Genomic DNA, 115,343 nt, shown 5'->3' on the forward strand with positions numbered 1-115,343 from the left:
TGGTCACCATCCAGATAAGGCGTATAACCCTGCTGTAAACCCGCAAAGCCTTCATCACACAGTGTACTAATGGTTGAGTGCGCTGTACTGCAGTCATCGATATAGCCTGGGCGGTAGAAGAAGCGATAGCGACCTTCTGTTTTGGCATAGTTCGCATGCCCGTAAACCTCAAGACTATCACTTAAGTCATAACCAGAATTGATGAAAAAGCGCGTAGCAGACGCCTCTGAACGCCCCCATGTCTGAGCGAAGGGCGCATCATCAAAGGGGCTGTCTTGCCCTACCCCTTGTACGCCACCATCGATTAGCGCCTGTGCATCAGGTCGCTGTAAGCCACGCGATAGCGCTTCATTGTCGGTCACTTCTATACTGGCATTGATAAAGCCACTTTTACCGAGAGCAACACCCCCGTTAGCCGATACCTTAACCGATTGCTCGCCCTCGTAATATTCGCCATACTTGAGCTCGACAGAGCCCCCCTCGGCACTATCTTTCAACTGAAAGTTCATCACACCGGCGATCGCATCAGCACCATACTGGGCCGATGCACCATCACGTAACACCTCGACATTTTTCAGCGCGACTGTTGGAATCATGCCGATATCAGGCGCATGAGCTCCGTTACCTGCCGCAGAGGCAAAAAACTGTACGAGCGCTGAGCGATGGCGACGCTTACCGTTAACCAGCACTAAGGTTTGGTCCGGTGCCTGGCCACGCAATGAGGTCGGGCGAATAAAGGCACTACCATCGCCGGTTGCCGGTATTGCTGTAAAGGAAGGTACCAAAGCCTTTAGGTCATCAATAATATCTGCCGTATTTCCCGCCGAAGAGAGCTCTTCAGCAGAGAACACATCAATGGGCACCGCTGAATCCATCGCAGTCCTCGGTTTTTTGCTGCGACTACCTAGTACAACCACTTCCTCTACCATATGCTCTTCTGCAGAAAAAACAGGCTGACTCAGCGACGATACAACAGTAGCAACCGCTAGAAAAAGCGGGCTTTTACTCAACACTCTCATTTCACAATCTCCAGATTGTTATTTTATTTATTCTTACCGACATCCATTCGATTTTGTATAAGAGCTAGAAATCAACACAAAAGATAACTAAATACGTCTTCACAAACTCACAAGCAAGCTTAAGTTTCGGGCAGGGATACTATCGACTAGCACTGTAGAATGAAAGAATTTTCAGATGATAAACGCATGAATCAATCAATAAAAAAATAAAAGCACTGAATTAACGCAAATAGCTAAAAAACACTCGCCACCGAAATCATTCGACGAGAACACCACACCACCTTTTCAACGATACGTCACCGCATGGAGAGTGTTATGAACAGCGAGCCTAACTTTTTGTTGCGGATAAATTAGCAGGCTTTAGCATTTAAAAAACGTTGAAGAAAAAACCTTAAGATAGAGAGAAGTGAAGTTACAGATCTTGTTATCGCCTTAAAATAAAAGAGTAGACAACCTGTGCTGTATCTCCCCCTGTTACTGCACAGGAGCCGCTAGCTTGGCAAGGCGAACCACAAAACGAAACCACCACGGTTTATTCGCCAGTGTGTTCTTTTTCATCAGCTCAGACTGAGAAAAATCATCGATGAACATCTGTTCAACAGAAGCGATAAATGGCTCATCAGCTACAGCCGCAGTAATTTCAAAGTTAAGCCGAAATGAGCGATTATCGAGATTTGCCGTACCTACCGTCGCTATAGAACTATCGATTAGGGTCACCTTTTCATGTAAAAAGCCATGGGTATAGCGATAAAACTGCACCCCCGTCTCGCTGGATTGATCGATATAGGCAAAGGCAGCTAGGTAGACCAACAAGTGATCTGGCTTATTAGGGATCAACACCCGCACATCCACCCCCCGCAACCCCGCAAGCTGCAGCGCCGTCACAATCGACTCATCGGGGACAAAGTAAGGGCTGGCAATCCAGATGCGTTCCTGTGCCGAGTTGATCGCATGCACGAACAATAAATTGGCCGTCTCTAACGAGTCTGCAGGGCCGCTGGGAATCACTAACACCCGAGCATCATCGCCTCGCGCCCCCGCAGCCGGCTGCCAGTTCAAGGCCGGTATCGATCCCGTTGCCCAGTGCCAATCCTCAACGAAGGACAGCTGCACCGCCAGCGCGGCCGGCCCATCAATACGCATATGAGTATCACGCCAATGACCAAAGCGGCGACTCTTACCTAAGTACTCATCACCAACATTGTGACCACCCAACCAGGCACTGTCACCGTCGACGATAACCGTCTTGCGATGGTTGCGAAAGTTAATCTGGAAGCGGTTCCCCTTGCCCTTGCGCGTATTGAATGCAGCAACTTCGACGCCTGCCTCACGCAACTCTAGCAAATAAGCTTCCGGCAAAGCATGACAACCAATCTCATCGTAAATAAAGTAAATCGGCACCCCCTCAGCCACCTTCTCCATCAACGTGGTTTTGACACGGCGACCGAGACCATCATCCCTGATAATAAAGAACTGAAAGAGGACATAGTTTTTGGCACGACGAACCCCGGACAAAATGTCATCAAAACAGGCCTCGCCATCCATCAACAACTCAACATCATTGCCACTCAAAACCGGTAAGCGAGCAAGGGCAGCTGCCGCTCTAACGCTATCCATAGATTCGCCTTCTGGCAAACGGAAGGGGGCGATAGAAAGCCCAGCCTCTGCGACAAGGGGCCTTAAACGCCCGCTGGCACTGCGTCGAGCGGTAACATAACCGTTGAATTTATTCCGGCCTAACACCCAGTATGCGGGCACAGCTAAATAGGGGAACGTGAGAAGACAGACAAGCCAGGCTATCGTACCCTGCGATGTCCGTGTACTCATCACCGCGTGCACAGAGGAAATAATTCCCATGATGTGGAAGGCTAGAAGCACAGCCCCTATTAACGTTTGAATATCGATAGTGTTAACCCTGTATGAATATCATCACTAAGAATATCGTCAGCAAAGCATCCCTATCCTTAAGTTTAGTCTGTTCGCGTAAACTCTATTATGTTAATTAATCGATTAAATTCAACCACATCTTGTTTCGACGCGGTTATCTTATAGCCTGATAACCGAGCAACAGCCTTCATCGCACGGGGGTGTGCCTGCGCATAGCGCAGCAGTACGGGCTCAGCCTGCTCTTTGCTCAACACCCTGGCCTCGGCACGATAACTCCGCTGCTTAGAGGTTATAAACACCTCATTATTGGCAACAATGTTTTGATACCACTGCGACTTTACCCCAAAGCCTGACGCTGAATAAATAATACCCGCCGATTGATCACTGCCAATGACCTCGATTACTGCTTGTCGCAGAGCTCCTGACTTACGCCCCCAGTGTTGTAATAAGATGAAACGTTTACCCAACAAAAAACCAAGTTTAAACCGATAAAGATAGATCGGCGCTCGGAACAACATCAACTTAAAGCCCCTAGGAGGTGCCGCCTTTGCAATTTTCTCCAGCAAAATAAAAACTCCCTTGATTACATGCTAGCCCAGTATTCTAACGAAACCTATAACAAACACCTTTGCTAAGTGGCCACGCACTTTATTAAACGATGCTCATCTACAACCGCCATTGACATGCATCATCTGTGACGGTGTCGCTAGTAAGTATTTTACCTCTCAATTACATTCACTAAGCTATATCAACAAGTTAAAAAACGAGGTTAGAAACAATCGAATGGAAAAGCGGCTATTTTTCCTGCTTAACATGTCCCAACATAGACTCTACAAACACGTCGATCAACGCAGTGAAAAAGACTTAGGAGTAACGATAAAACAGCTGGCTGCACTGTATTTGCTCGCCAAAAATGAAGGCTGTCAACTCAAGGCGATGTGCGACGGGCTTGGCCTGAATAACTCTGCCGTCACCGGACTCACACAACGGCTGGAGAAAAATGCCCTGATCCGTAGGGAAGCTTGCAGTATCGACAGACGCGCCTCACAGCTGTATTTAACCGAGAAAGGGCAATCTAAAATCGAGGCTGCCGCCCCTCTGCTGCAGGAGATGAATGAAGCTATCCAAGGCGAGTTTAGTGACGAGGAAATCACCATCGTCACACGCTTCCTCAACCACCTAATGGAGCGGTTTTAACCGCTCTCTCGCTAGATGCTAGGTGCTAGGGCTAGGGCTAGGGCTAGGGCTAAACGCTATAGGCTCTATGCACCGAGAACAGCCTATAAAATCTTACGAAGCAATAAGTCTGCTTTCAGACGTCGAATCCGCTTGATGACCTTGCGCACCGGAGCCGGGTAGTTGCGCAGGGTCTCTACCTCTCGATAATGGCCCAAACGCTGAGCGTGCTGGAGAATATGCTCCTGTTCCTCTTTAAAGGACTCTCGCCATACGCCAGACTCGTCGTGCAATAACAGTCCGTTCTCGACATCTAGGCCCCAGGCGCGAGGGTTGAGGTTGCTCCCCGTCAGCAGATGCAGCGAATCATCGGCGCTCACCCCTTTCAAATGGTAGCTATTGCCGCCCTCTTTCCACAGGTGAATATTGAGTAAGCCCTTATCAATCGCCCACTGTTGACGCTTGGCAAACTTCCGTAGCGTTTGCTCGTACATATAAGGCAACGCGCCAATAGTAGAGAATTCCTTTTCGGGCGGGATATAGAAATCATTGGCCGTCTTATCACCCACCACGATATCAATACGCCTACCATCACGTAGGTGTTTGGAGAGGGCACGCGCAAGGATATAAGGCGGGTTGAAATACGGCGTACAGATAAACAGTGATTCTCTAGACTCCCTGACCATATCGACAATAACGCGGTTGAGTTCATTGTGCTTACGACCCAGACCGAGTAGCGGCGTCACCCTATTACCCGTGGTAACGCCATCAAACTGATAGCTTGCCTTAGCCAGGCCGTGCTTAAACAAACGAATCGACGCTTTATCCGGTATTGTCTCCGATGCCTCGTCATCACACAGTGAGCAGACCGCCGGCGAATCAATCAAGCAGCGCCGTATCATCTCCCTCATCGTACTGGCTAACTCAGCAGAGTGAATCACATGATAACGATCGATCCGGTATTTATCCTTCTGATGTAGATAGATATCATTAATGCTGGCACCACTGTAAATCACCCTATCATCAATGATAAAGCCCTTGAGGTGCAAAACCCCCATGACCTCACGTGACTTAACCGGTACACCTAGAATTTCAATAGGATGCTCAGCCTGCTGCATCAGCTGGCGATAGAGCTGATTATTGCCGCCCTCGCCTCGCTGCCCGATCAGGCCACGCCGTGCTCGGTGATAGTCGACAAAAACTTTGATATCGATCGAAGGCTTGCGCTCCTTAGCCGCCAACAGCGCCGCCAAAACCTCCCGGCCCGCCTCATCATCTTCAAGATAAAGTGCCGTAATATAGATAGAATCTGCCGCCGCGGCAATGCGCGTCAATAGCTCTTCCTTCAAGGCCTTCGCCGTCATTAACCAGCGCAGCGCATCGGGCTGTAGCTTTATACCACCAAGCTCATCCAGCAAGGCTATCTCCTTTAAAAATACCCGCCATAAAATCGTATGCCATAGAAAACTGGCCCATTCTATGCCTCACCCGTTAATACTGCAACTTAGCACAGGCTACGGTAGCACCTGTAATAATTAGAGCTCATCAGACGACACGATACAGTCCTGTAGCAAAACACAGTGTAATAGCCTTAGCAGTAGGCAGGTTCTTCAAAAGCCTTCTGCTTTGAACACTGTAATGGAAATTTAATGACTGCCCCCCTCACACCTATCAACACGGTGATAGACTTAATAACGTAAGCTCTTGTCATAACAACGAGAGCATGATTGTAAGCTAGAGGCTTTGCAATAACGATACACTCAGCAGCAGGAGAAGATGATGTTAGAGATGATCGATATCGGCATAGATAGGGCCGTCGCCTTTCAAATGAGCGGTAAGATTACTGAAGAGGATATGCAGCGGGTATTGGCCGAGGCGCGAGGAAAGATCTCGCAACATGGAAGTATCGTTATGCTTGAGCAGATCGACTCCTTTTCCGGTATCGAGCTATCCGCCCTCGTCGAAGAGTTTAAGTACCTGATCCATGTTGGCCTTAAAGACATCACCAAAGTGGCTGTACTGACCGATAAGCGCTGGGTCGAGAAGGTGGTCAGCATCGAAGATAAAATTTTCAGAGGCATCGATATCAAAAGCTTTGCTATCGAAGACAAGGCCCAAGCGATAGCGTTTTTGAATGACAACTAGGCTTCCCTAACAGTTGTTCGGCAGGGCCCTCGACGCAACGCATGCTTCCCGGGCCTGACGACGTGTTGTGCCGTTAATCACTCATTGCCTCAACGGGAAAAATACGCCAATGGTGTGCAACCGGTTTGCTGGCGAAAAAAACTGATAAAAGCACTATCACTTGAGAAACCCAGCCTGTCAGCAACCTCGTTGACACGCACCTCATTTGACAACAGCTCTATCGCCCCCAACAACCGCCACTGTTGGCGCCAGCTTTGATACGACATACCCGTTTCTTTGTTAAATATACGCGTAATAGTCTTCGCACTTGCCCCAACTCGCTCACTGAGATCGTTGAGCGTTGGCGCCATAAAGTCTGGTGCATTGATCGTTTCAAGCCAGCTCTGCAGCCGATAATCATGCGGTAACGGCAAGTTAAGATGACTATCCTTGGCGCTGGCAAACTCCTCAATAAACAAATTCAGCGCATTCATCTGCTGTTCGGCCGTCATATCAAAGGGCCAGAAGGCCATCCGCTCGATCAATTCACGCAGCAGGGGATTGACATCGACAATCATCAACTCCCTCGGCAAACGTGACTGCAAAGAGCGATCAAAATACAGCGAACGATAATCAGTGACATTAGACATCTGCGCACGATGATCAACACCACCGGGAATCCAGGCAGCTCGCATCGGCGGTAAGACACACTTTTGCCCGTCGATAGTAATCGTCGTGCAGCCCTTAACAGAAAGGGCCAGCTGGTCCTTGATGTGCGAGTGCACCCCCGAATCGTGCTTAGCAGTCTTAACAGCGATGCCAACTACCGGTATTTCATACTGATTTGAGTCAAAACCACAATCCGACTGAATGACCGCCATCAACTGCTCCTCGAACAAAAACTAAAGGTTGTCCCCAAAGCGATACTTTAGGTCCTGATCTTAATATTAGGACAAACGGCATTCACTATACACTACTCATCATTGAAAAGTTGGTCGTAAAGGCCAGTCAGTTAAGAGGTTGATCAGATGAATCACAAAACAGAGAAAATATCCCTAAGCTTTTCGGTAGCATTATTAATGTTTCCGCAAGTTATCGAAACCATGTACAGCCCAGCACTGACGTCGATCAAAGCACAATTTGGTGTCAGCACCTCAACCGCCGCCCAAGCACTGTCTGTGTTCTTCATTGCCTTTGCTTTTGGTGTGATCTTTTGGGGGCGCATGTGTGATGTTATCGGTCGCCGTCAATCAATGCTTGGCGGCCTGGCTGTCCTAACCATAGGTTCATGCAGCGCGTTAATCGCCTCCAATTTCAACATACTGCTATGCTCATTTGCAGTGTGCGCCTTTGGAGCCGCGGTCGGCTCGATCTGCACACAAACAATGATTCGTGACAGCTACCAAGGTAAAGACCTAGCACACGTCTTCACCATTGCCGCCACTTCTATCGGTATCAGCCCTGTTGTCGGCCTGTTGCTCGGTAGCTGGCTAACGGCGCAAGGGGGGTATCTATGGGTGTTTGCTACCATGGTCGCGTTCATTTTGGTGCTCAGCATTTGGTGCTTTGCCCGCTTGCCGGAGACAAAACCAGCACACACGCAGAAGGACAGCCTAATCAGCATTGCGATTAAAATGAGTCGTGACAGCACAATTTGGTACACCGTCGCCATGATCTCGTTTTTTAACGTGGCATTGTTTTCCTACTACAGTATTGCGCCCTTTATGTTTGAGGATATGGGTCTAGGCGTTGATTACTTCGGCAACACCGGCTTCATCATCGCACTTGGCTCTATTGCTGGCTCATTCATCAACAGCCGCCTGCTAAAAATGGAGATGTCAGACACCAACATTGTACGCATCGCTTCGCTATTGTTATTGATCAGTGCCGTTAGCGTCTATTGCTTGCAGTCAACTCAGTGGTTCTTTGTGCCCATGGCACTAGTTTCGCTCGCGTTTGGCCTTGCTATCCCTCACATCATGGGTAACGCACTGGTCAACTATCGTGACCACTTAGGCAGTGCCGGTGCACTTTTAGGCTCATTCTATTATCTATTAATAGGAGCCGGCCTCGAGTTCGCCAACCATATCGGCGACCTGGGTGAAGTGCTCATCGCCTGCAGCGTGCTCGCCGTGTCGTTGATGCTGTTAAGTGCCGCGAAAGGCGCACTGACAACGAAGACACAGTTAGAAGGCATGGAGTACTAGGCCCGACGCACTAAAGAATGGCATACCACACTACCGCCGTTAACACCGCCCACCTTCTATACGGGCGACTGTTAATGGCGTATTTTATTCTGATCAATCAACACAGGCGCTCAAAACACCACCTCATCAAAGTGAGGGTTACTCTGGCAAGCCTGCATCCGCTCGATAGTATCCAATACCACTAAACACTCAGCAGCATCCACTGCAAGACGTAAACATTCCCGCTTATCGTCATCATATTCAACAGTCACGGCCGTACCGACCCACTCTACCTTCGACTTTAAGACAATCTTGACCTCGTAGCGATACAGGCAGGCAATCTCAATATAGTCATGCAGGTCACAGCTGATCATAAATTTCGACTCCCCTGACAATACAATGGCGCGCTGACGAATAAGTAGAAAATTAATTCGCCTTTAGATTAGCCTATTTTGCCCTCAAAGCAGTCATCATCACATAGCCCTAGCAAGAATGCTGTGCGAGAATCTAATTGACGCGATCGCATAAGGCGCCCCTCAGCGAGACAGTTTTATCCTCACTGTCATCCCGCGACCCGCCCAACACGTTTGCCACAACCATACAATGATTCACTCTCCACTCCCCCTGGAGGTATTCTCAACACGAAAAACGTTACTTCAGACTACTCAAGATTCACTAACGCATCGCCGCCATCCTTCGCGAATCAGCGATGCCTGACCGAGAGCTAGACTATGAACAACGATACCATCGCTCAAACCGTCAACAACTGGGGCCGCTGGGGTACAGAAGACCAACTCGGCTGCCTCAACCTCATTAATCAAGCCGCCGTACAACGCGGCCTCGCCGCGGCTAAACATGGCGAAACATTATCCCTAGCACTCCCCCTCGATGCTGACGGCCCACAAATAGGCCTCACCCCCGGGCGCACCAACCCGAAGCTTACCGTGACCGTCAGTCATCAGTTGTTTACACCGACACAGGGGCTCGCCTTTAACGACGACCGTGTTGACATGAGCTTACAAGCGGCTACCCACTGGGACGCTCTTGCCCACTGCGAATACAATGGCCGCTGCTACAACAATCACGACGCCCAACAAGCCCCCACTGAAGGCTGTACTATTGGCAACATCGGTGCCATACAAAGCCGTGGCGTACTGCTGGATGTCGCCGCCGCGATGGGGGTGGAGCGCCTGCCCGACAGCCACGGCATCACCAACGAAGACCTCGATCGAGCACTAGAGCGCAGTGATGTAATACTCCAGCCCGGCGATATCCTGCTTATTCGTACCGGTCAAATGCAATATTTTCTCAACGGCCAACGCGAACACTACAGTGTGCCTTGCCCCGGCCTGACGCCAGAAAACGCCCTCTGGTTCCACCGTCACAATGTCGCCGCCGTAGCGACCGACAACTACGCCTTCGACGTCGTCCCTTACACTGACGGTGAGTCACCCGCCCTGCATCGCCTCTGTCTCGTCGAGATGGGCTTAATGCAAGGGCAAAACTGGAACCTAGAAACACTCAGCAAACGCTGCAAAAAGCTGCAACAATACAGTTTCCTTCTCACCGCCTCCCCAGAGCCCTTTACCGGCGCCTACGGCGCTCCTGTCGTACCGGTGGTAACGCTTTAAAAAACCAAGTTGGCACAGCCTTATTGCTATGGGGCTGTGTCGGTACTCCCGCTTACTGTCACGATGAAGGGGATATCACCCTCTGTTGCGCTAGCGTTCAACGTATAATTAATGAGCGGCATTTATCACCCCAGTGCCACTAACCTCCAACTCAAAAACTCTTATCTTTATCGTTAGGCGTCATGGCTAACCTTAACATCTTGAACCAAAAAACCCATGAAAAATAATAGCACCAAACCTAACCGACTTAAAAAACACTAAAACAAAAAAAACAAAACAAAACAAAACAACAGAAAGACAGAACAAAAGGGGAAAACCCACCACTAAAAGCCTACAAACAAAGCGACACCCCCATTTTAATAATCACAAAAAAACATTACAAAAACAATCTACAACACACATTTATGCCGCTTTATTCTTGTGCAAACAAAAACAACAACTACATTTACAACTCGACAAACCAGCGAACAAAAAAAAAGGGAATGAAATGAAAAAAAACATACTGATAGGTTTAACTCTTCTAGCCGCACATCAAGCAAGCCACGCCACACTAATTGGCTCTGAACTTAGCGTGCAAACGCTATATCAACCAACATCCACAAGCCCAGTAGAGACGATAGGCTTTCTGACAACAGCCACTGTTGTAGAGCCTGGCGTTGAGTTTTCAAGCTTAGCCTCCACTGAAGTAATAAACCCACCCTTTGGTTTACAAGTGATTGATGTTTCAATAAATACAGGGGCTGACTACATAGACATTGACTTTGACAACGCCAACCGATTTACCGCATTTGGTGCCGCATTTAAAAACGGCTACATGTTTACGTTTGATAGTGATGAAAGCATCAATATAACAGGCGCTACAATCGACAGCAGCGTTACTACTTTAGGCATCATTAATAACGACCTCGCTTTTCTTGATAACCAACTATTTGTCAATGTTGAAGGATTAATATTTAACACCTCGACATTTGCAAGAATAAATTTGACCTCTGAATTAGAGGCAAGTACGGTTCCATTACCGGGTGCAGCCTGGTTACTTGGCACCGGACTGATCACTTTAATGGGGCTTAAAAAATATAGACCCGCGATCATTCCCCACTAACTTCATCATAGCCACGCTGAAAAAACTAGACGACACCGCCAAGAACAGCAAGCGGTGTCGGAACTCCGCCTCATAGCGTGAACAGATAATCTGCATAGCCAACTGCTCTTGCCTGCTGCTTCAATAACCGCAAACATGAAAAGATCGATAAAAATTACCAATACAGCCACCTAAAACCCTCTTCATCAGCAACCATCCCCAATTAAGCAACCAGAAAATCAAACATAAAATACTTAAAAACTTTATACGGCTAAATCCCCTGTATTAATTTAATCTTTTACCCCAAGTTCATTCCTTTGCCTGCCTGTAAATTGAAGTCGAGAAAATCTTCTCATCGAATGTTTTTTTGACCTGAAATTAAATAAGGAAGTTTAAGTAATGAGTACTTACATGCAAGCCTATGGCATTAATAGCGCCTTTATCGAGCGTTCTCAGCTAAGTCGTAAAAAGTGGGCACTAAATGACAACAACGAATACCTGGTGCTTAATGGCGAATGGGAAAATAGCAGCATTACTGCACTAGCAGAAAACTACTTTGTCGTTACTGGGATAAATGATACCCCTGTATCATCAGAAGATGTGCACAGCCTACTACAAGCAGCAGCACAGTCGACAATAGAAAATCAATACGGCCAGGAATATAGCCAAAACGTAAGCTATTTCGCCTCAAATAGATCTGCCGGCTATGAGTACCCTATATTATCTCAGCAGCAGGTTGCTGAAATACGTGATGACGACCTATTCGACTATGCGGCATTATTGCGTTACGCATTCGCCTCTAAATACGTTTATACCCTTGAAGAGGGGGCCGATCCGTTTCCGTATTTTGATAATCCACAATTTAGGCAGCTTATGCTGTTTAGTGGCAACCATGATCTTGAGGTTATCGACACCTTCCTTGGCGATAGTGGCGTTCTATGTACCGCCATTAAAGTGCCAGCAGTACCCGAACAAGGCTTAGAGGAAGAAGTCATTATTGCCTACAAAGGGACAAGTAATGGCGGTGATATCGTTCAAGACGCAGAGCTTGCTATCGCCAACTTCTATGAATCCGACGTTGATTGGCAAGCTGACGCCTATGCCTTCTTCCAACGCATAGTAAGCAACTACCCCGTCAATAATCAGTCCGTTGCTGACGGTTATCACAATGAAGTATCAGGAACATCGTACAAGGTAACCTTAACCGGACATTCATTAGGCGCCTATACAGCAGCAGACGTCTCTGCTCGCTCCGGTGTATTAGCGCGTGTATTTTCATGCCCTGCGACACGTATCATTGAGCGTTACTCGCGCGTATTTGCCAATCAACTAAGGCTAAACTCTGTTGTAAGCTTTTACCGGGATGGCGACCCGGTTGCCGAGCTTAGTGGTCGCCATGATGAAAACATGGTTTGCTTCCCAGGTACCGGCAGCGTAAACGTTTTCAACAATCACTTCTTGGTACCTTTTATTGATGACATTATAGCGCGCGCTTACTTGTCTCCAAGTGACAGCACGGCACAACCTCGCTACGTCTATGTAACACCCGATGCGACCCCTGGCTCAGGCTTAAAAGGGCGTATCAATCGCTGGGGTTAATGCCACAAGAAGTGCGTGATTGCGAGTAATAAAGTAGCCTAATACGCTTAGGTTTACTCCTTCAAATAAAGGCACTTCATTCAGCTAAGGTGACTAAGTCGACACATTAACTTCTCCCCTTGTGTCACCGTGATAGCCGAAGTGATACAAGGGGAAGGTGTATGAGACCTACACGGCACTAGGCATAGCGCCCAGCAACATAACCCCCCATACTATTGCTTGAAATTAGTAAACAATCACTTTCATTTCTCTAACATCTGACCACGAAGTCACCCGCTCACCCATCCACTTGACCGGTATACGACGTTTAATCGTTTGAACACCCGTCGGTAAGCTTTTAGCATAGCTGTGCCATTTAGAGCCTGAGTTTTTGCGTGCCAACCTGATCTGAAAGGTCCAATAAGCACTAACCCCTTGAGAAAAACGATCATCGTATTTCTTAAGCGTCTCCTGCAAGACTTCAGCAAAACCATTTTCCGCCTTCGCACCCGGGTGTTGACGCGAATAGAAAACCCCGTCAGACACTTTAGATTCCTGCTGGATTTGGTTGCTGTATAGGTAATTAGCCATATTAGGGCTGTTTTGCAAAGCATTGTGAAACGATGGGTTCGCAACAACTGAGTTCGCAGCGAATAATGAAACAACAAACAAAGAGGAAACTGACAACTTACGCAGCATTTTTTTCATTTTTATTATCCCTATACAAATGAAATCAATCAACAATTAATTAAACAGCGACAATCCCGAAAACCTTCCTAGTTAACGAAATCACCTGCACATAGTAATAGCAAACAAATACAAACATCAATATTTTTATTTTATAAGCTAGCGAACTTCCAATGTCATCTTTTCGTGCGATAACCAGCGGGAAACTTTACATCAGTCACAACCAGACTGGGTATATTGCAGGAAGGGGGTTGGCTAGCCAAAAACGAATAGAGTGATGCCGAACTGCGACAGTATTTTATATAACAAAAATACTGTCGTATTAGTTAACGGCAGAGTATTTACAACCGCTAAAAAATGACGCTTAGAAGAACATCCTATAGCCGAGGCTTGTATTAATCACATCGTGATCATAGTCTCCCATGTCACTACTGGCTTCGTATGAAAACTTACTACTCTCGAGGTAAACTTCTGAGCTACCTGTAACATTCAAGGCTACACCGGCACCGAAGTAAGGAGCAAATCCTGAGTCCTTGTCGCTATTACCTGAAGAATAGACCTCATCGTTATAGGTGACCTGCCAGCCAGTAGTCAGTTCACTCATAAAATAAGCGGCGCCCAACTTTCCGTAAACTTTGAGCGAGTCAGTGATTGGATAGCTAGCAACTGCCGCCAAACCAAGAGCGCTGGCTTCAGCTTTTGCCTTATAATGAAAATCACCTTCGCTGCGCTTATCTTCCGCATTGCCGAAGTCGTAGTAACTTGCCTCTAGAGCAAAGTAGTCGTTGAACTGGTAACCACCAGTCAAGTTGAAACCAACAGCCTTATCACTATAGTCATAGTGACCAATTGTACTACTATAGTCCGTACTGAAGTCCTGGTCAGCGTAGCTGATAGCAGCACTGGCATAAAACTTTGGCGCATCAGCAAGAGCTGCGGCGCTAGCGAAGAACGCCGATGAGATGACGAGCGTGCCTAATAGTTTGTGCATAAACTTTTATCCTGGATTCACTAAATGAGTCTTTCATAATCGCCGCTATAATGACGTAATAGGGCTAGATTAATATCCGTACAAAGCAGCAAAGAACTGCGCGATAAAACCTAGACAGCTAGGTAGTTGCACCAACATTACGCTCAAAAAAACATCAACATAACGTATAATTAACAAAGAAACATTGAACTTATTAGTCAAGCCAAGGGACCACCTACTGGATTAAATAAGCTTATTTACAGGCCTAACTTCCCAAAACTGATCATACAGCAACGGTAAAAGTCGGCACATCCTATCCTGTGCCGACCTCTTTGAAGGATGCTTAGAAGAACATCCGATAGCCAAGGCTTGTATTAATCACATCGTGATCATAGTCTCCCATGTCACTACTGGCTTCGTATGAAAACTTACTACTCTCGAGGTAAACTTCTGAGCTACCTGTAACATTCAAGGCTACACCGGCACCGAAGTAAGGAGCAAATCCTGAATCCTTGTCGCTGTTCTTGAAGCTAAACTCATCCTCTACATGGATCTGAGTGGTTTCACTCACATCGCTGGTAAAATAAGCAGCCCCCAACTTACCGTACACCCTAAAGCTATCATTGACCGGGTAGCTAGCAACTGCTGCAAGACCCAGCGCAGAAGCCTTCGCTTCCCCCTTATAAGTCAGGTAAGGGCCAGGGTTATGTTCTGCCTCAGCCTTTCCGAAATCGTAGTAACTTGCCTCAAGAGAAAAATAGTCATTGAACTGATAACCCGCCGTTAGGTTAAAACCAACAGCCTTATCGCTGTAATCATAGTTATTAATATTTTCAAAATTGTAGTCCTGATCAGCGTAGCTGATGGCAGCACTGGCGTAGAAACTCGGTTCTTTGGCGAAGGCGGTCGCGCTGACTAACAATGAGGTAGGAATGACGAGCGCGGCGAATAACTTATTCATAAAATTTTCCTAGATCAAAAAAAGTGTGTACGTTGTTACCGCGGCGATAATGACGCTATAGAATTTAATTAATATCCATAGATAGCGAAAAGTCGCTATGCGTTAAAACTTACAAAATTAGGGAGTTATGCTGCTATATCGCTTGAAATAGCATCAACATAACTTGTTAGTAATAAAAAAAGTTGAACTTAATAAGGGCTTATTACGACTGCTATGATCCATTTTTTATTATAATTCACTCACCAAAAATAAACAGTTACGCCACCAGCCTAGCTAGATTTAGCAGTTCCGTTACAAAACGGTCGAAATCAGCTATAAAGGGCTCTGTATTTAGCACACTGCCACCTTTTCTGTTGATTGCTATATTGGGCCGATCCTGATCCCAAGAACTCACAGCTATACCCCAGCAAGACAGCGACAAGCTAGAAATTTCGCTACTGGGCACCAGGCCATCTTTGGTTTGACCAGCGAGCTCATGAGCTAGCGTTGCCGCCATCAAAAACAGCGGCATGCTAGCCTCAGCATAAGGCGATAGAACCTACTCACCCCATGCAGAACAGCGAGATGAATGGCCACATAGCCTATACATCGTCTAAGCTGACGCCCAATGCCTTAGCAACACCTGCACCATAGGCCGGGTCAGCCTGGAGACAATGTGAGATATGGCGCTTTTGTATAGGCAACGAAGCACCACCAACGGATCTTGCCGTATTTTCAAACAGCAACTGTTGCTGCTCCGCACTCATCAACCTAAATAGATCTCCAGGCTGAGAGAAGTAGTCTTCATCCTCACGATGGTCCCAATGTGCCGCTGCGCCAGACAATGACAACGGTGGCTCAGAAAAGTCAGGCTGCTCCTGCCACTCTTCTTTGGTATTAGGCTCATAACCGATCGTGCCACCAAAATTACCATCGACACGCATAGCGCCATCACGATGATAGCTGTGTACAGGGCAACGTGGTGCATTAACAGGTATATGCTGATGATTGACGCCGAGACGATAGCGCTGAGCATCACCATATGAAAATAGGCGCCCCTGCAACATTTTGTCAGGAGAGAAGCCTATCCCAGGAACAATGTTTGCCGGCGTAAACGCTGCCTGCTCAACCTCAGCAAAATAGTTCTCTGGATTACGGTTCATCTCCAACACACCTACCTCAATGAGAGGGTAATCACCGTGTGGCCAAACCTTGGTCAGATCGAATGGGTTGTAGGGCGACTTCTCCGCCTGCTCTTCCGTCATCACCTGGATACTCAAGGTCCAAGAGGGGAAGTCACCCTGCTCTATCGCATTGTAGAGGTCCGCCTGATGACTCTCGCGATCACCGGCGATAATATCGGCAGCCTCTTGGTCTGTGAGATTCTTAATCCCCTGGTTGCAGTTAAAATGAAACTTCACCCAGACTCGCTCGTTATCCGCGTTAATCATGCTGTAGGTATGGCTACCAAAACCATCCATATGACGATAGCTCGCGGGGATACCACGATCACTCATCACAATAGTGATCTGATGCAACGCTTCAGGTAACGAGGTCCAGAAGTCCCAGTTGTTCTCTGCACTGCGCATATTTGTACGCGGATCACGCTTAACAGCATGATTCAGATCAGGGAACTTTAACGGGTCACGCAGGAAAAAGACGGGCGTATTATTACCCACCATATCCCAGTTACCTTCCTCGGTATAAAACTTAATCGCAAAACCACGAATATCACGTTCGGCATCGGCAGCACCACGCTCACCCGCAACAGTAGAGAAACGCGTAAAAAATTCGGTCTTCTTGCCAACTTCAGAGAATATCTTTGCTCGACTATATTGGCTTATATCGTGGGTAACGGTAAAAGTTCCATAGCCACCAGAGCCTTTTGCATGCATACGTCTCTCTGGAATAACCTCCCGATCAAAGTGCGCAAGCTTCTCTAAAAACCAGGTATCCTGCAATAGCTGAGGACCACGAGGGCCTGCCGTCATCACATTCTGATTATGGCTAACAGGGCAACCTGCGCCTGTCGTTAATTTCTTTTTCATCATCGCATCCTATAATTTGGGTTCTGGTAGCCCAGCAGTAGTCAGAGAATCACACCATAAGCCGCTACTACTCACTAAAGCATAGGCCAGCAAACAAAAAGAGCGCCGCCAACTTCTTTAGCATTGTCGACCAACCGAAGAGATACGCACTGGAACTAGCATTAGCACGAGCAACATCATCATTGCCAAGGTGGTAAAGGGTCTAAAACGTTTCTATTCTGTTACCACCTGGCATTAGCAGTGGTCGAAGGCTACATTTAACCCCGCCACATTATTCCAACAACCAAACAATATCTTTGATCTTTCTCATGATTATCGGATGCGATATTAATAGGAAAAACCTATTACACTCATAGCGAAAAACAATATTACCGGTTTAAATATTACTGCTAAAATTAACACGCATTGGGATCCGGGAATTTTATGCTAGCAAAAAACCATGACTAACAGCATTATAAAATTTATCTATTAAACCGTTGACCCAATTACTACACCCCTGACAGAAAAGAAACAACCACCACTTTAGCTTTCCAATATTTCAGCAATGATCTGCAGCTCTATCAAAAATCGCCTATTCACCGGAGCCGCATCCGCCGCAGAGCCAGCATATAATCTCGACACAGAAAAACAAGAATGTCGTCAATCCCGCCCTATCACCAGAACACAACTTCCAAACCTGTCATTAATACGCTAGTGTCGCCTCTTATAAAAACAATTTAGCACCTCAGTTATTATCGCCCTGCCTCTATGCCAGCAGACCTGCCTATCAAGAGCAATCATAAACTCAAGTGCATAATGGCAACCTAAGACCTCACTGAGCTGCTAGCAATACTTCGTGGATACTAACAATATGTTAACAATTATGGCATCGGACATATTTGGCATTACAGACGAGCTAATCGATCTTGGTGAGCGTATAAACAAGGACACATTAATCATTGATCCTTATAATGGGGAAAAGAATCTATTTAGCAATGAAAATGCAGCATACGAGCACTTCATGAGGGTTTGCGGTATTGACGCTTACTCCCGTCATGTTACGCGGCAAATAACAAAAATAAACACGCCATCCCAGCTAATTGGCTTTAGTGTTGGCGCATCTGCAATATGGAAAACTTCACCCAATCTTTGCAGGCGTCATTTTACGAACACACATTTGTTTTACGGGTCTCAAATACGCCACGAATCAAACATTGAACCAAAAATTCCGATTAATTTAATACTACCTAAACATGAGGAAAATTTTTCCATAAATAGTCTCAGCAGATCTTTAGAAAAAACCAACAACACCACACTACAACACAGTAAAGGCTTACATGGGTTTATGAATAAACTGTCTTGTAACTTCAATCAACAGGAATATGACCGGTATATAGCTTACCTTCGCGAAAGCGCCAGCCAAGCCACGATAAAACATTGACAATTAAGAGCAACACTTAGAGCCTCATAACGTATCACTCGACGACTTACCACAACCTCAATAACCTCTAATTAATAGTAGAAAGCAATATGATCTATCAAGCGAGCTGCCACTGTAAAGCCGTTGAGTTTCAAATCGAAGCACCGAATGAGATAGAAGCCGACCAGTGCAACTGCTCTATCTGCAAAAAGTCAGGCTTCTTGCACCTTATTATTCCACTGAGCAAGTTTAAGCTTATTAAAGGGCAAGAGTCTTTAAGCACATATTCTTTTAATACCGGCATTGCCAAACACACCTTTTGTAAAGTCTGCGGCATTAAGCCGTTTTATACGCCAAGATCAAATCCCGACGGCATCGACATAAACCTTAACTGCTTAGACACACAACCATACAACATAAACATTAAGCCATTCAACGGCATGGAGTGGGAACAGCACGCACACAAACTCGCTCACAAAAGCAAAGAGTTATAAAATGCTATGACCATCAAGCTCATCATCATGGACAGCTAACGCCATATTAAGCCAGCTTGATACTGACTACGGCCGCATAGCACTTGTTTAATAGCCCCCAGCCGCATACAGCGACCCACATGAGAGAAATACTGGCCTTAACAGCAAAGAGCTCGATAAAGTTTGATACGCTAAGGCTCCATTACAACTTTCAGCTGCTATTCTATGCGCCACAAACAATAGCTAGACCGCTGAAAGATTAAGATAAATCATCCTGATTAGTAAAACTTAAACCTAGGTGTTATATGGATACTGCAACAATGCTTTGGGGGCTTTTATTCAGCTCAATCGGCCTTGGCTACTTCATCTACGGCAAGAAGCAATCCCATACTGTAGCGCGCTATACAGGCATCACTTTGATGATCTACCCTTACTTTATTTTCAATACAATAGCGCTAGTGACTGTAGGCACATTACTACTACTCGTACCAAGATACCTCAAGCTGTAAATCAACAAGCAGAATCGCCCTTAATACTACCCCCTACTGTATTTACTTCGCCGTCACTTAATCAAGAGTCATAACAAGTTTACAGCCAACTAAGCCACCACCTGTCCCCAACCATCTTAAAGCAGCGATAACCTACAACCCGATCAACCACAAAGAGACCTAACAATAAAACCCGGTGGACACCTGAAGGGAAAAACGCCTATAAATACTTGCCTAGCAACCGTTGCCCATAACTTTCAGACATAAAAAAGCCCAGTAAAGTTAATACTTTACTGGGCTTTCATGTTTGGTGCCCGAGAACGGACTTGAACCGTTACGACCGTGAAGTCGGGAGATTTTAAGTCTCCTGTGTCTACCAATTCCACCACTCGGGCGTTCTACAGAGCAAGCGCACTTGCTGAGAACGGCGAGTAATATAACGAAACCTCTTCCATGATGCAACCATCAATAAGGCTTTTTCTATCACGAACTTATCTGGCACAGTTTTTTTACTATAACAGGTGGTTTTTGGTTATTTAAACAGCGAATCAGATGTTTTCTGCACGCCTGACTTGTCATCACCTTTTGAATATAGCCAAGCTATCAGTGTAAAAAATATCGTCAACGTCACCTCCCTCGCCCCCCATAAGAAAGTCGACACAAACAAGCGATCAACTCCGAGGTGCAATTCACAGCTTAGAGGGAAATGCTGTGATATTTACGTCACAATTGAGAGCTTTTTAGAGTAATAACGTCACCTTCAATTCCAAAATTATTGATTTTCTCGATAATCTGCTATGTCGAAGAATTTTTCAGCTTCACACCGGGCGAGAAAGATATCGACTCCCCCCCCTCTACCATCGAACTAGGAGGCTAGTTGGCACGCACCATGCTTATACCTATCTGTTAGCATGGCAACACCCTTGATGTCGTATTAACCCAACCAAACTTAAAGTCGACCGATGCGGGATGCAATTTAAGTTTGATAATAAAATAGCATAGTGGCCGAACGTCATAGTATGCGAGGGATAATAATGAAAAAAACAAGCTTAATAATTAGCGCAATAGCGCTGGCGGCTAGCTCTACAGCCAGCGCTGGCAATTTCGACTTTAATAAATTTGCAGGCGGCTACCACAACAGCCTGAGCTTCTCTGCCAACGGGGCCAATGTAGGCCTTACCGCCACCGCCCTTGGCGGCTCTAAGGTGTCTTGGACCAACGAAGGTCTTGGCCGTGGCAGCAATGGCTTAAACTACAAGATGTCAGGTGGTGAAGCGTTATCATTTAGCTTCACTAAGGCCGTTGATATCGGCACAATCGATGTCATAGGAATCAGTAGCGCCAGCATTAATTGGACCGCCGCCAACGGCGACACGGGTATTTTCTCTAATGCCACCGATGACGCTGCTGTTAACCTATTCAACATCACCAACATGACCATCACCGCCGAAGGCAACTTCATCACCATAAAAGGTATGGACGACGTATTCGTTTCACAGGTTAATGAAGTACCTCTACCTGCTGCCGCCTGGCTGTTTGGCTCTGCACTCCTTGGCCTTAGCGGCCTTGCTCGCCGAAGACGCGCCTAACACTCTCTCGCTTTAACCACCTGCAAGCACCGTTTTATACCGTCGCTGGGCTCGTAGGTGGTTTTTAGCAACTTTTTATCCGCCAATTAGCATGGGTAAAATACTCTGCAGGCACTAAGCTTATAACAACAGACCTTTCACCGTTTGTCGTGGAGCTTAAACGTGCAGAAAACACAATTTATTCACCTCCCCTCCCTCGAGAAGCTTTCACTCGCGATGAGCGCCGAACGCTTTGATCGCTTTAAGCAGGTCGCCCTCTCTAGCCTCAATGATCTCGCCGATGAGCTCAACCAAGCACTCGCCAACCAAGACATTGAACAACTGCATCGCTCCGCCCACTCTATTAAATCATCAGCACATTATATGGGCGGACTTTCCATTTCAGAACAGGCTCGCTTGCTCGAGCAACAATTTAAAAACCAAGACATGGTAGACGCAGAACAGGCTGTAGCCACCCTGCAAGCGGATTTAAAAGACTTTATGATAGAGCTGGAGCACTACTCACCAGAACACTCCCCAGATAAAGCAAGCTGATAGCGCAGGAACAGCGTTCAACCAGTAAAAAGCAAAAACCCAGCCATTGGCTGGGTTTTTAGAGATTTGGAGCGGGAAACGAGACTCGAACTCGCGACCCCAACCTTGGCAAGGTTGTGCTCTACCAACTGAGCTATTCCCGCTAAATTTTCTCTTGTGAAAACTCCATCACCTATCGCAAACACCGCGATTGATATTGGAGCGGGAAACGAGACTCGAACTCGCGACCCCAACCTTGGCAAGGTTGTGCTCTACCAACTGAGCTATTCCCGCACAAAAGATTACACTGTATCTGCAAGCCTAATGACTTCAGATATCACCCTCCATCAAATAGATGGAGGCTCGAAGCGGAATCGAACCGCTGTTGACGGATTTGCAATCCGCTGCATCACCACTCTGCCATCGAGCCTTTGACACTGCTTTGGTAAGCGAGATCAAGGAGGTGCTGTAGTTAACGTCTACCGACGATTATTACAGCCCCGAGGGCCTGCAATGAATTTGGAGCGGGAAACGAGACTCGAACTCGCGACCCCAACCTTGGCAAGGTTGTGCTCTACCAACTGAGCTATTCCCGCTAAAAGACAGCCAATCTTCACTATTTTTTCGTCTAGCGACGACTCCATTAATTAGCGTACTAAGTAATGGAGGCTCGAAGCGGAATCGAACCGCTGTTGACGGATTTGCAATCCGCTGCATCACCACTCTGCCATCGAGCCTTTGTTTTGGAGCGGGAAACGAGACTCGAACTCGCGACCCCAACCTTGGCAAGGTTGTGCTCTACCAACTGAGCTATTCCCGCACAAACAAATGACGTTCCCTTGAACGCGGGATGTATTCTAGTGATTGCGGCCTTAGAGTCAAGCATCACGATGACATTTATAAGAAATAAATAGGAATAAACGCTATATATAGAGCGCTGAACAGTGCTTTGATCCAGTACATCTTTTTACTCATTGCTTGCGCAAGCTAGGCCAGGCCGCCAACAAATACTGCCACATCGACCACAGCGTTAGACCAGCCGCAAGATAGAGTGCTGCGTAACCAATGCCCAGCAAGAAGTCACTACCCGACTCTCCGAAGGCCAGCAAGAAAGTGATTGAGAACATTTGCATGGCTGTCTTCACCTTGCCGATGTAGCTCACCGCAACGCTGGCGCGCTCACCGAGCTCTGCCATCCACTCACGCAGCGCTGAAATAACGATCTCGCGAGCGATAATGACAATCGCCGGTAGCGTGAACCACAGCGACGCCTGCACCTCCGTCAAAATGACCAACGCGATCGCCACCATCAACTTATCCGCCACAGGGTCTAAGAAGGCCCCCAGAGGCGTCGATTGATTCAGCTTACGTGCGAGATAACCGTCCAACCAGTCTGTCGCCGCCGCCGCCATGAAAATTGCCGCCGCCGTAATATCAGCGTAGTGCCATGGCAGGTAGTAAATCACAACAATCACGGGAATCAGTATGATACGGAAGAAGGTAAGCAAATTAGGTATATTCATTAACAAGCCAATTGGGTGAATTGTTGTGACGAGGAGTGCATTCTAATCATTATGCAGTGCCGCATAAATATCTGTAGCAATTTTTTCATTAATACCTGTTACCCGCATCAATTCCTCAATACTCGACGCGCTGATTTTCTGTAGTCCACCAAAGTGTCGCAGCAACTCACGTCGACGCTTAGGCCCTACCCCGGGAATGCCCTCTAAGGTCGATGTCTTACGGGTTTTATCACGACGCTGACGGTGCCCTGTAATCGCAAAGCGATGCGACTCATCACGAATATGCTGAATCAACAATAGGCCGGGGTGGTCTGCGTCTAACAACAACTGACGCTGCTCGCGCCCGATGAACAATTGCTCCATGCCCGGTTTTCTCGTGACACCTTTCGCCACACCGATAAGCAACACCCCCTCTATCCCGATCTCATCAATGACCTGCTGTGCCTTGCTTAGCTGTCCTTTACCGCCATCAATAAGCAAGATATCGGGCTGCACACCCTCGCCTTTTTGTAAGCGCTTAAAGCGCCGTGTCAGCGCCTGCTCCATCGCAGCATAGTCATCCCCTCCCGTAATCCCCTTGATATTAAACAAACGGTAGTCGGATTTTTTCGGCCCGCAAGTATCAAAGACAACACAAGAGGCCACAGTACTCTCTCCCGAGGAGTGACTAATATCAAAGCACTCTAGGCGCTCCGGTAACTCATCGAGCCCCAGCGCCTGCTGCAGCGCCTCAAAACGTTGATAGCTATTCTGTCGATCTGCGATACGACTACCGACATTCGTCGTTGCCGTATTCACCGCCAAGGTCAACCAACGTGAACGGCTTGCCCGTACCCGACTACTTATCGCCACTTTACGTGTCGACTGCTGGCTTAGCGCCGACTCAATGATCGCATGATCTTCCGGCAGCACATTGACTAGGACCTCTTTCGGGATATCACGGGCGGCACTCGCCAGGTAGAATTGCGGCAAAAAGGCTGACAACACCTCTGCCGCGCTCGGCGCCAACCTGATCTTAGGAAAATAGCTTTTACTGCCCAGTATCCTACCGCCACGCACATAGATCACCTGCACACAGGCCACCACCCCCTTCACCACGCAGGCGCATATATCAAGATCACCGCTTTCACCGTCGACGTATTGACGCTCTTGGATTGTTCGCAAAGCACCAATACGATCTCTTAGTTCTGCCGCCTTCTCGAAGTTTAGCGCCATCGACGCCGCCTCCATTTGATCGGCCAACGCTCCCATCAACTGATCACTTTTCCCCTCTAAGAACATAATCGCCTGCTCGACGCTACGGCGATAGTCCTCCGTAGCGATCAAATCGACACAGGGGCCAGAGCAACGTTTTATCTGGTACTGCAGGCAAGCCCTTGAGCGGTTCTTAAAAACACTATCCTGACAGGGACGCAATAAAAAAGTGCGCTGAAGAAATTGCAGGCTTTCACGCACAGCACCAGCATTAGGATAGGGACCAAAGAAGCGCCCCCCTCCCTGCTTCTTACCCCGATAATAGGAGATTCTCGGTGTTTCGTGATCGCTTAATAAGATATAGGGATAGCTTTTGCCGTCACGCAACAGAATGTTATAGGGTGGCAAGTGTGCCTTAATCAAACTCTGTTCGAGTAATAGCGCTTCTGTTTCACTACTGGTTACCGTCACCTCTATACGGTGGATACGTGCAACCAACGCCATCGTCTTGGTGGTTAGTCCGGTGGCCCTAAAATAACTACTAACACGGCGCTTCAGGTTCTTCGCTTTACCGACATAAAGCACCTCAGATTTCTCCGAGTACATCTGATACACGCCCGGCTTCTGCGTTAGGTCTTTTAGGTAATCGCGATAGTCGAAGCGAAAGGTCAGCTTACCTTGCTTTGCCAAGCCTTCAGCCAACATATCATCATTATCACCGACCTTCTGCTTCTTCGAAACACTGGCCGAAACTGATGGCGCAGCATTGTCATCAGCGGAGGATTTATCAACGGGTTTTACCACTATGCTATACCAAAAGCTAATCGCCGGAAGAGTTGCGCACTATGACGCAACATGATGGCTGGCTATTATAGCACTACGCTCAGCCTTCCTGAACGCCAACCTCTAACATACCGTGTCGGATAGCTAACAAGGTCAGCTCAACATCGCTGCTAATGCCGAGCTTTTCAAAAAGTCGATAACGATAGCTATTCACCGTTTTCGGGCTCAGATGAAGGCTCTCCGAGATATCTGAGACCTTGTGGCAATTAACGATCATCATGCAAATCTGTAACTCTCGTTCAGACAAGAGCTCAAACGGACTATCAGCACTTTTATCGTCGAATGACTTCAACGCAAGCTGTTGCGCCACGGCAGGGCTCAAATAACGCTGACCGGCCTTAACCACCCTGATGGCCTGTACAATATCTTCAATATCCGCCCCTTTGGTCACAAAGCCCGAGGCTCCGGCTTTCAAAAGTCGAGAGGGAAATGGATCGTCCTCACAGGCGCTAACAGCGATGACTCGCGTATCAGGGTTAGCCCTCACCAGTTTACGCGTAGCCTCTAGACCACCAATACCAGGCATACGAACATCCATCAACACAACATCGACCGCCTGTTCACGACACTGCCGCAAAGCAGCCTCACCACTGTTGGCTTCCCCTACAACAGAAATACCTTCCACATCTTGCAACATACGAATAATGCCATTACGAACAAGGTCGTGGTCATCGGCGACTATGACTTTTATCAACTTAAAACCCCTAACTAGACGGCTAGTCTCTTGTATTCTTGTTATCAACTCAGCCCGCCATCATTGGCGGTATATCGGTAGAGTGTTATTCACCTTACCACCCATTTTGAAATCAGGATAGCCTCAAATTGCACAATACTACGCAGGGAAAGCGATTAATAATCCCGTCATAATTCTCCCCCACCAAACAACGCTCTCTTAACCTGCCGGGCAACATATTTATTAGTAAGAACAATAGCCTATTCTAGAGCCATCGCGGCTCTGCCTCTAACGTAACACCATAACGCTTCAGGCAATCCACACAGACCTGCCGACGTAACGCCTCAACATCAGCACGATTTGCACCACCCAGGTTAACTAACACCAACGCCTGCTTTTCATGCATCGCCACCGCACCTAAAGCACGACCTCGCCATCCCGCATTATCAATCAGCCAGCCAGCGGCCAACTTATAATCACCAGTGGGCAAAAGATAACCAACTAGGCCGGGATAAGTTGCCTTGAGCTGCTCATAATCCTGTTTGGTCACAACCGGGTTTTTAAAGAAACTGCCGGCATTAGGTAACACTGCTGGATCAGGTAACTTTGAACGTCGCACCGCAATAACCGCCGCAAACACTTCTTGCGCACCAATTTCCCCCGCTTTGTAACGCTCTGGGTATTCAGCCTCAAGATATTGCTGAAGCGCTTGATAGCGATAGTACGGCTGATCAACCGTTGACAAGCGTATACTGATAGCCGTGATAATTAAGCCTGAAGACTCGTGCTTAAACACACTGTCACGATAGGCCAAGCGGCATTGCTTTGCCGATAAACGCTGGCTTTCACCCGTTTCCGGGTTGTAGGTATCCACTGCCACCAGCACATCACTCACCTCTCGTCCGTAGGCGCCTATATTCTGCACCGGGGCAGCACCAGCGCAACCCGGAATCAGGGCCAGGTTTTCTATGCCATAAAGGTGATTATCAAGGCTAAACGCCACCAGATCATGCCAATTTTCCCCGGCACCGACATGCAACACAGCATGTTGAGGCGACTCAATTTCAACTACTCTGCCACGAATACCGTTGAGCACCACCAAGGCATCGAGATAATCCGGCACCACCAAATTGCTGCCGCCACCGATGACCTGCAGAGGTACACCTTTACGCCGAGCAAAATCGACCACCTCTGGTAACTGAGCCGCTGATTCAAGCTCGACAAAATACCTCGCCACACAGGGAAGGGACAAGGTATTAAGAGCGCTAATATCATAATCACTCTTCACATCAAGACTTATCGGCGCGGTCATTTCTCTATCACTCTTCAGCACTATCATTTTTCTGCACGATCATTTCTGCACAATCAAAGTAGCATCGCAGACTACTTGCCACCCTGTTGTTCAGCCAAATAATGGCGCACACGTAACAAGTCAGCCTCTGTATCAATACCGGCTGGCGGCAGCTCGCATGCAGTCTCAACATGGATATGGTGTCCGTGCCACATCACCCGTAGCTGCTCAAGCTTCTCTGTCGCCTCGAGAGGGCTCACGGGCCACTGCACAAAGTCGTTAAGTAAACCGACCCGATAACCATAAATGCCAATATGACGTTGAGCGATCATCGCAGTCGGCAGCGCCCCTGTTTTCTCATCGCGCGGAAAAGGTATTGGAGAGCGACTAAAATACAGCGCCGTGCCCTGAACATTGGCAATCACCTTCACACAGTTTGGATCATAGAACTCTGCAGCGTCATCAATCGCGATACTTAACGTCGACATCGCTGAAGCTGGGTGTGATGCTAAGTTTTCCGCCACTTGATTGATAATTGCGGGGGGAATGAGAGGCTCATCCCCCTGTACATTTACAACGACATCGGTAGCTGAAAGCCCTAGGGCGGCAGCAGCTTCCTGCAATCTATCCGTACCGGACTCATGATCGGCACGCGTCATACAAACTTCTGCCCCGAAGTTCTTCGCAAGCTCCTCAATACGTACGTCATCTGTGGCAATCACCACCCGCTCCGCCTCACTGCGCAGGGCTTGACGATATACGCGCTCAATCATCGTCTGACCCGCAAGATCTTTCAAAGGCTTGCCCGGTAGGCGTGTAGAGGAGTAACGAGAGGGGATAATAACGGTAAAACTCATAATCTAGATAACCTTACGTGAGGCCGACGCCGTAACGGCGGCTGTAATTTGCTGGTCAAAAGAAACGTCAATAGCCGAAGCCGAGTCGTCGAATACAGCCTCAATTGGCACGTACCAACAGCGCTCGTCAGCAAAATCACGGCACTTAACCGCATCTTTTTCCGTCATCAAAATTAACTCTCCCTCAATGCTTGCCAAGTCTTCACGCCGAAACTGGTGATGATCGACAAAGGCGTGCGTCGCCTGTAATGACACACCTAGCCCTTCAAGCATCGTGAAAAATCGCTGTGGATGTCCAATGCCCGCCAAGGCCGCTACAGTAGGGAGCTGCGGCAATGCAGACAAAGACACCCGCCGACCACTTAAACAATGCACCGCTTGTCCTGGATTGAGCCCAAAGACATGTTGTGGGGGCAGCGCACCCGCATCAAGACAATACATCGAAAGATCTGCCTGCCGACTATTGTGTAAAATGAAGTCAACTGTAGTCAGGCGATCAGCCGACTCCCGAAGAGGGCCCGCCGGTAAGCAGAGGCCATTACCTAGCCCTCTCGCCCCATCGATCACGACTATCTCAACATCTCTTGCTAATGCGTGATGCTGCAAACCATCGTCACTAATCACCACATCACAGGAGTACTTTGCCAACAGAAAACTCAACGCACGAGGGCGCACGGGATCGACAACAACCGGACAGCCACAGCGACGAGCAATCAACAGCGGTTCATCACCGGACTCAGCACCTAGGCTATCGCTCTGTACATCAAAAGGGGAGCTCGGAGCCTTACCGCCATAGCCTCGTGAAATCACACCTGGGTTAAAACCCTGGCGTCGCAGCAATTCGACCAAATAAACGGTAACAGGTGTCTTCCCCGTACCGCCAACTGAAAGATTACCGACCACGATCACGGGTACCGGGCTGGCGACAGATGTCGCCTTAACAAGCCGTCGATGCGCCACCGCCGCCACCAATGAAGACAATGGTTTCAACAACCGCACCGGCAAATACTTTGACGAGGATCGGTCGTACCAGTACTCTTGCAACCGCTTCATCCGCTTAGCTTTCCGACTCGCTGAAACGGCGATCGTAGAGTTGGGAGTAGCGGCCATTATTAGCCATTAGCTCATGATGTGCGCCACGCTCAATAATGTCACCCTCTTCCATCACGATAATACAATCTGAATTTTCAATCGTAGAGAGCCTGTGCGCGATGACCAGCGTCGTCCTATTCGCCATAACCGCCTCCATCGCCTGTTGAATATGCGCCTCAGATTTGTTGTCGAGGGACGCCGTCGCCTCATCAAAGATCAACACTGGGGCATCTTTCACCACTGCACGAGCAATCGCAATACGCTGCTTTTGACCACCGGATAGCAACGACCCATCCTCGCCCACCTCGGTCTGTAGCCCGCGATCTAAACGAGCAATAAACTCATCGGCATGCGCCATCTCTGCTGCCCGGTGAATATCGTCGGCCTCAACACCCGGGCTTCCGTAAGCAATATTGTTGTAGATGCTGTCATTGAATAACACCGAGTGCTGATTCACCATCGCAATATGCTGACGAAGGTTCACTAAACTGTATTCTCGTATATCGACGTCATCGAGTAAGATTTGCCCTCTCTCATAATCATAAAAGCGCGTCAGCAGGTTAATCAGCGTCGACTTACCACTGCCGGAAAGGCCGACAATAGCCACTGTCTGACCAGCTTCGACCGTAAAGCTAATATCTCGGACAACATCCTTATCGCCATTTCGGTAAGCAAAATAGAGGTTCCTAAATTCGATTTTACCCTCGACCTTAGCCGGCGAAAATTGTCCAGTATCAACTTCAACATCACTGTCGATAAACTCATAGAGTTCATCACAGGCAGCCAAACCACGCTGGATCTGTGAGTAAACCTCGGTCAACTGGCGGATCGGCTTGGCCAACATCCCCGCCGCCCCCACATAGGCGACAAAGTCACCTGCCGTGCCGGTCTCAAACATACCCAGCGCCAACCAAACAATAACGGCCATTGCGCTCCACAAGAGAATTTGCACAACAGGTGAAGAAATCGCACTAAAGAACGACAACTTTAACGATTGTTTCGTGTTGTACCAGCTAGCATCACGAAAGCGCTCCTCTTCGACCGCCTTTTCGCCATAGAGGCGCACTTCTTTATAACCACTAATCGTCTCTGTACAGACCTCAGTAATATTACCAACCGAGCCCTGAATCTTACGGCTAATCTTCCGCAACCGCTTACCAACATAGTTAATAAAGAGGCCCAATACCGGAGCCACACAGAGGAATATTAGCGACAAGCGCCAGTTCAAGTGAAATATGTACGCCAATAAGCCAATGACAAAAAGCCCTTCACGCACCACGACCTTAATTGAGTCTGTCGCCGCCGTTGTAACCTGCCCTGTGTGGTAGGTTACCTTGGTGATCATCTGGCCAGTGGAGTGCTCATCATAGTAATAGGCCGGAACACGCAACATCTTGTTGTAGACCTGCATCCTCATTCGGTGAACGATGTTAAGCGAGACAAAGGAAAGCCAATAATTACCAAGGAAAAAACCGACCCCTCGTATACAAGCAAGTGGGACAGCAACGGCCGCAACGATCATGTGACGTTGTCCGGTAGTCAATTCGACGGCACCGAACAGCCATTCGTATAGTTGGGAAATAAGTCCCTTCTGAGAGGCTGGTGCACCACCTAAGCTATCGATGATAAAACCCGTCCAGTCTGCCACTAGAACCTGAGACGACGAGTAGAGAAAATAACCGACAATACTAACAATAAAAGGAGTCTTTAATGCCCCTAGATTAGACAACAGGCGGCGATAGGTGGCCCAATCGCTCGCTTTCTTAACGCTATTGTTTGACATGAATCTCTTACACTAAACACATAAAGATCAATCAGTTACTCAAGATCAGGCTTACGTGTGGTTATACTCAAGTGCACGAATTTCAACTTCCCAGCGACATCCATCGCAGTAACCACCGCCTGATGAGGCGTTTTCGCATCTGCAGTAATAACCAGATGTTGGTCTTTGCCAACAAATTCTGCCAGTGCTTTTTTCAAGGTATTAGGCTGTTGATTGATAAGTGCGCGACCATTGATAGTGTAATTGCCAGACGCGCTGATAGCGACCTCTATATTTTGTTTCACCTCACCGCTATCACCAGAAGCTTGTGGCAAATCAAGGGTAAGGTGTGTCTTCTCAGTGAATGTCGTCGATACCATAAAGAAAATCAACAATAGGAAGACCACATCGATTAACGGCGCAATATTCACCTCGACGTCGTTCTTTGATTGACGTTTAAACTTCATCGTCGCCCCTACTTACGCTTTTTTTCTTTGACCGCAACTTGACGCTCACTGTGCAGCGCATCCACCAGCTTGACCGACTCCTGCTCTAGGCTAACCACCATGGTGTCAATGCGTCGGTGAAGATAACGGTGCATCACCAGCGCCGGAATGGCAACCGCCAAGCCCGCCGCCGTGGTAATCAGCGCTTGCGATATTCCGCCTGCCAATGCGCCAGCATTACCCGTCCCTTGGTCGACGATCTGGGTAAAGACATCAATCATCCCTACCACTGTGCCCAACAGCCCCAGCAACGGCGCAATCGCAGCTATCGTCCCCAGCGCATTCATGTTCCGCTCCATGTCGTGGATAATGTGCGAAGCCGATTCCTCGATACTTTCTTTCATAATATCGCGACCATAGCGCGAATTACTCAGCCCTGATGCCAGCAGCGCCCCCAGTGGCGAGCTACCTTTGAGCTGCTTGAGGTAATCAGCATCAATACTATTGTCTTTTACACGCTGCCAAACCTCCGCGAGTTGGTTACGCGGGGCGATCTTGTCGGCCTTCAAGGCCCAAAGCCGCTCAACAGATATTGCCAACGCCAATACCGAACACAACACAATCGGCAACATAATCCAGCCGCCAGCCTGAATAATCTCTAACACTCGCACATCCTCCACGCTTCTTATCAGTATCGGCAGACTGTATCACAATCAAAAGCTTAGAAACCACCGTTGAATCACACTTAGTGACCTGTTCAAGCCTTACATCAAACGTTAGAAGTCGTTTAAAGCTGCCAATAGCGACGATAAGATGACAGGTAGCGCTCTACCCTAAAGTCGTCGCCTGGCCTGTCCACTATCAGTGTCAGCTGCCCTGAATAGGCAGTATTAACAACCTCGATAGCACGCGCTCGGTAGCGGTTAAGCACCTTTTGATGGGGGTGACCAAAGCGATTAAAACGTCCGGCACTGACTACCGCAAGCTGAGGCTGTACTGCCCCGAGAAAACCACCCGTCGACGACGTTTTACTACCATGATGCGGCACAAGCAAAACATCCGCCTGTAAAGCCTTATTATTCTCTGCGATCAAATGCAGCTCTGACTCACGTTCGATATCACCTGGTAACAATACTGATCGCTTTCCAATCAATACTTTGAGAACGCAAGAACGGTTATTATCATTTAATTCCGCCATTTCCGGCATTGGGCTAAGCACCTGAAAGCTTACGACATCGTATGTCCAGTTCAAACCCGGCTGACACCGAATAAAGTTAACTTGGTGTTTAGCTAATAAATGCTCATCAGGCGTTACAACTGCCGACACATCGAAGCGACGGAGTAACTCTCCTAAGCCTCCAGCATGATCATTGTCCCCATGACTGACAACAAGCCGGTCAATACGTGTCACGCCATTTGCTTGGAGAAAGTCTGCAACAACCCGACCACCAATAGCGTGAGCTTTCCCATCGCCGAAACCAGTATCATAGACCACCACACTATTTCGACTCATCACCACGACAGCAAGCCCCTGCCCGACATCCAATACCGTCACTTGTGCCACTGGGCGCGTCGGGTCTGCAAGCCACAACAACGGAAGCGGTAATACCATCACCATTGCCAGCCAGCGCCCCGGCAGGCCACGCGGCATTAATAGCAACAACACTGCTACAACAACGGCGCAGTAAACAAAGCGCGGTATTGCCGCCAAAGCAACCGTCGTCATCGCCCAACCATCGAGCCACATAAGCCCCTGCCAGGCAAATGCTAACCCTTGATTAATTAAACTCAGCAGCCCCAGTGCTAGCTCTGGGGCAACGAAGGCTAGCAGCGATGCCAACAGTACCGCCGGGACAATCAATAAACTGATGAAAGGTACGGCCAGGACGTTAAGAAGTGGCGAGATCACCGACACCTTCGAAAAAAAGAGACTCGATGGCACAAGCATAACGAAGAACAAACCAAGCTGCGGCCACCACCAGCCACCACGCCGCCCCAAGCCAAGGTACATCAGGCCAAGTACCGCCACAAAAGAAAGCCATAAACCTGCCGAATAGACCTGCAGCGGCTCATATAACATCGTCAACCACAGCGCCAACAACCAACCTTGCATTGGCTGTATACGACGCCAGGCAACTCGACAGATCAACACCACACTCACCATGATCAAAGCACGCACGGCTGACACGGTAAAACCGGCCAATAACGCATAGTAGAAAGCAGCTCCAGCGCTACTCAACGCCATCAATAAATCGAGCCGTATCCAACTCAACGGCCAGCACAACAACCTCGCGAGACCAAACACCAACCAATAGCCCAACATAGCGGCAAGGCCAATATGCAAGCCGGAAACCGCAAGCAGGTGCGCCAAACCTAGATTAACTAGGCGTTCACGATCATCATCGCTCAGTAACGTTCGGTCCCCAACAGCTAAGGCCATCAGCACCGGCTGCATCGACATCCCTTCTGTGAGATCGTACAACCTGCTTCTAACGACCGCCCTCAGGCTATAACGATCAATACTATCAGCTAACCGCAGCATGGCTTGATCTCGCACCACCGTCGCACGAGCAACGACCCCTTGAGCCAACATATGGCGAACATAATCAAAACCATGTTCATTATTCAGCCCTTGCAAAGGCTTAATCTTTACCTTCATCCGATAGTGCTGTCCCAGCGTAATGTCACCCCCTGCCACATCACCATATAGGCTCACTAGTAGTTTACGCCCGACCACAGTGCGCTCGTACTCTACGGCGTGCCGATGGAGCTCTGTGACCCGAAATTCGAAACGTCGCAAGGGCTGTCCATAACGCCACTGCCGCTCAACAATACTGACCAGCTGGCCACTCACTTCAACAGTATCATCGTTCAAATACGACCAATGTAACCCCTTAATATCGGTATACATATGCCAACAGAGCGTGGAAAGGCTGACAGTGATGACCATCAACGCTGAGTACGTCGCTCTATTGCGGAACAGTAATCCGAGCAGCCAGCAACCAACAATCAACAGCAAGAATGCCGATGGCGGCGGCGATCTCGGCAGCAGGCAACCCACCATTAAAATTGTTATTGATAGTGTTAATATCGACTTCATAGCGTTCTTCCATGAATAGCTATAGTGCCTGCGCCAAAATAGTTGCATAATGTGCGCCGCTCGATGTCAGCTTTTCTAGCCCACACCCGATAAGGAATTAACTCCCTTTGGATAGTAGTAGATCATCACATTATGGCGCGTAACTTTCTCAAACGTTTTATGCCGAACCCTGAGGCGATCAAATCACATAAGTCACTGCGCTTTCTCAGTGGCTGGCTGAACGATCCCAACTTATTTCATCTAAATCGCCGCTCCGCTTCACTTGCCTTCTTTGTCGGCTTATTTGTTGCCTTCATCCCGTTGCCATCACAAATGATCATCGCTGCTGCAATGGCCATTTTGCTACGCTGCAACCTGCCGATATCTGTTGTACTTGTCTGGATCACCAACCCCCTCACCATGCCTGCAATGTTCTATGCAGCCTACAAGGTTGGCACTTTGGTTCTCGGTCTCCATCCTGGTCACTTCAACTTTGAGCTATCCATTAACTGGCTGATGCATGAGCTTGAACAGATCTGGCAGCCCTTGCTACTCGGCTCACTCATCTGCGGGCTGATCTCCGGAATTCTCGGCTATATAACAGTTAGGCTAACATGGCGCTTCCACGTCATCAGTCGCTGGCAGAAACGCAAGAAGAACAACAAGAGATGATGCAAAGACAACAAGCGGTAAATTATTGACTCAGCCCATGAGTTACTATGATCGCCTTTATTACCACTTGTTAATCTTTGCCTTCTGCACAAACATTACTACTCATCGATCACGAAGAGTAACCTCATGGGCACCCAATATCGGCCCAGCAGCAAACGCTGGCTTAAAACCACCCTCCTCTGCGCTACCCTAAGCAGCCTATTCGCCTGCTCCAATATTCCAAAACTACCGCCACTAGCCGAGAATCAGCAGTACCGTCACAACGAAGTCATTTGGCACGACCTGATTACCCCCAACCTCAAGAAGTCTGCAGACTTCTATCAGCAGCTCTTTGGCTGGCAATTCGAAGATACAGCAGATCAATACAACTTAATTCGCTATCAGGGACAGCTAATCGGCGGTGCCGCAGAGGTTGTAACCGAGGAACGCGCTAGTCACTGGCTACCTCTTATCTCCGTCAAAGATGTAGACGCAACTATCGACCCAATCAGTCAACAAGGCGGAAAAGCCCTCATCCCCAGTTTTAAGATACCGGGGCGTGGTACCGTCGGTGTTGCCCAAGACAATCAAGGCGCCGTGTTCGGTCTAATTGCCACCAATGCAGGCGACCCCGTCAAGCCAGCTATCAACAATAATAGCTGGTTATGGCACGAGCTCTGGAGCAGTAATATCAGCACTGCAGAAAACTTCTATCAACAAGTATTTCAGCTCAGCGTCGAAGAAAAAAACATCGCCGGAATTGATTATCACTACTTCGCCAATAGCCATAAAACTCCAGAACTCGGTCTAATCAACAAACCAAGCCAGAAGATGCCGGACACACTGGCCAGCTACATCAAGGTGAAAGACGTACGTGCAACAGCAGAGCGTGCCGTCGCACTAGGTGGCAGCATTCTCATGACCGCAAACGACAAGCTCCGTGGCGGCAACGTCGCTATCATCAAAGACCCTAATGGCGCCGGATTCATAATTCAGGAGATGAACATTGAATAAATCTAAACGACTGAAGCTCGTCGCCATTCTGGCAACGGCAGCCATGCTCTGCTCATGTAATGGCTACACCAACCTTAACATCCATGCCCCGTTCAACATCGGCGGCATCTACTTTGACCCCAGCATCGGTGTCGGCAGCAGGCTATAGCTTTTAACTCAACGAGCGTGCCGCCTACTAACCGGCGGCATACTACTCTATACGCCACTTACTCGTAGCGCAGCGCCTCAGCTGGCAACGTCTTTGCTGCTCGCCATGACGGATAAATTGTTGCTAGGAAACACATACCAATCGCCACCGAGGCGACTAACAGACCGTCCTCTAAACGAAAGTCAGAGGGGAGATAGCTCACCGGATAAACATCAGACTGCAACAAATGCACATTGAATAACGCGCTCACTTTAGCCACTAAAGGAGTAATCGTATAAGACAATAAACAACCGAGCACAAAGCCAACAAAAGCACCGATCATGCCTATAAAAGTGCCATATATCATAAATAACAACATAACTTGGCGAGGAGATAAGCCTAGTGTTTGCAAGATGGCGATAGCGTCTTGTTTATCCATTACAACCATAATCAGTGTCGTGACGACATTAAACGCAGCGACCGCAATGATGATAAATAACAGCATACCAACAAGGTTACGCGACAGCTGAATGGCCTGATACAAGTTGCCGTGGCTACTGCGCCAATCACGGAAGAATGCTCCGGGCGGCAAAGCCTCACGCATCACTTCAGTCACCGCGTTGACGGCAAATAAATCATCTAGCTGCAACCTTACTCCCTCAACGTGCTTGCCGTCACCCCACAAAGTCATCGCCTTGGAGAGATTCATATAAATCAAGCCATTATCCAGCTCCGTCCCTGTGTCATAGATAGCGGCGACCTCTAACCTAACCAGCCTCGGCACCAACGCTCCTCGCCTACGATTACTTTCAGGTACCACCAGGGTCAAACGATCGCTGCGAGTGACTGACAACTTGTCCGCAAGCTTCTGGCTGATCACCACACCGTTCGCAACACTCGAGAGCGATGAAAAGCTGCCATCGACCATATAGTCTCCGATCACAGAGGCCTGCTCTTCGCTCTGCACATCGATACCATAGGCCATCACACCAACGATCTTTTGCCCTCGCATCAACATACCCTGCAGATGAATGAAAGGCGCTGCAGCGCTGACACCTGCCACTTGCTCCCCCTCTTCAACAAGCCTTGGCCAATCCTCAATCCCTGAAACATTGTAGATGCTCACATGGGGAACAACGGCCAAGATGCGCTCGCGTAGCTCCCGATCGAAACCATTCATCACCGATAACACAGTGATCAGCAGTGCCACCCCAAGAACCAGTCCGAGCATAGAGACTCGCGACAAGAAAGCGACCAGCTGGTTCTTATTACCAGCCCCCAGATAACGAAGGCCAATAAATACCGGGACAGAATCAAACATCGGCAACAACCTCTGTCAGCTTGCCATGCTGCAGACTCATAATACGATCCATTTTGGCGGCAATACTCATGTCGTGGGTAACGATCACCAACGAGATCCCTAACTCAGTGTTCAACTTACTTAGCAACCCCTCTATCAAATCGGCGTTATCACTATCGAGGTTACCCGTCGGCTCATCCATCAACACACAGTCAGGTGATGTCGCCAACGAACGCGCAATCGCCACCCGCTGACGCTCGCCACCGGAAAGCTCCGCGGGCTTATGGCTGACACGCCCTGCCAAGCCAACCTGAGCCAGCAGTTCGCTAGCCGTTTCAATTGCCTCGCGACGTTTGGCACCACCAATCATCAACGGCATGGCGACATTTTCCAGCGCCGTAAACTCCGCCAGCAGATGGTGAAATTGATAGACAAAACCTAAGCTTTTATTACGCAGTAAACCACGCTGTTTAGCTGACAGCTTCGCCATATTCTGTCCGGCCACATTGACCTCACCGCAGCTAGGTAAGTCCAACCCGCCCAGCATATTTAGCAGTGTTGATTTACCGGAGCCCGAGGCGCCGACAATCGCCAGTTTCTCACCGCGCGCCACCTGCAAGTCGAGATTATCGAGCACCCTCAACTGCTGCGGCCCCTGTTGATAATATTTACCCAGCTGATGGCACTCTAAAACGATTGAATCAGACATTAGTTGTGATTTCCTACTCATAACGCAGCGCCTCAGCCGGCTGAATTTGACCTGCGCGCCACGCGGGGTACAGGATCGCTAAAATACTCAGCAGCAAGCCGCAAGAGCCGATAAAGATCAAATCATTAAACTGCACGACCGATGGCAGTCTTGAGATGTAATATACTTTTGGGTCGAAAATATGAAAGCCGAAAAGGCCTTCGAAAAAGGCCACGATACTGCCCACATTGGCCGCAATGGGCACGCCAATCAACAGACCGACCAAAGTGCCACCTAGACCGACAATCAACCCCTGCACGAAGAAAATTCGCATAACCGCTAACGGCGTTACCCCCAAGGTGCGCAACACGGCAATATCTTTGCGCTTCTCAGCCACCATCATGGTTAAAATAGAGATAATGTTGAATGCAGCTACGGCTACGATGCTTAACAGCAGTAGCGACACCATTGTCTTCTCCATCTTAACCGACTTAAATAAGCTCCCCTGGGTCACGGTCCAATCGCGCCCACTGTAGGGGTGTGCGGCCGTAGCATTTAACTTAGCAACAACTTCGGGAACGATACTGCCGGCAGCAAACAAGTCCGTAACCTTCAACTGCAGCCCATCCACCCGGTCTCCGCGCTGATAAAGCACCGCACCATCTTTTAGGTTAATCAAGGCACCGGTAGCATCTTGCTGTGCACCCACTTGGTACATTCCAACCACGGTAAATCGTTTCATTCGCGGGAAAACCCCCGCCGGCGTCACACTCACTTTTGGAATCACCAGACTCACTTTGTCACCGAGCCCCACTCGTAATTGACGGGCGAGAATGTTGCCGAGGATAATGCCATATTCCCCGGGCCTCAAGTCACTCATCTGACCGCGCAACATAAACGGCGCAAGCCCCGAAACAGCGTCCTCATAGTCAGGCGCTATAGCACGAACTTCTGCTCCCTTCACCACACCAGCATGACTTAACATACTACCGCCGCCAATATAGGGCGATGCCGCCAGCACACCTGGCTCAGCCTCAACCTTCTTGACTAACTCAGGCCAATTTCGCAGCCCACCTGTTTGATCCACGTAACCGTGGGGAACAAAACGTAAAATTCGGCCCTGTAGCTCACGCTCAAAGCCATTCATCACCGAACTCACCACTACTAGCGCGGCAATACCAAGCACCATCCCCAGCAATGCAAATAAAGAGACAAGTGAGAGAAATTGGCTACGCGCCTTTGAGCGGGTGTAGCGAAGGCCAATGAAAACTTCTAAAGGTCTATACATAAGTAACTTTTCAATAAAAAGGCAGCCTGTTCAGCTGCCAAAAGATGTTCCTCATTGTGTCAAAATCTATCCTCTATATCGACCACAATGTCGTGACTTACCGCTATTCAAACGAATAAAATAGCTAGAATGCTCAAAAACAACCTAGAAGGCTAAAAATGAACACACTCCGTTGCTATTGCGCCATTTTCACTCTATTGCTCTGTGGTGCTCCTCATGCCGACAACATCATTATCCCCATTGCCAGCCAGGGCACAGAGAACGAACAGCTACCCGTTAGGGCGATGAGCAATACTGACGTACTAAGGCTATATGGCAAACCTAATAGTCAGTCGCCAGCGACGGGCACTCCCCCTATCACACGCTGGGATTACGACACCTTTACTGTCGTCTTCGAATATGATCATGTCGTACATTCTGTGCGCAAGTTCCACGCCACAAACACGCCTAGTCACACAACCGTACAGTAACGATCAGCTTCACAACTTAAACCAGGCGCCTCAAATGTTATACTCCTCAATCAAATCAGCGAAGTCTTTAGTAACATGATAATAGTTGGCCACCGTGGTGCACGCGGCGAGTATCCAGAAAATACATTACAGGGTTTTCTCTACAGCCAAGATATTGGCTTACGCCACCTAGAGTACGATCTACGACTCAGCAGGGATTTGGAGGCCTTTATTCATCACGACGAAAGCCTTCTTCGCACTTGTGGTGACGACACTATCGCCAGCACCAAAACGATGGAGCAGTTGCGTCAATATGAGGCCAACCGTGATCAACAACATAATTGCCCCGCCAGCATACCCAGCCTACGAGATGTCTTTGAACAATGTCAGAAAATCGAGAGCACCCAGCTTGAGGTAAAAAGTGACTATCCTGACATCATCGACCATTTGGTTCCGCAGATTATCACCACCGTTAAAGCCTGCAAGCAGCAGCAAAAAGTCATCATCACTTCATTTGATCGCTATGTACTCGATGTGGCACAACGACTAGACCCGACGATTAACCGAGGGTTTCTCTGCGAAACAGAAGGTGTTGATGCAATAGCCACTGCCATCGAGCTGAATTGCAGCTGGGTCATTTGGCATTATCCTATGCTGACTGCCGAACAGGTCCAGCAGGCACACGAAGCTGGGCTCCGTGTTTCAGTATTTACTGTCAACAAGTTAGATGAGATGAAGCGTTGCGAAAAACTGGGAGTAGACAGTCTCATCACCGACTACCCCAGCCTCGCCTTACAGCATTTTTTGCAGTAGCTGCAATGCCTGTCAATATTTACCGACGCTAGAGTTTATTTGTCTGCGTCGTAAAAATCTGTCGAAGTTTGCTGTTCCTTGGCAACACGCTCCTGCTCTTCGTCACACTTCTTTGGATTACCGCCACAAATATCGCAGGCGGTATCAATTCCAAGTGCGCTCATGCCGCCACATGAGCCCTTGATAGGACCCCTGCCCGCGATAGAACCAACCGCCATTCCAACGACCATCACAATCACAAAGCCTAACGTCAAAAGAAAAATAGTCATAACATCTACCTCTCATCTCGCCGGACAACCCAGCGAGAACATCATATTACTCTTTGATCAAATAAGGCTCGAAAGCTGTACTGCTGATAGCAATGAAGCCGTCACCCTCTTTGACCAATAGATATACCGCAAGTTTCATCTTTTCAGCAAAAGCCATACCCTGTTCAGGGCCTAGCACTGAAATAGCCGTCGCATAGGCGTCAGCATCACGACAATTATCAGCAACGACCGTTACCGACGCCAAGGCATGGGTAATCGGATAGCCCGTACGCGGATCGATTGTATGCGAGTAGCGCTGCCCATTCTCTTCAAAATAATTGCGGTAATCGCCCGACGTTGCAACCGACACATCGGAGATAGAGATAGCTCGATACACCGAGTCCTGAGCCGCATCAGAAGCGGGCTCCTCAATCGCAATACGCCAGTCACTGCCGCGGGGGCTTAGCCCTTTAGCACGTAGCTCACCACCAATTTCTACCAAGAAGTCTTTCGCACCCAGCTGCTCCAACAATCTCGCAACGCGATCAACACCATCACCCTTTGCTATCGCCGATAAATCGACATAGACCGGAGCGGTCTTACGCAAACTATGGCTCGTTAAATCAACAGAGACTTTATTCATGCCATGGTCACGCAACAACTTGGCAATGATCTCCTTCGAGGGTATGTGGTCAGGATGATGATCCGGACCAAAGCCCCAAACATTGACCAGCGCGCCAATCGTCGGGTCAAAGCTGTGATCGCTCTCAGCATAGATCTGCAGTGAACGCTCTACAATACCCGCCAACTCGGCAGAGGTTTGCACATCAGTATTAATCGGCGCCTGATTAAAGCGCGACAAATCAGAGTCATCGATATAAGTCGACATCTGCTGATTGACTAACTTAAGTAGCCGTTCAATTTTTTTTGTGAGCTGCTCTTTATCAAGCCCAGACAACTGCTTAGGGTCAGCTACCGTGACGTGATAGCTCGTCCCCATGGTATAACCCGTTATCTTCCAGTCAGTCGGCTGCGGCTCACCACAGCCTGATAACGTGATAGCTATTAAAAACAAAAGCGAGGATGCCAACGGCATCCTCGCTTTGTTCAGTTTCAACAGGAAACTAACCATATGAGTTAATTACCCACCGAAATCATCGAGCAAGATGTTTTCGTGTTCGACACCGAGATCTTCCAACATGCTGATCACCGCTGCATTCATCATTGGCGGCCCACACATGTAGAACTCGCAATCCTCTGGTGCAGGATGATCCTTGAGGTAGTTCTCAAGCAACACATTGTGAATGAAGCCAGTCATACCTTCCCAGTTATCTTCCGGCTGAGGATCACTCAGAGCAAGATTCCAGTTAAAGTTTTCATTCTCTGCGGCCAGCGCATCGTACTCTTCTGAATAAAAGACTTCACGTAACGAACGAGCACCGTACCAGAAGGATATCTTGCGATCAGACTTCAAGCGCTTAAGCTGGTCGAAGATGTGAGAGCGCATCGGCGCCATACCGGCACCACCGCCGATGAAGATCATCTCTGCATCAGTCTCTTTGGCAAAGAACTCACCAAATGGACCAGAGACTTGCACTTCATCGCCAGGCTTCAGGCCAAACACCCAAGAGGACATAATACCCGGCGTCAACGCCAAGTTATTTGGTGGCGGAGTCGCACAACGGATGTTGAACTTAACCACACCACGCTCTTCTGGGTAGTTCGCCATAGAATATGCGCGAACCGTCGTTTCGGTACAGACAGAAGTAACATCCAGGAAGCCAAAACGCTTCCAGTCGCCGATATACTCTTCACCCAAGTCAAAATCCTTGTAGTGAACAGTATGCGGTGGACACTCTATCTGTACATAACCGCCCGCACGGAAATCAACGTTCTCACCCTCTGGTAACTTAAGGGTCAGTTCCTTGATAAAAGTCGCCACGTTCGGGTTACTCTCGACTTTACACATCCACTGCTTAACACCGAAAAATTCAGGATCAACCTCAATCTTCATGTCTTGCTTAACCGCCACCTGACAGGCTAAACGCCAATGATCACGGCGCTGACCAGTATTAAAGTGAGGCTCTTCTGTCGGTAGCATTGAGCCACCGCCATCAACAACCTGGCAGCGACACTGCGCGCAGGTACCACCACCGCCACAGGCGGAAGATAAAAAGATGCCAGCATTAGCCAGCGTGCCCAGCAGCTTATCGCCTGCTGGTACAGTGATAGAACGCTCGGGATCACCATTGATCTCGATCGTCACATCACCGGAACTAACGAGTTTCGAACGCGCAACCAGGATCACGACTACCAGTGACATTATAACCACGGTAAACATGCCTACGCCTGTTACGATTGTTCCTGTATCTATCATGCTACAGTCCTATAACCTATTGCTTGAGTTGGGTAGATGTATCTCTCTTAAAGAGAGATGCCGCCGAAGGACATAAAGCCCAGCGCCATCAAGCCAACGGTGATGAAAGTGATACCAAGGCCACGCAGACCATCAGGAACATCACTGTACTTCAGCTTCTCACGAATACCTGCCAACGCTACGATCGCTAGCGCCCAACCGGCTCCCGCGCCCATGCCATAAACAACACTTTCACCAAAGTTATAATCACGGTTCATCATGTATAGAGCCGCACCCATAATGGCGCAGTTCACCGTAATCAACGGCAGGAAAACACCCAACGCTGCGTACAAAGCTGGCACATACTTATCGAGGAACATCTCCAGGATCTGTACGATCGCGGCAATAACACCGATGAAACTCAAGAAACTCAGGAAGCTTAAATCCACATCGGGCATGCCGGCCCAAGCCAACGCACCATCCTTCAATAGAAAGGTGTAGATCAAGTTATTCACCGGCACGGTGATGGTCAACACCACAATAACGGCGACACCAAGACCAATAGCTGTTTGCACTTTCTTAGAGATTGCCAAGAAGGTACACATTCCCAAGAAAGACGCTAACGCCATGTTATCGAGGAAAACTGCCTTCACAAAAAGGCTAAGATAATGTTCGATCATGAGCCTTAACCTTCTGTCGCTGTGTGGGTGTAAAGTTTATAGTCTGGCTCTTCCACTTGCTCAGGCTTCCACGTACGTAGCGCCCAAATCAGTAAGCCAATAATGAAAAACGCACTGGGCGCCAGTAGCATCAAACCATTAGCCTGATACCAACCGCCGTTCTGGATCAACGGTAGTATTTCAGCACCAAACAAGCGACCTGCACCGAGTAGCTCACGGAAGAAACCGACAGCCAAGAGCAAAACAGCATAGCCGAGGCCGTTACCGATTCCGTCTAAGAAGCTTGGGATTGGTGGGTTTTTCATCGCGAAGGCTTCTGCACGGCCCATAACAATACAGTTAGTGATGATCAGACCAACAAAAACTGATAGCTGCTTCGAAATATCGAATGCATAGGCTTGCAGGAATGCGTCGACAACAATAACCAGCGAGGCAATGATGATCATTTGACCGATCATCCGAATGTTACTCGGCAGGATATTGCGCACCATCGAGACAAACAGGTTAGAGAACGCCGTTACCAAGGTCAGCGCTAGCCCCATGACCAAGGAAGTCTTCATCCCTGTGGTCACGGCTAGAGCCGAACAGATACCGAGTACCTGTAGAGCAATTGGGTTGTTCGAGAAAATGGGATTAACTAAAATCTCTTTCGTATTAGTATCAGACATACCTTATTCTTCCCCCGCCTTCAATCTAGTCAGGTAAGGGCCGAAACCATACTCACCCATCCAGTATTTCACCAAGTGATCAACACCACGAGTCGTTAAGGTAGCGCCAGAGAGGCCATCGATAACGCTAGGGCCCTTTTCACGACTGCTTACCGCGATAATCAACTTACCTGCGCTATCAAAAAGCTTTACGCCAGGCCACTTTGCCTTCCATAGAGGATTTTCGACCTCACCACCTAGACCCGGTGTTTCACCTTGGTCATAGAAGCTAAGCCCCAAAATGGTATTAGCATCGCCTTTAATAGCGATAAAGCCATACATGGTCGACCAGAGGCCGTAGCCGTGGATAGGTAATACCACACGATCGACCTTACCCGACTCATCACGCATCACATAGACAGTGGCATAGTCTGCCTGACGTCTAATCAAGGCGATATCTTGAGCAGCTGGTAACGCCTTCGATAACGCAGGGTCCTTAGCCGCCGCACGTTGATCGTAGGTCGCAGCACTGATTCCCGCTGCTTTCATCTGCTCATCCGTCAGATACTTAGCAGTTGCGATATCAAGCAGCTTGACGTCAAACCTAGCAAAGAGAGTATTAACCTCGTCCGCCGACATGCCATCTTTATAGAGACCTGCTGCGCCGAGTACGTTTTTATTGCGATCCAAAACCCTGTTGGCTTCTTGCTTAGGCTTCAGGATAACCGCAGCACTAGACACGATAATCGAGAAAACCACGCACATGATGAGTGCAACAAGGATGGTCTGTTTAAGGCTATCTTTAGGCGTTGCCATTTCTTGCCACCCTCCGCTTGATGTTTGCCTGTACTACAAAATGGTCAATCAAAGGAGCGAATAAGTTGGCGAAAAGAATCGCTAGCATCATACCCTCCGGAAACGCAGGGTTAACTACGCGAATCAGCACTACCATGAAGCCTATTAGTGCACCAAAATACCACTTGCCCTTATCCGTCATCGAGGCAGACACAGGATCCGTCGCCATGAAGACCATACCGAAGGCAAAACCACCTACGACAAGGTGCCAATAAGCAGGCATCGCAAACATCGGATTAGTAGTAGAACCGATCATATTGAACAGTGACGATGTCGCAATCATTCCCAGTAAGACACCGGCCATAATCCGCCAAGACGCAATACGGGTGAACAACAAGATCGCAGCACCGATAAGAATCGCCAGCGTCGAGGTTTCGCCAATCGAGCCCTGGATATTACCCATAAAGGCGTCCATCCAAGTAACCTGCTGACCAAATGCCGTCTGAATCTGCTGATATCCCGCTACCGCAGCCTGACCTAGTGGCGTCGCACCACTAAAGCCATCGACTGCAGTCCAAACCGCATCACCTGAAATCTGCGCCGGATAGGCGAAGAAGAGGAAAGCACGACCTGTTAGGGCTGGGTTAAGGAAGTTTTTACCGGTTCCACCGAAAACTTCCTTACCAATAACAACACCAAAGCTGATACCGAGAGCAACCTGCCATAAAGGAATATTAGGTGGAACGATCAATGCAAATAAGATAGAAGTAACGAAGAAGCCTTCATTAACCTCATGACCACGCACCACAGCAAAAATCATCTCCCAAGCAATACCGACTGCGAAAGTGACGATATAGATAGGCAGGAAGTAGGCCGCACCGTGGATCATATTGTCCCAGATGCTTGATGGATCAAAGCCAGCAAACATGGCAATCAAAGAGATATGCCAATCACTGACCGTCGCAGGATCAATCGCCATATTGACCATGGCTGTATTTGCTTGGAAACCAAGGTTATACATACCGTAAAACATCGCAGGGAATGCCGCGATCCAAACAGTAATCATAATACGCTTAAGATCCACACCATCACGAACATGGGAGGCACCCTTAGTTACATCAGCAGGCTGACGCACGAAGGTATCGAACATTTCGAACAGGGCGTAGTATTTCTCATACTTGCCACCCTTTTCAAAGTTAGGTTCGATCTTGTCGAAGAAGTTCGTTAAAAACCTCATTAACCTTCCTCCTCAATTTTAGTTAGATTGCTACGCAGTATCTGCCCATATTCATACTTCACAGGACAAGCGTAGGTACACAGAGCCAAGTCTTCTTCGTCGAGCTCTAACGCGCCAAGCTGTTGCGCCAGGGCTAGATCGCCTGTCACCAACGCGCGAATTAACTGAGTCGGCAAAATATCCAGCGGCATGACACGTTCATATGTTCCAATCGGAACCATGCTCCGCTCACTACCGTTTGCCGTGGTAGTAAAGTCAAAGGTCTTCTTCATGAAACGTGAAATATAACTCCCAGTCACCGAGTGACGGTTAACACCTGCACGGAAGAAGTGGAAGGTAGGACGCTCAGGCGTGTTAGACAACGCAGAAATCTGCTGGTGATAGCGCCCCAAGAAGGCTGTCTCATTAATCACCTTTCGGCCCGATAAGACTGAACCTGAAATAACGCGGTTATCGCCTGCTGCCAGCTCACCTGCAGTCAACTCATCGGTGCTAGCACCTAAACGTGTACGCAAAAGACGTGGCTTATTAACAACAGGGCCCGCTAAAGCAATCACTCGTTCAGAGTTAAGTTCACCGTCAACAAACAGTTGACCTACTGCGATAACATCTTGGTAGTTAATTGACCAAACAGTTTGGTCCACACTCGCAGCTGGCGCCAAGTAATGTATATGAGTGCCTGCCAAGCCAGCTGGGTGAGGCCCAGAAAACTCTTCAGTAACAACATCACCTTGACCTGCAGGAATATCAGCACCTGGTGCTTTACAGACAAAAACCTTGCCAGCTGTCAACGTCGACAACACGGCCAGACCGTTACTAAAAGCTTGTTTTTTCTCAGCAATAATCACCGCAGCGTCGGCAGCCAACGGACTTGTATCCATTGCTGTGACGAAGATGGCTTTAGCTTCGCTATCAACCGCTGGCACCTTGCTATAAGGGCGGGTCCGCAGCGCGGTCCAAAGCCCTGAGTCAACAAGATTATCAACGACCTGCTCACGGTTCAAACCGCTTAATTCACTTTCGGCATATTTAGCAAATTGTTCTTTTTCGTTACCGTCGAGTTCTATCACCAACGATTGGAAGACACGCTTGGCACCGCGGTTGATAGCAACCACCTTACCGGCACCAGGTGCTGTATATTTCACACCTTCAGTCTTCTTATCCGAAAACAACAATTGGCCAAGTTTTACCTGATCACCAACTTTGACCGCCATGGTCGGCTTCATGCCAATATAATCGTAACCGATTAAAGCCACATGGCGGACATCAGCAGCATCAACTATCACTTGCTCCGGGGCTCCGGATATGGGCAAGTCCAAGCCCCGCTTGATGTTTATCATACTTCAGCCTAGTTTACAGTTTTAGTCAAAAAACAAAGCCCTGCCCATGTTTCAACAGGGCAAAGCTAGCTCTCTCGCAGTGCGAGTCAAAAATGTGTCTTTATCTTTATCACTACAGCCTGACGAGAGGTTGAGAAATTTTTTAACAGACACACAGCTTAAAAACACGTGCACTACATCCAAAGTGACCACTTAACAGCGTAAGTGGCCGCAATTTTTCTTGCCGAACTATCCCTCTTTAGGATAGATGGCGTAGTCAACACCTGCCATTTGCTCGAGTACACGATGCACCTGACAGCTGTAACCAAATTCATTGTCATACCAGCAATAGAGGATAGCGCTCTTGCCGTTGACGATTGTCGCCTCAGAATCAAAGATACAGGCGTGACGTGAGCCGACCATATCGCTAGAAACAACTTCTGGTGAGTTTGAGTAGTCGATCTGCTTACGCAGAGGTGAGTGCAATGCAGTTTTACGCATATAAGCATTCAACTCTTCCGTTGTCGTCTCGTTCTCAAGGGTTAACTTAAGGATGGCAAGAGACACGTTAGGAGTCGGTACGCGGATCGCATTACCACTCAAGCGACCGATCATCTTAGGTAATACTTTACCAACGGCAGTCGCTGCACCAGTCTCTGTAATAACCATGTTCAGAGCAGCGCTTCGACCGCGACGTGGACCTTTATGATAGTTATCAATCAGGTTCTGGTCGTTAGTATAAGCATGTACCGTCTCAACGTGCCCCATCTCAACGCCATATTCATCGTCAAGAGCCTTCAACGGTGGTGCAATTGCGTTAGTTGTACATGAAGCCGCTGAGATAATGGTGTCTTCTGGCAATATATCTTCACTATTGATACCGAAAACAACGTTTTTGAGGTCCCCCTTACCCGGGGCAGTTAGTATCACCTTACCTACGCCGTTAGCGCGAAGATGCAGAGACAGGCCTTCACGATCACGCCACTTACCAGTGTTATCAACCACGATAGCATTACTGATGCCGTAATCTGTGTAGTCAATGCTATCCGGGGCATTAGAGTAGATCACACGAATTTCATTACCATTGGCAACAATAGACTGTCGCTCTTCGTCGACACGAATGGTCCCTTTGAAAGGGCCGTGGACCGAGTCGCGTTCTAGCAGGCTCGCTCGCTTGGCCAGATCATTTTCAGCACCACCATCACGCACAACGATAGCCCGTAGACGTAATGCATTACCGCCGCCAGACTTTTCAACCAACAAACGCGCCATCAAGCGACCAATACGACCGAAGCCATAGAGCACAACGTCACGGCGGTCTGACTCATCATGAGATTCACCGATTAAGTCAGCCACCTGTTCTTTGACATAGTCATCAATACTAACACCGGACCCCTTAATTTCCTCGTAGCGCACCGCGATACGACCTGCATCGACGTGAGCAGTACCTAGGTCAAGTTTCGAGAGAGCCTCGATAACTGGGTAGGTTTCAAACTCAGAAAGTTCATTCTCTTCAACCTCACGAACGACACGGTGTGCCTTCATAATATCGAGAACCGAGATATTTGATAGCGACTGACCATAAATGTATGTTTTGACGTTACATTCACGATAGAGCTTACCAATGAGCGGAATCATACGTTCTGCAAGGACTTCACGCTCTTTCCAGTCAGCGAAATAATCGCTTGGTCTTTCTCGTTTTCTATCTGTCACGGCGAACTACCCTAAATAGGTTAAAGATTTTGGTTAAAAAATTTTGCGTATTATGGTGATATATTGCTCTCTTCGCAAGACACTTAGGTGATTAAGCTAGGTATTTCACGTAACGATGTACGAATTTTCACCACCCACGACTATTAATCACCTAAAAAGCGCCCTGTAAGGGTTTCGCCTGAACTCTTCAGCAGAGTTAGGTACAATAGCTGCCCGCGACCAACCACTCGCCGGCTGATTAGCATGCAACAGCACGGTGCTTCATTTTCGTCTATATATAGGATTACTCGTGGCCGAGGTTTTCAGCGCTCTTCAACGTACGATAAAAGGTAATAAAATTCAGTGGGGTAACCTACTCGGCGCAGGTCAGGCACTGGCTATCGCCGAGACTGCCCGCAACCATTCGGGATTGATACTACTACTCACTAGCAACACCAGTGAGGCCAATCGACTAGAGGAAGAGGTTCAATTTTATCTCGCTGATGACAAAGACATCCCAGTCATCCACTTTCCCGACTGGGAGACCCTACCCTACGACAGCTTCTCGCCACACCAAGACATAATCTCTGAGCGCCTGCAGGCCCTCTACCAACTTCCTCATCAGCGTCGCGGAGTATTGATTACCCCCATCTCGACACTAATGCATCGTCTCGCCCCCTCCAGTTATATCGATGCCAACTCACTTGTGCACAGCGTAGGCGACACCCTTGATATCGACAGCTACCGCCTCAAGCTTGAACAATCAGGCTACCGCTGCGTCGATACGGTCTACGAGCACGGCGAATTCGCACTGCGCGGCGCCGTCATCGACATTTTCCCCATGGGGAGCAAGACACCCTACCGCATCGACCTGTTTGATGACGAAATCGAGACCTTGCGCAGCTTCGATATTGAAAGCCAGCGCACCATCGGCAAGGTACAGGAGATCAAGCTCCTTCCGGCACGAGAGTTCCCCCTCGATAAAGCCGGTATCCGCCTATTCAAAGACCAATGGTTCGAGACCTTCAAGGACTCCCGCGACTCGGCGACATTCAAAGATGTCAGCCAAGGCATGGCACCGGCCGGCATCGAGTATTACCTGCCACTATTTTTTGAGCAGACGCAGACACTACTTAACTACTTACCCAAAGACAGCCTCACGCTGCTACAACAAGACAGCCTGCAAGCTGGCGAAACATTTTGGGGCGACGTTTGCGAACGTTACGAGGCACGTTCCATTGACGCCAGAAACCCTATCGTTCCGCCGCACGTTATGTTCTGCCCGATTGAGGAGCTGTTCGCTGAACTCAAGCAACATCCTCAGATAACCCTATCGAGCGAGCGCATTAAAACGAGCAGCGGCAGGCTCAACCTGCCTATCAGCCCCTTCCCTGAACTCAGCATTAGTCCGACTAGCGACCCCTACCTCGCGCTTAAAGATCAGCTAGCCGGCTTTAGCGGCCGAGCTCTCTTTTGTTGCGAGAGCGCCGGCCGCAGAGAGGCCATGCTGGAACAGCTAGGTAAACACCAGCTACAACCGCTGACGTATAACGACTGGCAGAGCTTCTTAGACGGCCAGGGCCACGGCATTATTATTGCCCCGCTACAACAGAGTGTGATTTTCGAAGAAGCTGATATCTGTGTCATCACAGAGGCCTCGCTGTTCGGCCAACGGGTAATGCAAAGCCGTCGCCGCAAGAAGGTACAGGACAACACCGAAGCCGTCATTCGCAACCTCAACGAACTCAAAGTTGGCGCCCCGGTCGTCCACCTCGACCACGGTGTTGGTCGCTACCTAGGACTGGAGAGCATCGGTGTAGGTGGGCAAGAGGTAGAATTCTTAGCTCTTAGCTATGCCAATGACACCAAACTCTATGTACCGGTATCATCACTACACCTCATTAGCCGTTATAGCGGCAGCGACGATGAGCACGCACCACTACACAGACTCGGCAACGAGCAGTGGCAAAAGGCCAAGCGCAAAGCTATCGAACAGATACACGATGTCGCTGCCGAGTTACTCGATATCTACGCCCGTAGAGCCGCTCGCCGCGGCCAATCACTGGCCGCCAGCGACGAAAACTATCGCCTCTTTTCCGCCGGTTTCCCTTTCGAGGAAACACCCGATCAAGAGCAGGCTATCATTGCCGTCCGTAGCGACTTGCGCGCCAACACACCGATGGATCGACTGATCTGTGGTGATGTCGGCTTCGGCAAGACCGAAGTCGCTATGCGCGCTGCCTTCATCGCCGCCGAAGCAGGTAAACAAGTCGCCATTCTGGTACCAACAACGCTACTCGCCCAACAACACTATGAATCTTTCTGCGATCGTTTTGCCGACTGGCCCGTTAACATCGAAGTCATTTCTCGCTTCAAAACGGCTAGCGAACAAAAGAAAGTCATCGCCAAACTGGCTGATGGCAGCATCGACATTATCATCGGCACCCACAAACTCATCCAAAACGAAATAAAGTACAAAGACCTAGGGCTTTTAATCATCGACGAAGAACACCGTTTCGGTGTCAAACAGAAAGAGACCCTTAAATCACTACGTGCCCAGGTCGATATCTTGACAATGACCGCCACGCCTATCCCTCGTACCCTCAACATGGCTATGTCCGGGATGCGCGACCTATCGATCATCGCCACTCCGCCCGCCAAACGCCTTTCGGTAAAGACCTTTGTGCAGGAAAAGCAAGATCCCACCATCAAGGAAGCGATTTTACGTGAACTGCTTCGTGGAGGGCAGGTCTACTATCTGCACAACGAAGTCAAGAATATCGAAAAGGCTGCACGCGATATTGAAGAGCTGATCCCAGAGGCCCGCGTTGCCATAGGCCACGGCCAAATGCGCGAGAGAGAGCTCGAACAGGTAATGAGCGACTTCTATCACAAACGCTATAACGTCTTCGTCTGCACGACCATCATTGAAACCGGTATCGATATCCCCTCTGCCAACACCATCATCATTGATCGCGCAGATAAATTTGGCCTCGCCCAGCTTCATCAGTTACGTGGCCGTGTCGGTCGCTCACACCACCAAGCCTACGCCTACCTGCTCACCCCAAACCCTAAGGCCCTGAGTAAAGACGCCATTAAGCGCCTCGAAGCGATAGCGGAGGCCCAGGACCTCGGCTCAGGCTTTACCCTCGCCACCCACGACATGGAAATTCGTGGCGCTGGCGAGCTATTGGGTGATGAACAGAGCGGACAAATTCAAACCGTTGGCTTTTCGCTCTATATGGAAATGCTTGAAGAGGCAATTGACGCCATCAAGCAAGGTAAGACCCCCAATATCGAGAAGGCGCTCAACCAAGGCGCCGAGGTCGACCTCAAGTTGGCAGCACTCATCCCCAACGATTACCTGCCTGACGTACACGGCCGCCTCATTCTTTACAAGCGCATCAGTGGCGCCAAAACCTCTGAGCAATTAAAAGATCTACAGGTAGAAATGATTGACCGATTTGGCCTGCTGCCACAACAAGTAAAGAACTTGTTTAGACTCACAGAGCTACGCCTACTGATCGAACCACTGGGCATTCAAAAGCTAGAAGCTGGCCCCAGTAGCGGTCGCCTTATCTTCTCAGCAAACACCACAATCGAGCCCATGAAAATCGTCACTCTTGTGCAAACCCAGCCCAGTCGATATCAGCTCGAAGGCGCAACCACACTTCGCTTCAAACAAAAAATGGAAGATGTTGAACAACGCTTCGACAACGTTCAAAAACTCATCAATCAGTTAGCTTTCTAACAAAAGGCTAATGCTATAAGCCTACCAGCCTGATAAAGTAGTACACCTAATAAGAGAAATTATATAGGTGTACTATGTTTTGCTGTCGAGTATTACCCACAAGCTTTTCCCCCACCAACATCGTCACCCGCATCTTTGCGGCACTCACGCTTATTGCCTGCAACCTGAGTTACGGCCAAGAAGCCGACGAATCCAGCATCGCGGTCAAAAACAACAATACACGCTGGTACCAAGTAGAGGTCATCCTGTTTAAGAATAACGCGACAGTGCCTGAAGAGGCACAAGAGCAGTGGCCACAACACATTGACTTCAACCCACCGGCCAACAGCATCCTACTCAACGCGCCCACGCCCCCCCATAAAATAGTAAGCAGCCAATCGCCCGCCGACTCAACCACGAGCCCTGCACACAGCGTGGCAATCAACACAGCAGCCGCGCTCAACCAAAAAGACTCGACAACAAAAAGCTATCCATACCTCAGCAAAGCCAAACACTCACTCGCCGCCGAGGGCTTAGCTCTAAAGCGAAAAGGGCAATACGACGTGGTCTTTCATGAGGCGTGGATAATGCCCTTTATCGATGGCGAAACATCTCCGGCTGTGGTCTTTCAACAGGGCATGAAGCACGGTAAAGATAGCAGCATCGAAGGCGCACTAAATATTCAACTTAATCGTTTTCTCGATGTCAGCGCAGATGTATGGCTTAGCGAGTTCGACGAGACATCGACCGCCTCCCTAGCAGATAATACCCAGCAGTTCAGCGCGCTTTACCCTCAACAGCCTGGCGATGAGTTCATCGTAAACCACCCTCTTCTGCCCGCACCTATTGATGACGCCCTCAGCAGCACAATCCACCTCGACGACAACATCAAAATGCGCAGTAATGAGCTGCACTATATTGACCATCCGATGATGGGCATGCTGATCAAGATTACCAGACACACCCCATCAGAAAACAATGCCGCAGAAAACAGCTAGCTCTCGGCCTCTTCGGAGGCCGCCGTCACTATATCCTCAAGCTTCAACGTTGTAGTTGGGTAGGCAATATCAGCACCGTGTTGCTCGATAATGGCCGCAATCTTAAGCAATACATCCTGCTTAATCTCGTGAAACAAAACCCAGTTCGTGGTCTTGGTAAAGGTATAAACGAAGAAGTCGAGTGACGAGGCACCGAAGCTATTGAAGTTAACAATCAGCGTCTTACGCATGTCAATATCCGGATGATTCTCTAGCATCTGCCTGACATCACGTACAATAAACTCAAGCGCCTTAATATCATTATAGCGAACCCCCACCGTCTCATAGATACGCCGATTCAGCATACGCGAGGGGTTTTCAACAGCAACATTGGCAAAGACCGAGTTAGGCACATAGAGCGGGCGCTGATCAAAAGTGCGAATTCGTGTCGTACGCCAACCAATATGCTCTACCGTCCCCTCCATTTCAGTATCCGGCGAACGAACCCAATCACCAATAGCAAAGGGGCGATCCAAATACACCATCAACCCCCCGAAGAAGTTAGCCAGCAAATCCTTAGCCGCAAAACTAATCGCGATACCGCCGATACTACCCACAGCCAAGATTCCCGAGATACTATAGCCAAGTCGCTGGATACAAATCAGCACTACAATCAGCACAATTATTATTCTCAACAACTTACCAATGGTGTGAATCGCCGCTGCATCGAGGTTGATTAGCCCACCACGAGACTCAAACAGCGTTTCCGCCAGCCGTACAAAGCGCACTAACAGCCACGCCAATATGCAGATGAAGGCAATATCTTTAAACATGATCAAAGGCTGCAGCTCTTCATCATTCACTGCTGGCAATAACCTCTGAGCCGTCCAACTTCCCACAAACAACCAAATAAACGCTGAAGTAGGCCCCCGCATCGCCGACAACAACAAGTCATCCCACTGCCGATTGTTTTTAAGTAGCTGTGCCTGCAAACGTCGAATTAGTATACGAGCCATCCAGCTCACTACAAACGCGAAAACAAACGCACCAAGCAATAATAATATTGGCCCCTTTAGCCACTCAGGAAGCCACATCTCTATACGCTGAAAAATATTACCCTCCACCTTCTACCCCTTGATTTAATAAGACTATACGAAAACAATAATAGCTTTATTAGCCTCCAACTTCAGTGCTGTATCGCGTAATTCTACACGACATCACTTGACGGCTTAAAATAACAAGCTCATAACATAGCCTCCACAACACAAACTTTGCAACATTGCATTTGTTGGGAGAATTGAAATGGCAACGCAAATCGCAAAAATCGGTCAATGGTATAAGGCAGAAGAAGGCGCTATCTTTGAGGTCGTTGCCTTAGACGACATCAGCTCTAGCATCGAAATCCAATACATAGACGGCGAAATCGGTGAGTACGATATAGATAGCTGGCTACAAGACAACCTACAGCAAATCGCCGCGCCAGAAGACTGGACCGCCCCTTACGAAGTTGAAAAGGAGCAAGGGTATGCCGAGGACTCAACGACTACGATGAACCTAGGTGAGGACCCTCTTCAATCGATCACTTATGAAAATCTATTCAATGACCTATGAATAAATAACGAACAAATTAGTCAGTCTTGTTGCGCCTCAAGAATATACTGTATATAGTTACAGCAACTGTATAAACAAACAGATAGGCGCCATGATTAAACTAACAGCAAGACAGGCAGAAGTCCTCTCACTCATCAAGCGACATATCCGAGATAGCGGCTTGCCACCGACACGTGCCGATATCGCCAAAGAGCTTGGCTTTAAATCCGCTAACGCAGCAGAAGAACACCTTCGTGCTCTCGCCAAAAAAGGGGCTATAGAGATCATTCCTGGCACCTCTAGAGGAATTCGCATCACCGCACAGGAGGAAGACCTTGGGTTACCCATTATCGGTCAGGTCGCTGCAGGCAACCCAATCTTGGCAGAACAAAATATTGATGATCATGTAAAAATGCCCGAACAGTTTTTCTCCCCCACTGCTGACTACCTATTGCGTGTCAGAGGCGAAAGCATGAAAAACATCGGCATTATGGATGGTGACTTACTGGCAGTACATAGCACCAGCGACGTCAGAGAGGGGCAAGTTGTTGTCGCTCGCATCGATGACGAGGTCACAGTAAAGCGTTTAAAGTACGGAAAAAATAAACGTCAACTTATGCTTCTTCCTGAGAATGAGGAGTTCGAACCCATCATTGTCGATTTAGCAGATCAAGAAGTAACCATTGAAGGTATCAGCGTAGGCGTCATTCGCCGTCATTAATATTCGATTGGTGCACGCTACTGGATCACTGCGACTGCACCAAGCCACCAGCAAAGGACGATAACATGCCCCTATTTGCAGCCCTAGAAAACCAAGAGACACAAGCCGGCTATACAGAGTGTATTACCGAACTGGCGATCAAAGGTAAGCACTGCCAAGAGCTGTTACTACTCCCTATCATCAGTCACCTAAGCAGTAGCGATGATAGTCGCTGGGTCACCTGGATAAACCCACCACCACTTAACAGAAGCAAACTAAAAGAGTTTGGCCTCGATCAGCGCCCCATACTGATTATTAATACTAAGTCACAAGCAGAAACCAATGCACTCTTACTACGCTGCCTCAATAATGGCCGAAGTAATACCGTGATCGCCAACATTGAGGACGACAGTGCGCTAGACCGTAGACAGCTCTGCTATGCCGCCAATAATGGTAATAGCCACTGCCTACTCGTACTTTAAGACGGCCAGTAGCCCGAAAAAGAGGGATAATGAATGCCTTTTAGTAATTGATTAATGTAAAACCATATCGCAGATCATCTCAGTCTCGGTGCTTTCAAAGCACTCATCTGCCGTGAGCATATCTGCCTGCTCCTCTTGATTCTCAACGATTTCAGCAAAAGTTGCCATACCCGCCTGAATCATGGCTTTTGCCACCTCGAGGCGATCTGCCGAAGAAACCAGGTCCGAGGCACTGCCAAAACGAATATTAATTAATGGGCGATTGTCGCCATCGGCACTTCTAAGGACGATCTCACCATTGGCAAGCTCAACAATTTCCAATAAGGATGACACCATGCTCACCTTTTCTTCTAATTAATCGGTCTGTTAGTTATAACACCGCCTTATTCCACGAAACAAGGGCGCAACTGCAATAGTTACCATTTATTTCACGCTCTCCCCCTGTTTTAAGGCATACATGAGCTAAAACAAGGTTAAGATTCCTGTGCATCACTCCTTTGTCGCTGTATTAACAACATCATTTCATTTCTTATTGAAACGATATTCGATCGCGTCAGCCCCGCATCATCACTCACCTGCACCGCAATGACCGCTGGGTTTTGTCGAACGCGAACCCTCTCCTCCAACCTCAGTGAGTTCGACTGTAAGCGCCTCAACAACTGCCACCAATCTGCACTATGTAGCTCGTTTAATTCGCCACTATTCAAGCCCTTTGCTGAAAATACGGCAAGCAGCTCCTCGACAGCACCATCTCCAGACAACTCGCCATAAGAGACACCGTAAGCAATCGCCACTTCAGCTAAGTAGCATCGACACGCCTGATACAAGTGATGGGTCGCAGCCTCTAAAAAACCAAAATGCTGCTGCTCATCCGCCTGTGCCAACATTGATAACTGTTGATCAGCATACCCCAGCAACTGCGCGCCTCTGCGCTGTACATCTCTCAACATCACTCACCTCACACTCATTCGGCCATCATTCACACGATAAAAACTCGAAAAAAAGCCTGCAGTAAAGCAGGCTTTTTCATTAGGACGCGCACTTGCTTAACGAGTAAGCATTACTTATCAGCCTTCTTTTTCGTAACACGCTTCTTCTTTTGCTCCTCAACCCACTTTCCACCGACATAATAAGCAGTCCAGCCGCTGGCTTTCGCCTCAACTTCGCTCATCACATATTGCTCCTTGGTTTTACGACTATAACGAACAATCGCTGGATTACCGTCTGGATCAGCTACCGGTGCAGACATCAAGAAAGCGTACTTAGGGTCGATTTCACTCTTATGCGGCAGCAGCTCCGTTACTAATGGCGCACGAGTCTCACGGTTTTTAGGGAACTTACTCGCCGCCAGGAACAGACCTGCAGCACCGTCGCGCAAGATATACGTATCGTCGACTTTCAAGCAAGTTAGCTCTGGCATAGGCACAGGATCCATCTTTGGCGGCGCTGCTTCGCCACTGCGCAGTAGCTTGCGTGTATTCTTACAGCCATCATTCGTACAGCCGAAGTACTTACCAAAACGCCCCGATTTAAGCTGCATTTCTGAGCCACACTTATCACACTCTAGAACTGGTCCTTCGTAGCCTTTTATCTTGAAACTACCAGCCTCAATTTCATAACCAGAGCAATCAGGGTTACTGCCACAAACATGTAGCTTACGCTCTTCATCAATGAGGTAGGACTCCATTGCCGTGTTACAAATGCTGCAGCGACGCTTATTGCGCAGCAAACGCGACTCAACCTCTTCATCAACTTCGGTACTTACCGCCTCATCACCAGAAACCAGGTTGATCGTACACTTACAGCGCTCTTTTGGCGGCAACGCATAACCAGAACAACCTAAAAAGACCCCTGTACTGGCAGTACGTATCTGCATGTCACGACCACAATCGGGACATTTTATATTTGTCGGCGTGGGGAGATTTGCGCGCATCCCACCCTCTTCCGCCTCAGCCTGCTGCAACTGCACCAAGAATTCTTTGTAGAACTGATCTAACAAGTCTTTCCAATCTTGGCTACCCTCTGCAACAGCATCCAGAGACTCTTCCATTCTCGCTGTAAAACTGTAATCCATCAGATCGCGGAAGCTTTCTTCTAAACGATCACTGACAATATCACCCATCTTCTCTGCAAAGAACCGGCGATTTTCTACTCGCACATAACCGCGATCTTGAATCGTAGAGATAATAGCCGCATAGGTTGACGGGCGACCAATACCACGTTTTTCCAGCTCCTTAACAAGGCTCGCCTCGGTAAAACGCGCTGTTGGCTTGGTGAAGTGCTGCTTGGGATCAATACGGTTGAGCTGGAGCTCTTCTCCCTGTTTTACATCAGGCAAGATAACGTCTTCTGCCTTCTTCGCCTGTGCTGGCTGCACTCTCATAAAACCGTCAAAACGAATAACGCGCCCCTTACAACGGAGCTCATAATCCGCAGCTTTGACCACGATAGAAGATGAGGTGAATTCTGCTGGCACCATCTGACAGGCAACAAATTGACGCCAAATGAGCTCGTATAATCGCTCTGCGTCGCGCTCCATATTTTTCAGGTGCGATGTTTGGCAGCTAACATCAGAGGGTCTAATCGCCTCGTGTGCCTCCTGGGCACCTTCTTTACTGCTATAGGAGATGGCGCCCTCAGGCAAGTACTTGTCGCCATAGCTGCTTTGTATGTAGTCACGGCAGTTCGCCACAGCCTCTGCACTCAAATTAGTCGAGTCAGTACGCATATAAGTAATATAACCCGCCTCATAAAGACGCTGCGCCATCATCATCGTCTTCTTAACACCAAAGCCAAGTCGAGTACTCGCAGCCTGCTGCAAAGTCGATGTAATATAGGGGGCTGTTGGCTTGGTCTTGGTTGGCTTATCATCACGACTCGCGACAATATAAGTCGCCGCCTTTAATTCAGCCACGGCGGCCATCGTCATCGCTTCATTGACCGGCTTAAAGGCCTCGCCGTTATGTCGCTTAACCTCTAAATTAAGGTTTTGTTGTGCTGCTGTTACCAGGTCAGCCGAGACATCCCAGTACTCTTCAGGCACAAAGGCTCGAATCTCTTTCTCACGCTCAACCACTAACCTTGTTGCAACAGATTGAACCCGGCCTGCGGACAAGCCTCGTGCGACCTTAGCCCACAGTAATGGCGAAACCATATAACCCACAACACGGTCGAGAAAACGTCTCGCTTGCTGTGCGTTAACGCGACTCATGTCGAGCTCAGACGGAGTGTCAAAAGCTTCCGTAATCGCCGTCTTGGTAATTTCGTTAAATACTACACGGCGGTACTTACTATCTTCTCCACCAATTGTTTCCCGCAAGTGCCAGGCAATTGCCTCACCCTCACGGTCCAAATCCGTTGCGAGATAGATGGTTTCAGCGTTCTCCGCAAGGCGCTTCAGCTCACTGACCACTTTCTCTTTGCCAGGTAGGGTCTCGTAGTGTGCCTCCCAGTTTTTCTCAGGGTCTATACCCATTCGACGTATAAGCTGGTCTTTAGCTTTTTGTTTCTTGTAGGCTGCCTTCTTGTCCGCTGGCATTTTGCGAGTTTTAGCTGCCTCTTTAGCGCGAGCGCTTGGATCGACAGCAGACTTTTTGCTACCACTGGTTGGTAAGTCTCGTATATGCCCTACGCTGGATTTAACAACGTATTGATTACCAAGATATTTATTAATAGTCTTAGCTTTCGCTGGCGACTCGACAATAACTAAAGATTTGGCCATTAGCTCCCTACAATCTCTATGAGTAGTAATATGGTAAATGTATGCAATTGCGGAAGTTATAATAGTACAGTAGTACCTAGGTCAAGCACTGAACACAACTTTCGACAAATTCGTATATCACTACCCTCCCCCTCCGCAAGCAATTAACCATATGATATGCCACAGTTAAGGGGACTAATTTAGGCTATTAGTGAAGCATTATCGGCAGTGAAAATTAATGGCAACACTGGTGGCATATAGTTGATTAGCTACTGTTGATTAGCGCCACTATTGTTACACCGTGGTTTTCTCTTCATCTCCCACATAAGCAAAACGTGGCTGCCACTCGCCCGCCACCTGAACCGTCTCAACAAACATCGACAACGGTCTCACCCACAAGCCTTGATCACCATACGTCGGCCGATAAACAACAAGCGCCTCCTCTGTTTCAGAGTGCTTCGCCACTCCCTCAACCTGGTAAAAGGCACCTTTGTAGTGCTTATATAGACCTGTCTTAACCATATCGACCTCTTAATTAACGCTGTTCATTTTGCAGTTTCATCACTTCTGAAATAATACTCGCAATCTTGTCGACCCTCTCCTCAGTCCCCTGTTCCAACCAATAGACACCAACAAACCCCTGTTCGGCCTCAAGATAACAACACCCTTTCGGTAGTGTCGCGCAAAGACGTTGCAAAGCTTCTTGTATCATCAAATCAGGTTTACCAATCCACTCAAAACCCGCATCGACGACCGAGACATACCAAAGTGGACGTGGCTTATCCGTATCCGCTTGCTTGTTCCTCGGGTGATTGGTTAGGTAACAGGTCATCGTCGGGTTGTCATGACGACGCTGCAAGCGCGGTGGCAGCGTTCTAATAGATACCTGCATATGCATCTTTGCAGCGTGTTCTCGCAAACGAACAAGCTGTTTCTGCCTAGGACTAGGGCGCATCCAGATAACCGGCGAAATCGCCATGATAATCACTAAGATAATTACAATATAAGCCATAGATCAATACATGCTATTGTTGTAACAAATCACCGTTTGACAGGTGACTTGAAACTGCCGTTTAATCGGCAATGAGTAAATAATATCAACACGTCACGTAATAATAGCTAGGAGTACACCTATGTCTGATTACACGCATATTTTATTGGCGATAGACCTTAGTACAGACAGCCCCCAAGTTTGCCAAAAGGCTCGTTCACTCGCTCAATTTTACGGCGCTAAAATCAGCATTATCCATGTGGTTGAGCCGCTCAGCTTTACCTATGGTAGCGATATCCCTCTGGATTTTTCTGACATCCAACAAGATTTAATGAACCAAGCTAAACACCAACTGCAGGAGATAGCGAGCAATATCGGTATTGACGATGAAAGCTGCCATCTCACCCTTGGCCGACCAGAAACTGAGATTCACAATCTTGCTGCCGCCATTAACGCCGACCTTATCGTCGTCGGTAGCCACGGCCGCCACGGTCTTGCCTTAATTTTTGGCTCGACCGCTAACGGCGTACTCCATGGTGCAGGCTGTGACGTCTTAGCTGTACGTGTCGAGGAAAGCGAATAATTATTCCGAGGCCAACTCCTCCAACTCAGCCCAACGCTCAACCGCCACCTCCAGTGCCTGCTCTGCTTCAGCTAGCTGAGCAAGCACCTTATCCTGCTCTTCGCGAGGACGCTGATAAAAACCACTATCGGCAACTTGTGCCTGCCACAGTTCATTCTGCTCTTCGAGAGCCTCAATTTTAGCGGGTAACTTTTCCAGCTCATGCTTCAGCTTAAAGCTCAATTTTTTACTGGCGGCAGGAGTTTCCTTCACCTCAACAGCAGCAGTGACCTGTGGCTTTTCCTCCGTTGCAGCCGTCACACTTATCGTGCCTCCCTGCGTCTTCCAGTCACTATATCCACCAATGTACTCACGCACCCGGCCAGGTGCCTCAAAAACAATACTGCTAGTAACGACATTATCCATGAAGGCTCGGTCGTGACTCACCAACAACATCGTGCCTGGGTAGTTCATTAAAATTTCTTCGAGCAGCTCCAGCGTCTCCACATCCAAATCGTTAGTAGGCTCATCGAGCACCAACAGGTTAGACGGCTGACTAAACAACTTTGCGAGCATGACACGATTACGCTCCCCCCCCGACAGCACGCCTACGGGTGTTCTGGCTCGCTCTGGCGAGAACAGGAAATCTGATAGATAGCTATATATATGCCGATCTTTACCGTTAACCTCGATAAAGTCTCGCCCCTGTGAAACGTTGTCGATGATATTTTTTTCGCCATCGAGCTCTGTGCGTAATTGGTCAAAGTAGGCGACTTCCAGTTTTGTTCCCTGCTTGATCGTCCCAGCCATCGGTTGCAGCTGCCCCAAAAACATCTTCAACAGGGTACTTTTTCCCGCACCGTTGTTGCCAATGATGCCAATACGATCACCGCGCTGAATCACCGTTGAGAAACCATCGACAATCTTTTTATCGGCAAAGCTATGTCTTAAGTCTTGTGCCTCAATGACAATCTTGCCCGATTTTTCCGACGACTGCGTCGCTATATTCGCTTTACCGGTCACATTACGACGCTCGGCTCGCTCATTTCTCAGCGCCTTAAGCGCCCGCACCCGACCCTCGTTGCGGGTACGGCGAGCCTTAATGCCCTGACGAATCCACACTTCCTCTTCCGCCAGACGCTTATCAAAGAGCTCATTATGCTTTTCTTCAGTCGCTAAGCGTTGCTCACGATACTCTAAGAAGCTGTGATAATCCCCTTTCCAACTAAAGGCCCAACCGCGGTCGAGTTCAATAATACGTGTCGCTAAGTTCTGCAACAAAGCCCGGTCGTGGGTGACGAATAACAATGCGCCACGGAAGTCCAGTAACTGCTTTTCTAGCCAGTCAATGGTTGCTAAATCAAGATGGTTAGTCGGCTCGTCCAGTAATAACAAGTCTGGCTCGCATACTAACGCCTTGGCCAGAGCCACTTTACGACGCCACCCCCCCGACAACGTGCTCATAGAGACACCGCTTGGCAGCTTTAAACGGCTCATCACATTGTCGATTTTAGCCTGTGCTGACCAACCATCGACACTGTCGATATCGTGCTGAATCTTTGCCAGCTTTTTTAGCCCTTTTTCGTCAAGCTCTTGCATCGAAAGCTCATTAAAAGCCGCCAGAAGCTCTCCAACACCAGGCAACCCCTCAGCCACCACGCTATCGACAAGGCGATCATCTGCTGCAGGCAGCTCCTGTTGCAAGCAAGAGATCCTCACCCCGCTATCAAACCAAAGCTCACCGCCATCCAGCTTGATATCGCCTTGAATCACCTTCAGCAAGGTGGATTTGCCGACACCATTACGCCCGGTAATACATACCCGCTCGCCTTTATCGATTTGAAAATCAACGTTATCCAATAATATCTGCGTCCCATAACTCAGCTGGGCGGCACTCACTCGAACCAAAGGCATAATACTGCTCTATCAAAAATTTCCGCCAATTTTACTCTTCGCACCCACTAATCGCTACACCTTCCTAATTTTCACTACACTAAAATATACCCCTGTAGAATATTCGGAGCCGTTTTGACGATTATTCCCACCAGACATAACTCCCTTCTTGCAAAACCTAAGCTTTTGTTATGGCGATTTTTGATCATTATTCTCAGCTTATCTCCCGAGGCGAGCGCCCAAGTAATATCCAATACTCAACGCGTACAACAGAGGCTGCTGTATATTGAGGCCATACAAGCCACTGAAAATAACGACACCATAAACTTTCAACGACTCTATCAACAGCTGGCAGGTTATCCGCTGCGCCCCTATCTGGAATACCATCAACTATTAAAGAATTTCGGCACTATCGACGATGCCGATGTTGGCCTCTTCCTCCGTGCCAACACCGGCAGCCTTATTGCCGAGCGCCTGCAGTACCTCTGGCTCCGACACAAGGTGCAACTACAAGATTGGCCCGGTTTCATCAAGCACGATGATGAAACACGCTTCCAATCAACCGATATGCAGTGCGCGCGATTATTGGCCCACAGCGGCAACAATGTCATCGCACCCAACCTCCACAATAGCGTCCGCCAGCTATGGGCACAGAATGGCACCCTCCATGAGCAGTGTCTTATTTTATTCAGTAACGCACTGCAGCAAGCCATCATTGCAGATGACGATATCTGGGCACGTTATCTCAGCCTCTTTAAAAGCAATACTGACAATGCCAATACGCTCTATTTTTACCTCAACCCCAAGGACCAACATTTAGCCAACCAACTGCTCAAAGCTCGCTCGTCTCCCGAGCAAGCCAGCACCATTTACTCTGGCTTGAGCCTTAACGAAAACCTCCTTGTTAGCGCCTATGCCATCAAAAAACTTGCTGAGCTGTCACCACCGCAAGCAATGCTACTTTTGCCAGAGACAAAGTTAACCAAACAGGCCTACGAAAAAAGCGCCTACTATATCGCCTGGCAAATCACCCTTGAGTCACCCGGCGATGCTTATCAATGGCTCAAAACCATCGACACTGAATTTCAGCACCCCGCGCTAACAGAGTTTAAAATAACACTGGCGCTGACCAATAATCATTGGCAAGAAATTAGTTCGTTGATTGAACAGCTCCCGCACACACTACAAATGAGTCCGCGCTGGCAGTACTGGTCCATTCGCGCACAGGAAAAGTCCTCGCCAAGCGAATCAGCTCGGTGGCAAAAACATTATCAAGCGTTAGCACAACAGCGTAACTACTACGGGTTTCTTGCAGCAGCGCGAAGTAAGACGCCCCCTCAGTTCAACGACCAATCACAACCGCTAACCCCTCAAATCACACACACCAACGGTATTTTTCAGCAAAATGCTTCACTGCGCCGCGCCATCGAACTCTATCACTTTGGCGCAACGAAGCTTGCTAGGAGGGAGTGGCAGCACGGCATCGCCTCATTAAACCCGAGCCAGCAAAGAATGGTGGCCGTTGCCGCCCACCACAACCAGCTCCACCACCAGAGCGTGCAAACAATTATTCAGGCTCAACTCTGGGATCACCTCAACCTGAGATTCCCCACTGCCTATCGCTATTTCGTTAAAGTTGCCAGTGAGAGCACACAGATACACCCCAGCTGGTTGTTCGCTATTATTCGACAGGAGAGCCAGTTTGACCCAGGCCACCGCTCTAGTGTCGGTGAAATAGGGCTGATGCAGCTGCAGATTAAGCACGGGCAATCACATGAGCGCTCGAAAACACTACTCGACCCTCGTATTAACATCCAACTAGGGGCTCGCTACTTCAAGCAGCTACTCGATCGATTTAATAACAATTATTCGCTTGCTTGCGCCGCCTACGAGGCAGGCCCCGATATCATCGAAAGCTGGGTGGAAAAAAACCGTCAGATTACCGACCTTGACCAGTGGATAGAAAGCATTCCCTATCAACAGGTCAGACACTACGTACAGAACACGCTCGTTTTTAATGCCATCTATCGTTACTTACTCGGTCAACCCAGTATGATACTGGCCGATCATCAACGCTTCCCTGCGTCAGAATCAAGCGATTTTCTCACCTCATCACCGTACCTTTCTCTTCCAGGAAAACGCCGCCCACAAGAATGAAGTGTTAGTCCCGCTCGCCAATCTCTTAGCTAAGCTCACTATCGACGGTAGACACGACTAAACGATCGCCACGTTGGATTTTCGTCAACGCATCGAAGGTTAGGTTTTGCCCAAAGTAAATCGCCCTATCACGACGTCGATAAGAAGCTAACACTCTATTCAAGGTTGCATGGCGCTCCCCCGTCAACGGATCCAAAGAGGGAATAGAGCAGCGAGAACAAGGCTTCGCTACCGTAAAGTTCACTCGCTCATGCTTAAGACTGGACCAACTATCTTCGGCAAAAGGCTCACAACCACCAACGACGATGTTGGGCCGAAAACGGCTCATCGTTACTTTTTCCTCCAGCCGTCCATTCAAGTCATCTAACGACGCCTGCGAAATCACCATCAAGGGAAAACCGTCAGCAAAGCCAACAGTCTGCTGGCCATCGCTATAAGCCGGGGCAACAATACGGTCGATATGGTCGGCGATATACACCAGGCGACAAACGACCGCTAAACGCTGCTCCAACCACTGCGCGACCTCGTCACCACAATCTTGTGCAATGACGGTATCGCCCCAAACCTTCACCTGCATCTCAACATTAGCGTTTGCTTCGGCAACCTGTATTTCTCCGTTATCGTCGCGCAACGTCAGCTGGCCGTCCTCGATAGCGGTGCTTATCTTTGTCATCTCAGAGTGCTGACGCTGGGTGATAAACTGCCCATCTGGATCCACAACCATCCAACGACGGTCATACTTAGCGCCAAACTTGTCCAGCTCAATCGAGTCTACAGCAATCCCCCTGAGTGATTTCACGGGGTGGATATAGAGCTCCGAAACAATAACATCTGCCATCATAAATACCTTCACAACAAAACACTGAGTCTGGAACCGAGGATCCAGCCGCCGTACAATAAGGCTATTATCACCTTTTCACCAACATAGAGACAGCATCTTGTATATTGATATCGGGCTCAACCTTTGTAATCAACAATTCGATAAAGACAGAGAAAAAGTTATCGAGCGGGCCCTCGAACACCAAGTCACCAAGATGCTGCTGACGGGAACGAGCCTTAGCTCAAGCCTCGACGTTCTGCAGCTATGCGAGCAACAACCCGATCATTTCTGGGCCACAGCAGGTATACACCCCCACGACGCCAGCAGCTTAACCGCTGACAGCTGGCCTGAATTGTTCGAACTGATGCAACAAGATAAAGTCGTTGCTATCGGCGAGACCGGGCTCGACTTTAATCGTAATTTCTCCACACCGAGCGAGCAGCAGAGTAGTTTTGAGCAGCATATCGAAGCGGCCATCACACTTCAAAAGCCTCTCTTTCTTCACGAGCGAGACGCCGGTGCGCGCATGCTAGAGATGCTGCGCTGTCACCGAGACCAATTAGCCAACGCCGTCGTACACTGTTTCACCGCTGATAAAGAGACGCTCTACGGCTACCTCGACCTCGATCTCTATATCGGCATCACTGGTTGGATCTGTGATGAGCGCCGTGGCCTCGAGCTGCAAAAGCTAGTGAGAGAGATACCGGAAAACCGCCTATTATTAGAGACAGACGCCCCCTACCTTCTGCCGCGAGACCTCAAGGCGGCGCAGCGTCCAGCAGGCTTCACCGCCAAAACCCGTCGCAACGAACCCTGCCTACTGCCCCATGTTGCCGCAGCCGTCGCCGAGCACACCGGCCGTAGCCTGGAGGCCATTGCCACGCAAACCAGCCTTAACGCAGAGCGAATTTTCACCCTGCGTTAATTAGAGTGTTAACACTGCTGTTCTTGGTTAAAAAGGTTGTTGCTTGTCAGTCTAAGTTGAAGATGCTTGCAGCATGGCCTGTAGGTACTGCTCAGCCAGAGCCGTATCAAAAGGCCAGCCAAGTTCGACACTATGCCCTTCTAGGCGAATGACGGGAATGCGCTCACCATAGAACGCCAGTAATCGATCATCGTCCGCAACCTCGACATGAACCAGTTCCACCTGATAGCGAGCTAATAGCGAGGATAGCTCACACTCTGCCAGCTCGCAGAGATGGCAGCCTAACGTGGTATATAAATAAAGCGGTAGCACTGCCCGTTACTCCGCACTAATTCCTAGATTACTGACACCGTCATTAATCGCCAACTTTCGCAGTTCACGAATGACTGTCGCCGACTTCAGCTCAGCATCGGGCAACTGCAAAATCGTATCGAGCAGGTATTCATTCGCCTCAATCAATTCAGAATCTTCTGGCGCAATTTGCTGCATCTCTAGAAAACCCTCAATCGCACCGCGCGATACGGCCAACACCTCTCGACGATAGCTCTCACCCTCCCCCTCTAACACACAGTTGAGCGCAGAGTTCAGCACCACACAGGCATCAATGGCGGGGTACACACCAAACATATCGAAATCGTCGGCATCGGGGGTAATCACCTCGAGCTTCTCAGCTTGCAGCTCGAAATTAATTTTCGCGCCATCGACTAATAGCCATTCCCAAACCACATTCAGTATATTGCGTAGCGCCACTGCGTCGGTAAACTCACTCACCTGGCAGAAGAGCTGGTAGTTTGGGTAAGAGCGCTGACAGACCGCCGCCGCCAATAAAACAGTGCGTCGAAGCTCAGACGTAATACGAGACTTACTGGCGCGTGGCGCGGGCTTTTTATTCACGATTATTCCTCTACGATTGACAAAAGGTGTCTATAAATTCTCAAAACGCTACGCTAGTATTGAAATGTTGATGACATAGGCGCAACAATAAAGCCACCGTCATCGATAGGCTCCCCGAAGTCGATTATTCCGGGACATCATCCTAAGAACATGGTGGTAAGTATAACTAAGTTAGGCAGATTTATGGTAGCCAAAGTCATATTCATTAGCGGTATCTGCGGTCTTCTAGGCCTGATGGCAGGCTGCAGTAGTAACACTTCGAATCCCCCCCCTGCTGAAACCAGCGATTGGCAGTGCCGCGCCAATAGCAACGGCCACTGGCAGTGCGGGCAAGGCAAAATGACAACAAACACAACCGTTACAGCCACTCAGCCAAGCGCAACCGTCTATACCGATACCAGTGCCAGTGCCAGTGCCAGTGCCAGTGCCAGTGCCAGTGCCAGTGCCAGTGCCAGTGAAGGCGAGCCTAAGCTAGCTGCCAGCGCTAACTCAACAGCCCTGAAAATCAGCCACCTCAACGATGCCCCTGACAATTATTACGTGGTACAACTAGGCGCCCTTTCCAAGCAAAAATCACTCACTACCTATTTACAGCTCTATGCCGACTATCAGCCTTTAGTGCTACCTAGCAATCACCTATTCCTGGTGATAGAGAACATCTACCCAGACTATGCCAGCGCCCAACGCGCCGTTGCCAACTACCCTGTCGCGAAAGGGGTCGGACAGCCTTGGATACGCCGCGTTAGTGAGCTGCGAAAAAGCTTACGTTAACCGCGAGGCGGGTATTGATCACGAATACGCCGTAGGTAGAGCTTACCTGCTGGCGTGCGGGGCAGCTTTGACGTCATATACACCTGCCGAGGTAGCTTATAGGCTGCCAATAGCTGCCGACAATGAGCCATCAGCTCATCCTGCAAGCCTTCCCCCACCCCCTCTGGCATCGGCTGAATGACGGCGACAACCTGCTCCCCCCATTCGTCATCCGGCACCCCAAAGACACCCGCATCGGCGACAGCAGGGTGATCAATTAACACCGCCTCAATCTCCGCCGGGTAGATGTTTACGCCACCGGATATAATCAAGTTAGAGCGACGATCAGATAGGTAGACATAACCGTCATCATCAACGCGACCAAGATCACCAAGGGTAAAGGCACCACAAGAAAGATGTGCCGCGGCCGTCTTCTCAGCATCCCCGTGGTACTCAAAGACACGCGGCATATCTCTGTGGCGCGCATATAACAGGCCAATCTCGTTAGCGCCAAGCCGCTGTCCCTGCTTATCAACACTAAAGACCTCAAATTGTGGTAACGCCTGCCCCACCGTTCCCGGGCAACGAAGCCACGCCTCACTGTCGACTAACGTTGTGACGCCACCTTCAGTCCCCCCCCAATACTCAACCAGTATCGTCCCCCAAGCCTCTATCATCTGCTGCTTAACCGATGCCGAAATAGGGGCTGCGCCGTGCAAGACAAGACGTAGGCTACTGCAGTCATGAAGTTGACGCTCCGCCAGCGGTAGCTTCAACAGACGCACAAACATCGTCGGCACCCAGTGTGTGTGCGTTACTCCGTAGCGCTCAATCAACACCAGCGCCTCGCGCACGTCAAACTTCTGCATCAAGTAAAGGCTGGCACCGTTGAGCAAATCGTAAATCGCATAAAGTGCCGGCGCGGCGTGATACATCGGCCCCGTCACCAGGTGAACGCCCTCACCATCGAGGCCAACGTGATGGCCCCCCTGACGCATATTGCTTAACATCGTCTCAAGACAATCCGCTGCAACCCGTTTAACGCCCTTCGGGTAACCTGTCGTGCCACTGGTATAGATCATCAAACCGCCAGCTGTATCAGCGGCAGCCGGCTTTGTCAGGCTCACTTCCGCTAGCTTTGATGGATAATCCGCCTCGAGGTCAATAGCCAGTCTTAGCTGTTCAAGTACCGCAGAGCCACTGAGCTTCTGCTCGAATAATGAAGCGCTGTAGAACAGTGTCGTTGCCGCAGAGTCGGCGACAATATATTCGACCTCAGGCGGTGCCAAATGCCAATTGATCGGCGTCAGCCAGGCACCACTGAGCAGCACCCCCAGCATAATTTCGACATTTTCATAGCGGTTGTCGAGTAACAGCGCCACGTGATCACCCGGGCCAACGCCGCACTTACGTAACAGACTATAAACACGATAACTGCGCTCGACTAAGGTAGGAAAGTCGATTTGATTAACGCCATCCTGTACAGCAAACGCCTTGTCATTCCGTGACAGATAATCCAAAACCATAGCTTCACCCAGACCTTTGCGGTCTATTTCCATGAAAAACGTTGCTGCACACGCCAAATACCGTCGTGCGTTTAAGAGATCCGATAGGTTTCTGGAATCTGATCTTTACCGCTAATTCGTTTACCCAAGCTTTTCAACATACCGTCACTCAAACCGTAAATCCAGCCGTGGACCTCTAGCTTCTGGCCGCGCTTCCAAGCATTCTGCACAATGGTGGTATGACAAACATGCCCGACCTGCTCGATCACATTAAGTTCACACATGCGATTAATCTGGTCTTGCTTAGACCCTGCTGCCGACACCTCGTCGAGGTTACGGTGGTAAATATCTTTAATATTACGCAACCAGTTATCGATCAGACCCAGCTCGTTATCTTCCATCGACGCCGCCACACCGCCACAACCATAGTGCCCGACAACAGCGATATGCTCGACCTTCAAGTACTCTACGGCATATTGAATGACGGATAGGCAGTTAAGGTCGGTATGAGTGACAACGTTGGCTACGTTGCGGTGAACAAATAACTCGCCCGGTAGCAAACCAACAATTTCATTGGCGGGTACCCGGCTATCCGAACAGCCGATCCACAAATACTTTGGGCTCTGTTGCTTCGATAGTTTCTTAAAAAAATCGGGGTTATCTTCTTTAATGGCCGCGGCCCACTGACTGTTATTGCGAAACAGCTCATCAATATTAGGCATATTTTATACTCTTAAGATTGGTATTTTCACAAATAGTGGCCGTCCATTATAACGCCTGCGAAGACGATTTTCACGATAGAAGACAACAACGGAGTGGGTTATAATCACTTCTTCCCTCCTTTTAGATGTGGTCATCGAGCACATTTCAGCACAGGCTAAACACGACTCATGAGTAAAAATCGCTACCAGGGCGACAGCGACAGCTATCTTGCCAAAAAATCTCAGCTCGCCAGCCTCATCACCGTCTATGGTCGCAACCCTGTCTTCGAGGCGCTGAACGACCGCTCGATGAGTATTGCCAAGCTGCACCTTGCCGATAGCAACCGTCCCTCCAAGGCCGTGCAGGAGATGATCGATATCGCGGAGCGTCGTGGCATCGAGGTGCTCTACCACGAGCGTAAAGCGCTCTCACGCATCTCCAAAAACGGTAAACAAGATCAGGGCGTCGCCCTCGACATCCAGTGTCCGCTGTACCGCAGCGCCAATGAGCTGCTCAAAAAAGAGCTGCCGGCACGTATCCTTGCCGTTGACGGTATCACCAACCCGCAGAACCTCGGCATGATCATCCGCTCAGCCTGCGCCGGCAATATCGACGCACTGCTACTATCGACCGGTAAGGGGAATGTGACACTCTCTCCCCTGGTCATTAAAGCTAGCGCTGGCACGCTCTTTAAGATGCCTATCTACCACTGCCACAACCTCGCAGAAGGCCTTACCGAGCTCAAGCAACACGGTGCCGATATCTGCACACTGTCCTCTTACGCCAAGACCACCCTGTTTGACTATCGACCGGCTAAATCGGCTGTCTATGTCCTTGGTAACGAAACTGAAGGCGTCTCGAAGAGTGTCGAAGCTGTCGCCACCGTCGGCCTCAATATCCCGATGAACCGGGGCGTCGAGTCACTCAACGTCGCCGTCACCGGCGCGCTCATCGCCTTCCTACCCTAGCACTCGGCAACACAAGCGGCAGGTGCCCGGTAACGATTTATCGATACAAGACGCCGCCTGCTGTTTTCTTCTTTTACTGCTCCGTTACTCCTTGTTGTGCCTTGTTGCTGCCCGCTGCAAACAGCGACTCAACCTGCCCATCACGACGATAGATTAAATCGATCAAACAAAAAGAATTAATCGATTATATCTATCCACTGCTTTTCACCATAATGCCCGCATCAACACAGAACACCAAACACGGTGACTATTCTACAGAGGCAACGACAATGAATTCAGCAACAAACCTAATCGGTCTAGACCACGAAAAATCACAGCAGCTTGTCATCGAGCTCAACACACTGCTGGCCAGCTACCAAGTTCACTATATGAATAGCCGCGGCTACCACTGGAACATCAAAGGTCAGGGCTTTTTCGAACTGCACGAGAAGTTCGAGGAGATCTATACCGACCTGCAACAGAAGATCGACGAGATCGCCGAGCGAATTCTCACCCTCGGTAGCACCCCCGATCACAGTTACAGCGTCTACGCGAACAACAGCCTAATCGAAGAGCACACCCGCGCCTACGACGCAAAGTCATGCATGCAGGGCCTGCAAGCTGGCTTTAGCCAACTGATCAGTTTTCAGCGAAAGGTGCTCAACCTAGCCGCTGAAGCGGACGATGAAGGCACCGCCGCCCTGATGAGCGACTATATACGCGAGCAGGAAAAGCTACAGTGGATGATCAGCGCCTACCTGCAATAGTGATAACGCAATGTCGTAGTCATAATGTAACACCACAGCCATAAGGTAATACCAAAGCCATAACACGATGGCATAAGTCACAGCGAAAACAAAAAACCCTAGCACGGTCCGCCGTGCTAGGGTTTTTTCATTACTGCAGTGAAGACAATATTACTTGCTCAAATAGCCCATCGCTTCCTCGAGGCCACCCACCGTCATTGGGTACATCTGGTCTTCAACCAGCTCTTTCACCATCCCCACTGACTGCGTCCACTCCCACTCTCGCGTGGGTAGCGGATTAATCCACACGACCTTGTCGAACTGCGCTTTCAAACGATTAAACCAGACATAACCCGGCTCTTCGTTCCAGTACTCGACACTGCCACCGGCCTGGGCGATCTCGTAGGGCGACATCGCCGCATCACCGACAAAGATCACCTTGTAGTCACTGCCAAAAGTATTCAACACCTCCGTCAATTTACTGCGTTGCTGCTGTCGGCGCTCGTTACTGGTCCACACATCGTCGTAAAGAAAGTTATGAAAGTAGAAATATTCCATGTGCTTGAACTCAGCCCTGGCCGCCGAGAACAGCTCCTCACAGACTTGAATATGGGGATCCATCGAGCCGCCGATATCAAAGAACAACAACACTTTGACGGCGTTATGACGCTCCTGCAGCATTTTGATATCTAACAAGCCGGCATTGCGTGCGGTCGAGCGTATCGTGTCGTCAATATCCAGCTCTTCTGCTGCACCGGTACGAGCAAACTTACGCAAGCGACGCAACGCAACCTTGATGTTTCGCGTACCGAGCTCGACGCTGTCATCGAGGTCTTTGAATTGGCGCTTTTCCCACACCTTGACCGCTTTACCGTGCTTACCCGGGCCGCCGACACGTATGCCTTCAGGGTTATAACCACCGTGCCCAAAGGGTGAAGTACCGCCGGTACCCACCCACTTGTTGCCGCCTTCATGACGCTCGTTCTGCTCTTCGAGTCGCTCTTTGAACTGTTTCATGAGCTCTTCGAGACCACCTAACGATTCAACTTTGGCCTTCTCCTCATCGCTGAGGAATTTTTCAAACTCCTGGCGCATCCAGTCATCGGGAATCAACGCCTCGATTAAATCATCGATACTCTGAAGGTCTTTAAAATAGACGCTAAAAGCACGATCAAAGCGATCGAAGTATTTTTCATCTTTGCACAAGATGACTCGCGACAGAAAATAAAACTCATCAACATCGGCAAAGACAACGTGCCGCTTGAGTGCCTCGAGTAAATCGAGCAACTCACGCAGTGTCACCGGTACACCCGCTTGCTTCAGTGTGTAGAAGAAATTAATTAACACCCGTACCTCCCAACTCTCCGAGGTTGATCATCACAACGATCACCAACCTATGAACCCGTTAGCCAGTGAGACTACCTGCGCCCGTCTCTACGGTTCAGAAAAGCGAGGCGCTCCAACAGCGATACATCCTGCTCGTTCTTCACTAGGGCACCATGTAGCGGTGGGATTGCTTTCTTTTGATCGCGGTTCTTTAGGATCTCATCAGGCATATCGTCGGCCATCAACAGCTTCAACCAATCGATTAACTCAGAGGTAGAGGGCTTCTTCTTCAACCCCGGCACTTCTCGAAGATCAAAGAACGACTCAAGCGCCTCAGAGAGCAACTCAGGTTTTAAGTTAGGGTAATGCACGTCGACGATCTTGCGCATCGTCGCCTTGTCCGGGAAGTTGATATAGTGGAAAAAACAGCGACGCAGGAACGCATCAGGCAGCTCCTTCTCGTTATTACTGGTAATAATGATCACCGGGCGGACTTTTGCCTTGACCGTTTCACCGGTCTCGTAGACATGAAACTCCATCTTATCGAGCTCCACCAACAAATCGTTAGGAAACTCGATGTCTGCCTTATCGATCTCATCAATCAATAATACGACTTGCTCATCGGCATCGAAAGCCTCCCAGAGCTTGCCCTTCTTGATGTAGTTACCGATGTCATGAACACGGTCATCGCCCAGTTGCGAGTCACGTAAGCGGCTAACCGCGTCGTACTCATAGAGGCCCTGTTGCGCCTTAGTGGTTGATTTTACGTGCCATTGAATCAGCTTCATGCCGAGGCCTTGTGCAACCTGCTCTGCCAACATGGTCTTACCCGTGCCTGGCTCGCCCTTAATCAATAGTGGCCGCTGCAAGGTAATCGCTGCATTGACGGCCATCGCCAAGTCGTCTGTTGCGACGTATTGTTCGGTACTCTGAAACTGCTTCATGCTTCCACCATTTCGACAGCCCGACGGCTGCCTCTCTCTTATTTGGACAAAGGAACTGAGCTCGATAGCGATACATGCAGGTGCGTACTATACCAAGTGGTACAGGCGCCAGCACAGCTAGAGCTGAATACTGTAAACCATGATACCACTGCTCAGTGACGATGTTTAGCCGGTGACGAAGGTGGAGTTCATCACATCAGGTGAAAGTTTGGCGCCGCTAGCGCTAGCAGCTAACGCATTGTACTAGTAGGGCTCTTGTAACCCTAGGTCCAATACATCTTTAACCTCAGACCAAAAGTACGCCTTGTTATAACGACCTCGACTCGAGCTTACCCATACATCGCGGGCTGAGTTGTAAATAAACTCCATCCCCTCAGGGGCCCCCATAAAAGCTGTGTATTCTTCTGTATTCTTCTCCTCAACAATACTAACGCCTAAACTTGTCGCTTGCTTCAGTATCAGGTGCCTTTCCGCCATCTTTACTACCTTTATCATTATATTTCCCCAGCTCATACTGAGTAGGTTTGCACGGTTACAGGATTAGACTAAGAAGAAGGCTATAGGCAAACAATAGGCACTCTTACCTATATAACCAATGATTAATATTATCGGCCATCAGGATAGGCAGCCGAGTCGTGCTGGCGCTATACTAAGCGCCGAGAGAAAATAAGCAGAGACCGACCTCCCCTTGATGAGAGAATAATATGAGCAATATTTTTGCAGATAACAGCCTAAGTATCGGTAATACACCGCTAATCAAGCTAAACCGTATCGCCGAAGGCGCGACTATTTACGCCAAGATCGAGTCACGTAACCCGGCCAACAGCATCAAGTGTCGTATCGGCGCCAACATGATCTGGCGTGCGGAGCAAGATGGTACGCTCAAGCCCGGCACCACCCTGGTTGAACCGACCAGCGGCAATACCGGTATCGCCCTCGCCTTTGTCGCCGCCTCACGGGGTTACAAGCTGGTGCTCACCATGCCTAACACCATGAGCCTCGAACGTCGCCAACTGATGACGGCGCTTGGTGCCGAGCTGGTGCTAACTGATGGTGCGAAGGGGATGAACGGCGCCATCGAGAAAGCTGCCGAGATCGTCGCTAACAACAGCGACCATTACATGCTGCAGCAATTCGACAACCCGGCGAACCCGGAAATTCACGAGAAAACCACCGGCCCAGAGATCTGGCAAGACACCGACGGCGAGATCGACATCTTGGTTAGCGGCGTCGGCACCGGCGGTACTATCTCGGGTATCTCCCGCTACATCAAGCAGAGCCAGGGTAAGGCGATCACATCTGTCGCCGTGGAGCCAACGTCATCGAATATGATTCGTGCTGCACTGAACGGTGACGAGCCGAGCCACGCCCCTCACAAGATTCAGGGCATCGGTGCCGGTTTCATTCCCAAAAACCTCGACCTGTCGGTCGTCGACCAATGCCTCGCCGTCGACAACGACGCCGCTATCGCTATGGCACATCGGTTAATGAAAGAGGAAGGGATTCTTGCCGGCATCTCCTCCGGCGCCGCCGTCGCCGCGGCATTAGAGCTGGCTAATAAGCCAGAGAACAATGGCAAGACAATCGTCGTCATCCTGCCGGATTCTGGCGAGCGCTACCTGTCGACGGCACTCTTCGAAGGTCAGTTCAGCGAGCAGGAAACAGTACAGTAAGTCGCAAGCAGTAATCACACGCCACGGACCAACCATGGCGTGTGTCTTTGTAAGCCAGCGGGCTTAGTCCCAGCCCGCTCCCGTGCGCACACCGAGACTGTTCAACGTTAAATCACCATCAGCGACTTGATCACCCTGTGGAGTCGCCGTTAAGTTGACACAGGCGGTCAGGCCCCCTCCACAGGCAGCCGCGGTAATCACATAATAGCCCTCTGCAGAACTCGGCGCAGCAGCATAGTCCAACTGAATCAGATTCTCCGTGTAACTCAGGTTACTGGCAAAATGACGCTCTTGTGCCTGCATCACCTCTGAAAGCATTGACATGCCATCGACACGACGCGCCTCACGCGCGTGTGCTTGATAACTCGGAAATGCCACCGCAGCAAGAATACCGATGATGGCGATGACCACCATCAGCTCCATTAAAGTAAAGCCCTGGGCTTTCTGCCTATTCATTTTCATTCTCATTACTCTACTGCTCCTCCCAGTACGAACGCTTCAGGGGTGATTCGCCGATCACATCCTGACACTCGGTACCAACACAGACAATCGGCTTGCTGGTTGTTTTCTCTGTATCACCCGAGCCACTCGTATCCTTGGTGTAAATCACGGCGGCTTCAGAGGGAATACCGGCACTCGCTAAGTCAATATAAGATACCCCATCGCTATAACCGGTTTCTCCCGAGGTAATATTTCTGGCGTATAAGCGGCCAGAACCTATTCCCGGAGTACAACTCTGGCTACCTTGCCCGGGCGGGATATAACTGGTGAAGTAAACATTGCCACCGTATATGGTTGTTTCCGCCAATATTTTCTCGCCGTGTCCCGGCAGATCCATATACCAACCATAAAGGTCTCCACCGGTATACGATGCTGAACTATCATTCTCCTCCCTTGGGATCAGCGCCTGCTTTTCGGCAGCAAGAGCTTCTTTTTCTGTCGCTAGTGCGTCAGCAGCCTCTGCTGCCTGTATCTGCGCATTCGTTGCCGCAGGGTTAGTATTATCAACAGCGTGTTCGGCATTCGCAGTATCAACAATTTTCTGCTTATCATCGGCATCCTGCCTCGCAGAAGCTGCTTCTTGAGAGGCATTAGCAAAAACATCATTAGCCTCTGCAATATCTGCTTCAGTCACAAAGGCAGATGATGCCACCGACACATCTTTTAAATCGCTCTCTGTAATAATGGACTCAAAGTCGCCGACGTAATTGTAACGTTTTGTTTGATCGTCTGGATTATTCGGTGATGTACCAACGAACCGGTCAAACAAGACATAAAGTCGATCATTGACCGTGGTCTCCAACGGGTGGGCGCGATAGCCTGAGCCAACGCTGATTGCCAAATACTCCCCCTGCAGTGAAATGTCTGGCGCATAGTAAAAACGCCTCACTTGGGCATTACCGCCACCATCGTTAAAACTACCACCAAGATCGGCAATCAACCCGCCTGTAACAAGGTTCTTCACCTTGTTCGGTAAATTTTTCTTAAAATCAAAACGCCAAACTTTGCCAAGTATATCGACGGCATAAGCCGAGTCTATAAAGCCGTCGGCATCAAAATCGATAATCGAAACATCGGCGGCAATGCTATTTTGCATATCTAATGATAAACCCGCATTACCGACGCCGTCTCCCGCCATCCATAGGCGCTCCCCAGTTTCTGCATCGACAATATAGACCGCTGCCCCTTTGTCTTCACTTGTGGCAGCGGTCGCCTGATCATGAACGGTGTCATAGCCGCCGGAGAAAATCAGAACATCTCTGTAGCACTTTGTTGTCCCCTTAGTCGTAGGCTCATCATCACACCACCAACGTATCTTGGCTTTTTTCGCTGTCGACCAGGTTTGCGCCAGCTTAGCAAAATCACCCTCGCCCCCTTTAATCACCCACTTAAGTTTTGGCGCGGACTTGTCTGTCACATCTAGTGCATAGTAATTACCGCCACCACGGCGCATCGCCAGGAACAAGTTAACTCGGTCTTCTGAGGTAACAGCGCCTACAGGGTTATCGATCCATGCAGAGATAGGACCATCTAAGCCATAGGTTTTATTGCTATTATTCCCAGACGAGAGTACCTCCTCATCATAATAGCTGGTTAAGTTGGGTAACAACGCTTGCGGTATATAGGCAAAGTATTCTTCGCCCGTCTCGCCGTTGAGAGCATGCAAAAAACCCAAGTTGGTCATCGCATAGACCACATCATCAGGCGACGCCTCAGTCGCGCCATAGCTGATCACGACCGGCGTACTGTGCAGCGGGTCGGCAACAAATTTATCGTTGGCCCAGTCCAACACCATCTTTCTTTTATCCGGGTCGACCCCTGCACCCAGTAGCTCTGTAGTTAACCCTGTATTACTCTCGCGTACTCGGCTACTCGGCAGCGTCAAATCAATTGCACCATCATCAGTTGAACCATCGATTGAAGTATACAGTTTACGCTCTGCTGGTAACTGGTCAGCAAAACCACCAGCCTCGACACTGATCCCATCGGGCTGACCATCTGTCACCCAAAGGCTTGTGGAGCTCTCCTTGAACTGTCCCGTTGCACCATCCACAGCCACGGCACGGTCTTTATCAAGTATTTTCCCACCACTAGTAATAGTGAATTTCTTCACATTACCCTGCCAATTATCGGTTTCTTTAGGCCTAAAGGCTGCGTAATACATATCCTCACGATGACGCAATCGATTAAAGGCATTCACCGTCACAGAAGGCGCTGCAAAAGAACCGTCAGAGGCAACAATTCTCGCAAATATATCTTCAAAAACTGTCTTCAGCTCATTCGCCGAGTTGGCTGCATAGGACTTACCGCCACCAGCCAGAGCCGTTGCATCTATCAGAGGCTTAGCCGCTTCAATATTAAAACCTATCATATAGGTCACAATGTTCTGCTTACCGGCCAAGTTAGTACCTAAACTAGACGTACTGTGGTCTGTTTCATACAACCACTTCGCTGCCTCATCCAAACAGCTTTGCCCGGGCGTTGTGGCCTTACTAACGCTCTTGCATTTGTCATCGCCCGTAAGAGCACTTCTCGTATTAATATCGTCATCAGCACCATTATCACTTTCAGGTACACCGTCGGTGAGCAGTACCACGTAGTTTTTCTGGCAAGCATCGACAATAGGGGTTTTATATCTAGTAGTATCACTCGAACGAGATGCCGATACACTTTTATAATTATTATCCTTTCCGTAACTCACCTTTTCACCACGATAAAAGCGCGCCGCCTCGGACATTGTCTCCGCCAACGGCGTACCGCCACCGGCAGGTATGTCGTTAATGACCCCCTTTAAAGCCTCTTTATTCGCATCAACCGATACGTCTAAAAAATCACTAATGACATAGCCACCATGACTGCTACCGTTAAAACGCATCAAACCGATATTCAGACCTTCAGAGTCATCCACCAAATTTGTGGCCGTTTCCTTCATAACTTCGGTTCTAATATCTAGATCAGGTAGTGTTTTAACCCATTCAACATAACGGTGATAATTGTCGGTAACCAGTTTATAAGTCTTCGCATAATCGACATTGTTATCATTTTTACCGTCCCAGTTTATCGAATCATCTATATCGTTAGTATACCTACTACTGTATTTGACGTAGGCACCTTTACGAGGATAGTTCCCTTGCTCGGTCTCACGATCTTTTTTACACTCAATAACATTGTTATCCCCCGTATAAGCATTTAACTGGTACATCCAACCCCGCTTATAACTGCTCTTTTGCCTATAAACACTAAATTTATCTTCATACACCGGATTAAGCTTTCCAGCCTCGCTATTAAAATATGCGGTAGCACTAGTACAGCGGTTCCTGTCGAGGGGAATAGAGTGCACATTCCCGCGAGCAAGACCGCCCGTATAATTACGATAGACATAAAGCCGATCATTCTTCACCGTCCCTACATAAGTCGTATTGGGGTCGTAAGGAGGCCCTGCCACCTTCCAGGCCATACTACCTGATGAGTCTAGGATCATTAACACATTCGGCTGTTTTGTCGGCGCCTGCGACGCGGCATCCTTGACATATATTTCGGTGTCGTCCGCAATGGCACTGCCGAACCAGAACAAAAGGCAGCAAGCAATAGCTTTGACCGATGGATTTGTGGTTATAATCATCGTTCTCCCTCCTTTTTTATAGGTAGCGTTTGAGCATTAACACATGCGTTTGATCATTTGTTACCACAACATCTGCAACAAACGACTGCCAGTGTAAATAACGGCTCGGCAAAACCTCAATATCCCCTGCGGCCTGCTGCATTTTCACCAATGTTGCCGGCGTAACTATTGCACCTTCAATGGTGCAGCCTGGGCCATAACACTCAGAAAACCTAAAGCGCAACGTCATCTGCCCCGCCGCCTCATCATGACCGACAACCTCAACCTGGGCCTGCTCATAAATAAGATCCTCCGCAGACACAGACAAAGCCAATAAACCCAACACGCTCAGCGTTAATACTGTTATTAATTGCTTCATCAGATGATTCCCTAGCTTTATCTGGTTATTATTTCGGCTTAACATAGGTTAACGCCTGTGTTTGATTGGAATGAATATTTTGTGAGTCAAGCTCAACATTGCTTTGTAAAATCAGGCGCATGCCTGTCGCAGAACCGCCCTCAATACTATTGCCAATCGAGGCCCTGGTATCGCCGGCATATTCAAGTGAGATCGACTGTGTTAACGCGGTATCGTCGGCAGTTATTTGCGTGAGATTCTGCTCAACCCCTTGCACTGAAACGGCACTGACAATATTCGCATCATCATCGATCAGCTTTGCCAGCTGCCCCTCGATCTCGCCCTGCGACTGCTCAAAAACACGTTCAGAAAACTGCAGGTTTCTCGCCATCAGACTCTGAAAATGACCGCTCTCGAGCAACGACACCGCGACGACGGTCATCACCAGCAACAGGATCAGCGTCACCATCAAAATACTTCCGCGCTGTTTACAGCTTGTTATTGTTTGCATAGTTCACCGTTTAGAATTCTTCGCTTAAGGCGTTATTGAGCCGCAACGTGGTGGTAAAAACTTTTCTCGCCTGCCTGTCGTTAAAGGTCTGTGTGGCACGATCCAACACGATATACTTGACACTCTCGTTTTCACCGCTGCCTACAGCGGCACCACTGCTGGCAAGCAAGGCAAATTTTACCGCGATCACCTCACGCCAATCTGTCCCCACACGGTCGGCACTGACATAGCGGCGCACGCTGTTGTCACTATCACGAATGCCGTATAACACCTGGAAATCATCGATGCCGGCCACCAGCATGGTCTCCGGACCGACAGCCACGCCATCGATATAGCTTCGACACATCAACCCGTTGACTTGGTTTTGAGTAGCCAGATAAAAACGATTGACGACAATCTTCTTTTTATTGCCGGTTAGGTCATTACCCGCACAATCAACATCATTACTGGGGTCAATCATCATCGCGATCGCGTCGCTACCGGCAATGCCTCCGTCACTTGTACATGAGCTGCCAGCACAGTTGCTGCCAATATCAAACATCCCTGCGATATAGCCGTTCTTAGGGTCTCTAAAGCCCGCCATGCGTAGCTGACGCGTTAAAATCGCACTGGCAAAGCGACCGTTCTCTTGCACGCGGTTACTATTATCGGTTGTGTTAGCCATCCTGTTGCTTCCCACCATCACCTGTGAGGCCGCCAATAACACCACGCCACTGAGCGCCATGGTCACCATCAACTCTATCAGGGTGAAGCCCCCTTGCTTATGAATGCGCATCACATAATCACCGTTTGAGTCAGAGTTTGTACTTGGCCAGCCTGTTGATCGACAGCCTCCGACGCTTTTGACCGCCAGTTTATCGTGATGGTGTGCGCCGTTCCCGCCGGGCAACTCCCCTCTACGGCAGCACAATCAATGCTAAGAGTCTGATCAAGCATATGACTCGCCGAACCACTTTTAACGCCAGGGACCTTGTTACCACACGCCAATTCCCACAAGTCGTAGGTGGCAAGTTGTGCTGCCGTACAATTCACTCCATCGCCCACTGCCGCGAGGGAGTAGTCGGAGCACATCATCGCCGGTTGGACGGCGCAGTCGAGGGTATCGGCAGCAGTCTTGTAGTCGGTGGCATAAGCCCCCTTAGTATTGGCGCGCATCCTCGAGGTGATCTCCTGCATCATCATCACCGCTTGAGAGCGCTGAGAATTATCCAGCTCTTCCTTTAACGATAACGAGTGCATGGTAGCGATACCGAGCAAGCCGATAGAGAAAATAAACACCGCGACCAATAGCTCTATTAATGTAAAGCCATGGCGATAGACAATATTATTCAAAAGCATACTGAAACTACTTCCATCAAGACCAACTGACAGCGGGTTGATCGTGGTTTATTATTGTTGACAGAAAAACATGTTTTTATTATAAAAATCAGCTAACTGCTGATTTTTAACACCCTAATCGGCTCTCGCGCTTGACCGCCAAAGCGGTTGCTTTTTATACCTTTATAATAGCAATCGTACCATAACGATGTAGAATATCAGCCATAATATAACGAAGTTTCTAACAGATTAGATCTGGCAGGCAAAAGTATAATGATAATTCACACCCAGCAAGAGAACGGCTTCACACTTATCGAAGCCATGATTGTCATCTTATTGATTTCTATACTAACCGCGATCGCCGTACCGTCATGGCGCAGTGTGATGACCAACAACAACATCAACGCAGCTCAGAAGCCACTGCGCAGTAGTTTACAGCTCGCCCGTTCCGAAGCGATCTCGCGACGCAGCCCCATCTTTGTCACTGCAGCCGCTGGCGGCTTTGCTGACGGCTGGGTGATATCCTCCTTGGCTGCGACCACATTCGCCAACTGTAACGTCGGCTCACCCGCCGCCGCTCTAGAGTGCATCTCAGTAGCCAAACCCTTGCCGGGCCTCTCTATCGCAAGTACGCAAGCACAAATTAGGTTCAACGCCAACGGTCAGGCCAGCGCAAACACATTTACAATCTGTGATGAGGCGAACTCTAGCGATATCGACGGCCTTCAACTTAGCCTTTCATCCTCCGCCGTCATCAACACAAGCTCACGAGCATGTGGGAGTTAGTTAATCAATGAAATGCCACGGAAGGCTGAACGATAACTGTAGAAAACAACGTCAACAGCAATAATCGGGCGACAACAAACAGTAGCCACAGTAAACGCAACAGCGCGCTATCGATAAAGACGACAGGATTTCATTCAGCAAGAATTAGCAAGAGAGAATAACGAGGAAAACACCCGAGAAGGGCTATCAAGAGATGGTCCGGACGGAGAGACTTGAACTCTCACACCTTGCGGCACCAGAACCTAAATCTGGCGTGTCTACCAATTCCACCACGTCCGGATCAGGACACGACTGTATAGGATAAGAGGGACAATCTAAGAATGGCAGGGGTAGCTGGATTCGAACCAACGCATGCCAGGATCAAAACCTGGTGCCTTACCGCTTGGCGATACCCCTAACATTTTCTGACTCTCGAAGAGAGAAAGAATGGTGCGGTCGGAGAGACTTGAACTCTCACACCTTGCGGCACCAGAACCTAAATCTGGCGTGTCTACCAATTCCACCACGACCGCACATAGATTGAGCCGGAGCTCTAACTACAGTACTGTAGACTTTTATCAATCACAAAGATGGCAGGGGTAGCTGGATTCGAACCAACGCATGCCAGGATCAAAACCTGGTGCCTTACCGCTTGGCGATACCCCTGTAGCTTTACACTTACATCTTCAAAACTGACCACCTACTCAATAACGACAAAGTCATTATAAAAAGAGATGGTCCGGACGGAGAGACTTGAACTCTCACACCTTACGGCACCAGAACCTAAATCTGGCGTGTCTACCAATTCCACCACGTCCGGATAAAACACACTCAAAGAGCAGCGAGGCTGTCTCGTTGTGTGGGGCGCATTATATAAACTTTCACACCTAACACAACCCCTATTTTCAAGTTTCGCTATAGAAGCGCCCTATTCCCCCCGATGATCGCTTAACCGACTGCGATGAAACAAGTTAACACGCCGTCTAATACCTCGATTAACGAGGCAGCGAAGGCCTTATAGGGTATTTTCGATAGCGCTCAAAGTCACGTAGCGCGACACCAATAACCACCCAGCAGCGGCGAAAAGTGAGGGCGAAGAGTAAGAACGAAAGAAAGCAGAGAATGGAAGGAAACACAGAGCGGATCGGGGAGCCCCAGTTGGCAGCGATGCCGAGCACAGGGGCTTATATAGAACAGACTAGCGGTGGCGAAACAGGTAAGACCGTGCGCTCGGTCCGTCAGCTAGCGCTCTCATCCTGCTCTGGCTTGTGCGTGACATGACGGACAATACTGGCAACCACTGCGATGCTGACACCGAGGGCGGTAATCGACAGCAGCGGCTTCGCCGCCCGCATGACACCTTCGGGGTTCTTGGCGAGAAATTCCATGACCAGAATGATGAATGCTGGCGCCATCGTATCCACATTGCCCATATCACCGCAGGCAAAGGCCGGCGTCATTAAGATGGCCGCAGCGATAATACGCAGTATTTGTCGCACCAAACGATTACTGAACCAGCCGCTGATGCGCCAGGCAACAATCAAACACATCAAAGCACAGACCGAGTAAACTGCCCAGGCGATCGTGCTATCGGAGTAATCTGCTAAATTCATTGCCATACCTTCTATCAATTATCGTCAATTATTGCGCTGCTATCACTCGATCCAACGAATGATATGCTCCTGCATGCCATCGGGGTGCACGTTCGCATCGGATAGTACCCGCCCCTTAATCGACACACCGGCCTCGACCACACTTTCCGCGTTGCCAGAGATCAACGGATGCCAATCATACAACGGTTTTCCCTCAGAAATTAACCGGTAAGCGCAAGTCGAGGGCAACCAGTGAAATAAGGGAATGTCTTCGATCGTCAGCCAGACACACTCGGGGACCAAATCGTTGCGCTGCTGGTAGACGGTACACTGGCAGCTGTCATCATCCATATAGCGGCAAGCCACCTTGGTATAATGCACCTCGCCGGTATCTTCGTCTTCCAGTTTATGCAGACAGCACTTGGCGCAGCCATCACACAGTGACTCCCACTCACTCTTGCTCATCTGCTCGAGCGTCTTACGCTCCCAGAAAGGCTCTTGATTCGATCTATTGGCAGACATCTTTTTTACCACGTTCTAATAATACCGCTGACAGAGGGCGCGCCCGCCAACTAGTGATTGAGGCGATTGTTCTGTGCCACGACCGCCGCCACCTCGGCATCCTGAGGTGGAGGAAGCTGAAGATAGAAGCCTTTCTCTTCGAGCTCAGCCAATAGTTTCTCGCCGCTCATCCGCGCCAACTTTTTTTCCGGCGTAATCAACAAGGTCATGCTCTTTTCAAGCTTACCTGTTATTTCTAATAAGGATTCCGGCACCCGCTCCAACCCCACGTCACGACGCACATAGAGATAGGCGTCGACTTTCTTGGCCAGACGATAGACATCACACAACACTTTCATGACTCAACCCACGGTAACTTCGCATACAGCCGGGGACTCGTCGTAGAGGCCCTTGGCACAAAAAACGCCGTATTCAGCATCTGAACACGGCGCGATCTATCTGGCTCGCATTGTACAGAAAAATAACCGCGCTTACAGTGCCGCGATTAAGGCATCGCCGAACAGTGCTGCCCGCCAGCCTTGCAGATTAGCCGGCAACGCCTCCAGCGTCTTCGGCTGTACACGGATACACTGTTCTATATCCTTCTTCTTCAACAATAATTCGACCGCCATCTGCTGCTGCTCGGCCACCTCCGTAGCCACCGCACGCAGCCGTTTGATCACGGCAGCAGACTCCGAACCCAAGGGTTTTGGCAGGCACTGCGGCAGTTGCTCAGCCGATGTAGACATAGCACTCTGCACCAGCGCCAACAGGCTATCGCCGTTGTTGCGTACAAAAGAGGCCGGTATGCCTTGGATGTCGGACAACTCTGCCAGACGCTTGGGCTTACGCTTGGCGATATCCCACAACATGCCATCCTTCAGCCAGCGGCTGCGGGGAATATCGAGCTTGCGAACCCGCTGCTCACGCAGCTCGCACAACTGCATCAAGATATGCAGTTCGACCGCCGATAGCTTCCAGGCCGATTTCACCTTCAAGTATTGGCAGTCGCTGCGCTGTAGGTAACGCTGGTTATCGAGCATGCGCTCGCCTTCATCGAGCACCCAGTCGTTGCGTCCACATTGCTCGCCCCGAGCAAACAACAGCTTAAAGCCTTCAAACAGATAGCTGACATCCATTGCCGCATAGAGGCACTGACTATCCGTGAGCGGACGACGCAACCAGTTAGAGCGCGTCTCACCCTTCGGAATATCGACATCGAGCAACGCCTTCATCAAGCCGGCATAACCTACCGAGAAGCCTTCACCTAACATCGCCGCGGCGATCTGCGTGTCGTACAACGGCTGCGGCATCACACCCAGCAGGCGCTGAAAGACCTCTAAATCCTCAGAGCAGGCATGAAAAATCTTAATCACCTGCGGCGCGGTCAACACTTCGGCCAACGGCGACAACTCGGTGATCGCCAGCGGATCCAGTAGGTAGGTGTTATCACCATCGCCAATCTGAATCAGCGCCGCAATCGGATAGAAGGTGTCTGTGCGCATAAACTCGGTGTCGATCGCAATCGCATCACACTGCAGCCAACTATCGGCCAGCTGCCGCAGCTGCGCCGCCGACTCTATCCAGCGAAACTCTGTCTTCATAAATTATCAGCCCTATAGCATTCTGTTGTTTGTTCGCTCGGAAAAACACTCGGTGATGACCACCGAGCTAGAGATCAATCTGCTTGCGCCCGGCCATGGCATGCGCCAAGGTGCCGCCATCGACATATTCCAGTTCGCCACCCAGGGGAACACCATGGGCAATTCGGCTCACCAGAACGCCCTGGCTCTGTAGCTGTTCGGAGATATAAAACGCCGTCGCCTCCCCTTCTACCGTCGGGTTGGTCGCCATAATCACTTCTTTCACGCCAGCTTCATCGACACGTCGCAACAGCTCGTCGACACCGATTTCCTCAGGGCCAATACCATCGATAGGCGACAGGTGCCCCATCAACACGAAGTAGAGGCCGCTGTAACCGCCGGTCTGCTCAATCGCCAATACATCGGAAGGCGTCTCGACGACGCATAACAACTTCTCATCGCGACGTGGTGAATCACACAGGTTGCAGATTTCCTGCTCGGTAAACGTTCGGCACTTCTGACAACGCCCGACACCGTCCATCGCCAGCTTTAATACCTCACTGAGATGGCGGCCGCCTTCGCGGTCACGCTCCAACAGCTGCATTGCCATACGCTGGGCAGATTTTGGCCCCACCCCGGGTAGACAACGTAGCGCGCTAATCAACTGCTCAATAAGAGGACTAAAACTCATTATTAAAACGGCATCTTGAAGCCGTCGGGGATATCAACACCGCCAGCAACGTCTTTCATTAAATCTTTGCTCGACGCTTCGACACGGCGCACGGCATCGTTGACTGCCGCTGCCAACAGGTCTTCCAGCATCTCTTTATCTTCAGACATCAGGCTGTCATCGATGGTGACACGCTTAACATCGTGTCGGCCGGTCATCACAATCTCGACGAGGCCAGCGCCCGCCTGCCCAACGTGTTCAGCTTCCGCCAGCTGGCGCTGCGCTTCGGCCATCTTTTCTTGCATTTGCTGCGCCTGTTTCATCAGGTCGCCCATTCCGCCTTTTCCAAACATCATAATCACCTATCACGTCGACACCGCAGCAGCGATGTACTCTCATTGTTGTATGCTAAATCTTTCGTGCCGTTACTCGTTCATGCCCGCAAGGTTTCAAGACAGTAGTGGCCGGATACTGCCCGGTATGACCACCGCTCCGAACTGCTGCCTCAACATATCAATATTGGGGTCACTCTCGACTAACTCAACCGCATGCTGCAGCTGTTCCGCCATGATGCGCTCACGGCGCAGCGCCGGGCTCTCTGCCGTTAATGCCGCTGGCGTGATAACCACCTTCACCGTACGCTGAAGATAGTCACTCAACTGCAGGGCCAGCTTGTCTTGGTGGCCCTCGTTATAAAGCGTGGCCTGCCGTTCATCCAAAATGAAACTGGCGGACTCACCATCAAACGCGGTCAGAATACAGTTCGAGGCAATATTTTTAACCACCCGGTTCAACGATAGCTGCAGATAGAGCGCGGGCCAATTCTCTGCGGTCAACTCAAGACGCTCAGACAGCGGCAGCGTCTTATCGACGGCGACGCTGTCTTGCTGCTCTGGCTCTGGCTGCTCTACTGGGGTGTTTGCCAGCATCTCTGCCACACTATTGCTGCGCGCTGCAGGCTGAACCGGTGCCGGTGCTGGCGTTGGCGTTGGCGTTGGCGCAGACACCGTTTTTGTCTCGGGTGGCTTTGCCGCGGGCTGATTGATACTGCTACTAATCGCCTGCATCGCCGCACTTCTTGCTGCTTTAGGCTCAGGCGCTTTGCTCGGCGCGGACGACGCGGTCGCCATCTCCATCAAGCTCTTGGCAACGGTCTCGGTCACTGCCGGCTGAACAGTGGCGGCTTCCGGCGCTACAGGCTCAGGAGCTGCTGACCGTTGACTAGCCTGACTCGTCGCAGCCTTACCCGTCGTCGATTTCACCGCCGATAACTGAGCGGGCTTGGCATAAGGTGTCTCGGTATCCCACGGCGGCACATCATCTGCTTCCGATGCGGCCTCGGCCGACGTGGGTTCAGTCTTTTTTACTGCGGCTGACGGTGCGGGAGAACTGTCTGCTAGCGCCAGTGACTCGGGGCTCATCTCTACCGGCGCGCTGGCCGCGGTCTCCGCCAGTGTCTGTGTCGGTAACTCTGGAATACCCACGGGCTTAAACGCCAGCATGCGTAGCAGCAGCATCTCAAAGCCCGAGCGAGCATCTGGTGCCAGGGGTAGATCTCGGCGACCACTCAGGCCTAACTGATAAAACAGCTGTACGTCTTCGGCCGTTACCTGCCCGGCTAACTCGCTGATACGTGCCTTATCGCCATAACTGTTATCCAAGGCCTCGGGCACCGTCTGCGCTATCGCTACTCGATGCAGCACGCTGAGCAACTCTTCGAGCGCCGAACCGAAGTCCGCGGCGTGCTCGGCCATTAGCGCCACTTCGGCTAATAACTGCGCGCCATTTTGCGCCGATAGCGCCAATAACAGACGGTAGACGGCGTGCTGGTCGATGGTGCCCAGCATCATCGTCACATCGGCCTCACGTACCTCACCGGAACCGTAGGCAATGGCCTGGTCGGCGAGGCTGAGCGCATCACGCATACTGCCGTCGGCGGCACGACTCAGCGACCACAGCGCCGGCTCATCGTAGGCGACCGACTCTTCGCCGAGCACATACTCTAAGTGCCCGACAATACGATCCGGCGACATGTTTTTAAGATTGAACTGTAGGCAGCGCGACAACACCGTCGCCGGCAGTTTTTGTGGATCCGTCGTCGCCAGGAGGAATTTCACGTGTGGCGGCGGCTCTTCTAAAGTTTTCAGCAGCGCGTTAAAACTGCTGTTGGAGAGCATGTGCACCTCATCGATCAGATACACCTTGTAACGACCTGCGGTGGGCGCGTATTGAACGTTTTCGAGTAGCTCACGCGTGTCTTCTACCTTAGTACGCGATGCCGCATCGACCTCTATAAGATCGATAAAGCGGCCGTCGGCAATCTGCGTACAAGCGCCACACTGACCACAGGGTTCAGAGCTGACACCGTCATCACAGTTTAAACACTTGGCCAGAATACGTGCGATCGTCGTCTTACCGACACCGCGGGTACCGGTAAACAGGTAGGCATGATGTAATCGCTGACGATCTAAGGCGTTAATCAGTGCACGCAGCACGTGCTCCTGACCCACCATCTCTTTAAAGCTTTTGGGTCGCCACTTGCGGGCCAGTACCTGATAGCTCATCGGTATGTATGCTTCCTAGGGTATTCAATCATTAACCCCGCATTCTATACCGTCAACACGGGTAGTGATAGCAGAAATGGCCGAGCACAGGAAACTCGCCGCGGGCCGGGCCGTTAACAACAGAGGCTCCCTACTTAACGACGTCTTCGGCTATATTTTTTAATCCAACACTTATTGAGAAGCACTATTAAAAGCGGGGAAATTAGACGTAGACTTCGTTACCCGAAGCTGTCACCAAGCGCTCCGGCCGGTAGCCCCACTGGCGATCAATCTCATCCGGCGTCAAGACGTCACTCGGACGCCCCAGCTTGTCCATCTTTCCCGACTCTAGCAGGCCAACGCTATCGCAATAACGCAGACTGAGATTCAGGTCGTGCAGAATCACCAGTACACCATAGTCCTGCTGCGTGCACAGGTCTTTACAGAGCTGCAGTATTTGATGCTGTTGCGCCAAATCTTGCGCCGAGGTCGGCTCGTCCAGCAACAGCAGCGGCGGGCGCTCGGCCTGAGCCAACTGCACTAACACTCGAGCCAAGTGGACGCGTTGACGCTCTCCTCCCGACAAACTGGTATAAGGGCGTTCGGCAAAACGCAGCGTATCAGTACGCTCTAACATATCGCGCACCAAGCGTTCGCCCTGACGCGTATTAATCGTCAGCGGAATCAACCCCAGGGCCGCGACCTCTTGCGCAGTAAAAGGAAAGCTCAGCTGACTGGCCTGCGGCAGCACTGCGAGGTGGCGCGCCAGGCTCGGCCCCGACCACTCGGCCAATGACTGCTCATGCAATAGACGCTGCCCATGACTGACGACATCACCGCTGATCGCCTTGAAAAAGGTCGACTTACCGGCGCCGTTGCGCCCCAAGATAGCCACCATCTCGCCACTACTCATCGAGAAATTATCGATATCGAGTAGCGTCTTATCGGCCACACTGACGCTGAGTTGAGAGACACTTAACATATTGAGGCAGCACTCCTAAGGGTGGATCAAAACACGCACGCACTAAGTGAAATTCTTGCGCTGCTGGATCAGCAACACGGTAAACAAAGGAGCACCGATCACCGCGGTAATCAACCCCACCGGCAGCTCTGCTGGCATCATGATCAGACGCGCACCAACATCGGCAAAGAGCAACAGTAATGCGCCCAATATCGCCGATAGAGGCAACAAAGTGCGGTGATCAGGGCCAGTCAGCATACGCACCAAATGGGGAATCACCAGGCCGATAAAGCCGATGATGCCGGCGGCAGCTACTGTGATACCAATACCGATCGTCGTCACCACGATGAGCTTGATCTTCATCCGTTCGACGTTAACGCCGAGATGACGCGCTTCATACTCACCCAGCAGCATCGCATTCAATGCCTGCGCATGGCGCTGAAAATACAGCGCCGTCAACACCATGGTCACAAAGCAAAGCAGCAACATGCCATCGCCGACATGCGCCACCGAGCCCATCGACCACAGCGTAATATCACGCAGCGATTGATCGTCGGCGATATAGTTGAGGAAACCCATCATGGCTCCGCCGAAGGCAGCCACTGCCACCCCCGCTAACAACAGCATTACCACAGAGGTGCCGGACTCGCCCTGCGCCAATTTGAACACCAACATCGTGGTCAACAAGGCCCCCAGGAAAGCGGCAACCGGTGTACTGACGCCCTGCATCGCGACAGGCAGCAGGATGATGGCACAAGCCGCCCCCAGCGCCGCCCCAGATGAGGCGCCGATAATGCCAGGATCGGCCAATGGGTTTCTAAACAGGCCCTGCATGACCGCGCCGCACTGCGCCAAGATGGCTCCGACTGATAGCGCTAACAAGGTTCGTGGCAAACGTAAATCCAACACCACTAACTGCTGATATTGCGCTAAGTTACTGTACTCGGTACGCCACAAGCTATCCCAGATCGCCAGCAGACTCTGGCTGGCCGGCAACGCCATCGCACCACTGGTAATCGACAGCGTCACCGCGGCAATCATCAGCGCAAGGCATAACGGCAGCAGCGTCGTGAGTGGCAACCGGTTAATCATGAGGCAGGCTTAGCCGCGTTGAGTGCTGCAGAGACATCAACCAGCGCATCCATCGCCTCAAGACTGATACCTGATACCAGCTGACGACCATCGACAGCGACAATACGCTGTTGTGTGCCCGCAGGCGTGTGCTTTAACAGCGGCGTTGCTTCTAGCAGCATCGCCACCGGCGAACGACTCATATCACGGCTTGCGACGATAATAACGTCAGGCTGAAGGCTCAGTAGCGCTTCCGCTGAAACCGATTGATAACCACGATGCGCGCCGAGACTCTCACCACCCAACAGGTGAATGAAGTCATCACCGGTCGTGCCCTGCCCGGCTAGGCGCAAGCCCTTGCCATCCATCTGCAACAAAAAGGCGACCTTGCTGTTCGGCGGCAACTGGTGCTCAGCTACTTTTGCCATACTCTGATCAATGCGCTGCAACAGTGGCTTAGCCTGCTGTTCGCTGTGCACAAACGCACTAATCTTAACGATGTTCTCTTTCAGGCTCTTGGCATCACGTGCAGCGGGCAGCTGTAACAGCGCAATATTCGCCTTCTTAATCGCCGCCACGGTTTCCGCAGGCCCCATGTGCTCGCTGCCGACCACCATATTCGGGTTAAGGCTCAATACCCCCTCGGTTGCCAGCATACGGTGATAGCCCAGCTTCGCCGCCTTCAGCTGTGGCGGAATAACACTGGTCACATCGACACCCACCAAGTCCGCGCCTTTATCGAGCGCCAATAAAATGTCAGTACTGCCCGCATCGGTACTGATGATTCGTTGTTCTGCCGCTTGGACGGCACTCGTCATCGTAAGCAGTGCGGTGAAGCCAACGCATTTTGCGAGGCGTGAAAAGCGCGGTGAAGAAGAGGCTGTGATCATGATGAGGTACCTGGTTGTTGCATAATTATTTGTGTATTAGATATCTGCTGCTGGTTCAACAAGGCTAACAACTGCAGCAGCGGCTCCGTCGGCGCAGCCTTGTCGGCGGCAATCGTCAATGACATGGACGGGTCACCTAAGCGTGCCAATAATGCCGCTTTAAAGCTAGGCCAATCAGCATAAGTTTGCTGCTCTATACTCCAATAAGGTTTCACCTTATCAATCGTCACCGTTAACACCGACGGCGTACTCGCCGTGAGTGCCGCCTCATTATCCGTTTGCGGAATATCGACAGGTAACTTGAGCAGCGGCACGTTGGCAGTAATCAATAAAAAAACAATAACAATAAAAACGATATCAATAAGCGGCGTCAATTCCGGCACCGCTAGAGAGGATTCACTCTTCGCTGCCGCCTTAATCATTACACTGCCCCATCGTCACGCCATCGATTTTCAAGCTAACCTTATTCATCGCATATTCGGTCGTACCAATAATTTTATCGACCCAGATTTGTAACAGGTGCGCGCCGGCGAGCGCCGGTAGTGCTATCAGCAAACCCGCTGCCGTCGTGTACATGGCCAAGCCTAGGCCATCGGCGAGCAGCGATGGCTCGATCGGCCCATGGTGACCACCTAGATCATCAAACACCTGAATTAACCCCAGCACAGTCCCGAGCAAGCCCAGCAACGGTGTCACCAGCGCCACCACCTGTAGCAGACGAATACCACTCGATAACTTGCCACGCTGCGCGTTTAACCAAATAGAGGCAATTTCTTCACGCACTGACTTCGGCTCTGCACTGTGTACCGATAATAGGTTCAGTCCCTTGGCGACAAGTGGTGGCTTTGCACTGCCATCAAAAGCCACTAATGTGTCACTCACCTTCGCTTTTCTAAATGATTGCAAACTGAGCACGACAACTTTTTCAATCAGTAGTGTGATGGCTATTAATGAGCACAAGAGGAGTGGCACGGTTAGCAAGCCTAACTGAGCGGATAACTGCTGGTAAAACGACATATCAATTAATCCAGGGAAAATTCTACAGGAATACGTACCAGAGAAGCGTAGGAGGTATTACCCACTCGCTGCGCCAGAAACTGCCATTGCTGAACGGCTTTTAGTGCGGCGCGATCAAGCAAGCGAACGCCAGAACTTTTATAAATCTCAACGCGGGTTTGCCGCCCCTTATCATCGAGGGCGATATCAATCCAAACGGTCCCCTCTTGACCACGCTTACGCGCAATCCTCGGGTAGACGGGTGGCACCGGTGCATCGGCAAACAGTGGCTCGCTGATGACCTCCTGATGCACGCCCTGTTCGTTACGCTTGACGGCGGCGGCAGCCACCGAAGCAGAGGCAGCCTTCGTTTTGCTCTGCGTCTTTTTCAGGTTTTTTTCTACTGGCTTGGCTGCCAGCGTTTTCTCTACGACAAGCTTCTTTTTCGAGGCGACCTGCTTAGGGACTGTCTTTTCAGAAACCGTTTTTTCAAGGGCTTTCTTTTTAGCAACGGTCTTTTTAGAAACGATCTCTTTAGGGGCTGCCTTTGTCTCTACTACCGCGCTTTGCACTACTTCCGCAGCACTTTCTTGCGGCAGCTCTTCGAGTTTAGGCTGATCGTTCACCTGCACCGTTGGCGACTGCTGATAGCTGACCGAGATCGCAATATTTTCTGCCGTCACACCGCCACCGGCCAATAGATCCACTGGCTGAGGCTCTGGGATAGCAGCCCATAGAAGGCCATGTATTGCGATAGCGCTGGCAAAACAACCTGCCCGAATAATCATCACGATGCCTTTTCAACGTCAGAAAAACCCTAAATTATGTGTGAGGATACTAACAACCACCAAATGAGAACGCAAGCGAGAATGAGAATAAGAATGATTCTTATTGCTGACAGTGAATATCGATGTTAGTCTTGCCGAAATGACAAGAACACCGTTTCTTGAATCAGTCAGTCGCCTCCGCAAGAGAGGCAAAAATAACGACCTGTTGGAGATAACATGAAGCACACACTCCCTTCCCTTGTACTAGGCAGTTTCTGTAGCGTATTAGCCCTACAATCCGCCGTAGCCGATACTCGACAGCCTATTACTACGATGAAGAAGGTTGCCGTCTCCGCCGACCGTATTGATCAAACCGCACAAAAAGATTCCCGCTCTATCGACAGTGTCGGTAAAGAAACACTCGATGAAACACAGCCTAACTCTGTGGCCGAGGCCGTGAAATATGCCCCCAACGTCTCTGTTGCTGGCGGCTCGGTTCCCGGCAACCAGTCCGTCAATATCCGCGGCATGGAAGGCAACAAAGTGCTGCAGGTCATCGACGGCACCCGTGTTAACACCAACTTCTCACACCGCCCGTCCTACCAACTCGACCCAGCACTACTGAGCTCGGTCGATGTGGTTAAGGGCCCTGTCAGCTCACTCTGGGGCTCCGGTGCCATCGGCGGTGTGGTCTCACAGAATACCATCACCGCCGACGACTTAGTCGATGACGGCAAGAGCCTTGGCGGGCTTGTTAAAGGTGGCCTCAACAGCAACGGTGACCAGTGGTCAACCACTGCAGCCGTCGCCGGCAAGCAAGGCGCCTTCGACTGGCTACTCGGCGCCACCTATCTTGATGCTGACCAGATGGAACAGGGTAACGGCGACACCCTCTATGGCAGCGAAACTCAGAACGCCACCGCCCTCGCCAAGCTCAACTGGCAGATCAACGAAGCCAACAAGCTGGGCCTGAACTACCGCACCAGCGATGACGATGGCCACCCCCCCGTGGTCGGCAGCACCGACGACCAACTCAACAGCAAAGATGCCCTGATCGACCGTAAAACCCGCGATGAACACCTGGCTCTGAGCTACAACTTAAACCCCGTTGACAACGACTATATCGACCTCGACAGCAAGCTGTATCGCAATCACACCCGCATCGAAGAGGTCAACCTCAACAACGGCAAGGATCTGAGCGACATCGAGACTGTCGGCTTCTCGATTACTAACAAGGCAAGTTTCGACCAGCTCAACCTACTTGCCGGTATCGACGGCTACGAAGATAGCTTCGACACTGACCGCCCCGGCTCTGGCGGCGGCGATGGTCGCCCAACGCCCCCTACTGACGCCAAGACCACTACCGCAGGCGCTTTCCTCTACGGTGACTATCAGCTCCTCGACACCGTCGTGCTTGAGGCAGGAGTGCGTTATGATCAATTCAAATCAAAGGCAGATGGCTCTGAAGACAGCGACGAATCTGCGCTTTCACCCTCTGTAGGCATTAGCTGGCAAGCCAGCTCTTGGGCCAATTTCTCGTTACGCTACGACGAAGCCTTCCGCGCCCCCGACGTCTATGAGCTGTACATGAGCGGCACTCATTTCGCTATGTACCCTGGCGGTCCATCCAACCTCTTCACCCCCAACCCTGACCTGAAACCCGAGACCTCGAGCAATTACGAGTTTAAAGGTGACTTCAACTTCAGTAACGTCTTCGCCGACGACGAGCTGAACATCACTGCCGCCGTATTTGATAACAAGGTAGAGGATTTCATTCAACTCAGCGTCTACGTGCCTCAGAATATACCCCCACAATGCTTCATCCCTGGAATGGGAGAAGGCTGTGCAGGCACCTCCACTTCAGAGAATGTTGCCAAAGCACGCCTTCAAGGCTTCGAGATTGCCGCCGACTACCAGCTGAACGCGCTGTCAGCCTCCCTCTCTTACGGCCAGACTCGCGGTGAAGATCGAGACACCAAGGAAGACCTCTCCAACATCCCCGCCGACAAGTGGGTAGCGGAGCTGGGCTACGCGCTCTGGGCGATTGACAGCAAGGTCGGTGTACGTGCGATCAAGACCGGCGACCAGGATCACACCCCAAGCAGCGACACGCAAGGCCCCTACGAGGGCTATACCACTGCCGACTTCTACGCCACTTGGGAGCCTACCAGTGAAGCCCTCGAAGGTGTTAAGGTTGACCTTACCGTCGCCAACGCCTTTGATTATAACTACCGCAACGCGTGGTCTTCGGTCTACGAGGTCGGCCGTTCCGTCCGCTTATCAGCACAGTATAGTTTCTAAAATAACAGCGTTTAACCGTTAACCAGGCCACCTACCTTTTGGCCTGGCTAACCTCACCAAAAGGTAGCTTGAGTGTCAGAACAATCCACATCTATGCCGGGCGAACTCGCCCAGCAACTACTGGAGACTGTCAGCCAGTGGGGCAATACCACCACCATTATTTTACACGGTGGCTGCGTTTTCGAATTTAAGGGCGTCTTCCCCAAGGGGGAGCTTGCCCACGGTTTCTACAACCTAAAAGGTGAAAATGGCTTTGAGGGCCACCTTAACCTGGACAAAGTGGCGCGTATTCGCTTTCAATCAAAAGCACATCGTGGCCAAGAGAGCCACGCGTTTGTCTTTGAGAGCAGCGACGACGAATGTCTGTTTAAAATATTCTTAGGGCGTGACGCCGACGGCGTGCTACACAGCGACCAAAAAGAACAGTTTCTTGCCTTAAAAAATCAGCACACAACAGGAGAGCACGCATGAAGAACAAGGCCATGGAAGTCAGGTTAGCCGACGAGCTACTGGACTTTCTACAAACACGTCGTACGCTGCATCTCTCAACGCTTGATCAGGACGGCCACCCCTACGCCTCCTACGCGCCCTTTGCGATCGGCGATGACTGCTTTTATGTGCTGCTGAGCGATATCGCCATACACGGTGTTAACCTGAGGAACGATCCGAAGGCCGCTGTGCTGGTTGTGCAGGATGAATCTGAATCACAAACCATCTTTGCCCGTGTTCGCGTCAACTACCAAGTCAGCGCCGAGCACATCCCATTCGAGTCAGGTGAGGCTTATGACGCTGGTATCCAAGCACTATTCGACAAGCAGGGTGAGCGTATTCACAACCTGAGCAAGATGACCGATTTCAATCTGTTCAAGTTGACGCCTCTGGGCGGTCGCTATGTGAAAGACTTTGGTCGCGCCTACACCATCGCCGGTCACTCGTTAACCGGTGAGAGCATTGAACATCTCAGCGATGGTCACAAGCCAAGAGCCGGTGCCAGCGCCCTGTAGAGGCTGCGCTAACCCCACTCTTAGCTAAGATCAATCAAGGCCTGGGTTACTCTAACGAGTAGCCTAGGCCTTGAGCTATCTGAACAGAAAAAATTACCGCGATTACACCGATCACTCTTTATCGTTGCCACTGAGGCGAGGACGTCATTATGACCGGGTCTTTTACCGAAGGATCTATTAACCGCCAGCTTATCATCATGACCGCCTCATCGGTGGTCGGCATGCTCAGTATGTTTAGTGTCGCCATCGTCGACATGTTTTTTCTTAGCCTGCTCGATGATGTCGATATCTTGGCCGGTGTTGGCTTTGCCGGTAGCCTACTGTTTATCTGCGGCGCACTCGGCATCGGCTTCTCCGTTTCCACCGGCGTGCTTGTCTCGCAGGCGATCGGACGCGGCGGCAAGGCAGAGGGCGCCGAATATTTCTCCGTGGTGTTTGCCATCGCCATGGCACTATCAGCCGGCGTCGCGCTGCTACTATGGCCCAACTTAGACAGCTTACTGACGCTACTTGGCGCCTCCAGCGGCGCAAAACATCAGGCCTTGCTGTACATGGCGATCGTGCTGCCAAGTATGCCACTCGCCACCCTCGGTATGGTCAATAGTTCTGGCCTGCGCTGTGCCGCTGACCCCGCCTGGGCAATGAAGCTCTCGCTCACTGCCTCACTGATCAACCTAATACTCGACCCCCTATTGATCTTTGGCCTCGACCTTGGGCTGCAGGGCGCCGCCTGGGCGACCGTCGGTGCACGGGTCACCAGTTTCCTACTCGGCATCTGGATACTCAGCCACCGCCATCAACTGCTCAAAGTCGTCAACCTAGCCCTTATTCGGCAACACTTTCGGGCTTTTTTCCGCATTGCCGGCCCCGCCCTCGTCACCAACCTCGCTACCCCTGTCGGCGGCATTGTGGTCATGACTTACCTAGCGCCCTTTGGCAGCGAGGCCGTCGCGGGTAGCACCCTCGTCGGCAGTCTCTCACCGCTACTGTTCGCCGTGTTCTTCTCCCTCTCCGGTGCCGCCGGCCCCATAATCGGCCAAAATATTGGTGCCAAGCGCTTTGATCGTGTCGGGCAGGTTATCCGTGCCGGTATGCAGCTGATTAGCGCTTACACCCTGCTGACCTGGGCGCTATTAGCAGCCCTGTGCCCCCTCTTCATCAAGCTCTACGGCGCCACAGGCGACAGCGCGATCATGATCGAGACCTTCTGCTACTACCAGATACCGCTAGCCTCCGGCCTCGGCTTTCTCGCTCTCGCTAATACCGTCTTCAACAACTGCGGCCGACCGCTGTGGTCTACCGGCTTCAACGTCCTACGCTCGACGCTGGCAACCTGGTTATTCTGTCACTTCGGTGCCACCCTCCTCGGTGCCCAAGGCGTAGTTATCGGCTCATCGCTGACCATGCTGCTCTTCGGTCTCTCGGCACTGATGCTCGCCCTGAGACTGCTCCGCCGGCAGCAGGCCTCACTTACACAGCCTGAGCCAGGCGAGCAGGCCAGTTGTTAATCGCTGCACACAATGAGAGTAATAGAGTTGTTGCGATTAACATTGAGACAGCCCGTTACAGCGGGCTGCCCTTACTACGATACGCCTCCACTGGAGCCGCCCTCTTTCGCTCTCTAGCTTTCTCTCTGGCGTGACATTTTTTAATGTTCTCTCTTTTTAAGCTCTCTCTTTTTAATCTCGTTCTTTTTAACCCCCCCTTTTATAACCCTCTCTTTTAAAACTCGCTCTTGATCAAGAGATTCAATTTGATTATTTCTCAGTTTAAGCGAATCGTTTTTGAATTTACGTTGTTTTCAAACCTTACCATTCAGACACCTTGTTCTCTTTAAGCCTGCAAATTCAAGGTTAAGCGCGAATACCGCGTAACGCACGGTATCGAATCCCTGTTTCCTCATAGTAGCCTGCCCCAGCCTGCCGGTATAAAAACACTCGAGATTACGAGGTTTCAATAGATTCACCGTTACAAAGCGACCAACTATTTTACCGGCGCATTACCGAGGTAAGGGCCATGGCAATATTACTCGCGTCACTGCTACTGATCGTTATTAGCAGCCACGCTTATAATATTTTGGGACTGGATTGCTGCCTCGTCATTCTGATGACCACCCTGTTAATCGCAACATTGGCACCTGCGATTTTATTTTTAATGGGACTCGCCTAACACGATAAAAACACAGCCTCCACATTAGAGGCGTCTACATACAAAACCCGCCATCGGCGAGAAAAACAGGACAGAGGTTAGCATTCATGAATGATAAATTTATTACTGGCTCGTTATATATCGGCCTATTACTCGTCGCCGCTGGCGTATTATTTATCAGCTTCGAGGAGATTTTCTATCGGCACATTGATCAAAACGGTGCCATACGCGAAAGTATTTTCCTGCCCATGGGAACGGCTAGCTTCGTCACCGGGTTTATCATTATCGTCGTTTTTATTATCACGAAGATAATAAAGTTTAAAAAATAACAGCCGTCAATCGATACACGCCGAGGCCACGCCCTGAGACAAGCAGCCATTGCAAGATCACAGCTAAAGGTATTATTATTTAATACCTTTAACGATCTTACTGATTTAAAGTAGCTGGTTACTCCGTTATGGCTCAAACAAACGCGTTAGTGCAAACCCTCAAGCGTGCATTGAAAGCACACGGCAAAACCTATGCCGATGCCGCCCACGTACTTGGCTTAACCGAGACCAGCGTCAAACGGCTGTTCTCTGAGCAAAGCTTCTCTCTCGCTAGGCTCGATCAAGTCTGTCAGATGATCGGCATGGAGATCTCCGACCTTGTCAAAATGATGGAAGAGCAGTCCTCTAAGCTAGAGCAGCTCACCAAAGAACAGGAGCAAGAGATCAGCAAAGACGTCACGCTATTACTGGTTGCCGTCTGTGTACTCAGCCGTTGGACCATGCCCCAGATTATCGATTTTTATCATATTGATGAGATGGAATGCATTCAGAAACTGGCCTATCTCGACCGCTTAAATATTATTGAACTGCTCCCCAAAAACAAAATTAAGCTGAAAGTCTCGCCCAACTTTAGCTGGCTTGAAAACGGACCGATTCAACAGTTCTTCCAGGACAAGATTGCCAAAGAATACTTTGATACGCGCTTTAAAAACGAGGGCGAACAGCTAGTCGTGCTCAACGGTATGCTTTCCAAGGCTTCTAATAACGAATTTCAGAGAAAGATGAAGCGGCTGGCAAAGGAGTTTGAAGAACTCAATCAGGAAGATGTCGGCCTCCCCCTAGAGCAGCGCGACGGCGTTACCGTCTTACTGGCAATGCGGGGCTGGGATTACGGCCTGTTTAAACCGATGATCAAGTAAACTCAAAACATAACAACAGCGCAGCCTGAGCGATCAGCTGCGCGATGACACCTCAGGGCGCCCACTGGTTGAGCTTGGTCTGATACTGCAGCAACTGTGCCTTCAGCTGCGCGCCCTTTGACTCCAGCACCGAGCCAGCCAAAATAGCGACAACACCGACAACGGCAGAAACGACCCAGGCATTCATCTCAAAAGCACACCAAAGATTGAATGTTAGGCTGATAAAGCCCGCGGCGATAAGGCACAAAGCGGCCAGCAACATCATACGATGCTTGGTCATACAGCTGAAGTAAAGCAGCGCAGCGCCGATTAATAAACTCATCAAGCTCGATAGCGTCGAGTCTTCAAACACCATACTCAGCACGACACCGAGCACCAAGACAATCACCGCACTGTTTCTATAACACCGGCTCAAAGACCTTGCCCGCGTCGACAACTCATAGAGCAGCGCCGCAGAAATCATCGAAGAAAACGTCAGCACCACAGCATCGACAGCAACGAGTCGCGCCACAAGACCAACACTGAGCGCGCCTATCATAAGACTCAACAGTGCCGAGACAGCATCAATCAGCGAACAAAACAGCGTCGCTGATGCCATCATCAACGCAAGCTGACGCAAGCCAATAAAAGCCACCATGCAAAGGCTGGCATAGAGGATAGTGGCATCGTCATAGAGCCAGATATTTCTGATTAACAGTACCATTAGCGGCACAAACTGCAACAGCAACGATAACCGTCCCTCTTTTGTTTTCGCCTCCAAGTGTTGACGATGGCTCGCCATCACCAGCAGCAAAGTGTAAGCCGCCAAGGCAACAGCCAGCACCGAAACAAGCAACGGATCACGCCACGGCAATAACAATGCGAGATTACTCAGCAGAAACAGGCTGCTCATCCTCTTGCTCATCCCCCTCGCCAACACGCGAAAGCCAATCAGCACCACCACACTAAGCACCACAGGAACGAGTACTGCCAGCAGCAAGGTTAGCGAATGGCTGTCGAGACTCCAGCGCATAAACGGCGTGAAATTCGACTGCAGCGCTCCGCCATATTCCGCATAGATAAACGAGCCCAGTATCGAGAAGTTAGCGACCACGGATACCAGCGCTAACATCATCAGCGCCCGAGCGCCCTTACCTTCCTTGAGCAGGGAACCCGCCGTCAAACCAATGACGGCTAAAGCAATCGTATGCCCGAATAGCATCAGGAAGCGCGTCAAGTCGTCACTCCCCTCCCAGCCTCGGACAAAGAAGACATACAGCGACAATAGAATCGCCATCACACCAGTGCCGCGCAACAGGCCGGGTAGCCGCTCTAACCAGCCTGTTGCATCACTGTCGTTACTGTTTGCTGCTTGAGATAATGCATCCATAGCCCCTCTCCTCTATTCTGACAGACTTTGCTGGCCCTGAATCAACTCAGCTAGCTGCAGCCTTAATACCTGATCATTCTCATCAGCACGATACTCTTGCTCTAACAGGTCAATACTATCGAGCTCTCTATCGCCCATCTCTCCCTGCGCTAAACGTATCTCCCAGCGATCAAAGCTCGCCTGCAAGTGATCAAAGTCGGCGCCACCGGTCTCGTTGATGGCCGACATGGCATCGACACTGCTTTGTCTCGCGCGCATCAACTCATGTTTTTGCATCAGGCTTTTTAGCGCACCCTCACACTGGGCAACATCTTGCGCAACCCTTTCACGGGTGACTCGATATTCCGCAACCATCTCACGGAGTTTCGCCTGCTGCTCGAGCCCCTTTTGCCTGCGCTGCAAGCAGAGCAATGCCTTCGATTCATCATGCTCAGCCTCTTTCAACGCACGCTGCTGCCACTTTAACGTACGCTCAGCTTCTGCCTCTAAACGCTCGACCGTATGCGTTTCGCTCACCTTGATCTTGCGCAGTTGAATTTTCGCCGCAGCAATTTTCTTCTTTTGCTCATCGATCGCAGCTTTAATTAACGCTTCATGATTTTCAATATCACCAACAAGGTTATCGATGCGAGAAATAAGCGTGGTTGATAGGCGTTTAACGATTGACATAGTGCTCTCCATAACAAGTTTGTGTGTTACAGAAGGATACTGAGAACGACGCCAAACGATACCAAAATCAAAAAAGAGGAGGAGAGCACACCCAAAGGCACCGAATTACGATACCTAAAGGTAATAAGTAACAACGGCAATAAATCATGGCAAGAATTGAACAAGAGAAATGAGGCGGTCAATCGAGGCAGCGCGCCGAGTTATAGTTAATTCGTTAGAGACAGATACGATTACCCCTGCGCCAACGGACCTGTCATCCAACGCACAAATTGTGGCAGGTCTAGCGCTACCAATGGCAATACTGAAAAAGCAAAGGGCGCTTCTTCGCTGAGGCGAGAGAACTCATAATCGACCTCGTTGGGGCGCGCATCGTGCAAAACGATGAGCAGGCGCTGGTCATATCTCGTCGACTGTACCGTCAAAGTGTCGGCGGCAAAACCACTGGCTCTGAGTTGGTGACTGATCGCAATCACCGGATCAAGCTGTGGGTACTGCGCCTGTACTTGCGCTTGCGCCTCGGCTGCGATATCAGCGAGCTTATAGACCGGCGCATCTTTTATTTTCATAATAGTTTCATTCCTAGCTAGTCGATGCTTGAGGCCGTATGCCGTCAACGCATGGTGTACAACATTCTGTTGCGACGGCGTGCTGTGTATCGAGATCACTATCGCCCGCAAAGTTACCAATTTCTGCAGCCGTTAGTGGCCGCCATTCTCCCGGCTTAATATCCAAGACAATGTCACCAATCTGCTGTCGATGCAGTTGTTGCACGCGATTACCCACCGCGGCAAACATGCGCTTTACTTGATGAAAACGCCCCTCCGTGAGAGTCAAAAGCGCCTCGCGTGAGCCGAGCACCTGCAGTTGAGCGGGTGCCGTTAGCTGTGACTCCCCCTGTAACGATAGCCCTGCAGCAAATCGACTGGCGGTATCTGCTGCCAACGGACGGCTGAGCTGTACCCGGTACACTTTTGCACACTGCTTATCCGGTCGAGTGAGATTAAACGTCCAACGCCCATCATCTGTGACCAGCACCAAACCGGTGGTATCGACATCCAGCCGACCCGCCACATGCAACTCAAAGGCCCGCGGATCGTTAAGTAAATTAAGTACCGAGGGGTAGACACCATCGACATTAGAGCACTGTGAACCCGCCTCCTTATGTAGCATAAAATAGCGAGCGCGACGTAACACAACAGCGACACCATCAAGACAGACCTGCTGGCTCTCGTGCACCTGCTGACGTGGCTCAGTCACAACGACGCCCGCAACCGTGACCCGAGACTGCACAATAGCCGCCGCTGCCGTGTCACGGTCGAGCGTAGTACTGAGACAGAGTCGTTTATCCAGACGCATGGCAATAACCTACCGGTAGTGAATCAATGCTTAAACAGATGAGGCCGCGAGAATAACACAAGCCGCCAACTGATAGCAGCCACATAGAAGAGCAGCCTGCTCTTCTCAAGTGTACAAATGGACACATCATCAGCTGTAGCTTAATCCACATCGCTGGAACCTTTCGGGCTTATTTGTGTCTATTGAAGCAGATGGGCAAGGCGTGGGCCGAAGTCTCTTCATGGCGGCAATCGCCGAATGTGCACGCAGTCAAAATAGAGGCTATATTCGTACCCACTCATCACTCAATGCTGAAGGCTTTTGCCGTCGGCTATTTTTTGAGGAGTGCTTTACCCTGGCAGACAGGTACCTGACTTTGTTGTGCCGTTGATATAGCCACTCTAGCGCTACCTGTAGCGGCCTGACAGTAGGCCACACACCGCCAGAGAGACGTCAGCGTCGCTGCTATCATCACAGATGGAGAACGTCATGAGCATCGAAAAACACGGTTTATCTATTGGCATTGAGCGCATCGAAGATGAGCTCTTCCTCTCCCTAAAAGCCCAGGGAAAACTCAAACACGAAGATTACGCCGTTATTACCCCTATGATCGAGTCCGCCCTTGCCGAAGTGAAAGAGACAAAAGTGAAAGTGCTATTCGACGGCACTGAGCTCGAGGGGTGGGAGCTACGAGCAGCCTGGGATGATTTAAAGCTCGGTCTAAAACACGGCAATAGCTTTGACAAAATCGCCCTTTACGGCAATAAAAACTGGCAAGAGATGGCCATGAAGGTGGGCAACTGGTTTCTCTCCGGTGAGGCAAAATATTTCGACAACCAAGATGAAGCTGTCGCTTGGCTGAAAGCGTAAAAAAACGATCGATCACATGCAAAGAAACCGAGAACCCTCGGTTTCTACTTATAGAAAAAAATAAAAACAAAATAAAAAAATAAATTAAAAAAAGATAACTATTCATCCCACAACATTACTGCAATATTTACCCCCGAATTAAAGCCAGATAGAAAGTGCACTCATTAAAACTTAACAAATGATATTGCTAACAATGATTAGTAAATTCGTCGACGAGCATGCATTAAAGGGAGATATTTATGTGTAATGAAACACAAGAGCAACAGTGGTTTTTTCAGCGTCAGTACAATCAACTGTCATTATCTTTTAATCAAGCCATTCAAGAACATAATGCAGTCCAGCCCCATATCAATCGATTAAGAGAGCAAAACGAATCGCATAGAGGCGCACTTGCCGAGGGTGCTAATTCAATGATCACCAATAGAGTCAATGGCATGGGTGCCTTATTTCGGTCACCTGAAACGCTTTACAATACAGGCGTTCAAGGCTTTCAATGGGCGCATTATTTTGTCCGCAATCCCGATCTAGAAAGTGATGTTCGCAGTGCCGGCACGTCTGCAATCTATAGTCACCTGAGAGCCCCCTCTCTCACCGGTTTATTGACTGCTGCAGTTACCGCAACGCAGATGAACCGCAGTGCAAGAGAGCTGGAACAACAGGGGCAGCTTCGCGTACAACAGCAAAGTGAAGCGCTAGTCAGTAGCATAGGGCTGAGCACCGCGATTACACAATTGCTCCGGCAAGCAGGCCGGTTCGCACAAAATGATCTTCAGCGCCGTGGCCTTCATGGCTTAATGCGTGGCTGGCAAGGTGCCGGCCTTGTCGGCGTGCTTTATGGGTTGAGCCGCATACACAATACGATGGAAGAAAGTGGCGCATTCGGCGATGAGCTAAGAACAAGACGCGACAACTTTAATCAGCCTTATAGTCTCCCTCGCTAGCAGGCACTTGTAACTAACGACGGCTTAACAAATAAAACCATTCACGTGACGCTTACTGGAATTGCTTTAACAGGTTTTATACCCATTTTTATCACCACAGCACTATAAGTAGACCTACTTACGCACAAGGCGGTTCTGGGCAACAAACGTAGCCTAACCGCCAAACCCGACCAGTGACATTAGAGTGTTTTATTAAAAATAATAATAATAAATTAAAAAAAGATAACTGTTCATTTTAATCTTTTACTGCAATATTAACTCTTGAGTCAGTACTACAAGGATTTAGACCGTAATTGTTAACGACATGTTAACAGCAACGCTATAAAGGAGCTTAATATGACTACCTACCAAACGCTATGCCGATTCTTCCCGCGCTATCACGAACCTGCTCCGCCACGAGATAACAGCACTCTGTAAACGCATTGGACGCATCTGACGCATAAAGACCTAGCTGTAAGTTAATCGAACAAGAGGCAAGGAAGCATGAACAACAAATCAATTGGCGGCACTTTATACATTAGCTTATTGCTCGTTGGCATGGGCGTATTATTTATCTGTTTTGAAGAGATTTTCTACCAGCGCATCGACGACAACGGCGTGCTGCATGAAAGTCTTTTCCTTCCACTGGGCGCAGGCACTTTTACCATAGGCTTTGTGCTACTAGTGGTTTCAATCGCTATCAAACTAATAAAACGTAAGAAAAAACCTTGAGAAGTTTAGAGAATAAAAAGCATTCACAGTCCTTTACCTAGTTAGCGAATTCAATCGTCTCGCTTGTCGAGGCCGCCTTGAAAGCACCTGGGTATATACAAACATCTATGTTAGAAGGAACTAATCATGCGAAGAAAACAATTTTATGATAATTCTTGCGGTGCAGCTAGTTTGCTTTGTGCTGCAGGGGAACTGGGTGTCCCTAATCTCCCAAACTTCCCTGAATCAAGGTGTGTGGGCCAAGTATTAGACACTAACATTAGCTGTGAATCAGCACTTTACCAAATCACCTCTGGGGCCACCACCGGCAACAAACCGATCGGCATGAACTTGTGTAACGCTGGGTATTCGTTACCGCATAACCTGGTGTTCGCAGCGCGGCTACTTGGTCTTGACGGTGACGTCCACATGGAAACTGGTTCATACTCGAGTGCATTGTCTTGGCTTTACCCCAGCTGCGAATCCCTTTGTACACAATCAAATATTACTATCAGAAACACTGCCCCCCCTCAATTAATGCCCAATGAAAGATTACTAAGAATTGTGGGAGTTATGAAAGCTGCTGGCCTTCATTATGTCATGCAACGCCCAGCGGGCACTTACATGGACCCAGCAGACGGGCAAGATTACAACACCTTTAACGAGATGAACAACAGTTGGCTTAAGTGTTATTCTAACACAGGGATCTCTATACTCTTGAGAGGATGAATCACCCCTGAGAACACTGTTCTTTGCCGACAAGTATAACGAGATCAAGCTCATCATATCGCCGAAATGGCTCGGGAAGCGCCATTTTAACGCTAAATAGTGTAGGGGGCTAAATGACGGTGCATCACCCCAGTTCATCTAAATAACTAAGCCCCCATAGTTAACCCCAGGATATAGATAGATATTAGCTCAAATATCGCTGGACTATAACTTCGGCAAGAACTGTATGAACTACACGCTTACCACCTAGGCTTGTATATTTGGGCTGTTGATCAACTGCTAAGTAGCATCACCTTGTTGCCAAAATACGATAAAACCGGGCATACGCCCCCTTCCTAATCGTCATAAATTCTTTAAGCAATTACCACTTGCAACTTCCCCTCGTGCTGTTAGTACGATACTGTATCTATCAGACGGTTAACAACAAAGCTTAGCGGCAATTATCATGAACTTACTCCACAATCATCAACACTACGCCAAACCCAGCGATCATAACAAGGCCTGGCGGCAGCACCAGAAAAGCTGCTGCACTTCGTACGGTAAGCCGGCGATGTCAACGGTAGGTTGATGTAGCCCGTCTTGATAACGCACTTGACCTATATAATCTATTTGTTTCACCATAGGCTTTAAATTTATTGTTTCTATTAATTTCACCAACCATTAAAGAAATATTATAAAACCAACCTCCAAAACCATCAAATCAAAAAAATGAAATTAAAAATACATTTATTTATATTCGCACATACATTATCCGCACTACTGATAATGATTTTATATTCAAAATACACACCACTATCTATCAACGCAATATTGATACACACAATCGCAATCTGCTCTGCATACATTACCTTGCTTTATTGCACACCTCGCAAACTTCTTGTCTTTTCGATAAGCACTTTATCGATATTATTGCTACTACTTTACATCGGGAACATTGTCGCCATAAACTATTGGAACGATACGATAAGCTGGTCATTCCTAATAAACAATGTATCGGTACTCAGCAAAGAGCTGCAAAGATTCCCCGTATATGTCTTCGCATTTTTGCTGATCGCAATAGCGCTACTGATCAAGATTTACAGTAAATTATTAAACCTTCAAACGGACTTCAGACGTCACTTTGGAATACTACCAATCATACCAATACTCCTCTTCTTGTTTTATTATTCGCTTTACTCGATACAGGAAAACATATCTTCAACATTGCAAGGGGAGCCTTTATTTGAATTCTTCAACGAAAAACAAAAAGCTACAATAACAGTAAAAGCCCCCGCGGCAGCCGCCCCAAATAGAATAGCTTTACAAAAAGAAAAAAACCAACCAAACATAATCCTCATACACGGGGACGCATTGCGTGCAGATCGCTTAAGCGCCTATGGCAACACACGAAAAACAACTCCATTTATTGATAGTTTGATCTCAGAAATGGGCGGAGTAAAGATAGAAAACAGCATGTCTAATTGCAGCGAAACTATTTGCGGCATAGCATCAGTCACAGCCTCTAGATTTTCATATAATGAAAATACAAAAAACATATTCACTATATTGGCTGAGAATGGATATACAAACAACTTCATCGGAACAGGCGACCTATATCACGGTCGGCTAGATCAATACTTGAATCCAATTACTTATAACTTTTTAAGGGCTGATCTTAATGAAAAATATTACAAGCATGACGACAGATTCATTATCGACACATTATCATCATACCCCCCCTCATCGCAGCACCCACAACTATTCTACCTAAGAATGATGTCATCACACCCTCTGGGTGATCACAGACAAAAGTATAAACGCTATCAGCCTACACCTAACAGCTTATTCTCGATGGCGACTTGGGGTAAAAATATTTTAGAAGCCCAGATAAATGCTCACGACAATTTTGCCTCTCAGTTTGATGGGTACGTGGAGAATATATTTTCTATTATGAGGGCGAAGGGTTATCTTGACAATGCTGTAGTCGTGATTTTTGGTGATCACGGAGACGCAATGGGTGAACACGGTTATCAGGGGCACTATAACAGCATCTACCAGGAGGAAATTCACGTACCTATTATTATATGGGCTAGCAATAATATCGACATGAAAGTGAACACCAACTCCTTCGCCACATTGATGGACATACCACCAACACTATTACATCACTTAAAGATTGCAATACCTAAAAGCTTCCTGGGGCAACCATTACAAATAGATAATAGTGAAAAAATAGCCTATCTAGATAGTAAAAGAAAAGTTGCGGGGGTTTTATATCAGAGCGAAGAGAAAATATACAAGCTATTCATATCTAAAAAAGATCTACACCCACTACACCTATTTGAACTTGAATCTGATCCAGGCGAGCGCTCAGATGTACATAAACAAAAGAAAGAAATAACAAAAAAACTTGCTGATTTGTACAGTAAGTTTATTAACCCTCAACTAGGTAGTGAAGCCATACAATAAAGGTGTTAGTCATTACGCACAGCAATCATTCAAGTTTGGCAGATAGCTTGTCAATCCAAAAAAGAGAAAAACATTAAGTATCAGCAGGGTAATTCTGGTGGAAACATTATCCACCAGATATTAAACCACAGCCGACTGTGGCCCTCATGCTTAACCCTTAAGAGCAACAAAATGATCACCTCATTTTCTCTAAAGACGTAGAGCCTTCTTACCAAGCACTGTAATCGACACGATGCGCCAAGAAACACTAAAAGCAAAACAGAAAAAGTAATACTTAACAAGGAACAACACCGGCACACCAAGCCTTGTTATAACCAGGCCAGTAGCATCCCCGCAGGCTGGCTAGGCCTCGCTGTACACCAGCCGATGTTATCAACGACAACTTCCATTATCCTTAACCAACCCATCCCCGCTACCTTTAGAGCCCCCTCTTGCTCAGCCATCTAACCATCATAATGCCTTTAATTATAAGGTGTTAAGTTTGATAAACCGGTGGTAATCGCTTAGAGTAGCAGGCCCAAAAAAGCTGACCATATAGTCAGCAAAGTGTTAGACTAGACTTATTCTTCTTAACTTTCTGCGCGGAGTCACTATGACCTACCCCCGAGACCTCGTTGGTTATGGCCAGCATACCCCTAAAGATACTTGGCCCAACAAAGCAAGAGTTGCCATTCAATTTGTGATCAACTACGAAGAAGGTGGTGAGAACTGCATCTTGCATGGCGACCAGGCATCAGAGTCCTTCCTCTCTGAGATTATCGGGGCTCCCGCGATGGAAGGCGTGCGTCATATGAGCATGGAATCTATTTATGAATATGGTAGCCGCGCAGGGTTTTGGCGCTTACACCGCATGTTTACCGAGCGAAATATGCCCGCCACTGTGTTCGGCGTGACCACCGCACTCGAGAAGCACCCCGAGGCGGTCAAAGCGATGCAGGATGCCGGCTGGGAAATCGCCTGCCATGGTTTTAAATGGATCAACTATCAATACGTCGACAAAGATGAAGAGCGACGCCAAATTGACGAGGCGATACGCCGCCACGAGAAAGTGACCGGCGAGCGCCCACAGGGCTGGTACACCGGGCGTACGAGCCCCAATACACGTGATTTAGTCTACGAAGCGGGGGACTTCCTCTACGACGCAGATTCCTACGCCGACGACCTACCCTACTGGGTGTATGACTATAAGAAACCGTACTTAATTGTGCCCTATACACTCGACAGCAACGATATGCGCTTTGCGGCCAACCAAGGCTTTAACAGTGGTGACCAATTCTTCAGCTACTTAAAGGACAGCTTCGATGTGCTTTATGCGGAGGGGGCAACAGCGCCAAAAATGCTCAGCATTGGTCTACATTGCCGTTTGGTCGGCCGCCCAGGCCGCGCCGCCGCACTCGGCCGATTCCTCGATTATGTGCAGTCGCATGAAGATGTATGGGTAACACGACGTATCGATATCGCCAAACACTGGCATGAAAATCACCCACCAAAACCTGCTGAATAAACAAGCCCGCACAGCTTAATCTGTAAACGGTAACCTACAGCAGCACCAAATCATAGCGAGCACACAGCTCGCTTTTTTGTGTCATTTTTCACGCCTCCTATCACGCTTCCTATCACTCGGCTCATGCGGTATTGTTAGCTAAATAATTAACAGCGAGCCTTAGGCGCAGTGAGCATGCACTTACTCTACAGCCCTCGATATCCAATCAATAACAACGGCTATAGGCTCATCTAACACATAACAAATCGTTAAAAGGATAATAATGACTTACATAACCGATACACCAAGCCCGCCTTACTACGCCGTGATTTTTACCTCGCTTCGAACAGCAGGTGATCATGGTTACGCAGCAATGGCAGATCGAATGGTTGATCTAGCCTTAAGGCAACCTGGCTTTATCGGCGTGGAATCGGCTCGTGAAGATGTCGGGATAACCGTTTCATATTGGTCAGACATTGAATCAATTAAGCAATGGAAAGCCAATGTTGATCACCAGCAAGCCCAAAGACTAGGCCATGAAAAATGGTATTCCTCATTCAAAGTGAGAATATCTAAAGTAGAGCGTGACTATGGCGTTTAATAGATTACTGCTTTGTAATGGTTGCTGACGCTCGCCCATAGTTTTCTCTCCTTCCTGCACCTGTGTTAGCCCTCGATTTCTTAACCACCTTCGAACAACCTAGAAAAGTCAAAAGACCTCCTTGGTGCTTATAAACAAGCGCGAAACCATCGTCATTGTCGATCTATAAAAAACTGAACACAATAAAAAAGGTATCGAGCATTCTATATGGGCAGTATAAAAACCATAAGTGCTAACCACCACGACACAGTACCTCAAGCTAATATAATGATTGAAGATGCCTGTAGGACTGCGTAAGCTTTGAAATTAAGTTTTTCATTGGTTTAGTTACTATGTCTCACTTAAATTATAATCATTTATATTATTTCTGGATGGTCTGCAAACAAGGTTCTGTAACGAAAGCAGCAGAGGCTTTATTCCTGGCCCCACAAACAGTAACGGGGCAGATTCGCGCGTTAGAAGAACGCTTAAAAGGTAAACTAACCAAACGTGTCGGTCGACAAATAGAGCCCACTGAGCTTGGCCAAATCGTGTTTAAGTATGCCGATAAGATGTTTGATCTTAGCTATCAAATGCTCGACCGCATTAATTACACCCAACGTGAAAACCAGCTTTTTGAAGTTGGCATCGCCGATTCTTTGTCGAAACGGCTAGTGAGTCAGGTGTTGTTAGAAGGGATGCCTGACGACCAACGCATTCATTTCAGCTGCTTTGAATCAACACATGAAATGTTGCTAGAGCAGTTGTCGCAACACAAACTGGATATGATTCTATCTGATTGCCCCGTCGACTCGACGCAAAGCCCAGGCCTATATAGTAAAAAATTAGGCGAATCCAGTATGAGCTTTTTTTGCTCAGAACCTGTTGATAATGCAGACTTTCCTGCCTGTTTAGAGCGCTATAAGCTACTCGCCCCAAGCCGATGCTCTGCAATGGGCCGAAAAGTACACCAGTGGTTTGATCAGCAAGGTATTACCCCTAATATCTTAGGTGAGTTTGATGATTCCGCCCTCCTCAAGGAGTTTTCCGCTTATCAAACATCGATGTTTATTGCGCCCTCTATTTATGCTGA

The 115,343-nt window shown here is 49.4% G+C and carries 116 protein-coding genes, 12 tRNA genes and 1 pseudogene (2 of these 129 running past the window's edge); 46 read left to right on the top strand and 83 right to left on the bottom strand.

The features are described 5' to 3' along the window. The 3 genes from EDC56_RS14200 to EDC56_RS14210 all read right to left on the bottom strand — a co-directional run. On the bottom strand, positions 1–1,019 hold the 5' portion of the coding sequence (locus EDC56_RS14200) for a TonB-dependent receptor plug domain-containing protein (protein ID WP_123713228.1). 1,381 nt of this gene lie to the left of the window's left edge; the window shows 1,019 of its 2,400 coding nt (coding positions 1–1,019); the start codon lies at positions 1,017–1,019; its stop codon lies off the left edge, out of view. A gap of 474 nt (positions 1,020–1,493) precedes the next feature. Beyond that, a complete protein-coding gene (gene cls / locus EDC56_RS14205; protein WP_281273368.1) occupies positions 1,494–2,897 on the bottom strand; it encodes a cardiolipin synthase in 1,404 nt (467 codons plus the stop codon). A gap of 92 nt (positions 2,898–2,989) precedes the next feature. Further along, positions 2,990–3,472 carry a nitroreductase family deazaflavin-dependent oxidoreductase gene (locus tag EDC56_RS14210; RefSeq protein WP_123713230.1) on the bottom strand — a complete coding sequence of 161 codons (483 nt, stop codon included), beginning with the start codon at positions 3,470–3,472 and terminating at the stop codon, positions 2,990–2,992. A 217-nt stretch (positions 3,473–3,689) separates the two neighbouring features. On the opposite strand from EDC56_RS14210, the gene EDC56_RS14215 reads away from it, so the two are divergent. Continuing rightward, positions 3,690–4,103, top strand: coding sequence for a MarR family winged helix-turn-helix transcriptional regulator (locus EDC56_RS14215; RefSeq protein ID WP_123713231.1), 414 nt, complete (start codon positions 3,690–3,692; stop codon positions 4,101–4,103). Positions 4,104–4,186: 83 nt separating this feature from the next. Here EDC56_RS14215 and pssA read toward each other — a convergent pair whose 3' ends face one another. Continuing rightward, complete coding sequence (pssA, locus tag EDC56_RS14220; RefSeq protein WP_123713232.1) at positions 4,187–5,500, bottom strand: CDP-diacylglycerol--serine O-phosphatidyltransferase; 1,314 nt, start codon at positions 5,498–5,500, stop codon at positions 4,187–4,189. Positions 5,501–5,858: 358 nt separating this feature from the next. On the opposite strand from pssA, the gene EDC56_RS14225 reads away from it, so the two are divergent. Next, positions 5,859–6,227, top strand: coding sequence for a SpoIIAA family protein (locus tag EDC56_RS14225; protein WP_211333710.1), 369 nt, complete (start codon positions 5,859–5,861; stop codon positions 6,225–6,227). 89 nt (positions 6,228–6,316) lie between these two features. Here the strand turns inward: EDC56_RS14225 and EDC56_RS14230 are convergent, their stop codons facing one another. Next, positions 6,317–7,087 carry an AraC family transcriptional regulator gene (locus tag EDC56_RS14230; protein ID WP_123713358.1) on the bottom strand — a complete coding sequence of 257 codons (771 nt, stop codon included), beginning with the start codon at positions 7,085–7,087 and terminating at the stop codon, positions 6,317–6,319. A gap of 147 nt (positions 7,088–7,234) precedes the next feature. Here EDC56_RS14230 and EDC56_RS14235 point away from each other — a divergent pair, with 147 nt between their 5' ends. Then, positions 7,235–8,413 (top strand): MFS transporter, encoded by a 1,179-nt coding sequence (locus tag EDC56_RS14235; protein WP_123713233.1) that lies wholly within the window; start codon positions 7,235–7,237, stop codon positions 8,411–8,413. A gap of 110 nt (positions 8,414–8,523) precedes the next feature. Here EDC56_RS14235 and EDC56_RS14240 read toward each other — a convergent pair whose 3' ends face one another. Then, complete coding sequence (locus EDC56_RS14240) at positions 8,524–8,766, bottom strand: Rho-binding antiterminator (RefSeq protein WP_123713234.1); 243 nt, start codon at positions 8,764–8,766, stop codon at positions 8,524–8,526. 357 nt (positions 8,767–9,123) lie between these two features. Between EDC56_RS14240 and EDC56_RS14245 the strand changes: the two genes are divergently transcribed. From EDC56_RS14245 to EDC56_RS14255, 3 genes are all read left to right on the top strand, one after another. Further along, positions 9,124–10,023: a cyclase family protein gene (locus EDC56_RS14245; protein ID WP_123713235.1), complete on the top strand. Its 900-nt coding sequence runs from the start codon at positions 9,124–9,126 to the stop codon at positions 10,021–10,023. Positions 10,024–10,510: 487 nt separating this feature from the next. Next, on the top strand, positions 10,511–11,125 hold the full coding sequence (locus EDC56_RS14250; protein WP_148059422.1) for a VPLPA-CTERM sorting domain-containing protein: 615 nt from the start codon (positions 10,511–10,513) through the stop codon (positions 11,123–11,125). 378 nt (positions 11,126–11,503) lie between these two features. Then, positions 11,504–12,703: a lipase family protein gene (locus EDC56_RS14255; RefSeq protein WP_123713237.1), complete on the top strand. Its 1,200-nt coding sequence runs from the start codon at positions 11,504–11,506 to the stop codon at positions 12,701–12,703. Between the two features lie 225 nt (positions 12,704–12,928). Here EDC56_RS14255 and EDC56_RS14260 read toward each other — a convergent pair whose 3' ends face one another. The 4 genes from EDC56_RS14260 to EDC56_RS14280 form a co-directional block, all read right to left on the bottom strand. Next, positions 12,929–13,390 carry a hypothetical protein gene (locus EDC56_RS14260; RefSeq protein ID WP_123713238.1) on the bottom strand — a complete coding sequence of 154 codons (462 nt, stop codon included), beginning with the start codon at positions 13,388–13,390 and terminating at the stop codon, positions 12,929–12,931. Positions 13,391–13,733: 343 nt separating this feature from the next. Beyond that, a complete protein-coding gene (locus tag EDC56_RS14265; protein WP_123713239.1) occupies positions 13,734–14,360 on the bottom strand; it encodes an outer membrane beta-barrel protein in 627 nt (208 codons plus the stop codon). Positions 14,361–14,682: 322 nt separating this feature from the next. Beyond that, a complete protein-coding gene (locus EDC56_RS14270) occupies positions 14,683–15,300 on the bottom strand; it encodes an outer membrane beta-barrel protein (protein WP_123713240.1) in 618 nt (205 codons plus the stop codon). Positions 15,301–15,881: 581 nt separating this feature from the next. After that, on the bottom strand, positions 15,882–17,330 hold the full coding sequence (locus tag EDC56_RS14280) for a catalase (protein ID WP_211333711.1): 1,449 nt from the start codon (positions 17,328–17,330) through the stop codon (positions 15,882–15,884). An 847-nt stretch (positions 17,331–18,177) separates the two neighbouring features. Between EDC56_RS14280 and EDC56_RS14285 the strand changes: the two genes are divergently transcribed. From EDC56_RS14285 to EDC56_RS14295, 3 genes are all read left to right on the top strand, one after another. Continuing rightward, positions 18,178–18,747 carry a hypothetical protein gene (locus EDC56_RS14285; protein WP_148059423.1) on the top strand — a complete coding sequence of 190 codons (570 nt, stop codon included), beginning with the start codon at positions 18,178–18,180 and terminating at the stop codon, positions 18,745–18,747. 89 nt (positions 18,748–18,836) lie between these two features. Further along, the gene (locus tag EDC56_RS14290; protein ID WP_123713244.1) at positions 18,837–19,220 is read left to right on the top strand and encodes a GFA family protein; all 384 of its coding nucleotides are present in this window, start codon (positions 18,837–18,839) and stop codon (positions 19,218–19,220) included. A gap of 284 nt (positions 19,221–19,504) precedes the next feature. Further along, the gene (locus tag EDC56_RS14295; RefSeq protein WP_123713245.1) at positions 19,505–19,708 is read left to right on the top strand and encodes a hypothetical protein; all 204 of its coding nucleotides are present in this window, start codon (positions 19,505–19,507) and stop codon (positions 19,706–19,708) included. A 287-nt stretch (positions 19,709–19,995) separates the two neighbouring features. On the opposite strand, the gene EDC56_RS14300 is transcribed toward EDC56_RS14295, so the two are convergent. Then, positions 19,996–20,082: transfer RNA gene (locus tag EDC56_RS14300), tRNA-Leu, on the bottom strand. A gap of 639 nt (positions 20,083–20,721) precedes the next feature. Between EDC56_RS14300 and EDC56_RS19830 the strand changes: the two genes are divergently transcribed. Together EDC56_RS19830 and EDC56_RS14310 are read left to right on the top strand one after the other, a co-directional pair. After that, positions 20,722–21,276 (top strand): VPLPA-CTERM sorting domain-containing protein, encoded by a 555-nt coding sequence (locus tag EDC56_RS19830; protein ID WP_211333712.1) that lies wholly within the window; start codon positions 20,722–20,724, stop codon positions 21,274–21,276. Positions 21,277–21,438: 162 nt separating this feature from the next. After that, complete coding sequence (locus EDC56_RS14310; protein ID WP_123713246.1) at positions 21,439–21,810, top strand: Hpt domain-containing protein; 372 nt, start codon at positions 21,439–21,441, stop codon at positions 21,808–21,810. A gap of 67 nt (positions 21,811–21,877) precedes the next feature. Here EDC56_RS14310 and EDC56_RS14315 read toward each other — a convergent pair. The 16 genes from EDC56_RS14315 to EDC56_RS14390 all read right to left on the bottom strand — a co-directional run bounded on the left by EDC56_RS14315 (position 21,878) and on the right by EDC56_RS14390 (position 34,570). After that, positions 21,878–21,953 (bottom strand) — tRNA-Gly (locus EDC56_RS14315). A gap of 54 nt (positions 21,954–22,007) precedes the next feature. Further along, a tRNA-Gly gene (locus EDC56_RS14320) sits at positions 22,008–22,083 on the bottom strand. A gap of 62 nt (positions 22,084–22,145) precedes the next feature. Further along, a tRNA-Cys gene (locus tag EDC56_RS14325) sits at positions 22,146–22,219 on the bottom strand. Positions 22,220–22,309: 90 nt separating this feature from the next. After that, a tRNA-Gly gene (locus EDC56_RS14330) sits at positions 22,310–22,385 on the bottom strand. 67 nt (positions 22,386–22,452) lie between these two features. Then, positions 22,453–22,526, bottom strand: a tRNA-Cys gene (locus EDC56_RS14335). A 7-nt stretch (positions 22,527–22,533) separates the two neighbouring features. Then, positions 22,534–22,609: transfer RNA gene (locus tag EDC56_RS14340), tRNA-Gly, on the bottom strand. A 151-nt stretch (positions 22,610–22,760) separates the two neighbouring features. After that, positions 22,761–23,312, bottom strand: coding sequence for a CDP-diacylglycerol--glycerol-3-phosphate 3-phosphatidyltransferase (gene pgsA / locus EDC56_RS14345; RefSeq protein ID WP_123713247.1), 552 nt, complete (start codon positions 23,310–23,312; stop codon positions 22,761–22,763). Positions 23,313–23,354: 42 nt separating this feature from the next. After that, entirely contained in the window at positions 23,355–25,211 is a 1,857-nt protein-coding gene (uvrC, locus tag EDC56_RS14350; protein WP_123713359.1) for an excinuclease ABC subunit UvrC, read from the bottom strand. A 178-nt stretch (positions 25,212–25,389) separates the two neighbouring features. Further along, a complete protein-coding gene (gene uvrY, locus EDC56_RS14355) occupies positions 25,390–26,043 on the bottom strand; it encodes a UvrY/SirA/GacA family response regulator transcription factor (RefSeq protein WP_123713248.1) in 654 nt (217 codons plus the stop codon). A 244-nt stretch (positions 26,044–26,287) separates the two neighbouring features. Next, on the bottom strand, positions 26,288–27,334 hold the full coding sequence (gene murB / locus EDC56_RS14360; protein ID WP_123713360.1) for a UDP-N-acetylmuramate dehydrogenase: 1,047 nt from the start codon (positions 27,332–27,334) through the stop codon (positions 26,288–26,290). A gap of 71 nt (positions 27,335–27,405) precedes the next feature. Then, positions 27,406–28,170 (bottom strand): 3-deoxy-manno-octulosonate cytidylyltransferase, encoded by a 765-nt coding sequence (gene kdsB / locus EDC56_RS14365; RefSeq protein ID WP_123713249.1) that lies wholly within the window; start codon positions 28,168–28,170, stop codon positions 27,406–27,408. A gap of 3 nt (positions 28,171–28,173) precedes the next feature. Beyond that, on the bottom strand, positions 28,174–29,223 hold the full coding sequence (gene lpxK / locus EDC56_RS14370; RefSeq protein WP_123713250.1) for a tetraacyldisaccharide 4'-kinase: 1,050 nt from the start codon (positions 29,221–29,223) through the stop codon (positions 28,174–28,176). A gap of 4 nt (positions 29,224–29,227) precedes the next feature. Then, positions 29,228–31,045 (bottom strand): lipid A export permease/ATP-binding protein MsbA, encoded by a 1,818-nt coding sequence (msbA, locus tag EDC56_RS14375; protein WP_123713251.1) that lies wholly within the window; start codon positions 31,043–31,045, stop codon positions 29,228–29,230. Between the two features lie 35 nt (positions 31,046–31,080). After that, on the bottom strand, positions 31,081–31,491 hold the full coding sequence (locus tag EDC56_RS14380) for an ExbD/TolR family protein (protein WP_123713252.1): 411 nt from the start codon (positions 31,489–31,491) through the stop codon (positions 31,081–31,083). An 8-nt stretch (positions 31,492–31,499) separates the two neighbouring features. Further along, a complete protein-coding gene (locus EDC56_RS14385) occupies positions 31,500–32,135 on the bottom strand; it encodes a MotA/TolQ/ExbB proton channel family protein (protein WP_123713361.1) in 636 nt (211 codons plus the stop codon). A 122-nt stretch (positions 32,136–32,257) separates the two neighbouring features. Continuing rightward, entirely contained in the window at positions 32,258–34,570 is a 2,313-nt protein-coding gene (locus EDC56_RS14390) for a DNA internalization-related competence protein ComEC/Rec2 (RefSeq protein WP_162844199.1), read from the bottom strand. Between the two features lie 132 nt (positions 34,571–34,702). Between EDC56_RS14390 and EDC56_RS14395 the strand changes: the two genes are divergently transcribed. The 3 genes from EDC56_RS14395 to EDC56_RS19635 all read left to right on the top strand — a co-directional run bounded on the left by EDC56_RS14395 (position 34,703) and on the right by EDC56_RS19635 (position 36,362). Continuing rightward, a complete protein-coding gene (locus tag EDC56_RS14395) occupies positions 34,703–35,221 on the top strand; it encodes a DUF2062 domain-containing protein (RefSeq protein ID WP_123713254.1) in 519 nt (172 codons plus the stop codon). 126 nt (positions 35,222–35,347) lie between these two features. Continuing rightward, positions 35,348–36,214, top strand: a complete 867-nt coding sequence (locus EDC56_RS14400) for a VOC family protein (RefSeq protein WP_123713255.1) — start codon at positions 35,348–35,350, stop codon at positions 36,212–36,214. Continuing rightward, the gene (locus tag EDC56_RS19635) at positions 36,207–36,362 is read left to right on the top strand and encodes a hypothetical protein (RefSeq protein WP_162844200.1); all 156 of its coding nucleotides are present in this window, start codon (positions 36,207–36,209) and stop codon (positions 36,360–36,362) included. The genes EDC56_RS14400 and EDC56_RS19635 overlap by 8 nt, the downstream gene beginning before the upstream one ends. Before the next feature lie 58 nt (positions 36,363–36,420). Here EDC56_RS19635 and EDC56_RS14405 read toward each other — a convergent pair whose 3' ends face one another. Genes EDC56_RS14405 through EDC56_RS14415 form a run of 3 tightly spaced genes read right to left on the bottom strand, consistent with a single transcriptional unit; the run spans position 36,421 to position 39,617 of the window. Continuing rightward, positions 36,421–37,662, bottom strand: a complete 1,242-nt coding sequence (locus EDC56_RS14405) for a lipoprotein-releasing ABC transporter permease subunit (RefSeq protein WP_123713256.1) — start codon at positions 37,660–37,662, stop codon at positions 36,421–36,423. Continuing rightward, entirely contained in the window at positions 37,655–38,350 is a 696-nt protein-coding gene (lolD, locus tag EDC56_RS14410; protein ID WP_123713257.1) for a lipoprotein-releasing ABC transporter ATP-binding protein LolD, read from the bottom strand. The genes EDC56_RS14405 and lolD overlap by 8 nt, the downstream gene beginning before the upstream one ends. Before the next feature lie 13 nt (positions 38,351–38,363). After that, entirely contained in the window at positions 38,364–39,617 is a 1,254-nt protein-coding gene (locus EDC56_RS14415; protein WP_123713258.1) for a lipoprotein-releasing ABC transporter permease subunit, read from the bottom strand. A 158-nt stretch (positions 39,618–39,775) separates the two neighbouring features. Here EDC56_RS14415 and EDC56_RS14420 point away from each other — a divergent pair, with 158 nt between their 5' ends. Both EDC56_RS14420 and EDC56_RS14425 read left to right on the top strand, forming a co-directional pair. Next, entirely contained in the window at positions 39,776–40,087 is a 312-nt protein-coding gene (locus tag EDC56_RS14420; RefSeq protein ID WP_123713259.1) for a phosphodiesterase, read from the top strand. A gap of 75 nt (positions 40,088–40,162) precedes the next feature. After that, complete coding sequence (locus EDC56_RS14425; protein ID WP_123713260.1) at positions 40,163–40,879, top strand: glycerophosphodiester phosphodiesterase; 717 nt, start codon at positions 40,163–40,165, stop codon at positions 40,877–40,879. Between the two features lie 35 nt (positions 40,880–40,914). On the opposite strand, the gene nqrM is transcribed toward EDC56_RS14425, so the two are convergent. From nqrM to EDC56_RS14470, 9 genes are all read right to left on the bottom strand, one after another. After that, on the bottom strand, positions 40,915–41,148 hold the full coding sequence (gene nqrM, locus EDC56_RS14430) for a (Na+)-NQR maturation NqrM (protein ID WP_123713261.1): 234 nt from the start codon (positions 41,146–41,148) through the stop codon (positions 40,915–40,917). Between the two features lie 46 nt (positions 41,149–41,194). Next, on the bottom strand, positions 41,195–42,244 hold the full coding sequence (locus tag EDC56_RS14435; RefSeq protein ID WP_245980707.1) for an FAD:protein FMN transferase: 1,050 nt from the start codon (positions 42,242–42,244) through the stop codon (positions 41,195–41,197). A gap of 24 nt (positions 42,245–42,268) precedes the next feature. After that, complete coding sequence (nqrF, locus tag EDC56_RS14440) at positions 42,269–43,504, bottom strand: NADH:ubiquinone reductase (Na(+)-transporting) subunit F (RefSeq protein ID WP_123713263.1); 1,236 nt, start codon at positions 43,502–43,504, stop codon at positions 42,269–42,271. Positions 43,505–43,551: 47 nt separating this feature from the next. Continuing rightward, positions 43,552–44,160 (bottom strand): NADH:ubiquinone reductase (Na(+)-transporting) subunit E, encoded by a 609-nt coding sequence (nqrE, locus tag EDC56_RS14445; protein WP_123713362.1) that lies wholly within the window; start codon positions 44,158–44,160, stop codon positions 43,552–43,554. A gap of 8 nt (positions 44,161–44,168) precedes the next feature. Then, entirely contained in the window at positions 44,169–44,831 is a 663-nt protein-coding gene (locus EDC56_RS14450) for an NADH:ubiquinone reductase (Na(+)-transporting) subunit D (RefSeq protein ID WP_123713264.1), read from the bottom strand. A 3-nt stretch (positions 44,832–44,834) separates the two neighbouring features. Beyond that, a complete protein-coding gene (locus EDC56_RS14455) occupies positions 44,835–45,626 on the bottom strand; it encodes a Na(+)-translocating NADH-quinone reductase subunit C (RefSeq protein ID WP_123713265.1) in 792 nt (263 codons plus the stop codon). Continuing rightward, complete coding sequence (locus EDC56_RS14460) at positions 45,613–46,842, bottom strand: NADH:ubiquinone reductase (Na(+)-transporting) subunit B (RefSeq protein WP_123713266.1); 1,230 nt, start codon at positions 46,840–46,842, stop codon at positions 45,613–45,615. The genes EDC56_RS14455 and EDC56_RS14460 overlap by 14 nt, the downstream gene beginning before the upstream one ends. Beyond that, the gene (locus tag EDC56_RS14465) at positions 46,842–48,182 is read right to left on the bottom strand and encodes a Na(+)-translocating NADH-quinone reductase subunit A (RefSeq protein ID WP_123713267.1); all 1,341 of its coding nucleotides are present in this window, start codon (positions 48,180–48,182) and stop codon (positions 46,842–46,844) included. Before EDC56_RS14465 ends, EDC56_RS14460 begins: the two co-directional genes overlap by 1 nt. 228 nt (positions 48,183–48,410) lie before the next feature. Continuing rightward, positions 48,411–49,874, bottom strand: a complete 1,464-nt coding sequence (locus EDC56_RS14470; protein WP_123713268.1) for a glyceraldehyde-3-phosphate dehydrogenase — start codon at positions 49,872–49,874, stop codon at positions 48,411–48,413. 289 nt (positions 49,875–50,163) lie between these two features. Between EDC56_RS14470 and mfd the strand changes: the two genes are divergently transcribed. Then, entirely contained in the window at positions 50,164–53,604 is a 3,441-nt protein-coding gene (mfd, locus tag EDC56_RS14475) for a transcription-repair coupling factor (protein WP_211333713.1), read from the top strand. A 74-nt stretch (positions 53,605–53,678) separates the two neighbouring features. Continuing rightward, a complete protein-coding gene (locus tag EDC56_RS14480) occupies positions 53,679–54,581 on the top strand; it encodes a CsiV family protein (RefSeq protein ID WP_123713269.1) in 903 nt (300 codons plus the stop codon). Here the strand turns inward: EDC56_RS14480 and EDC56_RS14485 are convergent. Then, positions 54,578–55,576, bottom strand: a complete 999-nt coding sequence (locus tag EDC56_RS14485; RefSeq protein WP_245980708.1) for a mechanosensitive ion channel family protein — start codon at positions 55,574–55,576, stop codon at positions 54,578–54,580. The two genes, EDC56_RS14480 and EDC56_RS14485, sit on opposite strands and share 4 nt — an antisense overlap. 286 nt (positions 55,577–55,862) lie before the next feature. Here EDC56_RS14485 and EDC56_RS14490 point away from each other — a divergent pair, with 286 nt between their 5' ends. The 3 genes from EDC56_RS14490 (at position 55,863) to EDC56_RS14500 (ending at position 57,332) form a co-directional block, all read left to right on the top strand. Then, positions 55,863–56,171 (top strand): DUF6763 family protein, encoded by a 309-nt coding sequence (locus EDC56_RS14490; RefSeq protein ID WP_123713270.1) that lies wholly within the window; start codon positions 55,863–55,865, stop codon positions 56,169–56,171. A gap of 91 nt (positions 56,172–56,262) precedes the next feature. Next, the gene (gene lexA / locus EDC56_RS14495; RefSeq protein WP_211333714.1) at positions 56,263–56,871 is read left to right on the top strand and encodes a transcriptional repressor LexA; all 609 of its coding nucleotides are present in this window, start codon (positions 56,263–56,265) and stop codon (positions 56,869–56,871) included. Positions 56,872–56,936: 65 nt separating this feature from the next. Continuing rightward, positions 56,937–57,332, top strand: a complete 396-nt coding sequence (locus EDC56_RS14500) for a SulA-like leucine-rich domain-containing protein (RefSeq protein ID WP_123713271.1) — start codon at positions 56,937–56,939, stop codon at positions 57,330–57,332. 51 nt (positions 57,333–57,383) lie between these two features. Here the strand turns inward: EDC56_RS14500 and EDC56_RS14505 are convergent, their stop codons facing one another. The 5 genes from EDC56_RS14505 to EDC56_RS14525 all read right to left on the bottom strand — a co-directional run bounded on the left by EDC56_RS14505 (position 57,384) and on the right by EDC56_RS14525 (position 62,044). Beyond that, entirely contained in the window at positions 57,384–57,668 is a 285-nt protein-coding gene (locus tag EDC56_RS14505; RefSeq protein WP_211333715.1) for a hypothetical protein, read from the bottom strand. 137 nt (positions 57,669–57,805) lie between these two features. Continuing rightward, positions 57,806–58,282: a hypothetical protein gene (locus tag EDC56_RS14510; RefSeq protein WP_123713272.1), complete on the bottom strand. Its 477-nt coding sequence runs from the start codon at positions 58,280–58,282 to the stop codon at positions 57,806–57,808. Positions 58,283–58,392: 110 nt separating this feature from the next. Continuing rightward, complete coding sequence (gene topA / locus EDC56_RS14515; protein WP_123713273.1) at positions 58,393–61,053, bottom strand: type I DNA topoisomerase; 2,661 nt, start codon at positions 61,051–61,053, stop codon at positions 58,393–58,395. A 273-nt stretch (positions 61,054–61,326) separates the two neighbouring features. Continuing rightward, on the bottom strand, positions 61,327–61,554 hold the full coding sequence (locus EDC56_RS14520; protein ID WP_123713274.1) for a DUF1653 domain-containing protein: 228 nt from the start codon (positions 61,552–61,554) through the stop codon (positions 61,327–61,329). 13 nt (positions 61,555–61,567) lie between these two features. After that, complete coding sequence (locus EDC56_RS14525) at positions 61,568–62,044, bottom strand: hypothetical protein (RefSeq protein WP_123713275.1); 477 nt, start codon at positions 62,042–62,044, stop codon at positions 61,568–61,570. A 121-nt stretch (positions 62,045–62,165) separates the two neighbouring features. On the opposite strand from EDC56_RS14525, the gene EDC56_RS14530 reads away from it, so the two are divergent. Beyond that, positions 62,166–62,606, top strand: a complete 441-nt coding sequence (locus EDC56_RS14530; RefSeq protein ID WP_123713276.1) for a universal stress protein — start codon at positions 62,166–62,168, stop codon at positions 62,604–62,606. Here EDC56_RS14530 and EDC56_RS14535 read toward each other — a convergent pair whose 3' ends face one another. Further along, a complete protein-coding gene (locus EDC56_RS14535; protein WP_123713277.1) occupies positions 62,607–64,499 on the bottom strand; it encodes an ATP-binding cassette domain-containing protein in 1,893 nt (630 codons plus the stop codon). A gap of 180 nt (positions 64,500–64,679) precedes the next feature. Between EDC56_RS14535 and EDC56_RS14540 the strand changes: the two genes are divergently transcribed. Then, positions 64,680–66,635 carry a transglycosylase SLT domain-containing protein gene (locus tag EDC56_RS14540; protein ID WP_148059424.1) on the top strand — a complete coding sequence of 652 codons (1,956 nt, stop codon included), beginning with the start codon at positions 64,680–64,682 and terminating at the stop codon, positions 66,633–66,635. Positions 66,636–66,660: 25 nt separating this feature from the next. On the opposite strand, the gene EDC56_RS14545 is transcribed toward EDC56_RS14540, so the two are convergent. Next, a complete protein-coding gene (locus EDC56_RS14545) occupies positions 66,661–67,476 on the bottom strand; it encodes an MOSC domain-containing protein (RefSeq protein ID WP_123713279.1) in 816 nt (271 codons plus the stop codon). A gap of 97 nt (positions 67,477–67,573) precedes the next feature. Here EDC56_RS14545 and EDC56_RS14550 point away from each other — a divergent pair, with 97 nt between their 5' ends. After that, a complete protein-coding gene (locus EDC56_RS14550) occupies positions 67,574–68,380 on the top strand; it encodes a TatD family hydrolase (protein WP_123713280.1) in 807 nt (268 codons plus the stop codon). A 51-nt stretch (positions 68,381–68,431) separates the two neighbouring features. Here EDC56_RS14550 and EDC56_RS14555 read toward each other — a convergent pair whose 3' ends face one another. Beyond that, a complete protein-coding gene (locus EDC56_RS14555; RefSeq protein ID WP_123713281.1) occupies positions 68,432–68,692 on the bottom strand; it encodes a glutaredoxin family protein in 261 nt (86 codons plus the stop codon). 6 nt (positions 68,693–68,698) lie between these two features. Further along, positions 68,699–69,274 (bottom strand): YjaG family protein, encoded by a 576-nt coding sequence (locus EDC56_RS14560; RefSeq protein ID WP_211333716.1) that lies wholly within the window; start codon positions 69,272–69,274, stop codon positions 68,699–68,701. 183 nt (positions 69,275–69,457) lie between these two features. Here EDC56_RS14560 and EDC56_RS14565 point away from each other — a divergent pair, with 183 nt between their 5' ends. Continuing rightward, entirely contained in the window at positions 69,458–70,045 is a 588-nt protein-coding gene (locus tag EDC56_RS14565; RefSeq protein ID WP_123713282.1) for an SPOR domain-containing protein, read from the top strand. On the opposite strand, the gene EDC56_RS14570 is transcribed toward EDC56_RS14565, so the two are convergent. Next, a complete protein-coding gene (locus EDC56_RS14570; RefSeq protein ID WP_123713283.1) occupies positions 70,042–71,583 on the bottom strand; it encodes an AMP-binding protein in 1,542 nt (513 codons plus the stop codon). The genes EDC56_RS14565 and EDC56_RS14570 overlap by 4 nt on opposite strands. A gap of 38 nt (positions 71,584–71,621) precedes the next feature. Further along, positions 71,622–72,251: a carbonate dehydratase gene (gene can / locus EDC56_RS14575; protein WP_123713284.1), complete on the bottom strand. Its 630-nt coding sequence runs from the start codon at positions 72,249–72,251 to the stop codon at positions 71,622–71,624. A gap of 168 nt (positions 72,252–72,419) precedes the next feature. On the opposite strand from can, the gene EDC56_RS14580 reads away from it, so the two are divergent. Both EDC56_RS14580 and EDC56_RS14585 read left to right on the top strand, forming a co-directional pair. Next, a complete protein-coding gene (locus tag EDC56_RS14580) occupies positions 72,420–73,199 on the top strand; it encodes a TrmH family RNA methyltransferase (RefSeq protein WP_123713285.1) in 780 nt (259 codons plus the stop codon). Between the two features lie 269 nt (positions 73,200–73,468). After that, on the top strand, positions 73,469–73,945 hold the full coding sequence (locus EDC56_RS14585; RefSeq protein ID WP_123713367.1) for a Dps family protein: 477 nt from the start codon (positions 73,469–73,471) through the stop codon (positions 73,943–73,945). A 150-nt stretch (positions 73,946–74,095) separates the two neighbouring features. Here EDC56_RS14585 and EDC56_RS14590 read toward each other — a convergent pair whose 3' ends face one another. The 3 genes from EDC56_RS14590 to EDC56_RS14600 form a co-directional block, all read right to left on the bottom strand. After that, positions 74,096–75,271, bottom strand: coding sequence for a vWA domain-containing protein (locus EDC56_RS14590; protein WP_123713286.1), 1,176 nt, complete (start codon positions 75,269–75,271; stop codon positions 74,096–74,098). Positions 75,272–75,342: 71 nt separating this feature from the next. Next, positions 75,343–76,194 carry an AAA family ATPase gene (locus EDC56_RS14595; RefSeq protein ID WP_123713287.1) on the bottom strand — a complete coding sequence of 284 codons (852 nt, stop codon included), beginning with the start codon at positions 76,192–76,194 and terminating at the stop codon, positions 75,343–75,345. 243 nt (positions 76,195–76,437) lie between these two features. Continuing rightward, positions 76,438–76,689, bottom strand: coding sequence for a hypothetical protein (locus tag EDC56_RS14600; RefSeq protein WP_148059425.1), 252 nt, complete (start codon positions 76,687–76,689; stop codon positions 76,438–76,440). 209 nt (positions 76,690–76,898) lie between these two features. Between EDC56_RS14600 and cysK the strand changes: the two genes are divergently transcribed. After that, positions 76,899–77,867 carry a cysteine synthase A gene (gene cysK, locus EDC56_RS14605; protein ID WP_123713289.1) on the top strand — a complete coding sequence of 323 codons (969 nt, stop codon included), beginning with the start codon at positions 76,899–76,901 and terminating at the stop codon, positions 77,865–77,867. A gap of 63 nt (positions 77,868–77,930) precedes the next feature. Here cysK and EDC56_RS19965 read toward each other — a convergent pair whose 3' ends face one another. From EDC56_RS19965 to pilV, 6 genes are read right to left on the bottom strand one after another with little or no spacing between them, the layout of a single operon-like run. Continuing rightward, a complete protein-coding gene (locus EDC56_RS19965; protein ID WP_123713290.1) occupies positions 77,931–78,323 on the bottom strand; it encodes a type IV pilin protein in 393 nt (130 codons plus the stop codon). 16 nt (positions 78,324–78,339) lie between these two features. Further along, positions 78,340–81,990: a pilus assembly protein gene (locus tag EDC56_RS14615; RefSeq protein ID WP_123713291.1), complete on the bottom strand. Its 3,651-nt coding sequence runs from the start codon at positions 81,988–81,990 to the stop codon at positions 78,340–78,342. Positions 81,991–82,006: 16 nt separating this feature from the next. Then, complete coding sequence (locus EDC56_RS14620) at positions 82,007–82,348, bottom strand: hypothetical protein (protein WP_123713292.1); 342 nt, start codon at positions 82,346–82,348, stop codon at positions 82,007–82,009. 28 nt (positions 82,349–82,376) lie between these two features. Beyond that, positions 82,377–82,838 (bottom strand): pilus assembly PilX family protein, encoded by a 462-nt coding sequence (locus EDC56_RS14625; RefSeq protein ID WP_123713293.1) that lies wholly within the window; start codon positions 82,836–82,838, stop codon positions 82,377–82,379. A gap of 10 nt (positions 82,839–82,848) precedes the next feature. Continuing rightward, positions 82,849–83,613 (bottom strand): PilW family protein, encoded by a 765-nt coding sequence (locus tag EDC56_RS14630; protein WP_123713294.1) that lies wholly within the window; start codon positions 83,611–83,613, stop codon positions 82,849–82,851. After that, positions 83,613–84,176 carry a type IV pilus modification protein PilV gene (gene pilV, locus EDC56_RS14635; RefSeq protein ID WP_123713295.1) on the bottom strand — a complete coding sequence of 188 codons (564 nt, stop codon included), beginning with the start codon at positions 84,174–84,176 and terminating at the stop codon, positions 83,613–83,615. Before pilV ends, EDC56_RS14630 begins: the two co-directional genes overlap by 1 nt. 252 nt (positions 84,177–84,428) lie before the next feature. On the opposite strand from pilV, the gene EDC56_RS14640 reads away from it, so the two are divergent. Further along, the gene (locus tag EDC56_RS14640; protein ID WP_123713368.1) at positions 84,429–84,941 is read left to right on the top strand and encodes a GspH/FimT family pseudopilin; all 513 of its coding nucleotides are present in this window, start codon (positions 84,429–84,431) and stop codon (positions 84,939–84,941) included. 194 nt (positions 84,942–85,135) lie between these two features. Here EDC56_RS14640 and EDC56_RS14645 read toward each other — a convergent pair. The 18 genes from EDC56_RS14645 to EDC56_RS14730 all read right to left on the bottom strand — a co-directional run bounded on the left by EDC56_RS14645 (position 85,136) and on the right by EDC56_RS14730 (position 96,515). Beyond that, a tRNA-Leu gene (locus tag EDC56_RS14645) sits at positions 85,136–85,220 on the bottom strand. Between the two features lie 42 nt (positions 85,221–85,262). Then, positions 85,263–85,337, bottom strand: a tRNA-Gln gene (locus EDC56_RS14650). A 31-nt stretch (positions 85,338–85,368) separates the two neighbouring features. Beyond that, positions 85,369–85,453: transfer RNA gene (locus EDC56_RS14655), tRNA-Leu, on the bottom strand. Between the two features lie 58 nt (positions 85,454–85,511). Next, positions 85,512–85,586: transfer RNA gene (locus tag EDC56_RS14660), tRNA-Gln, on the bottom strand. Positions 85,587–85,655: 69 nt separating this feature from the next. Beyond that, a tRNA-Leu gene (locus tag EDC56_RS14665) sits at positions 85,656–85,740 on the bottom strand. 418 nt (positions 85,741–86,158) lie between these two features. Further along, positions 86,159–86,533, bottom strand: a complete 375-nt coding sequence (locus EDC56_RS14670; protein WP_148059426.1) for a hypothetical protein — start codon at positions 86,531–86,533, stop codon at positions 86,159–86,161. A gap of 42 nt (positions 86,534–86,575) precedes the next feature. Continuing rightward, positions 86,576–87,034 (bottom strand): YcgN family cysteine cluster protein, encoded by a 459-nt coding sequence (locus EDC56_RS14675; RefSeq protein WP_123713297.1) that lies wholly within the window; start codon positions 87,032–87,034, stop codon positions 86,576–86,578. A 50-nt stretch (positions 87,035–87,084) separates the two neighbouring features. Further along, a complete protein-coding gene (locus EDC56_RS14680) occupies positions 87,085–87,372 on the bottom strand; it encodes a YcgL domain-containing protein (protein WP_123713298.1) in 288 nt (95 codons plus the stop codon). Positions 87,373–87,504: 132 nt separating this feature from the next. After that, entirely contained in the window at positions 87,505–88,617 is a 1,113-nt protein-coding gene (rnd, locus tag EDC56_RS14685) for a ribonuclease D (protein ID WP_123713299.1), read from the bottom strand. Positions 88,618–88,684: 67 nt separating this feature from the next. Further along, entirely contained in the window at positions 88,685–89,287 is a 603-nt protein-coding gene (gene recR / locus EDC56_RS14690; RefSeq protein WP_123713300.1) for a recombination mediator RecR, read from the bottom strand. A 2-nt stretch (positions 89,288–89,289) separates the two neighbouring features. Beyond that, a complete protein-coding gene (locus EDC56_RS14695; protein ID WP_162844201.1) occupies positions 89,290–89,622 on the bottom strand; it encodes a YbaB/EbfC family nucleoid-associated protein in 333 nt (110 codons plus the stop codon). A gap of 93 nt (positions 89,623–89,715) precedes the next feature. Further along, positions 89,716–91,830 (bottom strand): DNA polymerase III subunit gamma/tau, encoded by a 2,115-nt coding sequence (gene dnaX, locus EDC56_RS14700; RefSeq protein WP_123713301.1) that lies wholly within the window; start codon positions 91,828–91,830, stop codon positions 89,716–89,718. A gap of 202 nt (positions 91,831–92,032) precedes the next feature. Then, positions 92,033–92,791 carry a heme ABC transporter ATP-binding protein gene (locus EDC56_RS14705; RefSeq protein ID WP_123713302.1) on the bottom strand — a complete coding sequence of 253 codons (759 nt, stop codon included), beginning with the start codon at positions 92,789–92,791 and terminating at the stop codon, positions 92,033–92,035. A 42-nt stretch (positions 92,792–92,833) separates the two neighbouring features. Continuing rightward, entirely contained in the window at positions 92,834–93,862 is a 1,029-nt protein-coding gene (locus EDC56_RS14710; RefSeq protein WP_123713303.1) for a FecCD family ABC transporter permease, read from the bottom strand. Then, positions 93,859–94,731 carry a heme/hemin ABC transporter substrate-binding protein gene (locus EDC56_RS14715; protein WP_123713304.1) on the bottom strand — a complete coding sequence of 291 codons (873 nt, stop codon included), beginning with the start codon at positions 94,729–94,731 and terminating at the stop codon, positions 93,859–93,861. Before EDC56_RS14715 ends, EDC56_RS14710 begins: the two co-directional genes overlap by 4 nt. Then, entirely contained in the window at positions 94,728–95,153 is a 426-nt protein-coding gene (locus tag EDC56_RS14720) for an ExbD/TolR family protein (RefSeq protein ID WP_123713305.1), read from the bottom strand. Before EDC56_RS14720 ends, EDC56_RS14715 begins: the two co-directional genes overlap by 4 nt. Continuing rightward, positions 95,146–95,748, bottom strand: coding sequence for a MotA/TolQ/ExbB proton channel family protein (locus tag EDC56_RS14725; protein WP_123713306.1), 603 nt, complete (start codon positions 95,746–95,748; stop codon positions 95,146–95,148). Before EDC56_RS14725 ends, EDC56_RS14720 begins: the two co-directional genes overlap by 8 nt. 5 nt (positions 95,749–95,753) lie before the next feature. Beyond that, entirely contained in the window at positions 95,754–96,515 is a 762-nt protein-coding gene (locus EDC56_RS14730) for an energy transducer TonB (protein WP_123713307.1), read from the bottom strand. A 216-nt stretch (positions 96,516–96,731) separates the two neighbouring features. On the opposite strand from EDC56_RS14730, the gene EDC56_RS14735 reads away from it, so the two are divergent. From EDC56_RS14735 to EDC56_RS14760, 7 genes are all read left to right on the top strand, one after another. Beyond that, complete coding sequence (locus tag EDC56_RS14735; RefSeq protein ID WP_123713308.1) at positions 96,732–98,795, top strand: TonB-dependent hemoglobin/transferrin/lactoferrin family receptor; 2,064 nt, start codon at positions 96,732–96,734, stop codon at positions 98,793–98,795. A gap of 72 nt (positions 98,796–98,867) precedes the next feature. After that, the gene (gene hutX / locus EDC56_RS14740) at positions 98,868–99,266 is read left to right on the top strand and encodes a heme utilization cystosolic carrier protein HutX (RefSeq protein ID WP_245980709.1); all 399 of its coding nucleotides are present in this window, start codon (positions 98,868–98,870) and stop codon (positions 99,264–99,266) included. Further along, positions 99,263–99,799, top strand: coding sequence for a HugZ family pyridoxamine 5'-phosphate oxidase (locus EDC56_RS14745; RefSeq protein ID WP_123713310.1), 537 nt, complete (start codon positions 99,263–99,265; stop codon positions 99,797–99,799). Before hutX ends, EDC56_RS14745 begins: the two co-directional genes overlap by 4 nt. A 149-nt stretch (positions 99,800–99,948) precedes the next feature. Next, entirely contained in the window at positions 99,949–101,307 is a 1,359-nt protein-coding gene (locus tag EDC56_RS14750; RefSeq protein WP_123713311.1) for an MATE family efflux transporter, read from the top strand. Between the two features lie 508 nt (positions 101,308–101,815). Next, the gene (locus tag EDC56_RS19640; protein WP_162844202.1) at positions 101,816–101,968 is read left to right on the top strand and encodes a hypothetical protein; all 153 of its coding nucleotides are present in this window, start codon (positions 101,816–101,818) and stop codon (positions 101,966–101,968) included. Positions 101,969–102,054: 86 nt separating this feature from the next. Then, positions 102,055–102,276, top strand: coding sequence for a DUF3955 domain-containing protein (locus tag EDC56_RS14755; RefSeq protein WP_123713312.1), 222 nt, complete (start codon positions 102,055–102,057; stop codon positions 102,274–102,276). Positions 102,277–102,404: 128 nt separating this feature from the next. Then, entirely contained in the window at positions 102,405–103,136 is a 732-nt protein-coding gene (locus EDC56_RS14760; protein WP_123713313.1) for a helix-turn-helix domain-containing protein, read from the top strand. A gap of 52 nt (positions 103,137–103,188) precedes the next feature. Here EDC56_RS14760 and EDC56_RS14765 read toward each other — a convergent pair whose 3' ends face one another. From EDC56_RS14765 to EDC56_RS14780, 4 genes are all read right to left on the bottom strand, one after another. Next, positions 103,189–104,505 (bottom strand): hypothetical protein, encoded by a 1,317-nt coding sequence (locus EDC56_RS14765; protein WP_123713314.1) that lies wholly within the window; start codon positions 104,503–104,505, stop codon positions 103,189–103,191. A 12-nt stretch (positions 104,506–104,517) separates the two neighbouring features. Further along, positions 104,518–105,174: a PspA/IM30 family protein gene (locus EDC56_RS14770; protein WP_162844203.1), complete on the bottom strand. Its 657-nt coding sequence runs from the start codon at positions 105,172–105,174 to the stop codon at positions 104,518–104,520. A 230-nt stretch (positions 105,175–105,404) separates the two neighbouring features. Then, positions 105,405–105,740: a hypothetical protein gene (locus EDC56_RS14775; protein WP_123713316.1), complete on the bottom strand. Its 336-nt coding sequence runs from the start codon at positions 105,738–105,740 to the stop codon at positions 105,405–105,407. A 13-nt stretch (positions 105,741–105,753) separates the two neighbouring features. Next, positions 105,754–106,530 (bottom strand): pseudouridine synthase, encoded by a 777-nt coding sequence (locus tag EDC56_RS14780; protein ID WP_123713317.1) that lies wholly within the window; start codon positions 106,528–106,530, stop codon positions 105,754–105,756. A gap of 169 nt (positions 106,531–106,699) precedes the next feature. On the opposite strand from EDC56_RS14780, the pseudogene EDC56_RS20125 reads away from it, so the two are divergent. The 7 genes and pseudogenes from EDC56_RS20125 to EDC56_RS14810 all read left to right on the top strand — a co-directional run. Beyond that, positions 106,700–106,900, top strand: a pseudogene (locus EDC56_RS20125) (hypothetical protein); the annotation flags it as partial. A 98-nt stretch (positions 106,901–106,998) separates the two neighbouring features. After that, the gene (locus EDC56_RS14790) at positions 106,999–107,379 is read left to right on the top strand and encodes a SpoIIAA family protein (RefSeq protein WP_123713370.1); all 381 of its coding nucleotides are present in this window, start codon (positions 106,999–107,001) and stop codon (positions 107,377–107,379) included. 239 nt (positions 107,380–107,618) lie between these two features. Further along, the gene (locus tag EDC56_RS14795; protein ID WP_123713319.1) at positions 107,619–108,320 is read left to right on the top strand and encodes a hypothetical protein; all 702 of its coding nucleotides are present in this window, start codon (positions 107,619–107,621) and stop codon (positions 108,318–108,320) included. Between the two features lie 483 nt (positions 108,321–108,803). Then, positions 108,804–109,031, top strand: a complete 228-nt coding sequence (locus tag EDC56_RS14800) for a DUF3955 domain-containing protein (RefSeq protein WP_123713320.1) — start codon at positions 108,804–108,806, stop codon at positions 109,029–109,031. Between the two features lie 126 nt (positions 109,032–109,157). Next, on the top strand, positions 109,158–109,739 hold the full coding sequence (locus tag EDC56_RS20155) for a T3SS effector IpaJ family cysteine protease (protein ID WP_484385936.1): 582 nt from the start codon (positions 109,158–109,160) through the stop codon (positions 109,737–109,739). Positions 109,740–110,184: 445 nt separating this feature from the next. Beyond that, complete coding sequence (locus EDC56_RS19970; RefSeq protein ID WP_281273371.1) at positions 110,185–110,307, top strand: hypothetical protein; 123 nt, start codon at positions 110,185–110,187, stop codon at positions 110,305–110,307. 341 nt (positions 110,308–110,648) lie between these two features. Next, positions 110,649–112,187: a sulfatase family protein gene (locus EDC56_RS14810; protein ID WP_211333717.1), complete on the top strand. Its 1,539-nt coding sequence runs from the start codon at positions 110,649–110,651 to the stop codon at positions 112,185–112,187. Between the two features lie 308 nt (positions 112,188–112,495). On the opposite strand, the gene EDC56_RS19975 is transcribed toward EDC56_RS14810, so the two are convergent. Next, positions 112,496–112,630, bottom strand: coding sequence for a hypothetical protein (locus tag EDC56_RS19975; protein ID WP_281273372.1), 135 nt, complete (start codon positions 112,628–112,630; stop codon positions 112,496–112,498). 149 nt (positions 112,631–112,779) lie between these two features. Between EDC56_RS19975 and puuE the strand changes: the two genes are divergently transcribed. From puuE to nhaR, 3 genes are all read left to right on the top strand, one after another. After that, a complete protein-coding gene (gene puuE / locus EDC56_RS14815) occupies positions 112,780–113,691 on the top strand; it encodes an allantoinase PuuE (RefSeq protein ID WP_123713323.1) in 912 nt (303 codons plus the stop codon). A 262-nt stretch (positions 113,692–113,953) separates the two neighbouring features. Next, positions 113,954–114,271, top strand: coding sequence for an antibiotic biosynthesis monooxygenase family protein (locus tag EDC56_RS14820; RefSeq protein ID WP_123713324.1), 318 nt, complete (start codon positions 113,954–113,956; stop codon positions 114,269–114,271). 332 nt (positions 114,272–114,603) lie between these two features. Then, positions 114,604–115,343, top strand: the 5' portion of a protein-coding gene (gene nhaR, locus EDC56_RS14825; RefSeq protein ID WP_123713325.1) for a transcriptional activator NhaR. It continues 151 nt past the right edge of the window; 740 of the gene's 891 nt are visible here — the first part of the coding sequence; it begins with the start codon at positions 114,604–114,606; the stop codon falls past the right edge of the window.

The organism is Sinobacterium caligoides (assembly GCF_003752585.1).
Classification (GTDB): domain Bacteria; phylum Pseudomonadota; class Gammaproteobacteria; order Pseudomonadales; family Sinobacteriaceae; genus Sinobacterium; species Sinobacterium caligoides.

What these genes read in the sequence shown, in the direction of transcription:
- EDC56_RS14745 (WP_123713310.1), top strand. Translation starts at nt 99,263, where the DNA reads ATGAAGAACAAGGCCATGGAAGTCAGGTTAGCCGACGAGCTACTGGAC.
- EDC56_RS14280 (WP_211333711.1), bottom strand. Translation starts at nt 17,330, where the DNA reads ATGATGAAAAAGAAATTAACGACAGGCGCAGGTTGCCCTGTTAGCCAT.
- EDC56_RS14545 (WP_123713279.1), bottom strand. Translation starts at nt 67,476, where the DNA reads ATGATGGCAGATGTTATTGTTTCGGAGCTCTATATCCACCCCGTGAAA.
- EDC56_RS14705 (WP_123713302.1), bottom strand. Translation starts at nt 92,791, where the DNA reads ATGTTAAGTGTCTCTCAACTCAGCGTCAGTGTGGCCGATAAGACGCTA.
- EDC56_RS14770 (WP_162844203.1), bottom strand. Translation starts at nt 105,174, where the DNA reads ATGTCAATCGTTAAACGCCTATCAACCACGCTTATTTCTCGCATCGAT.
- EDC56_RS14405 (WP_123713256.1), bottom strand. Translation starts at nt 37,662, where the DNA reads ATGTTTGATTCTGTCCCGGTATTTATTGGCCTTCGTTATCTGGGGGCT.
- EDC56_RS14730 (WP_123713307.1), bottom strand. Translation starts at nt 96,515, where the DNA reads ATGATTATTCGGGCAGGTTGTTTTGCCAGCGCTATCGCAATACATGGC.
- EDC56_RS14675 (WP_123713297.1), bottom strand. Translation starts at nt 87,034, where the DNA reads ATGTCTGCCAATAGATCGAATCAAGAGCCTTTCTGGGAGCGTAAGACG.
- EDC56_RS14670 (WP_148059426.1), bottom strand. Translation starts at nt 86,533, where the DNA reads ATGAATTTAGCAGATTACTCCGATAGCACGATCGCCTGGGCAGTTTAC.
- kdsB (WP_123713249.1), bottom strand. Translation starts at nt 28,170, where the DNA reads ATGAGTTTTACCGTTATTATCCCCTCTCGTTACTCCTCTACACGCCTA.
- EDC56_RS19965 (WP_123713290.1), bottom strand. Translation starts at nt 78,323, where the DNA reads ATGAATAGGCAGAAAGCCCAGGGCTTTACTTTAATGGAGCTGATGGTG.
- EDC56_RS14490 (WP_123713270.1), top strand. Translation starts at nt 55,863, where the DNA reads ATGGCAACGCAAATCGCAAAAATCGGTCAATGGTATAAGGCAGAAGAA.
- EDC56_RS14450 (WP_123713264.1), bottom strand. Translation starts at nt 44,831, where the DNA reads ATGTCTGATACTAATACGAAAGAGATTTTAGTTAATCCCATTTTCTCG.
- EDC56_RS14235 (WP_123713233.1), top strand. Translation starts at nt 7,235, where the DNA reads ATGAATCACAAAACAGAGAAAATATCCCTAAGCTTTTCGGTAGCATTA.
- EDC56_RS14290 (WP_123713244.1), top strand. Translation starts at nt 18,837, where the DNA reads ATGATCTATCAAGCGAGCTGCCACTGTAAAGCCGTTGAGTTTCAAATC.
- EDC56_RS14295 (WP_123713245.1), top strand. Translation starts at nt 19,505, where the DNA reads ATGGATACTGCAACAATGCTTTGGGGGCTTTTATTCAGCTCAATCGGC.
- puuE (WP_123713323.1), top strand. Translation starts at nt 112,780, where the DNA reads ATGACCTACCCCCGAGACCTCGTTGGTTATGGCCAGCATACCCCTAAA.
- EDC56_RS14255 (WP_123713237.1), top strand. Translation starts at nt 11,504, where the DNA reads ATGAGTACTTACATGCAAGCCTATGGCATTAATAGCGCCTTTATCGAG.
- uvrC (WP_123713359.1), bottom strand. Translation starts at nt 25,211, where the DNA reads ATGTTGGCTGAAGGCTTGGCAAAGCAAGGTAAGCTGACCTTTCGCTTC.
- EDC56_RS14215 (WP_123713231.1), top strand. Translation starts at nt 3,690, where the DNA reads ATGGAAAAGCGGCTATTTTTCCTGCTTAACATGTCCCAACATAGACTC.
- lpxK (WP_123713250.1), bottom strand. Translation starts at nt 29,223, where the DNA reads ATGAAGCGGTTGCAAGAGTACTGGTACGACCGATCCTCGTCAAAGTAT.
- EDC56_RS14565 (WP_123713282.1), top strand. Translation starts at nt 69,458, where the DNA reads ATGGTAGCCAAAGTCATATTCATTAGCGGTATCTGCGGTCTTCTAGGC.
- EDC56_RS14535 (WP_123713277.1), bottom strand. Translation starts at nt 64,499, where the DNA reads ATGCCTTTGGTTCGAGTGAGTGCCGCCCAGCTGAGTTATGGGACGCAG.
- EDC56_RS14420 (WP_123713259.1), top strand. Translation starts at nt 39,776, where the DNA reads ATGAACACACTCCGTTGCTATTGCGCCATTTTCACTCTATTGCTCTGT.
- EDC56_RS14400 (WP_123713255.1), top strand. Translation starts at nt 35,348, where the DNA reads ATGGGCACCCAATATCGGCCCAGCAGCAAACGCTGGCTTAAAACCACC.
- EDC56_RS14380 (WP_123713252.1), bottom strand. Translation starts at nt 31,491, where the DNA reads ATGAAGTTTAAACGTCAATCAAAGAACGACGTCGAGGTGAATATTGCG.
- EDC56_RS14710 (WP_123713303.1), bottom strand. Translation starts at nt 93,862, where the DNA reads ATGATTAACCGGTTGCCACTCACGACGCTGCTGCCGTTATGCCTTGCG.
- EDC56_RS14395 (WP_123713254.1), top strand. Translation starts at nt 34,703, where the DNA reads ATGGCGCGTAACTTTCTCAAACGTTTTATGCCGAACCCTGAGGCGATC.
- EDC56_RS14725 (WP_123713306.1), bottom strand. Translation starts at nt 95,748, where the DNA reads ATGTCGTTTTACCAGCAGTTATCCGCTCAGTTAGGCTTGCTAACCGTG.
- EDC56_RS14260 (WP_123713238.1), bottom strand. Translation starts at nt 13,390, where the DNA reads ATGAAAAAAATGCTGCGTAAGTTGTCAGTTTCCTCTTTGTTTGTTGTT.
- EDC56_RS14800 (WP_123713320.1), top strand. Translation starts at nt 108,804, where the DNA reads ATGAACAACAAATCAATTGGCGGCACTTTATACATTAGCTTATTGCTC.
- EDC56_RS14460 (WP_123713266.1), bottom strand. Translation starts at nt 46,842, where the DNA reads ATGAGGTTTTTAACGAACTTCTTCGACAAGATCGAACCTAACTTTGAA.
- topA (WP_123713273.1), bottom strand. Translation starts at nt 61,053, where the DNA reads ATGGCCAAATCTTTAGTTATTGTCGAGTCGCCAGCGAAAGCTAAGACT.
- EDC56_RS14625 (WP_123713293.1), bottom strand. Translation starts at nt 82,838, where the DNA reads ATGCAAACAATAACAAGCTGTAAACAGCGCGGAAGTATTTTGATGGTG.
- pgsA (WP_123713247.1), bottom strand. Translation starts at nt 23,312, where the DNA reads ATGAATATACCTAATTTGCTTACCTTCTTCCGTATCATACTGATTCCC.
- lolD (WP_123713257.1), bottom strand. Translation starts at nt 38,350, where the DNA reads ATGTCTGATTCAATCGTTTTAGAGTGCCATCAGCTGGGTAAATATTAT.
- dnaX (WP_123713301.1), bottom strand. Translation starts at nt 91,830, where the DNA reads ATGAGCTATCAGGTACTGGCCCGCAAGTGGCGACCCAAAAGCTTTAAA.
- EDC56_RS14570 (WP_123713283.1), bottom strand. Translation starts at nt 71,583, where the DNA reads ATGGAAATAGACCGCAAAGGTCTGGGTGAAGCTATGGTTTTGGATTAT.
- EDC56_RS14415 (WP_123713258.1), bottom strand. Translation starts at nt 39,617, where the DNA reads ATGTATAGACCTTTAGAAGTTTTCATTGGCCTTCGCTACACCCGCTCA.
- EDC56_RS14820 (WP_123713324.1), top strand. Translation starts at nt 113,954, where the DNA reads ATGACTTACATAACCGATACACCAAGCCCGCCTTACTACGCCGTGATT.
- EDC56_RS14480 (WP_123713269.1), top strand. Translation starts at nt 53,679, where the DNA reads ATGTTTTGCTGTCGAGTATTACCCACAAGCTTTTCCCCCACCAACATC.
- EDC56_RS14615 (WP_123713291.1), bottom strand. Translation starts at nt 81,990, where the DNA reads ATGATTATAACCACAAATCCATCGGTCAAAGCTATTGCTTGCTGCCTT.
- EDC56_RS14250 (WP_148059422.1), top strand. Translation starts at nt 10,511, where the DNA reads ATGAAAAAAAACATACTGATAGGTTTAACTCTTCTAGCCGCACATCAA.
- EDC56_RS14455 (WP_123713265.1), bottom strand. Translation starts at nt 45,626, where the DNA reads ATGGCAACGCCTAAAGATAGCCTTAAACAGACCATCCTTGTTGCACTC.
- EDC56_RS14425 (WP_123713260.1), top strand. Translation starts at nt 40,163, where the DNA reads ATGATAATAGTTGGCCACCGTGGTGCACGCGGCGAGTATCCAGAAAAT.
- EDC56_RS14240 (WP_123713234.1), bottom strand. Translation starts at nt 8,766, where the DNA reads ATGATCAGCTGTGACCTGCATGACTATATTGAGATTGCCTGCCTGTAT.
- EDC56_RS14795 (WP_123713319.1), top strand. Translation starts at nt 107,619, where the DNA reads ATGTGTAATGAAACACAAGAGCAACAGTGGTTTTTTCAGCGTCAGTAC.
- can (WP_123713284.1), bottom strand. Translation starts at nt 72,251, where the DNA reads ATGCCTAATATTGATGAGCTGTTTCGCAATAACAGTCAGTGGGCCGCG.
- EDC56_RS14620 (WP_123713292.1), bottom strand. Translation starts at nt 82,348, where the DNA reads ATGAAGCAATTAATAACAGTATTAACGCTGAGCGTGTTGGGTTTATTG.
- EDC56_RS14640 (WP_123713368.1), top strand. Translation starts at nt 84,429, where the DNA reads ATGATAATTCACACCCAGCAAGAGAACGGCTTCACACTTATCGAAGCC.
- EDC56_RS14270 (WP_123713240.1), bottom strand. Translation starts at nt 15,300, where the DNA reads ATGAATAAGTTATTCGCCGCGCTCGTCATTCCTACCTCATTGTTAGTC.
- EDC56_RS14750 (WP_123713311.1), top strand. Translation starts at nt 99,949, where the DNA reads ATGACCGGGTCTTTTACCGAAGGATCTATTAACCGCCAGCTTATCATC.
- EDC56_RS14520 (WP_123713274.1), bottom strand. Translation starts at nt 61,554, where the DNA reads ATGGTTAAGACAGGTCTATATAAGCACTACAAAGGTGCCTTTTACCAG.
- EDC56_RS14780 (WP_123713317.1), bottom strand. Translation starts at nt 106,530, where the DNA reads ATGCGTCTGGATAAACGACTCTGTCTCAGTACTACGCTCGACCGTGAC.
- EDC56_RS14485 (WP_245980708.1), bottom strand. Translation starts at nt 55,576, where the DNA reads ATGGCTCGTATACTAATTCGACGTTTGCAGGCACAGCTACTTAAAAAC.
- EDC56_RS14505 (WP_211333715.1), bottom strand. Translation starts at nt 57,668, where the DNA reads ATGGTGTCATCCTTATTGGAAATTGTTGAGCTTGCCAATGGTGAGATC.
- lexA (WP_211333714.1), top strand. Translation starts at nt 56,263, where the DNA reads ATGATTAAACTAACAGCAAGACAGGCAGAAGTCCTCTCACTCATCAAG.
- EDC56_RS19830 (WP_211333712.1), top strand. Translation starts at nt 20,722, where the DNA reads ATGAAAAAAACAAGCTTAATAATTAGCGCAATAGCGCTGGCGGCTAGC.
- nqrF (WP_123713263.1), bottom strand. Translation starts at nt 43,504, where the DNA reads ATGATAGATACAGGAACAATCGTAACAGGCGTAGGCATGTTTACCGTG.
- EDC56_RS14465 (WP_123713267.1), bottom strand. Translation starts at nt 48,182, where the DNA reads ATGATAAACATCAAGCGGGGCTTGGACTTGCCCATATCCGGAGCCCCG.
- EDC56_RS14390 (WP_162844199.1), bottom strand. Translation starts at nt 34,570, where the DNA reads ATGAAGTCGATATTAACACTATCAATAACAATTTTAATGGTGGGTTGC.
- EDC56_RS14680 (WP_123713298.1), bottom strand. Translation starts at nt 87,372, where the DNA reads ATGAAAGTGTTGTGTGATGTCTATCGTCTGGCCAAGAAAGTCGACGCC.
- EDC56_RS20155 (WP_484385936.1), top strand. Translation starts at nt 109,158, where the DNA reads ATGCGAAGAAAACAATTTTATGATAATTCTTGCGGTGCAGCTAGTTTG.
- EDC56_RS14525 (WP_123713275.1), bottom strand. Translation starts at nt 62,044, where the DNA reads ATGGCTTATATTGTAATTATCTTAGTGATTATCATGGCGATTTCGCCG.
- pilV (WP_123713295.1), bottom strand. Translation starts at nt 84,176, where the DNA reads ATGCTTTTGAATAATATTGTCTATCGCCATGGCTTTACATTAATAGAG.
- EDC56_RS14760 (WP_123713313.1), top strand. Translation starts at nt 102,405, where the DNA reads ATGGCTCAAACAAACGCGTTAGTGCAAACCCTCAAGCGTGCATTGAAA.
- EDC56_RS14245 (WP_123713235.1), top strand. Translation starts at nt 9,124, where the DNA reads ATGAACAACGATACCATCGCTCAAACCGTCAACAACTGGGGCCGCTGG.
- nqrM (WP_123713261.1), bottom strand. Translation starts at nt 41,148, where the DNA reads ATGACTATTTTTCTTTTGACGTTAGGCTTTGTGATTGTGATGGTCGTT.
- EDC56_RS14510 (WP_123713272.1), bottom strand. Translation starts at nt 58,282, where the DNA reads ATGTTGAGAGATGTACAGCGCAGAGGCGCGCAGTTGCTGGGGTATGCT.
- EDC56_RS14285 (WP_148059423.1), top strand. Translation starts at nt 18,178, where the DNA reads ATGTTAACAATTATGGCATCGGACATATTTGGCATTACAGACGAGCTA.
- EDC56_RS14225 (WP_211333710.1), top strand. Translation starts at nt 5,859, where the DNA reads ATGATGTTAGAGATGATCGATATCGGCATAGATAGGGCCGTCGCCTTT.
- cysK (WP_123713289.1), top strand. Translation starts at nt 76,899, where the DNA reads ATGAGCAATATTTTTGCAGATAACAGCCTAAGTATCGGTAATACACCG.
- EDC56_RS14735 (WP_123713308.1), top strand. Translation starts at nt 96,732, where the DNA reads ATGAAGCACACACTCCCTTCCCTTGTACTAGGCAGTTTCTGTAGCGTA.
- EDC56_RS14755 (WP_123713312.1), top strand. Translation starts at nt 102,055, where the DNA reads ATGAATGATAAATTTATTACTGGCTCGTTATATATCGGCCTATTACTC.
- EDC56_RS19970 (WP_281273371.1), top strand. Translation starts at nt 110,185, where the DNA reads ATGAACTTACTCCACAATCATCAACACTACGCCAAACCCAGCGATCAT.
- EDC56_RS14715 (WP_123713304.1), bottom strand. Translation starts at nt 94,731, where the DNA reads ATGATCACAGCCTCTTCTTCACCGCGCTTTTCACGCCTCGCAAAATGC.
- EDC56_RS14630 (WP_123713294.1), bottom strand. Translation starts at nt 83,613, where the DNA reads ATGCGCATTCATAAGCAAGGGGGCTTCACCCTGATAGAGTTGATGGTG.
- EDC56_RS19975 (WP_281273372.1), bottom strand. Translation starts at nt 112,630, where the DNA reads ATGGCTGAGCAAGAGGGGGCTCTAAAGGTAGCGGGGATGGGTTGGTTA.
- EDC56_RS14720 (WP_123713305.1), bottom strand. Translation starts at nt 95,153, where the DNA reads ATGATTAAGGCGGCAGCGAAGAGTGAATCCTCTCTAGCGGTGCCGGAA.
- EDC56_RS14695 (WP_162844201.1), bottom strand. Translation starts at nt 89,622, where the DNA reads ATGATGTTTGGAAAAGGCGGAATGGGCGACCTGATGAAACAGGCGCAG.
- EDC56_RS14265 (WP_123713239.1), bottom strand. Translation starts at nt 14,360, where the DNA reads ATGCACAAACTATTAGGCACGCTCGTCATCTCATCGGCGTTCTTCGCT.
- EDC56_RS14580 (WP_123713285.1), top strand. Translation starts at nt 72,420, where the DNA reads ATGAGTAAAAATCGCTACCAGGGCGACAGCGACAGCTATCTTGCCAAA.
- recR (WP_123713300.1), bottom strand. Translation starts at nt 89,287, where the DNA reads ATGAGTTTTAGTCCTCTTATTGAGCAGTTGATTAGCGCGCTACGTTGT.
- EDC56_RS14230 (WP_123713358.1), bottom strand. Translation starts at nt 7,087, where the DNA reads ATGGCGGTCATTCAGTCGGATTGTGGTTTTGACTCAAATCAGTATGAA.
- EDC56_RS19640 (WP_162844202.1), top strand. Translation starts at nt 101,816, where the DNA reads ATGGCAATATTACTCGCGTCACTGCTACTGATCGTTATTAGCAGCCAC.
- rnd (WP_123713299.1), bottom strand. Translation starts at nt 88,617, where the DNA reads ATGAAGACAGAGTTTCGCTGGATAGAGTCGGCGGCGCAGCTGCGGCAG.
- EDC56_RS14775 (WP_123713316.1), bottom strand. Translation starts at nt 105,740, where the DNA reads ATGAAAATAAAAGATGCGCCGGTCTATAAGCTCGCTGATATCGCAGCC.
- EDC56_RS14530 (WP_123713276.1), top strand. Translation starts at nt 62,166, where the DNA reads ATGTCTGATTACACGCATATTTTATTGGCGATAGACCTTAGTACAGAC.
- EDC56_RS14765 (WP_123713314.1), bottom strand. Translation starts at nt 104,505, where the DNA reads ATGGATGCATTATCTCAAGCAGCAAACAGTAACGACAGTGATGCAACA.
- EDC56_RS14595 (WP_123713287.1), bottom strand. Translation starts at nt 76,194, where the DNA reads ATGAAGCAGTTTCAGAGTACCGAACAATACGTCGCAACAGACGACTTG.
- EDC56_RS14790 (WP_123713370.1), top strand. Translation starts at nt 106,999, where the DNA reads ATGAGCATCGAAAAACACGGTTTATCTATTGGCATTGAGCGCATCGAA.
- msbA (WP_123713251.1), bottom strand. Translation starts at nt 31,045, where the DNA reads ATGTCAAACAATAGCGTTAAGAAAGCGAGCGATTGGGCCACCTATCGC.
- murB (WP_123713360.1), bottom strand. Translation starts at nt 27,334, where the DNA reads ATGACCGCGCCGATAAGTCTTGATGTGAAGAGTGATTATGATATTAGC.
- EDC56_RS14585 (WP_123713367.1), top strand. Translation starts at nt 73,469, where the DNA reads ATGAATTCAGCAACAAACCTAATCGGTCTAGACCACGAAAAATCACAG.
- EDC56_RS14600 (WP_148059425.1), bottom strand. Translation starts at nt 76,689, where the DNA reads ATGATAAAGGTAGTAAAGATGGCGGAAAGGCACCTGATACTGAAGCAA.
- EDC56_RS14500 (WP_123713271.1), top strand. Translation starts at nt 56,937, where the DNA reads ATGCCCCTATTTGCAGCCCTAGAAAACCAAGAGACACAAGCCGGCTAT.